This window comes from Bacillus sp. FJAT-29814 (assembly GCF_001510715.1).
Taxonomy (GTDB): domain Bacteria; phylum Bacillota; class Bacilli; order Bacillales; family Cytobacillaceae; genus Neobacillus.
Genome location: NZ_LMTJ01000004.1, coordinates 346,029 through 441,511 on the forward strand (window position 1 = coordinate 346,029; position 95,483 = coordinate 441,511).

General features: G+C 42.1%; 76 protein-coding genes and 4 tRNA genes (1 of these 80 only partly in view). 19 read left to right on the forward strand and 61 right to left on the reverse strand.

The window, feature by feature from the left end; all coding sequences use genetic code 11:
• The 17 genes from uxaC to uidA all read right to left on the reverse strand — a co-directional run.
• A protein-coding gene (uxaC, locus tag AR334_RS11945; protein ID WP_066310501.1) for a glucuronate isomerase crosses the window boundary here: on the reverse strand, positions 1–5 show its 5' end (the start). The gene continues 1,420 nt to the left of window position 1, outside the view; the window shows 5 of its 1,425 coding nt (coding positions 1–5); the start codon lies at positions 3–5; its stop codon lies off the left edge, out of view.
• A gap of 80 nt (positions 6–85) precedes the next feature.
• Positions 86–931: a sugar phosphate isomerase/epimerase gene (locus AR334_RS11950; protein WP_066310504.1), complete on the reverse strand. Its 846-nt coding sequence runs from the start codon at positions 929–931 to the stop codon at positions 86–88.
• An 81-nt stretch (positions 932–1,012) separates the two neighbouring features.
• Complete coding sequence (gene kduD, locus AR334_RS11955) at positions 1,013–1,795, reverse strand: 2-dehydro-3-deoxy-D-gluconate 5-dehydrogenase KduD (RefSeq protein ID WP_066310507.1); 783 nt, start codon at positions 1,793–1,795, stop codon at positions 1,013–1,015.
• Positions 1,796–1,834: 39 nt separating this feature from the next.
• Positions 1,835–2,665, reverse strand: a complete 831-nt coding sequence (kduI, locus tag AR334_RS11960) for a 5-dehydro-4-deoxy-D-glucuronate isomerase (protein ID WP_066310510.1) — start codon at positions 2,663–2,665, stop codon at positions 1,835–1,837.
• A 38-nt stretch (positions 2,666–2,703) separates the two neighbouring features.
• The gene (locus AR334_RS11965; protein WP_367576358.1) at positions 2,704–3,720 is read right to left on the reverse strand and encodes a PfkB family carbohydrate kinase; all 1,017 of its coding nucleotides are present in this window, start codon (positions 3,718–3,720) and stop codon (positions 2,704–2,706) included.
• 1 nt (position 3,721) lies between these two features.
• A complete protein-coding gene (locus AR334_RS11970) occupies positions 3,722–4,366 on the reverse strand; it encodes a bifunctional 4-hydroxy-2-oxoglutarate aldolase/2-dehydro-3-deoxy-phosphogluconate aldolase (RefSeq protein WP_066310513.1) in 645 nt (214 codons plus the stop codon).
• 140 nt (positions 4,367–4,506) lie between these two features.
• Positions 4,507–6,054, reverse strand: coding sequence for a response regulator (locus tag AR334_RS11975; RefSeq protein ID WP_066310515.1), 1,548 nt, complete (start codon positions 6,052–6,054; stop codon positions 4,507–4,509).
• Positions 6,047–7,846, reverse strand: a complete 1,800-nt coding sequence (locus AR334_RS11980) for a sensor histidine kinase (protein ID WP_253701283.1) — start codon at positions 7,844–7,846, stop codon at positions 6,047–6,049. The genes AR334_RS11975 and AR334_RS11980 overlap by 8 nt, the downstream gene beginning before the upstream one ends.
• 266 nt (positions 7,847–8,112) lie before the next feature.
• Positions 8,113–9,204 carry a glycoside hydrolase family 105 protein gene (locus AR334_RS11985; RefSeq protein ID WP_253701289.1) on the reverse strand — a complete coding sequence of 364 codons (1,092 nt, stop codon included), beginning with the start codon at positions 9,202–9,204 and terminating at the stop codon, positions 8,113–8,115.
• Positions 9,205–9,304: 100 nt separating this feature from the next.
• Positions 9,305–10,651, reverse strand: coding sequence for a sugar ABC transporter substrate-binding protein (locus AR334_RS11990; protein ID WP_066310524.1), 1,347 nt, complete (start codon positions 10,649–10,651; stop codon positions 9,305–9,307).
• A 29-nt stretch (positions 10,652–10,680) separates the two neighbouring features.
• Positions 10,681–11,517 carry a carbohydrate ABC transporter permease gene (locus AR334_RS11995; RefSeq protein ID WP_066310527.1) on the reverse strand — a complete coding sequence of 279 codons (837 nt, stop codon included), beginning with the start codon at positions 11,515–11,517 and terminating at the stop codon, positions 10,681–10,683.
• Between the two features lie 8 nt (positions 11,518–11,525).
• Positions 11,526–12,467 carry a carbohydrate ABC transporter permease gene (locus AR334_RS12000; protein WP_066310530.1) on the reverse strand — a complete coding sequence of 314 codons (942 nt, stop codon included), beginning with the start codon at positions 12,465–12,467 and terminating at the stop codon, positions 11,526–11,528.
• 136 nt (positions 12,468–12,603) lie between these two features.
• Positions 12,604–13,710: a type I phosphomannose isomerase catalytic subunit gene (locus AR334_RS12005; RefSeq protein WP_216638025.1), complete on the reverse strand. Its 1,107-nt coding sequence runs from the start codon at positions 13,708–13,710 to the stop codon at positions 12,604–12,606.
• A 227-nt stretch (positions 13,711–13,937) separates the two neighbouring features.
• Positions 13,938–15,122, reverse strand: a complete 1,185-nt coding sequence (locus AR334_RS12010; RefSeq protein WP_066310533.1) for a M20 family metallopeptidase — start codon at positions 15,120–15,122, stop codon at positions 13,938–13,940.
• 70 nt (positions 15,123–15,192) lie between these two features.
• Positions 15,193–16,611 (reverse strand): MFS transporter, encoded by a 1,419-nt coding sequence (locus tag AR334_RS12015; protein ID WP_066310536.1) that lies wholly within the window; start codon positions 16,609–16,611, stop codon positions 15,193–15,195.
• Positions 16,612–16,747: 136 nt separating this feature from the next.
• A complete protein-coding gene (locus AR334_RS12020) occupies positions 16,748–18,346 on the reverse strand; it encodes a glucose PTS transporter subunit IIA (protein WP_066310539.1) in 1,599 nt (532 codons plus the stop codon).
• 156 nt (positions 18,347–18,502) lie between these two features.
• Complete coding sequence (gene uidA, locus AR334_RS12025; protein ID WP_066310542.1) at positions 18,503–20,317, reverse strand: beta-glucuronidase; 1,815 nt, start codon at positions 20,315–20,317, stop codon at positions 18,503–18,505.
• A 203-nt stretch (positions 20,318–20,520) separates the two neighbouring features.
• Here uidA and AR334_RS12030 point away from each other — a divergent pair, with 203 nt between their 5' ends.
• Positions 20,521–21,774, forward strand: a complete 1,254-nt coding sequence (locus AR334_RS12030; protein ID WP_253701284.1) for a helix-turn-helix transcriptional regulator — start codon at positions 20,521–20,523, stop codon at positions 21,772–21,774.
• Positions 21,775–21,823: 49 nt separating this feature from the next.
• Here the strand turns inward: AR334_RS12030 and AR334_RS12035 are convergent, their stop codons facing one another.
• Both AR334_RS12035 and AR334_RS12040 read right to left on the reverse strand, forming a co-directional pair.
• The gene (locus AR334_RS12035) at positions 21,824–22,717 is read right to left on the reverse strand and encodes a LysR family transcriptional regulator (RefSeq protein ID WP_066310546.1); all 894 of its coding nucleotides are present in this window, start codon (positions 22,715–22,717) and stop codon (positions 21,824–21,826) included.
• A 430-nt stretch (positions 22,718–23,147) separates the two neighbouring features.
• The gene (locus AR334_RS12040) at positions 23,148–23,948 is read right to left on the reverse strand and encodes an MBL fold metallo-hydrolase (RefSeq protein ID WP_066310549.1); all 801 of its coding nucleotides are present in this window, start codon (positions 23,946–23,948) and stop codon (positions 23,148–23,150) included.
• A 119-nt stretch (positions 23,949–24,067) separates the two neighbouring features.
• On the opposite strand from AR334_RS12040, the gene AR334_RS12045 reads away from it, so the two are divergent.
• Positions 24,068–25,171, forward strand: a complete 1,104-nt coding sequence (locus AR334_RS12045) for a DUF5937 family protein (RefSeq protein WP_066310551.1) — start codon at positions 24,068–24,070, stop codon at positions 25,169–25,171.
• A gap of 66 nt (positions 25,172–25,237) precedes the next feature.
• Here the strand turns inward: AR334_RS12045 and AR334_RS12050 are convergent, their stop codons facing one another.
• A complete protein-coding gene (locus tag AR334_RS12050) occupies positions 25,238–26,140 on the reverse strand; it encodes a MerR family transcriptional regulator (RefSeq protein ID WP_066310553.1) in 903 nt (300 codons plus the stop codon).
• 245 nt (positions 26,141–26,385) lie between these two features.
• Here AR334_RS12050 and AR334_RS12055 point away from each other — a divergent pair, with 245 nt between their 5' ends.
• From AR334_RS12055 to rluF, 4 genes are all read left to right on the forward strand, one after another.
• A complete protein-coding gene (locus AR334_RS12055) occupies positions 26,386–27,453 on the forward strand; it encodes an ABC transporter permease (protein ID WP_066310560.1) in 1,068 nt (355 codons plus the stop codon).
• A 3-nt stretch (positions 27,454–27,456) separates the two neighbouring features.
• The gene (locus tag AR334_RS12060) at positions 27,457–28,182 is read left to right on the forward strand and encodes an ABC transporter ATP-binding protein (RefSeq protein ID WP_066310566.1); all 726 of its coding nucleotides are present in this window, start codon (positions 27,457–27,459) and stop codon (positions 28,180–28,182) included.
• A 183-nt stretch (positions 28,183–28,365) separates the two neighbouring features.
• Positions 28,366–29,592, forward strand: coding sequence for an FAD-binding oxidoreductase (locus AR334_RS12065; protein ID WP_066310571.1), 1,227 nt, complete (start codon positions 28,366–28,368; stop codon positions 29,590–29,592).
• Positions 29,593–29,694: 102 nt separating this feature from the next.
• Positions 29,695–30,411 carry a 23S rRNA pseudouridine(2604) synthase RluF gene (rluF, locus tag AR334_RS12070; protein ID WP_172799212.1) on the forward strand — a complete coding sequence of 239 codons (717 nt, stop codon included), beginning with the start codon at positions 29,695–29,697 and terminating at the stop codon, positions 30,409–30,411.
• 108 nt (positions 30,412–30,519) lie between these two features.
• On the opposite strand, the gene AR334_RS12075 is transcribed toward rluF, so the two are convergent.
• From AR334_RS12075 to AR334_RS12095, 5 genes are all read right to left on the reverse strand, one after another.
• Complete coding sequence (locus AR334_RS12075) at positions 30,520–30,999, reverse strand: DinB family protein (protein WP_066310578.1); 480 nt, start codon at positions 30,997–30,999, stop codon at positions 30,520–30,522.
• 99 nt (positions 31,000–31,098) lie between these two features.
• Complete coding sequence (locus tag AR334_RS12080) at positions 31,099–32,007, reverse strand: NAD(P)/FAD-dependent oxidoreductase (RefSeq protein ID WP_066310580.1); 909 nt, start codon at positions 32,005–32,007, stop codon at positions 31,099–31,101.
• Between the two features lie 229 nt (positions 32,008–32,236).
• The gene (locus tag AR334_RS12085) at positions 32,237–32,590 is read right to left on the reverse strand and encodes a nucleotide excision repair endonuclease (RefSeq protein WP_066310588.1); all 354 of its coding nucleotides are present in this window, start codon (positions 32,588–32,590) and stop codon (positions 32,237–32,239) included.
• 143 nt (positions 32,591–32,733) lie between these two features.
• A complete protein-coding gene (locus AR334_RS12090) occupies positions 32,734–33,657 on the reverse strand; it encodes a TRM11 family methyltransferase (RefSeq protein ID WP_066310793.1) in 924 nt (307 codons plus the stop codon).
• Between the two features lie 198 nt (positions 33,658–33,855).
• Entirely contained in the window at positions 33,856–35,898 is a 2,043-nt protein-coding gene (locus AR334_RS12095) for a sigma-54-dependent Fis family transcriptional regulator (protein ID WP_082692926.1), read from the reverse strand.
• A gap of 174 nt (positions 35,899–36,072) precedes the next feature.
• Here AR334_RS12095 and AR334_RS12100 point away from each other — a divergent pair, with 174 nt between their 5' ends.
• From AR334_RS12100 to AR334_RS12115, 4 genes are all read left to right on the forward strand, one after another.
• Positions 36,073–37,494: a YfcC family protein gene (locus tag AR334_RS12100; RefSeq protein ID WP_066310590.1), complete on the forward strand. Its 1,422-nt coding sequence runs from the start codon at positions 36,073–36,075 to the stop codon at positions 37,492–37,494.
• A gap of 40 nt (positions 37,495–37,534) precedes the next feature.
• Positions 37,535–38,707 carry a beta-aspartyl-peptidase gene (gene iadA, locus AR334_RS12105; protein WP_066310593.1) on the forward strand — a complete coding sequence of 391 codons (1,173 nt, stop codon included), beginning with the start codon at positions 37,535–37,537 and terminating at the stop codon, positions 38,705–38,707.
• A gap of 90 nt (positions 38,708–38,797) precedes the next feature.
• Positions 38,798–40,108: a cyanophycinase gene (locus tag AR334_RS12110; protein WP_066310595.1), complete on the forward strand. Its 1,311-nt coding sequence runs from the start codon at positions 38,798–38,800 to the stop codon at positions 40,106–40,108.
• Positions 40,109–40,595: 487 nt separating this feature from the next.
• Positions 40,596–48,716, forward strand: coding sequence for a glucoamylase family protein (locus tag AR334_RS12115; RefSeq protein WP_066310597.1), 8,121 nt, complete (start codon positions 40,596–40,598; stop codon positions 48,714–48,716).
• A 197-nt stretch (positions 48,717–48,913) separates the two neighbouring features.
• On the opposite strand, the gene rlmH is transcribed toward AR334_RS12115, so the two are convergent.
• From rlmH to ychF, 22 genes are all read right to left on the reverse strand, one after another.
• Positions 48,914–49,393, reverse strand: a complete 480-nt coding sequence (gene rlmH, locus AR334_RS12120) for a 23S rRNA (pseudouridine(1915)-N(3))-methyltransferase RlmH (protein ID WP_066310599.1) — start codon at positions 49,391–49,393, stop codon at positions 48,914–48,916.
• A 101-nt stretch (positions 49,394–49,494) separates the two neighbouring features.
• Complete coding sequence (locus tag AR334_RS28870; protein ID WP_082692913.1) at positions 49,495–49,653, reverse strand: CxxH/CxxC protein; 159 nt, start codon at positions 49,651–49,653, stop codon at positions 49,495–49,497.
• A 119-nt stretch (positions 49,654–49,772) separates the two neighbouring features.
• Positions 49,773–51,014, reverse strand: coding sequence for a S1C family serine protease (locus AR334_RS12125; protein WP_066310601.1), 1,242 nt, complete (start codon positions 51,012–51,014; stop codon positions 49,773–49,775).
• A gap of 187 nt (positions 51,015–51,201) precedes the next feature.
• Positions 51,202–51,996 carry an MBL fold metallo-hydrolase gene (locus tag AR334_RS12130; protein ID WP_066310604.1) on the reverse strand — a complete coding sequence of 265 codons (795 nt, stop codon included), beginning with the start codon at positions 51,994–51,996 and terminating at the stop codon, positions 51,202–51,204.
• 8 nt (positions 51,997–52,004) lie between these two features.
• Positions 52,005–52,805 (reverse strand): two-component system regulatory protein YycI, encoded by an 801-nt coding sequence (locus AR334_RS12135; RefSeq protein ID WP_066310607.1) that lies wholly within the window; start codon positions 52,803–52,805, stop codon positions 52,005–52,007.
• Complete coding sequence (locus tag AR334_RS12140; RefSeq protein WP_066310610.1) at positions 52,792–54,117, reverse strand: YycH family regulatory protein; 1,326 nt, start codon at positions 54,115–54,117, stop codon at positions 52,792–52,794. Before AR334_RS12140 ends, AR334_RS12135 begins: the two co-directional genes overlap by 14 nt.
• A complete protein-coding gene (gene walK / locus AR334_RS12145; protein ID WP_066310613.1) occupies positions 54,114–55,943 on the reverse strand; it encodes a cell wall metabolism sensor histidine kinase WalK in 1,830 nt (609 codons plus the stop codon). Before walK ends, AR334_RS12140 begins: the two co-directional genes overlap by 4 nt.
• Before the next feature lie 6 nt (positions 55,944–55,949).
• Complete coding sequence (gene yycF / locus AR334_RS12150; protein WP_066310616.1) at positions 55,950–56,660, reverse strand: response regulator YycF; 711 nt, start codon at positions 56,658–56,660, stop codon at positions 55,950–55,952.
• 158 nt (positions 56,661–56,818) lie between these two features.
• Complete coding sequence (locus AR334_RS12155; protein WP_066310622.1) at positions 56,819–58,273, reverse strand: peptidoglycan DD-metalloendopeptidase family protein; 1,455 nt, start codon at positions 58,271–58,273, stop codon at positions 56,819–56,821.
• A 485-nt stretch (positions 58,274–58,758) separates the two neighbouring features.
• A tRNA-Phe gene (locus AR334_RS12160) sits at positions 58,759–58,831 on the reverse strand.
• A gap of 17 nt (positions 58,832–58,848) precedes the next feature.
• A tRNA-Asp gene (locus AR334_RS12165) sits at positions 58,849–58,925 on the reverse strand.
• A gap of 68 nt (positions 58,926–58,993) precedes the next feature.
• A tRNA-Glu gene (locus AR334_RS12170) sits at positions 58,994–59,065 on the reverse strand.
• A gap of 12 nt (positions 59,066–59,077) precedes the next feature.
• Positions 59,078–59,153, reverse strand: a tRNA-Lys gene (locus AR334_RS12175).
• A 126-nt stretch (positions 59,154–59,279) separates the two neighbouring features.
• Positions 59,280–60,572, reverse strand: coding sequence for an adenylosuccinate synthase (locus tag AR334_RS12180; protein ID WP_066310626.1), 1,293 nt, complete (start codon positions 60,570–60,572; stop codon positions 59,280–59,282).
• 175 nt (positions 60,573–60,747) lie between these two features.
• Positions 60,748–62,100 carry a replicative DNA helicase gene (gene dnaB, locus AR334_RS12185; RefSeq protein ID WP_066310631.1) on the reverse strand — a complete coding sequence of 451 codons (1,353 nt, stop codon included), beginning with the start codon at positions 62,098–62,100 and terminating at the stop codon, positions 60,748–60,750.
• Between the two features lie 138 nt (positions 62,101–62,238).
• Entirely contained in the window at positions 62,239–62,688 is a 450-nt protein-coding gene (gene rplI / locus AR334_RS12190; protein WP_066310634.1) for a 50S ribosomal protein L9, read from the reverse strand.
• Positions 62,685–64,658 carry a DHH family phosphoesterase gene (locus tag AR334_RS12195; protein ID WP_066310637.1) on the reverse strand — a complete coding sequence of 658 codons (1,974 nt, stop codon included), beginning with the start codon at positions 64,656–64,658 and terminating at the stop codon, positions 62,685–62,687. Before AR334_RS12195 ends, rplI begins: the two co-directional genes overlap by 4 nt.
• 24 nt (positions 64,659–64,682) lie before the next feature.
• Positions 64,683–65,627 carry a YybS family protein gene (locus AR334_RS12200; RefSeq protein WP_253701285.1) on the reverse strand — a complete coding sequence of 315 codons (945 nt, stop codon included), beginning with the start codon at positions 65,625–65,627 and terminating at the stop codon, positions 64,683–64,685.
• 230 nt (positions 65,628–65,857) lie between these two features.
• Complete coding sequence (gene rpsR / locus AR334_RS12205) at positions 65,858–66,097, reverse strand: 30S ribosomal protein S18 (protein ID WP_007088219.1); 240 nt, start codon at positions 66,095–66,097, stop codon at positions 65,858–65,860.
• 47 nt (positions 66,098–66,144) lie between these two features.
• Positions 66,145–66,657, reverse strand: coding sequence for a single-stranded DNA-binding protein (gene ssb, locus AR334_RS12210; protein WP_066310641.1), 513 nt, complete (start codon positions 66,655–66,657; stop codon positions 66,145–66,147).
• A gap of 65 nt (positions 66,658–66,722) precedes the next feature.
• The gene (rpsF, locus tag AR334_RS12215) at positions 66,723–67,010 is read right to left on the reverse strand and encodes a 30S ribosomal protein S6 (protein ID WP_066310645.1); all 288 of its coding nucleotides are present in this window, start codon (positions 67,008–67,010) and stop codon (positions 66,723–66,725) included.
• A gap of 171 nt (positions 67,011–67,181) precedes the next feature.
• Positions 67,182–68,282 (reverse strand): redox-regulated ATPase YchF, encoded by a 1,101-nt coding sequence (gene ychF / locus AR334_RS12220; RefSeq protein ID WP_066310648.1) that lies wholly within the window; start codon positions 68,280–68,282, stop codon positions 67,182–67,184.
• Between the two features lie 308 nt (positions 68,283–68,590).
• Between ychF and AR334_RS28875 the strand changes: the two genes are divergently transcribed.
• Entirely contained in the window at positions 68,591–71,137 is a 2,547-nt protein-coding gene (locus AR334_RS28875) for an SH3 domain-containing protein (RefSeq protein ID WP_082692914.1), read from the forward strand.
• A 48-nt stretch (positions 71,138–71,185) separates the two neighbouring features.
• On the opposite strand, the gene AR334_RS12230 is transcribed toward AR334_RS28875, so the two are convergent.
• The 3 genes from AR334_RS12230 to AR334_RS12240 all read right to left on the reverse strand — a co-directional run bounded on the left by AR334_RS12230 (position 71,186) and on the right by AR334_RS12240 (position 74,362).
• Positions 71,186–73,189 (reverse strand): molybdopterin-dependent oxidoreductase, encoded by a 2,004-nt coding sequence (locus AR334_RS12230; RefSeq protein WP_066310653.1) that lies wholly within the window; start codon positions 73,187–73,189, stop codon positions 71,186–71,188.
• A 73-nt stretch (positions 73,190–73,262) separates the two neighbouring features.
• The gene (locus tag AR334_RS12235; RefSeq protein WP_066310656.1) at positions 73,263–73,463 is read right to left on the reverse strand and encodes a DUF951 domain-containing protein; all 201 of its coding nucleotides are present in this window, start codon (positions 73,461–73,463) and stop codon (positions 73,263–73,265) included.
• Between the two features lie 11 nt (positions 73,464–73,474).
• Positions 73,475–74,362 (reverse strand): mechanosensitive ion channel family protein, encoded by an 888-nt coding sequence (locus tag AR334_RS12240; RefSeq protein ID WP_066310660.1) that lies wholly within the window; start codon positions 74,360–74,362, stop codon positions 73,475–73,477.
• A 163-nt stretch (positions 74,363–74,525) separates the two neighbouring features.
• Between AR334_RS12240 and yyaC the strand changes: the two genes are divergently transcribed.
• Entirely contained in the window at positions 74,526–75,140 is a 615-nt protein-coding gene (gene yyaC / locus AR334_RS12245; protein ID WP_066310663.1) for a spore protease YyaC, read from the forward strand.
• Positions 75,141–75,174: 34 nt separating this feature from the next.
• Here yyaC and AR334_RS12250 read toward each other — a convergent pair whose 3' ends face one another.
• From AR334_RS12250 to rpmH, 11 genes are all read right to left on the reverse strand, one after another.
• A complete protein-coding gene (locus AR334_RS12250; RefSeq protein ID WP_066310666.1) occupies positions 75,175–75,879 on the reverse strand; it encodes a DUF554 domain-containing protein in 705 nt (234 codons plus the stop codon).
• 94 nt (positions 75,880–75,973) lie between these two features.
• Positions 75,974–76,825 carry a ParB/RepB/Spo0J family partition protein gene (locus AR334_RS12255; protein WP_066310674.1) on the reverse strand — a complete coding sequence of 284 codons (852 nt, stop codon included), beginning with the start codon at positions 76,823–76,825 and terminating at the stop codon, positions 75,974–75,976.
• Positions 76,818–77,579 (reverse strand): ParA family protein, encoded by a 762-nt coding sequence (locus tag AR334_RS12260; protein ID WP_066310676.1) that lies wholly within the window; start codon positions 77,577–77,579, stop codon positions 76,818–76,820. Before AR334_RS12260 ends, AR334_RS12255 begins: the two co-directional genes overlap by 8 nt.
• A gap of 265 nt (positions 77,580–77,844) precedes the next feature.
• A complete protein-coding gene (noc, locus tag AR334_RS12265) occupies positions 77,845–78,708 on the reverse strand; it encodes a nucleoid occlusion protein (RefSeq protein WP_066310679.1) in 864 nt (287 codons plus the stop codon).
• A 137-nt stretch (positions 78,709–78,845) separates the two neighbouring features.
• Positions 78,846–79,562 carry a 16S rRNA (guanine(527)-N(7))-methyltransferase RsmG gene (rsmG, locus tag AR334_RS12270; protein WP_066310683.1) on the reverse strand — a complete coding sequence of 239 codons (717 nt, stop codon included), beginning with the start codon at positions 79,560–79,562 and terminating at the stop codon, positions 78,846–78,848.
• 142 nt (positions 79,563–79,704) lie between these two features.
• Positions 79,705–81,591: a tRNA uridine-5-carboxymethylaminomethyl(34) synthesis enzyme MnmG gene (gene mnmG, locus AR334_RS12275; protein ID WP_066310687.1), complete on the reverse strand. Its 1,887-nt coding sequence runs from the start codon at positions 81,589–81,591 to the stop codon at positions 79,705–79,707.
• Positions 81,592–81,667: 76 nt separating this feature from the next.
• Complete coding sequence (gene mnmE / locus AR334_RS12280) at positions 81,668–83,053, reverse strand: tRNA uridine-5-carboxymethylaminomethyl(34) synthesis GTPase MnmE (protein ID WP_066310692.1); 1,386 nt, start codon at positions 83,051–83,053, stop codon at positions 81,668–81,670.
• A gap of 220 nt (positions 83,054–83,273) precedes the next feature.
• Positions 83,274–83,897 carry an RNA-binding cell elongation regulator Jag/EloR gene (jag, locus tag AR334_RS12285; RefSeq protein ID WP_066310694.1) on the reverse strand — a complete coding sequence of 208 codons (624 nt, stop codon included), beginning with the start codon at positions 83,895–83,897 and terminating at the stop codon, positions 83,274–83,276.
• Positions 83,894–84,667 carry a YidC family membrane integrase SpoIIIJ gene (spoIIIJ, locus tag AR334_RS12290; protein ID WP_066310696.1) on the reverse strand — a complete coding sequence of 258 codons (774 nt, stop codon included), beginning with the start codon at positions 84,665–84,667 and terminating at the stop codon, positions 83,894–83,896. Before spoIIIJ ends, jag begins: the two co-directional genes overlap by 4 nt.
• Before the next feature lie 139 nt (positions 84,668–84,806).
• Positions 84,807–85,154 carry a ribonuclease P protein component gene (gene rnpA / locus AR334_RS12295; RefSeq protein WP_066310697.1) on the reverse strand — a complete coding sequence of 116 codons (348 nt, stop codon included), beginning with the start codon at positions 85,152–85,154 and terminating at the stop codon, positions 84,807–84,809.
• Between the two features lie 233 nt (positions 85,155–85,387).
• On the reverse strand, positions 85,388–85,522 hold the full coding sequence (gene rpmH, locus AR334_RS28880; protein WP_082692915.1) for a 50S ribosomal protein L34: 135 nt from the start codon (positions 85,520–85,522) through the stop codon (positions 85,388–85,390).
• Positions 85,523–86,198: 676 nt separating this feature from the next.
• Between rpmH and dnaA the strand changes: the two genes are divergently transcribed.
• The 7 genes from dnaA (at position 86,199) to gyrA (ending at position 95,256) form a co-directional block, all read left to right on the forward strand.
• Positions 86,199–87,545, forward strand: coding sequence for a chromosomal replication initiator protein DnaA (gene dnaA, locus AR334_RS12300; protein WP_066310698.1), 1,347 nt, complete (start codon positions 86,199–86,201; stop codon positions 87,543–87,545).
• A 196-nt stretch (positions 87,546–87,741) separates the two neighbouring features.
• The gene (gene dnaN, locus AR334_RS12305; protein ID WP_066310701.1) at positions 87,742–88,878 is read left to right on the forward strand and encodes a DNA polymerase III subunit beta; all 1,137 of its coding nucleotides are present in this window, start codon (positions 87,742–87,744) and stop codon (positions 88,876–88,878) included.
• A 124-nt stretch (positions 88,879–89,002) separates the two neighbouring features.
• On the forward strand, positions 89,003–89,218 hold the full coding sequence (yaaA, locus tag AR334_RS12310; RefSeq protein WP_066310705.1) for a S4 domain-containing protein YaaA: 216 nt from the start codon (positions 89,003–89,005) through the stop codon (positions 89,216–89,218).
• Between the two features lie 12 nt (positions 89,219–89,230).
• Positions 89,231–90,349 carry a DNA replication/repair protein RecF gene (recF, locus tag AR334_RS12315; protein WP_066310709.1) on the forward strand — a complete coding sequence of 373 codons (1,119 nt, stop codon included), beginning with the start codon at positions 89,231–89,233 and terminating at the stop codon, positions 90,347–90,349.
• A gap of 8 nt (positions 90,350–90,357) precedes the next feature.
• Positions 90,358–90,606: an extracellular matrix regulator RemB gene (gene remB, locus AR334_RS12320; protein ID WP_066310717.1), complete on the forward strand. Its 249-nt coding sequence runs from the start codon at positions 90,358–90,360 to the stop codon at positions 90,604–90,606.
• Between the two features lie 72 nt (positions 90,607–90,678).
• A complete protein-coding gene (gene gyrB / locus AR334_RS12325) occupies positions 90,679–92,601 on the forward strand; it encodes a DNA topoisomerase (ATP-hydrolyzing) subunit B (protein ID WP_066310726.1) in 1,923 nt (640 codons plus the stop codon).
• Positions 92,602–92,679: 78 nt separating this feature from the next.
• Complete coding sequence (gene gyrA, locus AR334_RS12330) at positions 92,680–95,256, forward strand: DNA gyrase subunit A (RefSeq protein WP_066310728.1); 2,577 nt, start codon at positions 92,680–92,682, stop codon at positions 95,254–95,256.
• Positions 95,257–95,483 lie beyond the last annotated feature (227 nt).

Here is a 95,483-nt window from a genome sequence, read left to right on the forward strand (position 1 = left end):
TTCATTAGTAAAGCACCAGCTTTCGATATTTTAGGGATAAATTTCATAAAATGTTCACGTTAACAATTCACATTAAAAAAATATGTTAACGTGCCTCTTCAAACTTTTTCTGAAGGTACTCAATACTGTCATTAATATGTGGTTCCCTCGTACTTTCTAATAAAATAGTAATGTACGGTTTTTGCTGCTTGATATATTTAAAGACGGCTTGATAGTTTAACAACCCGGTACCGACAGGGACCATTTTGATCCAATGATTGTCAATGATAAAATCTTTGGCATGAACGATGGCGATTCGATTTCCGAACAGCTCAAACGCCTCTTCGAAAACCTGTTCCTGATGCAGATAATTTTCAGGCGTTAAAAAATTCGCCGGGTCAAAAATCACTTGAAGGTTATTGGACGGAATATCATCGAGCAGCCGCCTCATCCGCTGTGGTGTATGAATCGGATGGTTAATTCCGCCTTCAATTCCGACAATCACCCCAAATTTCTCCGCCTCGTTGACAATTTCACGGACACTCTCGACCACTTCCTGGTAAGCCTGCTCCGTAAAATTATCTTCAGTATAAACAATCTCGGGATAGACATTTCCGGTTTCCGTTCCGACAATGCTGCAGCCAAAATCACGGGCATAACGAATATGTTCTTTAAACCGCTCCAACGCTTTCCGTCTTTCCGATCGATCTGGATGAATCATATTAATATAGCAGCCCAATACGGCAATGTGCAGGTTCTCTTTGTGGAAGGCGTCCCCGATATGGCGGGCAAGCCCTGGAGTTAAGCTTCCTGCTCCCGTATGAAGGTCGGGAAATGACTTAGCCAAAGCCAGCTGCACGCTCGACAGACCAAAGCCTGCGATTTCCTTCGTTAATTTTTCCAATGGCAGATGAGGAATATCATGGGCCCTAATTCCAATATTCGCTTTCATACGATTCCTCCATCAAATATATGTTTGTTAAAAATAAGCCGTACCAAATCCGGATGCAGTACGGCTTATCCTTTCCACTGCTTATCTGGCCAGCCAGCCTCCGTCAACGGCAAGGATGTGTCCATTCATATAGTCGGATGCCCTGCTTGCCAGAAACACAACCACTCCCATTAAATCAGTCGGGGTTGCCCAACGGCCTGCCGGGATGCGTGCGGTAATTTCCTTCTTCCGTTCCTGATCTTCCCGTATCGGGGCTGTGTTGGCCGTTTCCACATATCCCGGAGCAATCGCATTAATCTGGACACCGTACTGAGCCAGTTCATTGGCAAACGCTCTGGTCAGGCCCGCTACCGCATGCTTGCTCGCCGTGTATGGCGGAACGAATTTCCCGCCCTGGAAAGACAGCATGGAGGCAATGTTGATGATTTTTCCGCTCTTTTGCTCCACCATGACCTTCGCCACTTCCTGACTGAGGAAATAAACGGAGTTTAGATTCAAATCCATCACCGCATCCCAATCTTCCTGCTTATATTCAAGCAGCGGTGCGCGGCGGATGGTCCCGGCATTGTTAACAAGAATATCAATCCGACCGTAAGCCTGTTTGCAGGCAGCCACCAAGTCGCCAATCACCTCACGCTTGGATAAATCTGCTTGGAAAAATTCGGCGCGGCGGCCTTCTTTTTCAATCAGCTCGCGGGTTTCATCCCAGTCGCGGCCATGCGTGACGATAAACAGGTCGGCACCTGCTTTGGCGAGCGCCACAGCTAACCCTTGGCCGATTCCTTTATTGCCTCCTGTGACAATTGCCACTTTATTAGTTAATGCGAAGAAATCCAATGAAAAGTTGTCCAACTGTGTTGTCATCTGAATTAGCCTCCCAAAAATCTATTTATCTTTTAAGAATTAACGTAATTCTTCCATCTTGACATGGTCCATGTCATCGTACGTGATGTTTTCGCCGCACATGCCCCAAATGAAGGTATAGTTGCTGGTAGCAGTTCCTGTATGAATGGACCAGCTAGGTGAAATGGCAGCCTGCTCATTTTTCATGACCAAATGTCTTGTTTCATTTGGCTGTCCCATAAAGTGGAACACGCGCGTTTCTGGTTCCATATCAAAATACAAATACACTTCCATGCGGCGCTCATGTGTATGGCAAGGCATTGTGTTCCAGACACTTCCTGGTGCAAGCATGGTCAAGCCCATTTGCAGTTGGCAGCTTTCGCACACATTTGGATGAACATATTGGTAAATTTTCCTGACATTTAATGTTCCCGGCTCCCCGGCCTCCAGCGGTTTGATATTATTGATGTCAATTTTCACCGTTGGATAGGTGTGATGGGCCGGAGTGGAATTGATATAGAACTTAGCTGGGTTGGCAGCATCATTAGAACGGAACAGCACCTCTTTTGTGCCTCTGCCGACATATAGGCCGTCACGGCGCTGCATGTCATATTCGACACCATCAAGAATAACGGAACCGTCTCCACCAATATTAATAATCCCTAACTCACGACGCTCAAGAAAATAAGAAACTCCCAATTGCTTATCCAGCTTGATTGTTAATTCTCCCTCGGCAGGTGTAACGCCGCCAAAGATCATCCTGTCGACATGTGTATAGGTTAAATGCACCTTTCCAGGTTCGAAAAGTGTTTCTACAAGGAAATGCTTCCTTAATTCATCTGTTGTATAACGTTTAATTTCATCGGGATGGTTTGCATAACGTGTTTCCATAATGGACATCCTCCTTGACTAATTGTTTACTAATCTAGTTATCTAATAATTTTCCCATGCACATTATTGGCAAATGAAAGAATTTCATTTGCTGTAAAAATATTGCAGTCCCCATAGACTGTATGCTTTAACACAGAGGCAGCGGTTGCAAAGCTGATCAGCTCATCGGGGGCCATGCCTGTCAAGATTCCATGCAGGACTCCTGCGGCAAAGGCATCCCCGCCACCGACACGGTCAACAATATTGTCAACCTGATAAACCTTCGATTGATACAGAATACCGTCTTTATAGAAATTCCCCTGCAGTGTATTTGTCGAGGCAGAAACGACACCACGGAAAGTAGAACTGATATATTGGATATTTGGATAAAGATCGGTTACTTTTTGGTAATAATAAGCCAGTTTTTCGTCAGGGTTCAAAGCTTCAGGTGCCCTCTTGATTCCCAATAGATAAATCGCATCCAGCTCACCACAGGAACAGATATCGACATATGGCAGGAATAAATGGATTGCCGCCGCCGCTTCCTGCTGGCTCCACAGCTTGGCCCGATAGTTAAAGTCAAAGCTTATGGCCACTCCATGTTCTTTCGCTTTTTGCAGGGAGTACAAGACGACTTCACGCATATTTGGCGATAGGGCTGCCGTGATACCGGTTACATGAAAGAGTGCAACATCTTTAAAAATTTGGTCCCAATCGAGTTCTGCCGACTCAAGCAGTGAAACACTAGAGTATTTACGGTCATAGGTGACTTGAGCACTTCTTGGACCCACTCCTGTTTCTACATAGTAGGTACCAAGGCGGTCACCGCCTCTTAATAAATAATCGGTATAAACCCCATAGGATTTCAAATGATTTTCTGCCGCCATCCCTAGCACGTTATTAGGAACTTTGCTGACAAAATGAACTTCATGGCCAAACAGCGCCAGTGACATGGCGACATTTGCTTCTGCACCGCCATAGTGCATATTGATTTGACCTGCCCGGCTTAGCCGCTCGCCAATATTGGTTGACAGCCTAAGCAGGATTTCTCCGAAAGTTACTACTTTTTTCATCATCTTATTTCCCTCTGGCTGCTTGGACTTTATTTATATATTGTTGTGCTATTTCAGTAATCTTGTTGTAATCGCCAGTTTTCGCCGGCTCCACCAGATTTCCGCCAACTCCGACAGCAACGCAGCCATTTTTAATCCATTTCTCCACATTTTCAAGGTTGACACCGCCAGTAGGCATAATATTAACCTGTGGCAGCGGCGCCTTAACCGCCTTTACAAAATCAGGGCCGAAAGCACTTCCAGGGAAAAGTTTTATGATGTCTACTCCTGCAGTTAATGCCTGCTTCATTTCGGTAATGGTCATGCAGCCGGGCATATAAGGGATTTGATAAAGATTGCATAGTTTGGCAGTTTCCTCATCAAAGCTCGGACTGACAATATATTGGGCACCGGCCAATATCGCAATTCTTGCAGTCGCTGCATCAAGGACCGTTCCTGCACCGATGACGACATCGTTATTTTCGTAATAGGAAGATAGTTCTTTGATGACTAGATCGGCATCTTTCACAGTAAACGTCACTTCAATCCCAGTGATGCCGCCTTTTACGCAGGCGTCCGAGATTTTTATTGCTTCTTCCTTGGTGTCCGCTCTAACAACGGCAACCACGCCACAATCAAGGAGTTTTGAAAGGGTTATCAATTTCTTCAATTGGATCACCAACCAGAATGAATTTCTTATATTGAAATAATTTTTTATTGTATTTACAAGTCAATTATATATAATGGAATATACGAATATCCACCAATCCTAAAAAGCCCTTAAAAATTTAACTATTAATCTTAAAAAAATTATCCTTTGCGGTATTCTGCTGGGGTGTAACCCGTATATTTTTTAAAGCAGATGCTGAAATACTGCGGGTTGCTATAGCCGACCTGCTCACTGACTTCACTCGTTTTCAATTTTCCCTCCCGCAATAAATCCATTGCTTTCTTCATCCGCAGTTCCAGTAAATAATCACCAAAATTAAACCCTTTCTCTAGCTTGAATAGGTTGCTGAGGTAAGGTGTACTAACATGAATGACATCAGCTAATTTTTGTAAGGTTAGGCCTTGATCATAATAATGTTCTTTCATATATTTAATCGCTTGGTCAACATGACTGAAATGATTTTTTTCCTTTCGTTTTTTCATCGTATGTGACCATTGTTGAATGATTCTATTGAGAATTTCTATCATTTCCGTAAGCGTTTGCATTTTCATGATGTCGTGATACATCTCGGAAGAGTTAAAGCTCCCTGTTTGTTCTTCATTCCACTTTTCCGATTCAAAAAAGAGCATGGCCCCAAGTTTTAAAGCAAGGACCTGCAAATCAGGCAAGGAAACGGTTCTGCTTTCAAGAATGGCAGCATGCAATTGTTCAAGGGCATTTTTCACCTTCTCCGGCATACCCAATTTGATTTGGTTTTCGATTTTTATTTCCAAATCGGCTAGGTTATTTCCATGCTGTTCGGTTTCTGAAACTGTATCCTCGAAGGAAATCACTCGTCCGGTTCCCATGATATGCCGTAAATCCATGGCAAGACAGGATTCAAGGAATGCATTTCGAATTTCAAACAAATTAGCATAGGTTCTCCCATAGGAAATAGTGACAGATTGCCCGACCTTTTGATGCACAAACTCCAATAACTCCTGGGCAAGCCGTCCCTTGGCTGGGTCATCATTGCGGTCTAGCGATAAAAGGATGGCCAGCCGATCAGGACTAGCTTCCATTGCAGCTGAATCCATGCCGCCTATTAACGATTCGATGATTGGAATGACCTGTTCTTTAAAATCTAAACCATCCCCCTCTTTGACGTACTGAACGAGTATCGCTGAATAGTATGGTCCTGTCAGTTGAACGCCCAAATCGGCAAGCTCTGTCTCGATATCAATCTGCTGCTCTCTATCTCTATTTAGCTTTTGAAAAAAGGCTTGCTGAAGTAGGGGAATAGATTCGTTGATTTGCTTTTCTTTCCTTACTGATTTCTGCCATTCCTCAGCCGCTTCTTTCACCTTTTCAAGCAGTTGCTCTCCATTTACCGGCTTTAATAGATAGTCAAATGCTTTTAATTTAATGGCTTCCTGGGCGTATTTAAAATCTTCATACCCAGTCAGGAAAATGATTTTTGTGTCCGGACTTACCTCTTTTACATATTTGGCCATTTCCAGACCGCTCATAAACGGCATATTAATGTCTGAAACTACTACTTGCGGCTGTTCCTTTTTAATTAAATCAAGAGCAACCGCCCCATCCGCAGCCTCTGCTGCCACGATAAATCCATTCTCTTCCCACGGGATTGCCTGGCAAAGCCCTCGGCGTATAATGCGGTCATCCTCGACAACGATTACTTTATGCATCCTTCACACTCTCCCCTTTTGTTTTGGGAATCTTAATACCGACAGTTGTTCCAAAGCCAGGTTCGCTTGATATAGTCAAGCCATACTCTTGTCCAAAGTGGATCTTGATTCGTTCATTGACACTTTTAATGCCAATCCCGATAGAAGCCTTTTTATCCCGGTAACCCGAGTCCATTTCTCTCATGATTTCCTGCAGTTTCTCTTTTTCAATTCCATTGCCATCATCAGCCACTTCCAAATAAATAAGATCCTCCGCTTGATAGCCCCTGATGGTGATTTTACCCATGCCCCGCTTTTGCTTGACACCATGGTAAATGGCATTTTCAATCAGCGGCTGTAAAGAGAGTTTAATAATATTATTGGAAAGAATGTCTTCTTCGACATCTATTTCATAAGCAAAGTCATCGCCATAGCGCATTTCCTGGATGTACAGGTAATGCTCAATATGTTCCAGTTCTTCCCTGATCGAGATGATTTCCTGTCCCTTGCTGATACTGATTCTGAAGAAGCTCGACAGTGCACTGATCATTTGGCTGGCATCTTTATTCAGCCCCATATCACACAGCCCTTTAATGGAATAAAGCGTATTGTATAAAAAATGGGGATTGATTTGGGCATGCATAATGGCAAATTCCAATTGCCGTTTTGCCTCTTGTTCCATTTGAACCTGTTCCATCAGCGTATTAATCCGGGCAATTAATTCCTTAAAGCCGTTATGGAGGATTTTCATTTCTTCAGGACCGGAAAATTCATTATTCATGTCAAGATCCTTCTGATTAAATCCCGCCATTTGGTAGGCCATCTTTTTAAATGGATTCGTAATAAACTTACTCATGATATTGGTTAGCACGACTGTACAAACAGCCAGAAGCAAGATCAATAATATGTTAAAATGCTTGATATAATTAACTTTGGTTAGAATTTCACTTTCAGGAACAACCGCTGCCAATTTCCATTTATTCGTCTTGATCGTGTCGTAAATGACAATCATATTTTCACCCGAAAGACTTTTGTAGGTGAATTCGCCTTTTTCCTTGTCTAACTGCTGCAGGGAATGCAATGTTTCTTGGTCAAGTCTGTACTCCTTCTTAACCGTCTTCGATTCGTAGCTTCCATCTGGACTGACTAAAGTCAGGTACCCATTTTTCCCGATTAACGATTTATTTACAACCTCTTCAAAAAAATCAGTTCGTAGATTAAATAACACGATACCTCTCGACTTTTCACTTTTCATTAACCTAAAGACAGAGATTACCTTATCATTTTGATTTAGACTTTCATCATTGTGGAGATTTTCCCAGTAATAACCCTCTGTATTCCCCTCATACCTGTTGAAATAATCATCATAGTTGATAGTTGGATAGGAAATATAGGGGGTCCGATAAAAAGAGTGCCCCTTTTGTTCATAGTCAATGATAACTGAATCCAGAATAGTGTTATATCGCGTATAGATCATTTGTACATTTCGGTCAACCTCAATCCGTGTTTCCGGTTTTATTTCGGAATCATCAAGAGCCAGCATATATTTCACCTTTGGGTCGTTTGCCAGTGAAACAAACTGCTGAAACACATCGGATAACATGTAATCCAAATAATTCTTTGTTTGAAAAATGGTATCATTGACATTTTTATATGCATTTTCTTCAATCTGCGATGTCGCCAAAACCGATGAAATCCACCCAGAAATGAATATAAAAATAATAATGATTGGAAGGAAAAGCGAGTTAATTGTTGATTTAAAAGAATAGAAGAAATACCGACGAAACAGGTTTTTTAGCTTAATAGCCATCATTACCAGACTCCCTATTAGCAGATAAAGAAAACGTTTCCACACCTAAACAATAAACAATATTTATTGCTTGGTAAACAGGTATATTTTATCTAAAATTCTAGGAAGATGAAGTGACTTTTCTCGTACCGAGCTAAAAACATTATGCCAGAATAATATATCTCCAGCTTTCACATAAGTATAAAGCCTTTTCCTATGCCGACATTCGCAGCATAGAAAAAGGTTTTTTATACTCCAGTCACATGACTGCGGAAGATTAAAGCAGCGGTTTACGCTTTATTAATCAGGTCATAATACGCCATGCTTCCTAAAAGAAACGCGCCCATTCCATGCAAATCATTTTTGGATGTAGGTCGAGAAACATAATAATCATATACACCGGCAGAAGTTCCGATGCAGATGCCCTTAAGGTCCGCAGTTTCTTCATATTCCTCAACCATGTGTTCCAACAGCCCGTTATAAGCCTTGTCCACTACTGCACGGTAGGATTCATCGACATAGCCATGTTGAATCGCTTTGGAAATAAAATAAATAAACAATGCCGAGCAGGAAGATTCAAGCCAATTATCACCAAGCTCGCCTTTATCAACAATTTGATACCATAAACCCGTCTGATCGTCCTGGAACTTTACGATGGCCTGAATAAAGTTTTGTAGCGCTTGAATTAATTCCTCTTGGCCTCGTTTCCGCTCTCCTAGGATTTCTAGTAAATCGATAAGTGCAGTGCCATACCAGCCTACAGAACGACCCCAAAATTCAGGTGAGCACCCTGTCTCAGGATTTGCCCATGGCTGTACCTTTTTTTCGTCCCACGCATGGTAAAGCAGGCCGGTTTTTTGGTCTGTCATATGTTTTCTCATCAGCTTTTCCTGTAGAAGAACCATCTGAATCAATTCCTCTTCATGAAATTGCTGGCTGTAAAGAAGCATGAACGGTCCACCCATAAACAAGCCGTCAAGCCACATTTGGTATGGGTATTTTTCCTTGTGCCAGAAACCATTCTCGGAAGTTCTATTGATGGTATCTAAAGCACTTCTTAGGCGTTTTGCCGCAATCATATATCTCGGGTCTTTTGTTTTTTCATAAAGCGGGAACAAAAGAATCCCTGTCATCGTAGAGTCGAGTTGATCACGCTCAAAGCGTACATTTCCAAATTCATCAATTAAGTGGTCGTAATAGGCTTTAATATAATTGAAATATTCTTCCTTGCCTGTAGCCTGATATACCCGATACATGCCAAAAAGAAAAACTCCTTGATGGTAATGGAATTCGCCCACAGGCGGAAGCTCTTCTGGACGGAACGTTCTCATAAGCGCTTGGCAAGCCTTTTCCGCCATCAGTAATGGAGTTTCTGTTGTCATCTGTTTTGTTAGCATCTTTGATTCTCCTATCTCCTTTATTCATCCACTCTAATAGAGAAACTGGGTGTTAAAATATCAACACCCAGTAAGACAGCTTTCATTATTTTTTGAAAGTGGCATCATATTTTGCTTTAGAGTCCTCGATTGCTTTTGCCCATTGGTCAAGGAATTCCTTAGCAGTCATCTTTCCACTCATTACCGATTGAACGCCTGGGTCTACAATTGTGTCAAGGATGGTACGGTAGTCTGGTAAATAGAATGGCGGCATATAAATCTTTGTTTTGGAATTATTGTACACTTCAAAGGCAACTTTAATATGTTGTGCATCTTGTACCCATTGATCATCTAATACATCTTTGTTGGTCGGAATTTGACCAGTTTGTTGGTTCCAGTAGCTTTGCGCATCTTCAGAGTTGACAAATTCGATAAATTTCCAAGCTGCATCAGGGTTTTTGGTAGCTTTAAACATGGCTAGGTTAACTGCGTTTCCACCTTCGGCAACATATCGGCCATCTTTCGTTGTTGGAAGCGGGATCATCTTGAATGAACCTGCTGGCAATGCTTTGCTGTGCTCACCAAAAGAACCTGGGTTGTGGTGTACCATTCCAACTACGCCGGTATCAAAAGCGGCAATCATTTCTTTATAGCCGTTTGTAATATCGCTCTTAGGAGTAGATTTATCATAGAAAGAGTAGTATTTTTCGACAAATTCTACATGTTTCGGATCATTGATGTTCGACTTGCCGTTTTTATCAAAGTAATCCAAGCCGCTGTAAGCAAACATTGCTCTTTGGATCGTGAATGATGCTCCTGCGCCTCCGCGGATGGTAAAGCCATAACGGTTTTGTGCCGGATCTTTCATTTTTTCAATTACAGTAAAGAACTCGTCCCAAGTTTTTGGCTCTTTAACGCCTGCTTGCTCAAACCAGTCTGTGCGAATCCATAAGGCATCCAAATTTTGTGCGTAAGGAATGCCATAAAGCTTTTTGTCTCTGGTAATTTCCTTGTTAACATCAACTGCTGCTTTGTTAAGTTTCTTGCTGACATCGGACTTGTCATAATACGAATCAAGAGGCTTCAGTGCACCGCGAATTGAGAATTCCGGAAGCCAGGTTGTTTGAACAGAGCCAATGTCAGGCGTATCCTCGGCCGCAATGGCTGCATCATATTTCGATTTTGCTGAACTATTCGGAATACCAACATACTCTACAGTAATGTTAGGATACTTAGCTTCAAATCGCTTAATGACTTCCTCCCAAACAGGGGTACGGGCAGGACCAGCGTTTTCATCCCAGAATGTGATCGTAACTGGTTCTTCGGGTTTTGCTGCTGCTTTTTTGTTATTTTCCACTTTTTTCTCATCGCCGCCACCGCCGCAGGCAGTCAGGAACATGCTTGATGCCACGGTTAAAGCCAGAGCAGAAGTTGCTAATTTTCTTTTTAACATACAAAACTTTCCTCCTTGATATTTTTATATCAACCTTTCACAGCTCCACCCATACCATTGACGAGATGCTTCTGTGCATAGGCAAATAACAGAATTGCTGGAATTAAAGCGATTACACTTCCTGCTGCCAAGGCCCCGTAGTTCACGTTAAACTCACCCATCATGGAGGCTAATCCTACAGGGAGCGTAAACTTGTTTTGCTGGTTGGTCAGCATCAATGCGATTAAGAATTCATTCCAAGTATAAATGAAGGTAAATACTCCTGTTGCTACAATACCTGGCAGCAACAAAGGAAAGACTACATACCTTAATGATTGCAGTTTTGTACAGCCATCCATCATCGCTGCTTCTTCCAACTCTTTTGGAACGCCTGAAATAAATCCGCTCATCAAAATCGTGGTAAACGGAATTTCAACTGCTGAATACGTAATAATCAACGATAGCGGATTACTGATTAATCCAAGATTTTTAAAAATGATGAACAGCGGGATAATCATCATGGCTCTTGGTATAAATTGCGTACACAAAAGCATAAGCATGAATCCCCGTTTTCCTTTAAACTGGTATCTAGCCAATGCATAGCCCGAAAGTGTTGAACAGATTAGAACAACGATTACAGTGGCAATCCCGACGATTAAGCTATTTTTAAAGAAGGTGGCAAATCCAATATTGGTCCAAGCATTGACAAAGTTATCAATGGTCGGATTGGCAGGAAGATACTGCAAAGGGCGCTTGATAATATCTCCCTCCGGCTTAAACGCTGTATTGACCGTCCAGTATAATGGAAAGATGGTGAAACACAGCATCATCGATAATGGAAGATATAAAGTTAGCAATTTATCAGCTTTTTTATTATTAAATATCATCCCAAACGTCACTCCTTTTCATAACGGGATAGCTTCAGATAAACCATAGCGAATATTAACAGAATCGCAAAGGTAATGACTGTTAATGCTGAACCATATCCGAAGTTGCTTCCATGAACAGCCAAGTCGGCGATGTACATGGTCAGTGTGGTTGTGGAATGAGCCGGACCTCCGCCCGTTAGGTTGAACAATAGATCGACGTTGTTAAATTCCCAAACTACCCTTAATAATGTTGTTAATACAATCGTGTTTTTTAATTGAGGCAGGATGACATAGATAAATGTCTTCCATCTGCTTGCACCATCAACCTTGGCTGCTTCGTATAAATCAATCGGAATACTTTGTAAAGAAGCTAACAGGGTAATCGCAAAAAATGGAATCCCTCTCCATAATTCAGCGAGAATTACTGATGTAAACGCTGTTGTTGTACTTGCCAAGAAAGCCTGGGGTTCATTAATCAAACCTAATTTCATTAACAAGTCGTTAAGCACACCCATATGTTCGTTAAAAATTAATGACCACATGGAGGAAGCAAGCACCCCAGAGATTGCCCATGGGATAAAGGCAACCGCACGTGCCATTCCTCTAAGCTTAAATGTTTGATTTAACAATAAAGCTAAAATCATACCAAAGATCAATTGAAGTCCTACTTCTGTTACAACCCATTTCACGCTGTTAAGCAAACTCGGCAGAAACATTTTATCTTGTGTAAAGATCGTAACAAAGTTATCCAAACCGGCAAAACCATTGTAAAACGGCGCTGCCACATCATAATGTTGGAGACTGTAATAAAAAACGGTTCCTATCGGGTAAAAGAGAAATCCTACTATTAAGATAAAAGAGGGCAATATAAAAAGATAAGGAGTCATATTTCCCTTTTTGATTTTCTGTTTTTTCACCGTCTTTTTGCTTTTAATCGTTGTTTCTGTAACTCCACTTGAAATATCCATCTTGTATCCTCCTTTCTTGATTTCATTCTAAATGAAAACGGTTTCTTCAATAAATTAAAGATTTTAATATGTTTTATAAAAATTTTAAGATATCAATGTCGATTTTTTGTCGTTTTTGTCGAATATTCCGTACTCTTTAAACTTCTGGTCCAAAAAATCGGAGGGCTATAACTGGTTCTGCGCCCTTATTGGTAAGGGTAAAGCTTTTGATCTCGGCAGGAATAAACAATTGCTCCCCTTTTTTGACTTCCTGACGACTTTCACCGGTACCGATCATCGCGAAGCCGGATAGAAGATAAAGCCCTGAAAACACCCCGTTCCCCCGAATTTCGATTTGATCATGAACCTCGACTTGCGTCATCCGGAAATAAGGAGTTCTCATGTAGCCGATTAGTTCAGTTTCTCGATTGCCATCCTGGTCTATTAATAAACGGGGGGCTGCTTGCCATTTTTTTAAGGTGTCTTCCCACGAAAGGGAATCATACTTAAAGATATCAAACATTTTCTTGAATCCAATTCCTTGATGGATCAAATAATCGTCAATATGTAATCCTGAAGGTGATGTGCGCTCCATCCGGATCGTGTAATCTGTCGGTTCCTGAATCTCTACCAATAGGCAACCAGGTCCAATGGCATGAGGAACACCCGCCTCAATTAAGAAAGTATCTCCTGGGGTGACATAGTATTTATGCAGGCAGGCCAGCATTCCCTCGACATCTTGTTCGTGAAATAACGCCTCCCACTGCTGTTTGGTTACACCGGATTTAAAGCCGACATAAACATGCGGAGGTTCACCATTAATTTCTCTGCCGCCAATAAAATACCAGCATTCTGTTTTTCCATACTTAGAGTTAAAAAAATGCTGGGCTTTCTCCTTGTCAGGATGGACCTGAATGATCAATCGTTCAGCTGAATCTATCAGCTTGACTAGTACCCCCGTCTGTTCACCAAATCTGTCTACATGTTTTTTTCCAAGGAATTCTCTTGGATTCTCTTGAATTATTTCTTTTAGTGTAATTTCAGCATCCGGAATATCCAACTTGTTCAAACCGTCATCTTCACGGCCAATCGTCCTGCTCGAAACGACAGAAATCATCCATTCCTCCGGAAAATGGCTATCTAGCGGATTTTCGGCGCCATGGAGTTCATCAATGAGTTTCCCTCCCAAGTAGGTTCGCCAAGACTTGGCAGGCGTTAACTTTATCGGTCTTGACGCATCAATTTTTGTTTGACTGCCATTCAAAGAACTCTACCTCCTACATTAATCCTTCTTCCTTCTTGATATTAATTAAAAACGATTTCAGATATAATTGAAGATTTTTGGGACTTTGTTTAAAATTTTTAGATCGTTTATTTGTTCATTTTTAATAAATAAAAAGAAAAAAGCCCGGACCATGTAATTAGGTCTGAGCATTTTAATTAGAAAAAGAAATATTTTCTATAAAAAGTAGATAATGATTCTCATCCATCTTACATTCCATAATACCCGCAAACTACACACCCAACTGCTTTGGCCGCTACAATCAAGGCATCTTCATCAATATCAAATTTCGGATGATGATTGAAGTATGGTTGTTCAACGCCTTTTGGCGTACATCCAATATAAAAATAACAGCCAGGAATTTTTTCTAAATAGTAAGCAAAGTCGTCAGAAGGAGACATCATCGGGTACTCGGTCACTTTTTTAATATCCGGGTCATCTGCGCCTTCAAGACTTTTTCTTACTAATTCCGTCATTTCCGGGTCATTATAAAGCGGCGGATAATCAGGGGTAAAGGTTAACTCGCACTGAACTCCAAACTCAGCTCCAATCCCGTCAGCAATCCGGCGCAGTTCCTGCCCAATAATCTCCTTTGTTTCATCCGACATATAGCGGATATCCCCTTCAAGCTCAACATGATCCCTAATCACGTTAAAGGTTCCCTTTCCATCAAATGAGCCAATCGTGATGACGCCCATATCAAATGGATTCAACCGGCGGCTAATAATCGTTTGGACAGCCGTGACAAAATAAGCGCCGGCCACAATGGCATCGTTTGCCTTATGGGGAGAGGAGCCGTGTCCGCCAACCCCCTGAATCCTTAGCTTCAAATAAGACCTGCCAGCCATGGAATAACCGCTGTGATAGCCTACGAAGCCGGCCGGATCCGTCGGCAGCAAATGAATACCAAATATATTTTCAACATCATCAAGCGTTCCGGATTCGACAATGCTTTTTGCTCCGCCCGGCGGTACTTCTTCAGCATGCTGATGAATAATTTTGATGGTGCCTGGAATTTCGTCTTTTAATTGAATAAGACAATCGGCCAGAACAAGCAAATAAGCCGTATGTCCATCATGTGCGCATGCATGCATGACACCTTCATTCTTTGATTTGAACGGTAATCCTGTTTCTTCAAAAATGGGGAGAGCATCGAAATCGGCGCGAAGGGCAATCGTTTTTCCTGGTTTTCCTCCCCTAATCGTGACGACAATCCCATACCCGTTCCCCACATTAGACTGAACTTCAACATCTTTCCCCTTATAAAAATCCAAAATATATTGGGCTGTTGTTTCTTCCTTAAAAGATAGCTCCGGATTTTCATGCAAATGACGGCGAATTTGAATCATCTCATCTTTACGCTCCGCCAACATTTCCATTAACTGTTGCTTCATGTTTTATTCCTCCTTGGATTTTTCTAATCCATCCAAATTGTCTATAATTGCGGTAAGTTAAAGTACCTTCCTATTCCGTGATAGGTGTTGGCGTTGGTGATGATCTTTTTGTTCCTTTGCTTCCGGCAGTCCCCGGGACTAACATCATAATCGACAGTAACGATAGGACACCGAAAACGACGTTTGTGATGATTCCTCCAGCTGCAGCTGCATCAATATTTCCCGTTGCTTCAATCGCAGCATAAACAGCTGCCGAAATGGCCACTCCAAATGAACCGCCGAGGGAGCTTGCCATTTTATAAAGTCCCGATGCTTCCCCGACTTTGTTTGAAGGCGCATTTGATACTGCTGTATCCGTTGAAGGTGTCGCATAAATTCCAAGCCCAAGCCCGAATAAGGCAAATCCAATAAATACAACAACGGTATAAGCTAAGCCTGGTAAAAAGGTTAAGCCCATGATTCCGACTCCAACCGTTGTGATGATTGCCCCCCAAATCATCGGAGCTTTTGCCCCCACTTTTTGCAGGATCTTCTCGCCGACACGAATCATCGCCAATACAGCAACTAAATATCCAATTGACAACATTCCCGACTGAAAAGAGGTAAATCCTCTTCCAACCTGAACATAGGTATTCGCCACGACAAGCGTTCCGGCAATCGCATTTAATAAAAAGTTGGAAATGGTCGCACCTGTGTATGGCTTATTTTTAAACAAGGAGAAATCAATCAGTGCATGTTCCTTTTTCCGTTCCACTTTAATAAAAACGAGTATGCCAATTAGCGTCAGTGCAACAAGACCTAAAGATAACGGGCTTGTCCAGCCAAAATCTTTTCCGCGTGTAATAACAAGGTTTAAAGCAAGCATAGATACGGCGAAAATAGCCAGACCAGAAAAATCAAACTTGAAAGCACCTGACTGCTCCGCTTTACTTTCTGGTGTATCCTTGATCAGCCACATGGCCAAAAGGGCAATAATTATCGAAAAGATGAAAATCCATTTCCAACCCATGTAAGTGGCAATGGCGCCGCCTGCGAAAGAACAGACACCTGAACCGCCCCACGAACCAATCGACCAATAACTTAAGGCCCGCTGCCGTTCAGCGCCTTCAAAATACTCCTTCATTAACGCAATTGTTGCCGGCATAATACATGCACCTGAAAGGCCTTGAATGACTCGGCCGATGATTAATAAAAATGACCCGGTTGCAAGGACCAAACAAAGTGACCCGATGACACTTAAAATTAAACCAAGATAGGTAATTTTCTTACGCCCAATCTTATCGGCTATTCCACCAGCAGCCACAATAAACATCCCAGAAAATAAAGCCGTTAAACTAATCCCAACATTTAATATGCCTAATGAAATGCCCAAATCCTTTTGAACAGCCGGGACAATGTTAACCATCGCCTGCGCGAACAGCCAAAATGTAAGAACGCCAAACACAATCCCTGTAATTAATTTATTTGTACCTTTATAGCCTGCTTCCATAGTCAAGCCTCCATAGTTTCATTTAATAAAACAATTGCGTTTATTTTTGGCACCTTATTTGTTTTTTATTTACAGGTGACTCTCTCTTTGATAAAAAATGTAACAAAAAACGAAATGGTGACCCTAGGCACTTTATCTATACGGAAAGCTTAAGTAATTCAGCTTTTGCTTCGACTTTCCCTTCTATGACTGGGACAACATCAACATATTGATTGGTATTTGTAATTACTACAGGCGTTTTTACATCAAAGCCGGCGGCTTTAATTTTTTCAATGTCAAATTCAATGAGAGAATCTCCCGCCTTCACTTGATCCCATTGTTCCACATGAGTGGTGAAACATTGACCGTTTAAATTAATCGTATCAACTCCAATATAAATTAAAATTTCCGCTCCATTCACAGATGTAATGCCAATGGCATGTCCGGTCGGAAATAGAGTGGTAACCGTTCCGTCAACGGGAGAGATCACTTCACCGTTTGTCGGTTCAATCGCAATTCCTTTACCTACCGTCTCAGTAGAAAACAACGGATCACAAATTTCGCTTAATGGAACAATTTCACCGCTTAACGGGCTTAGAATGGTTTCTCCCTTTACATTGGCCAGTCCAAATTCTTTCACTGTTTTGGCAGAAACTACGTCATTTTTTCCTTCATATCCAAAGATTAGTGTCAGAACCATCCCGATGACTAACGCCGTTAAAGTACCTATTAAATATAGTCCGATTGGCGTAAATACAGGAATAGACAAAAAACTTGGCAGAGCAAATGCCGTCCCTTTTATCCCAAACGCCCCATTAATCGCTCCGCCAATGGCTCCGGCTAATGCCACATACACCATTGTTCGCTTGAAACGTACCAGGATTCCGTATGTGATGATTTCTGTCGTACCTGCCAAGGCACCGGGTACAAGCCCGGACCCGGCCAAAGTTTTCAAATCTTTATCCCTCGTCCTAAAGAAAACTCCCAGGCCCATCCCAATTTGGGCAAACGGGGCAGCCGCTACCATCGGGCTTATTGGATCACCGCCAGTTGCCAGGTTGGCAATCATGATGGGAACAACCGCCCAGTGAAGACCCAATATCGTCAGGAATGACCATGCCGCTCCCAGAACCGCTCCTGTTAAAATACCGCTTTTTGCACTTAAAAATTTAATGATGACGGCTAAGCCCCCGCCAACGTATGTACCGAATGGACCAAAGATCAGTACAGTCAAAGGAACAATAATTGCTAATGATATAAGCGGATTCACAAACATTTGCAATTCTTTATAAATAACTTTTTTCAAAAATTTATCTAATAGTGAATAAATCGAAACGGCAATCAAAATGGGAAAGACGGTCGAAGAATAATTTGCCAATATAACCGGAATCCCTAAAAATTCTACGTTTTGCGCTTTTGATGTCACTAAATTCGTATAATGCGGCTCTAAAAGTGCAGCACCGATTGCACCGCCAACATAGCCGTTGGCCCCGAGTTTAATTGCTAAAGTTATCCCGAGGAAAACCGGAAAGAAGTAAAAAATAGCATGTCCAGCTGCAGCTAAAATCGCATAGGTGGCACTTTTAGGAGATAACCATCCTACTGTCGTCAAAATCGATAATAAAGCTGAAATCAATCCTGACCCGGCAAGTACCCCTAAAATAGGCGCAAAACTTCCACTGATTACCCCTAAAATTTTATTCATGACCGTTTCATTTTGTTCTATTGAAGCATTGCTTGTATGAATCGTATTCACTTTTTTGTTCTCCTTGGTTGAAATTTTTTAAATGCAGAAACCTGCTTTTATGATTTCCATTTTCTTGTTCCTATATTTGATAACTTAAAAAATCAATGGAAAAAGCCCTATCCGATTTTTGGATAGGGCCAAGTTATATATTAGGATTTAAATCCTTTATTTTTTGTATCCTAGGTTTGGAATGTCATTCCAGCGCTGGCTTAGATAGCGCACGGTCATTTTTGGTTCTCTTGCACGGGTGAAGACTCCTTTTTTGTTGCCTTGAACGCGCATGATGCCGAATTTCGTTTGGAAATCGGCGAAGTTCCATAATTGTTCGCCTACAAAGTTAGGAATCTCATCGAATACCTTGCTGTTCATGCGGTAGTAATCTTCCTGGTATTCTTCACTGAACGGCTCGCCAAGTGCACTATGGAATCCGGCAACCGTATCGGCACCATATTCGGTGTACATAATCGGTTTATCCGGGTATTTTTCCTGCCACTCTAACAGCTCTTGACGGGTCTTTTCTTCAGCCGTCTTCAAGTCGCCATGTTGCACATACCAGCCATAGTAGCGGTTTAAGGCAATCACATCAACTAGGTCTGTACATTTGTCAGCCCTTGGCGTTGCCATCATGATGCCAACATACGTACATGGTCGCTTTTGTGGATCCAATTCGCGAGCCAGATTAAATAACGGTTCAAAATACTCGTGGGAACCTTTTGAATAAGTGGCTGCCTCGTTGGCAATTGACCACATGACAACACAAGCATGATTTTTATCGCGGTCGATCAGCTCGCGAATCACCTGTTGATGAGCCTCGGCTGTCTTCAACTTTTCCCAAGTATCGTCTTCAAAATCTCCGCCTTTTTCTAAAAGCGATACGTCAAAGGTGAAGGATAGCATTAATCCAACTGCCGGTGTTTCGTCAATAACAACAATTCCTTCACGGTCGCAAAGGCGCATCATTTCTTCGGAATATGGATAATGCGACGTCCGGAATGAATTGGCGCCCATGGCTTTCATCAAATTGATATCGTGCACATTATAGGCTTCGTCAAGTCCACGGCCTCGTACATACGTATCTTCATGCTTGCCAAAGCCTTTGAAGTAGAATGGTTTCCCATTGATTAAGAACTTGCCGCTCTTTACTTCTAGCTTGCGGACGCCAAACTTTTCTTCATACACATCTTCCACTTCACCATTATTGAGTCCTTCTACTTTCGCACTGTAGAGATACGCATTGAGCGGCTGCCATAAATGGACGTTCTCAAGCGTAACATTTACTTCTGTTCCAGTAGTCTGAGCGACCGTTTTGCCTTGTTCGTCAAGAATTGTTACCCTCACTTCATCGAAATGTCCGCCAGTTTTAACAGAAACTTGAACATCTGCCTGCTGATTGGCTAAATCGACATTTGGAACAATCACAATATCTTCAATATAATTCTTTGGTGTTGAATAAATTTTGACAGGACGATGCAATCCTGCGTAGTTAAAGAAGTCAAAATTCTCATCCACTTTACGGATGACTTTTCCACTTTCATCTGTCGTTTCGCTATAATTTCCAACTGGCAATGTCGTATAATCCAAAAGATTGCTCACACGAACAGTTAAACGGTTTGCCCCCGGAATCAAGAATTTATTGATTTCAGCTTCAAATGGCATAAATCCGCCCTTATGATGGACAACAAACTCGCCGTTCACATACACCCATGCTTCATGAGTCGCAGAACCAAAGCGCAATACCAATCTTTCATCACGCAAGGCCTTGGCGATGGTAAATTCTGTTTCATACCAAACATAGCCACTATGCTTACGAATTTCTTGAGACACAGCTTGATCATTAAACGACGCCGGAACCGCCATCGACTCACCCGTTGGCAACGGCTGGTTCACATCTATTTCTTTCACTTCATCATCCATCATAAATTTCCAAACACCACTTAGCTCCAATACAACTCGGCTATCCGTTGCAATAGGATATAACATTTGCTTTCTCCTCCAGTCATGTACAGAAAATACTAAGGTCTACCCATAGGCTTTGAGGAATTCATTTTGCCTATTCGCTATTATGTAAGGGCTTTAATTTTATTATAGGGAATCCGCTCTGGTAATAATCGTAATATTTTTACTAGATTCGTAATTATATTGCTATTTTTTATTTTTCTATGTACATTAAAACGAGAGGAGTGATGATGTTGGAAGGAAATTTTAACTATCAAGATTTTGTGAAAATCTGCAAAATGGTCCACTCCATTACAAAAATTGATATACGCCTGCATAATCAGGATGGGGATACCCTGTTCCAACGGATAAACCATTATATCCCGGCAGTTTTACACCAGCCAGGCAATGAGGCTACAAAAATGAATGAAATCCTTCATAGCCTCCAAGCAAATCATTATTATCACCATATAAACACATTCGGTTTAGAGTACCTGGCCATTGGCATTTGGCGGGGCCCATCTTTTTATGGCAGCATTCTTGCTGGTCCTTTTATTTCACATTTATCGGTCATTGAACTGTTACGGGATATTATTTCAAAAAACAATCTCCCGATCGGTGAACGTAAGCAATTGGAACAATTCTATCAATCCTTGCCGACTTTCAGTGAAACAGAGTATAAGAATATCGGGGAAATGCTGGTTAATCTTTGTGGTCATGATTTTATATATTCAGGTGCATTTTCCTCTGGTACACCGCTTCCCCCACTCAAACCAGCTCTGCAAAAGACAACTATTGAAGGAAGTAAGCATTTAATCGAATATAGATACGAGCACCAGAATAAATTGATGGATGCCATTACTAAAGGGGACAAGGCTGAGGTTCATCATTTAATCCATTCGATGACAGATTTTGTGGCGTTTTCCGACAGAGTGCCTGGAAGCCCGATTCGGTCCTCCAAGAATATTTCCTTTGTTTTCAATACCTTGTGCCGGGTCGCAGCTGAAAAAAGCGGCGTCCATCCTGTGTATCTCGATAATATTTCCGAACGGTTCGCCATTTTGATTGAGCGTGCGACCACGCTTTCCCAGTTAAAGAAGCTATTTGTGGTCATGGCCAATGAATATTGCGATCTTGTCGACACTTTTGCCACTGGCCATTACAGCCTAATGGTGAAAAACGCGCTGGATTATATTTTGCTCAATTTAGGCGGCCCATTGACCCTACAGTTGATTGCGGACGAAATTCACGTCAATCCTTCACACCTGTCACGGAAATTTAAAAGCGATACCGGGATGACCGTGACCGAATTCATTAATCGCAAACGGGTGGAGGAGGCGAAATTATATTTACAACGAGGCAATAGTTCCATCACAGATGTTGCCTTTATGGTCGGATTTAATGACTTAAATTACTTTACTAAAGTATTCAAAAAAATCACCTCAATGACTCCATCTCATTATGTCAAAAGAAAATCCATTAACCTAAAAAACAACTCCTGAATAGATGGAGTTGTTTTTATCATCATTTATTTTATCAATTGCCCGGTCCCTATTTTTCATGGTGCTTCTGCAATCCTAATGATTCAATAAAATTCACAAAGACCTTCACGACATTCCATTCCATAGATTCCTTGTGGTAATACATCCACGTTCTGCGTAATATTGGATTTCCATTTTGGTCAGTCAAATCGTATTTTTTTAATTCCTTTATATCCTTAAGCATTCTGCTGGACATAATCCCATAGCCCAATCCATTAATAACCATTTCCTTGCAAGTATCGACCTGATCTACTTCAATGCTGATAAGTGGCGGCTGGGTATAGTTTTCGGCCCACCAATTGTCAATTAATGAATTTAATAAGTAATCGCCGCTATAGTCAATTCTGGGGAGATTAGGCAAATCCGCTATATCAATTTCCTCCCGCGACGTAACAGATACTGTTTCTTCAAATAATAAATGTTTCTGCAGTCCCCTATCACTATAGTCGCCTCGAATAAAACCGATATGAACATCCTTATTGTGTATAAAATGAGTTACATCTTTACTCCAGCCGGTAATCACTTTAAATTCAACATGAGGATATTGGTCTTTAAATAATTTTAAGATATAGGGAAGCTCATGATTCGCGAAAAAGTTAGATACACCTAATTTCAATGTTCCCGCAACTTTATTACCGGACATCTGACTCATATTCCGAACATGCTCCTTTATATCATTAAATTGAGCAAGGATATCGTCGGCACAATGAACAAGATATTCTCCTTGCGGGGTAAAATGGACCCCTCTGCTTTCACGGGTTACAATTTTGACACCCAATTCCTCCTGCATGTTCTTTAAACGGTTCGTTAGTGCCGGCTGGGTAATAAACAAAAGTCGGGCTGCTTTCGATATGTTCTTCTGACCATAGAGGACCTTCAGTATTTCCCAATCACGATAATCCACAATCCACCCCCAAAATATCCCATATAAAAGTTTTTTATATCATATTATATTTTTTTTGCATTTTATTTATTTCCATTATTGCATTATGATTGGTCTGTAGCAATTTATAATTACTTCCTTAAACCTTCGATTGAGACCTTATCAAGACAAGGTTTTACAGGGAAAATTAATAGAAGTCTCTGTCTGCAGGACAGAATTAACTAATAAAGGAAGATGAATTTTAATGTGGGTCATCACTCGTTATTTAGATTCAACCATTTCTATGTTTGAATTTAACACCGAACAAGAAGCAAGAGAGTCTCTCAAAGACATGAAGGGCTATAAAATTCTTTCAGAAGTTGTATACTTCAATGATCCTTGTTTTCAGCAGGAATTAAATTAGAACGGTTACCAAAAGCCAATGTTTTTTTGAACATTGGCTTTTTCCGTTTTAACGGCTTTCTTCTATATAATCAATTAATTTCAAAACATCCTTTTTTGTTCCCACTGGCCCATGGCCAGGAACAGCCTTTTCAAATTCGAGGTCTATGACGTTTCTTAAAATATCTGCCAACCCCTCGGGGTTAGACTCCTCAAAAAACGTTGGCGGGCTGCCGACAAAAAGCAAATCCCCCATAAATAATACCATCTCTTCCGGAATATAAAGCATGGCATCACAATAGGAATGGCCCCCTCCCAAGGTAAACAGTTTGGCGCTCCTTTTCGTGCCGTAAAAGGTTAGTTCTTCTTTAAATGTTACCTGTGGCAAGGTTAACTTTAGCGTTGGCAAGGAACGTTCTACTTCTGTTAAGAAGCTGATTTTCTGTTCAATCTCCAAATTTCTATTTCTACTAAACTCTTCTTTTAATGAAACAATATAATCTGCAAGCTCCTTTATCCCCAGTTTTTGCTTCTCTATTCGGTCCGGATGAATATCGCGCATTTTTTCATAGGTTATTTGACTGGAGATCATCGTGCTCCCCTTAAAAACCTGATTACCCCGGATATGATCGCCGTGGAAATGGCTATTGACGACCCATGTGATGGGCGAGGCCGTTACCGTTTCCACTGCCCTTTTCAAGTCTTCTGCGGCCTGGGGTGTATTAAATGTATCAAATACGATCGTTTGATTGCCCAAATCTACAAAGCCCGCATTCGCGACTGCACCGCCGCCCTCCTTTGCAATTGCCGCATAAATTCCCTGACTGACTTTTTCTAGTTTAAAATGTTTGCTGGAAAATTCACCGTTCATCGGAATCTCTCCTCCTTTTACTAAAAACCCACTTGGTTTGTTATATATTCCCATTATATAATAGCCATAGTAACTAGAATACTTATTGAGCAAAGAGTAAATCAGTTGGGGGAAGAACCATGTCTTTTTCCTTGTATGTATCGAATCTGTCACCTGAACAGGTGGCTTTTAGTTATTCTGCCGCCCATGAAACGATGATGGCCCTTCATGTGTTTCATGATTGTACACACCATCCTCTCCATATCCCATGGGTCATTAACGCTAGAAGGAAAATCAATTCAACCTTGAAACAAGAAATAGAAGCCTTTAGCTTTTTATATCAAAGGCCTGTGGTGACATTCTGGGCCATGCAGGGTCATTCTGCATTTCAATCATTTGAACAAGGTATTACTGAACTCAGTTCCAGCCCTGTCGATTTTTTCTGCCATACCATTGTAGAAACGATTTTTCGTCGAAAAGGAATACCCACCGGACTAATGAATAACAGGCAGTTGCAACAGGATTTTACTGGCGTGGCCTGTCATTGTTATCCGGAATCCAAGGAAGTGATTCTTGCCTTGGTGGAAAACCCAGAACCCATTCGGCAACGATTTATCAACATGCTGGAGGATTTCTGGCGTATTTGTGTAAAAAGTGACTGGAATATGATTGAAGAGCTTTTTTTAAAAGATATTGCCATACGTGGCAGAAAGCTGATAGACGAGGGGATATTACAGCTGCTGAACAGCCTTTCGCAGGAAATTGACATTGATCCGCTGAAGAACAAGGCGGCCATCAGAAGAATTTCAAAACAGGATATTTATTTTGATCAAGAGGGTCAATTGCTGTTAACGCCTTCCTATTTCGCATGGCCCCATTTATTTGTCAATCTGCATCCGATTATCGGAATTAATTACTCCATTATGGAAAACCGGCATGCTGCAGCAAGACCCATGCCACCGGAAGATTTATTAAAGTTTCTCAGCACTTTGGGGGATTTTAGCCGGCTACAGATCGTCAAATATTTAGCGCAAAAGCCACGATCAACCAGGGAATTGGCGGGGTTAATGGGTATGACAGAGGGAGCCATATCAAAACACATAAAATTGCTCAAGGATGCTGGTCTAGTAGCTTCCAAACGTGAAAGTTACTATGTATTTTATCATTTGCTCGATAAACCGTTCCGTGAGTTTCCCCAAGGATTGGCGGAATACATGAAGGGAAGCTTCATTACTCGAGACTAAAAAACTTAAACATAAAAAGGAGCGGCCAGTTTCTCTTTTTATGTTCCTTCGTATTTTCAAGACGTCTTATTTTAAAATATCCTCAATGGAATTGGTCACACGAATGGCCCTTAGTTTATAGTCAGGGAGATATGTGATTCCTCCTTGGCCGCCAAGGTAGAAAGTTATATCCGTTTGCTTTTCAGCAAATTGGTCCAATCTCTGCAACAATTGAGGGTCTGTTTCAAACGGTATGGTGGTTGTAGCTGACAATAAAACCACATCTGGCTTTAATTTTTCTGCTAATGATTCAATCGCTCCTGGGGCAGGAGAAGCTCCAATTAACTGGGTTTTCCATCCCTTCATCATGAATTGCAATAGGACCAGATGCATTGCTACTTCATGATGTTCATATGGTAAGCATGCCCCGACAACGAATGGGGCATTTTTCCGATATTGATAATTTCGTCGGATTTGAACCAATAAGTCCCTTACAGCCAGACTCGAAACCGATTCCTGGTATTCATCCCACTCATGATTCTCCCACTTTAACCCTACTTCTTTTAAAAAAGGAACCACTACATGCGTTAAAAAACGCTCCAGTCCCATATGATGATATGCTTCATTTAAGATTAAATTTAATTCTATTTCATCACAATGCCTGCCCTTTTCTAGAAGCAGAAAGACATATTCATTCCATTGCTCATCATAGGGTAATTTACCCGGTTGCACCGGTATTTCGAGGTCTTCAACTAGCTCTTTTGCAAGAAGGACAGCTTGTTTAAGAGGATAGCCTTGCTCTGAAAGAAATTTGACTTTTAAAAGCTTTTTGACATCCTGATTATTATATATTCTATAACCATTATCCAACCGCTTCGGCTGAATAAACTCATAACGTTCTTCCCATTTTCTAATCACTTGTTTCGATAATCCAGTTATATCTGCAACTTGTTGTATCGTAAATAATCCATTCTGATCCGATTCCATCATCTATTTCATCTCCTTAATCCTCTGTCCAATCTCTGTAGATACATTCAGTATAATAATCATCATGATTTTGTACAACATTCCTCCGAAAACATTGTACACAATATTGTATGATAACCTTACTATTTAAAAAGTATTTTTGTCTATTGTTTATCATTTAAGGTTATACAGATGCTTGACAAAGGAATATGTCCCCATTCATAATCAACTATAAGTCTAATAATTTAATTTCAGAATGGAGTGACAAAGTGTTTCTAGCGTGGCAGGAAATTAAAAAAAATAAACTTCGTTTTACCTTGATTACAGGAATTTTAATGCTTGTTTCCTATCTAGTATTTTTCCTCTCTGGGCTTGCAACCGGTCTTGCCAGCCTGAATAGGGAAGCCGTTGATAAATGGGAAGCAACAGCTATTATCCTAACCAAGGAATCGGATAAAAGCTTGTACCAATCCTTCATGTCAATTGATCAGCTAAAAAACATTGAAGCGAAAAAAACAGCAGTCATTGGTCAGCTCAACGCCATTGCGAGCAACGAGGACAACAAACAAAATATTTCTCTCTTTGGTCTTAACAAAGACGAATTTTTAATGCCTACTGTGACAGAAGGAAGGGCTTTTGAAAAGGAAAATGAAGTGATTGCTGATGATTCACTTAAAGACGAAGGATTCAATTTGGGCGATCAATTATCCTTGTCTTCTAGCGATCAACATTTAATAATTGTTGGATTTACGGATCAAGCTCGATTTAATGCTGCACCTGTTTTATATGCCAACCTTGAAACCTTCCACCTGGTTAAATTTGGTGAAGCAGCGGTTCAAAAAAAAGATCAAATTAACGGAATTGTCGTTAGGGATGATTCCATTTCAACTCTCACCCAAAATGATGAGCTAGACGCTATCGAAATTGAATCATTTATTCAAAATTTACCTGGCTATACAGAACAAAAACTTACCCTGAATTTTATGATTTATTTCCTTTTTGGAATTTCATCCATTATCGTAGCCATTTTCTTGTATGTGTTAACCGTGCAGAAAATCAGTATGTTCGGGGTCATGAAGGCACAAGGTATTTCCAGCTCTTATTTATCTTGGTCTGTTGTAGCCCAAACCTTTATTTTAGCGTTTATTGGAACGGCACTAGGATTTGCCCTAACACTCGTTTCAGGAGCTTTTTTACCAGCAGCTGTTCCTGTTTCGTTTGATTTAACCGTAATGCTGTTCTATGGACTAATCCTAATGGCGGTGGCCACTGCTGGCGCAGTTTTCTCCGTCTTTACAATCGTTCGTATTGATCCACTGAAAGCAATAGGAGGGTAAACCATGGCAGTGTTAGAGTTACATGGAGTAAGGAAGAGTTTTGGCAACGGTCATAAGAAAGTAGACGCCTTAAAGGAAACAAACTTTGTTGCTAACCGTGGTGAGTTGATAGCGATCATTGGGCCATCGGGGTCTGGGAAAAGTACCTTTCTTACCATTGTTGGGGGCTTATTAACTCCAACTTCAGGTGATGTCATCATCAATGAACAGAACCTAACCTCTTTAAATGAAAAAGCGCGCTCACAAATCCGACTTAAGGAAATTGGATTTGTGCTACAAGCGTCGAACCTAGTTCCCTTCCTCTCGGTGGCCAATCAATTAAAACTATTAGACAAAGTGAAAAAGGGAAATATGTCAGTAATGGAGCGAGAACAATTATACGAGGACTTGGGTATTGCTGACTTACTCATGAAATATCCTTCTGACCTATCCGGCGGGGAACGGCAGCGCGTAGCCATCGCTAAGGCTTTGTACAGTAATCCTTCGATTATTTTAGCTGATGAGCCTACAGCCTCGCTTGATTCAGATCGTGCCTATGAGGTTATGGAGCTATTAAAAAAAGTAACGAAACAGAAAAAAACAACAACCATTGTAGTGACTCACGATATTAGGCTTGTAGGCTATTGTGATAAAGTTTATAAAATGACAGATGGTGTCCTTTCGACAGCCATAGAGGAGCATGCTAAAGGACTATATGTTGAGGAAAAAACTGCTAGTTCAAGTCAATAAGAGATAATGACACGAGTGTTGGTATTGTTCGGAACATATCCAAACTCGTGTTTTCTTTTTTCTCCGTTTCTTTCCCCTTCTTTATATCATTCACTGCAACCAATCCCAATGTGATTTTTTGGGATGTAGAAGATGCGGTTGGATATATTAACATTAAACTATTTGAAAACTGGGGGAATCTAAGTGAATTTACAATCAGGAACTTATTATTGGCCAACTACTTTTCCTGATGCTCCATCATATCCAGCATTGGCAGAAGACCTATCTTGTGATGTATTAATCATTGGGGGCGGAAGTTCTGGGGCACAGTGTGCCTATTACCTTGCTGATACTGATTTAGATGTAGCTGTTATTGAAAAATCAAAAATTGGCAGCGGCAGCACTAGTACCAATACAGCTCTCATTCAATACTCTGGTGAAAAAATGTTTACCGATTTAATCAACACTTTTGGAGCAGAGTATATCAAAAGGCACTTACAATTACTAAAAGAAGCCATCAATGAAATTGAATCAGCATCGAGCAAGGTTACAATCGATTTTGAATTCACCAGAAGAGATACCTTATATTCCGCTAGCTGTGCAGAAGACGTTGAAAGTTTAAAAAGGGAATACGAATTTTTAAAGCAGCATCACTGTGAACTTACCTTTTTAACAAAGGAAGAGATCGAAGCAAACTATCCTTTTAGCAGGGATGCCGCTATTTACTCATACAATGATGCAGAAATTAACCCATTCCGATTCACCCATGCACTATTGGATTACGCCGCAAGAAAAGGAATCCGTGTTTATGAAAATACTGAAATGAACGGCCACCACTTTGATGAGCAACGTGGGAAAATGATCGTTTCTACAAAAAATGGCTATTCGATAGCAACGCGCTATATTATTTTTGCAGCGGGTTATGAAGGAATGGATATTAGAAAAGAGAAAAAAGCCTCCTTTGTGAGTACTTATACGGTTACGACCAATCCAGTCGAAGATCTCTCCCAATGGCATAACAGGACACTCATTTGGGAAACCGCCCGCCCTTATTTATTTATGCGTACAACGAAAGATAACCGTATTATCATCGGCGGACTCGATGATAATACAACATATCCTGAAGACCGCGACAGTAAACTGATCCACAAAAAGAATAAACTGATTGAAGAATTCAATAAAATGTTTCCCACCATTAAAGTACAGCCAGAATACTACCTAGCTGCTTTTTATGGTGGCACAGTAGATGGCATTCCGATTATTGGCACATATGAAGAATATCCTAATAGCTATTTTCTAATTGCCTTTGGTGACAATGGGACAGTCTACAGCCAATTGCTGTCGAAGCTTATTGTAAAGGAGATTGTGGAAGGGAACTGTCCAGATTTAGCTCTATACTTGCAGGATCGCCCTTTACTTAACAAGAGATGAAAAAAGGCAAAAGTTTTATCCGTCAGATCTAAATAAGAGTTTGTGATTCATCCTTAAAATAAAGTATAGTTAAGTATCTAATAAAAAATCCCTGAGTTAAGGATGATCAACATGCGTCTTAATAAATATATAAGCGAATCTGGAAAAGCATCTAGACGAGGTGCGGATAAATTAATTGCCGACGGGAGAGTTACGATAAATGGTAAACGTGCAACAATCGGTAGCCAAGTGGAACCTGGGGATGACGTTCGAGTGGATGGAAATCAAATCCGAGTAGCAAGGAATAATGTCTATATTGCCTTAAATAAACCTGTAGGCATTACTAGCACAACAGAAAAAGGTGTAAAGGGGAATATTGTTGATTTGGTTAACCATCCATTAAGAATATTTAATATTGGGCGCCTGGATAAAGATTCAGAGGGCTTAATACTTCTTACGAACGATGGCGACATTGTTAACGAAATTCTCCGTTCCGAAGGTAAACATGAGAAGGAATACATTGTCTCTGTAGACAAGCCAATTACTCCTGAATTCTTGAAGAAGATGTCAGAGGGTGTCAAAATATTAGGGACAAAAACACTTCCTTGTAAAGTAACACAATTATCAAAATTTGATTTCCAAATTATTTTAACCCAGGGACTTAATCGCCAAATTCGCCGTATGTGTGCTGAATTAGGCTACGAGGTTTACCGGCTGCAAAGAACCCGAATCATGAATATTCATTTAGGCAACCTTCCTCCTGGACAATGGAGAGATTTATCCAAGAAAGAGCGAACCCAATTATTTAGAGAATTGAACTATGAGCCAAAAGAATGGTAAAAACCCCGGAGCATAAAGTTTAGGTAGAATTATTATCGAATTAATGTCCAACTAAAGGGGAAATTTAATTATTATAAAATCCTAGTGCTTCTTTCCAAGAAAGAAGCACTAAGGAAGGGAACCTTCAATTGCTCGTTGAATTGCATAAATAACTCCTGTATGCATTCCTTCATGGTGTAAACTAAACGTTAGGATTTCTCCAATTGTTTCCATCTTAAAACCAAGCCGTACAAAGGGTTTTATTGCTTTTTCCTGCAGGCGGTTGCCGAGAGATTCCTTGATGTAAGCAGTTTGTTTTTTTAATTCATATGATAAGATTTGCAATGTTGGAGGTTCTACTTGCCATTCGCTTGGTCTCGTCCGATTGCCAAATAGGGTGACAAATTCTGGAGAAAGTTGTGACGGTAATCCCGCAAAATTCGAAGCAAGCTGATCCTGAACAATTAAAATATGACCAACGTTCCAACGAATCGTATTGTTAAACCCCTTAGGCATAATATCAGCAACATCCTCTGTAATAGATTCCAACTTTTGGAGAGTAATGGCTCGAACCACTTCCACCTGTCTCAGCACCATTTCGTTCTTCATACTACCCCACCTCCTATGAAAGTTACGGATTAAATTTTTGTGTATAACCCCACTACGGGTACTGTTTAAATTTCCGTTTAACGCGAATCCTCCGTATCCTCAAAAAACTTCTCTTTCATCCATAAAACTCTTATGTATCCAAATAGCTGCCGCAGAACCTTCACCCATAGCTATTGTCACTTGTTCCGAATGAGCAACCACATCACCCGCTGCCCATACATTGGGTATATTCGTCATTTTTGTTCGCGGGTTGACAACAATATGATGATTTTCAAGAAGTTCTACCCCTAATTGCTTCGCAAGGTTCGATTTCACTTCATTGCCCCCGAACGCAATAAAGCCGCATTCGCCCATAATTCTCTTCCCGCTTTGCAGGATAAATCCTTTTAGATAAGAATTTTCTGCAATGACCTTTTGGATGGTTTCTTCAACATATTGAATCCGATGAACCTTGAGTTCGTTTAATAGGTGTTCTGATACCTCTGTCTGTTCATGATTGATATAGGTAAGATCTTGTGTCCAGTAAGAGAGGGTTAGGGCCATCTTGGCTCCCACATTTCCCGCGCCAATCACAATCGTACTTTTATTCATCACTTCATAGCCATCGCAATCTGGACAAACATACACGTTTATACCTAGACAGTGTAGAAGCTCGGGAAATGCAGGTATCCTGTCCATAATACCGGTTGCCAATAACAATCGCTTTGCTGCAAATTGCAAACCGGTTTTTACCGTGAGCTGAAATCCCTTTCCAACTTTTTCAGCCCTGTCAACAACTTCGGATATAAACTCTACTCCCAGTTTTTCTGCTTGCCTTTTTCCAAGCTGACGAAGTTCATGGCCACTAATACCATCTGGCCAACCCAATATATTATTATAACTCTTACATAATGTTGAACGGCCATAATTTGAATCAATGACAAGAACTTTATGTTTATATCTGCCCAATTGAATCGCTGCTTGAAGACCAGCAATACCGCCACCTACAATAATACAATCATAACTCACAGGTACATCCCCTTTCTTTGACCCTTTACATAGAAAGGATTTTTAACCTTAAGTTTCCCTTTTTATCTTAAAGTAAAAGTGCATTACCTATTAATTCCGTAAAGTTTCATCAAAAATAAAAGCAGTAGGTCTACAAGTTTTGCGATTAATCGGCAGTTTTCCTCCGTAAATAGGAAAAGACACCCATAAGGGGCGCCTAAATGCTAACTGGTTTATTAAACTTGATTCATCAAAAAAAGACCTTATCTACATTGTATTTCGATTTGAGTGCATTAATAATATACGTTTCATAAATTTCTCTATGTACAGGGTCTTCAATCACACAAACATCAATTTTAGCGACTTCATCCCTATGCATTTTTATTGGAGAAACAGTATCTTCAAAATGTTTCTTAATCCTTTGCCGTAATTTCCTTGCCTTACCAACAAATAATAGCTCTTGGTTATTGTTATAGAACATAAAAATACCACCCTTATCTCTAGGGATAAGATGAAAATCAGTAAACCCATATATATTACTTAACTCTGGTTTATTCTGTTTGGTAATTGTAACACTTGGTTTTGGTATGGTTATGTTTATCACTATCGTTCACTTCTCCTTCGTATTGGGTAAAGGCAAAAATAACAACTGCCTCTATTTATGGTATGGTTCACCACATCTATTATTCCTGCAGTTAATTAATAGAGCTTATTTCGTGATGAAAAAGAGCCTATTTATCCGAGTATTTACCTACATACAATCACATCACGATTAAATGAACTTTTCTTAACAAAAGCACGGTCAATAATGCACAATCCTGCAGTTTTGAGAATTGCATCGATTGGTTCAACAGTTACTACTAAGACTTTCTTAGCAATTCTACGCGCACTTTGAAGCATTTCGAGCTGCTCTTCAGGAGATATAACAGAACACAAATTATAGGGTAAATCGATAATTGCTACATCATATTGATTCGTGATATTGCGTAAATCTGCTAATTTAACTTCTCCGGAAAGTCCAAAATGGGAGATATTCTCTCTTGCTCCACCAAGAATAAGAGGGTTTCTGTCACTTCCTACTATATCAATTCCCATGGATAGAGCCTCTACTAATACGGTACCAATCCCACAACAAGGGTCAATTGCCTTTATCCCTCTTGGATCTGGAATGGCGATATTTACAATAGCTCTTGCTACTCGTGTGTTAAGAGCAGTGGAGTAACTATTCGGTTTTTGTTGATGCCGAAACCAAACAGACTCACTTTTAATATAGATACCGAATATCCATCTTCCATTTATATTCATGACACCAAACAAGTGCTTGGGATGATGAATATCAGCTATACCATTGATATGTAATCCGATCTCCTTCTCAATAGCACGCCGCTTCTCGAAGCCCGCGTCTACTGATCCACCATTTTTTATATATACCACTTTAAATGTTGCCCCAGTTACTTGTATGGATGCTGCTTGTTCAAGGAGATTTTCAAAGCTTTGCCCTTCATAAATAACAGCAATTCTTCCCTTCATAAACGGACTACGACTTGGATCAATTTTTATATTACTTTCCAAAATCGCAGATTGTGACTCCTCCCCAAAGAATGAACGCATTTCCAAAGCACACAAAGGACGTTCTTCCTCATAACAAGCATAAGTATATATATACTTCATTGGTTGTGAGTATTTATTTTCCAATTTTTAGTTCCATCCTTTATGATTCAATTAATAAAGGCAATAGGTATGTCCATATTTACCAGTACCCATTACCTTTGAGGTTATTGGAAAAGGTTCTTAACCCTCAAAGTATAACACGTTATCGATGGACTGTTCACCGTGGTTATTTAAGAGGCAAATATTTATTGGCTGTTATTATGTTGCATGTAATTCAAGCTGCTGTAAATACTCTACCCCTATTGTGGTAATTTTCGTGCCGGTTCTTCCCCGTCCCTTCGTAATGAAGCCTTTGGTTTCGAGGTAATCCAATCGTCTGCGAACTTGCTGTGGCGATAAAAAAGAACCGGTTTTCTCGCTAGTCATCGAAATATGCTGCCGGCTTGCCGGTTTACCATTATCATTACATTGTTTAATTGTTTTAAGGATAAATTTATATTCATATATTTCTAGTAAATTGTCAGGAATTAGATCGCTCTTTACGGCATCTTGTTTGCTATTTTTTTGAAAGCGGCTGTAAGGAATGTCTTTCAATTGAATCTTATTTCCATCACAGATGGTAAGCATATAGTCAATCGTACTTTTTAGTTCACGGATATTACCTAACCATTCGTGTTTTTGCAGCTGTTCTGGGAGATTTTCTTCAACTTTGACCCATTTTCCACTTTTCGTAATAAAATGTTTGATCAATAACGGAATGTCCGTCTTTCGCGCTCGTAGTGGAGGCACAGAAAGCGTAAGAACGTTCAAGCGGTAAAATAAATCAGACCGGAATGAGCCTTCTTCAGACTTTAGTTGAATGTCCTTATTTGTTGCCGCAATAACCCGGACATTTACAGGTATCACTTTTCTGCCGCCAATTCGCCGTAATTCTTTCTCCTGAAGGACCCGTAACAAATGGGATTGAGCAGCGGGACTAATGTCGCCAATCTCATCCAAAAAAACCGTTCCATTATCAGCTAATTCGAACAAACCCTTTTTCCCGCCTTTTTGCGCACCGGTAAAAGCCCCTTCCTCATAGCCGAACAATTCGCTTTCAAGTAAATTTTCGGATAATGCACTGCAATTGATAGCGATAAATGGCCCATTTTTCCGCATTGAATGAAGATGGATCGAGTGGGCAAACAATTCTTTTCCCGTCCCTGTTTCCCCTTGTATTAAAATCGGATGCTCGGAAAGGGCCAGTTTTTTGGCAATTTGTTTCGTTTCAATGAGGATTGGATGTTCGCCCACAATGTCATCAAAGTAGTATTTTGCGTAAAATCCTTTGTTTCTTAATTCTCTTTGCGCCATTTTTTCAACTTCAAACGCTTGATGAATGCTTTTAAAAGTTGCCACAATCGTATTTTCTGTCTCCATTTGATGACGAAAAATCACAAGATCAACACCGAAAATCGTGAAAAATTTACTATCTTCATTACTATTTACGATAAAATCAATAATATCTTGTTGGATAATCACTTCCTCCAAGGGCCTATTGATAGCATCATCGACAGAAAGGTGAAACAGGGCCTCTAAGCGCCGGTTGAAAACGGTGATACGTTGCTGTTGGTTGATTGCTAAAATGCCGTCATCGACAGTGTTGACTACATTTTGAATATGCTGCTTCATTTCTTTTTCATTTTGTTCGGCAATTGTTAACTCCCGCTGTAAATCAATGATATTACGAATATATCTTTCTGAAATCACTGACGAAATTTTTCCGCCCAAACAAAAGTATTCTACTACTTTTAAAATCGTTGCCATATCAAATAGCCGAACACCAATGTCGATTACCTTATTAATAGAAGGCGGACAAAGATGAGTTTCGCCCGGAGAAATAGCAATATCGATATTTTTATAAAAAATTTGTTCCTTCATAAATGGAACGAACCTTAAATGATCAATCCCAAGCTGATAAAGCGATTCGATTAATTCAATCGTAGCTGAATCATCATCATTTACAATTAGTACATCAGAATTTATCGGTATTTTTAACAGCTGGTCGATGAATTGGTGATGGACTGTCCGTTTTCCGACCATCATTTCGTTTCCTCGGATCCGGCATGACTCAAGCGCTTCTAGCCTCGTCACCACTGATGAGAACAAGAAGTATTCATCAGTCAGTATGGCAGGAAGTCCTTCATCAGAGCAGTAACTTTCAATTTGGACATAATCTCCCAATAACTGTTGTAGCTGCTCATACAAAACTAGTTTTGTTTGCCGGCTGCCCGCAATTAATGTAAGTGAATATTTAATGATTGAATCCTCCTTTTTGAGTGAATTTGGTTCTATCATTCTACCAAAAAGAGCCAATAAAGACCATTAGAAATTGAATTAGTTTGAATATTCCAGAAACTATTCTATTTTAAATTGGCACGATAATTGCATGTTAATAAAAAGTATCGCATTAATAATCAAAAAGGAGATGGTTTCATGAGTCAAGTGAGCAAGAATGTAGAACCACTAGGCACACCTAAAAAGAAGCCAGTGCAAATTAATGCATTTGCATTATTATTTGGTGTCGTTGTCCTGGCTATGGTCCTAACATGGATTATGCCTGCGGGAGAATACAACCGAGTAGAAGTAGATGGCAGAACAATGGTCGAGGCAGATTCATTTAAATGGACGGAATCTTCACCAGTAAATCCATTCGATATGGTGAAAGCCATTCATCAAGGGATGGTGGAAGCCGGCGGAATTATTTTCTTTGTTTTAATCATTGGAGGATTTTTTGGTGTATTCAGTGCGACAGGGACAATTGATGTCTTAATTGCGACAATGGCACAAAAATTAGCGAAACGGGAAAAGCTGTTAATTCCGATTATGATGCTGTTTTTTGCTGCCGGAGGATCATTAATGGGGATGGCCGAAGAGGGATTAGCTTATATACCTTTATTAATTCCGCTTGCCATCGCCCTTGGTTTTGACACGATTACGGGGATGGCCATTGTGCTCCTCGGTGCGGCTGCTGGTTTTACAACGGCCGTTATGAATCCATTTACAGTCGGGATTGCCCAGGGGATTGCTGAACTGCCATTATTCTCAGGGATTGGATTACGCTTAATCTTATTTGTTGTTGTTTATCTTGTTTCCGTAATTTTTGTTTATCGTTATGCGATGAAGGTAAAACGAAATCCAGAATTAGGTTTTTACGGAAACTACGACAAGTCATCAGCTGATAAGCTGCTGAAATCAAAAGTAAATTTGACAACAAAACACAAGCTAATTCTTGGAGCCTTCCTAACGACTTATGTTGTTCTTGCCTTTGGGGTTATCAAATACGAGTGGTACCTTTCCGAGATTGCGGCGTTATTTATTATTTTAACTATTGTTGTTGGCATCATTGGCAAACTTTCTGTTAATGATCTTGTGAAAAACTATATGAGCGGTTCTGCATCTTTAATTACTGGTGCGTTAATTATTGGGGTATCTCGCGCGACGCTAGTTGTCCTAAACCAAGGTCACATCGTAGATCCGATGTTGCACAGTGTCGCTGAAGCAATTAAACATGTTCCGGGAACGATCAGTGTAATCGGTATGTATAGTTTCCAAGCGGTGATTCACTTTATTTTAGCATCTGGAAGCGGCCATGCGGCGTTAACGATGCCAATTATGGCGCCGCTCGCTGATTTGCTTGATATTACAAGACAGACTGCGGTTCTATCCTTCTCATTTGCAGATGGGATTGGAAATATTATTTTCCCAACTGCCGGTACTTTAATGGCTGGGTTAGCAATCGCTGGGATTCCGTGGACAAAATGGGCAAGATGGGTCTTACCGCTTGTGATTATCCAATTTGCAATCGGCTTAATTGCAGTCGTTATCGCACATTTAATCAAATACGGTCCGTTTTAGGATGTACACATCAAGAGAGTAAGGTAGGAGGAGAATATAGTTGCTTACTTTAATTAGAAATGGAGAAGTATATGCACCTCATTACTTAGGCAAGAAAGATATTTTGCTAGTTGATAGTAAAATCGGCTATGTAAGAGAGTTCATTGAACAGCCTAACAATTTCGTTCCGATTACGGTTATTGATGCTTCGGAAAAAATCGTTGCCCCGGGATTTATCGATGCCCATGTTCATATCATTGGGGGAGGCGGCGAAGGTGGCTTCAAAACAAGGACTCCGGAGTTGATGTTAACAGATTTAACCACAGCAGGCATTACAACGGTTGTCGGACTTCTTGGTACGGACGGGACGACGAGAAGAATGGAAAACCTACTCGCGAAAGCGAACGGCTTAGAGGAAGAAGGCGTGACATGCTTTATTCATTCAGGTTCGTACCAATTGCCAGTAAGAACGATCATGAACAAAATCGAGGAAGATCTGATTTTTATTGACAAAATTATTGGGGTTGGCGAAATTGCCATTGCCGATCATCGGTCATCTGAACCAACGGTGGATGAAATTGCAAAAATTGCCACCGCTGCCCGAAATGGCGGGATATTAGCTGGCAAGGCCGGCCTTGTTGAAATTCATGTCGGCGATGGGAAAGATAAACTTTCTTTGCTCGAGAAAGTGGTTGAAAAGACGAATATCCCTATCTCACACTTCCACCCAACACATATTAACCGGAATGAAGAATTATTTATGGCCGGAATTCAGTATGCCAAAAATGGCGGGTACGTCGATTTAACGACGAGCACGGTCCCACAGTTTTTAGAAGAAGGGGAAGTGAAATGCAGCAAAGGATTGAAGCTGATGCTTGATGCAGGGGTGCCGCTAGAGAATATCACTTTTTCTTCTGATGGCCAAGGCAGTCTGCCGTCTTTTAACAAAAATGGAGAATTAAATGGACTTCATGTCGGAAAAGTTTCTTCCTTATATAAGGAGGCAAGAGATGCCGTCATAAATGATGGGATTTCATTAGAAATGGCACTGCAAGTCATTACGTTAAACCCGGCGAATGTACTTAAGCTTTCGCACAAAGGCCGCATCGAGGAAGGTACAGATGCTGACATTGTTTTACTTGATAAAGATACTCTCGAAATTGCCACTGTCATCGCCAAAGGTAAAGTGATGGTCGACAATAAAATGCCCATTGTAAAGGGTACATTTGAATAAGAAAAGCGCAAGCAGGCGATGAAGTTAGACATTTCTCTAACTTGAAAAAACAATTCTTTCTTATTGTATAAAAAATTGGAGGGATTAAGGTTGAGAAAATTATCCATTATTTTTGTGGTTGTGTTAACGATATTTGCCCTAACGGTATCGTCTTTTGATGTAGAAGCTATTGAGAATAGCAATAATGCATCTAAGATTGCTGGTTCGCTCGTCATTGTTGGTGGTGCCCTAGATACAGATAATGAGGCGGTTTACAAAAAATACCTAACCTTAGCCCAACAATATCAAGGGAAGTCCTTAAAAGATATAAAGATTGCGATTATTCCTGCTGGCAGCGCTGAACCGATTGGAAGTGCTAATGCGTATAAAGATGATTTCATTCAATACGGTGTTTCTGAAGCTAATGTTTATACTGCACCAATCGCAGTAATTGATGATCCTTCGACAAAGGAAGTGGATGAATCTACGTGGAAGGATAATGGTAATAGTACCGAAATAGCAAAAAATATAGAAGAAGCAGATGCAATTTGGTTTGTCGGCGGAGACCAATTACGTCATGTTAAAACGTTAGTGACCCAGGATGGAAAAGATACAGTCGTATTACAAGCGATTCGAAAAATATATGAAAACGGAGCGGTTCTTGGCGGTTCAAGTGCGGGTGCTGCGATTATGAGCAATCCTATGATTGCGAATGGTACGAGCGTCAGCGCTTTAACTGAAGGTGTCCATCTTCTTGAAAACTTTGATCAGGACATAGATAATGATCAACTGTTTCTAACAACTGGCTTCGGATTCTTTCCACATGGAATCGTTGACCAGCACTTCCTCCAACGCGGTCGTTTTGGGCGTTTGCTCGTGGCAACACAATATAATAAAACACGTTATGGTTTTGGAATTGATGAAAATTCTGCTTTGGTATATTATGGCGCGGATGACAGTATAGAAGTTGTTGGTGAGAGCGGCTTATTAATCGTAGATTTAAAGGAGGCGACAACACCTAAAGGGAAGCGCTTTGCGATGAATAATGTAACGATGCACTACTTGGAAAAAGGCGACCGGTTTAACGTAACTGCCGGGACGTTCGAACTTAATAAAAAGCACGAAACGACAAAAGGAATCGAATACTACAGCAAAAATCCAATGGCAACCGATATTTTCGGTGCAAAAGTATTAAAAAAGGTTCTAACTGAAGATTTAATCGATAACGAGGCCAAAAAAGCAGAGGCCATTTGGTTTGACATGGAAGACGAAAAAAAAGGAATCGGCTTCAAATTTACCTTTAGAAAAACAGACAAAACGGAAGGATTCTGGGGCAGAATTGACAAAGTCGGATCATACGCCGCATTAAATGTTCAAATGGACGTTGAACCGATTACAATCAAAATCCAAATAGATAAATAGAATACCACCATAACAAAGACTCTAATCCATAACTCATGGGTTAGAGTCTTTTAATTTCAATCAGGGCTATCAAAAAGAGGGCAAAAAGATAATTCTATAAAGACTACATTGTTGAATCCTTTTTGTACTATTCTTTGTAAATTTATAACCTCAGTTACTTATGATACGGTTCCTCTCACCTAATTAACCGGCAGTTTTTTTCAACGATTCACAGAGGTGAACAGTTTTGGCACTGTTCGCCTTTTTTATAAACAGCGATAAGGCAATAAGCATACACCTACGTTTCTTTCCCCTTAAAATACTGCATATGAAAAATGTAAAAGCTATATTTACTTTTTTAAATAAAGCTTACTCCTATGGTAAATACTAACCATTGGTATTCGTAAGATTCACTCGGGAAAAGGAGTAATGAATCATCACGTACTTCAAGTTAATAGGGAGCATCCCTATTTGGTTAGTTTTATCTTTATGAATAAAAAAGTAGATAATGGTAATATTTTCACTTACAACATCTTGCAAGGGGGAGCTTGTAATTTTAAACAACGAACAACTGGCAGCCAAAGCACATGAGTTTGCCTTAATTCACGAAATAACGGCTGCCAACGAAGTTGCAAAAAGATATTGGCATGCCTTTCGGTCAGATTTGTCCAGTCTGCATAGTTTTGCAAAACATTTACGAAATAACAAAGTGGAATGTAAGCAACCAGCTGAAGATTGGCTGCTTGACCACATCAATTTTATTGAAGTACAGGCACAGGTTGTTTTTAAGGAATTGCCCCGCACAACGTTAAAAAGGCTTCCCAAATTGCGGACTGATGGGATGCCGAGAATCTACGCCCTTTGTAACGACTATCTTAATCATGTGGACGGTCGCTACGACGTCGTATCATTCGAAAGATACCTGATGTCCTTCCAGGAGGTTTCGATTCTCAAGGATATAGAATGCTGGACATTACTGAGTGCGATGCGTGTCATAATTATTCATCGGTTATCCGAATTGATGCAAGAGGTACGGAAACGACACGAGTCCTGTCATTCTATTATGTCGTTAATCGAACAAATTGGCTCCAAAAATACGAACGATTCAAGAATCAAAGCCTTATTGGAAGAGAAAACTCGCAAAGGAAGCTTAGATCCAGTTCAAATTGTCCACTTGGTCCAGCATTTGAGTGAATTGGAACCCAATATCCAAATTGTTCACAACTGGATTGCAGGCTATGTGGAAAACAGCGAATCCAGTCTCGAACAAATGGTATCGCTAGAACATCAGTTACAGGCAGAGCTGCAAGTGACTTGCGGCAACCTGGTCCAAAGTTTACACGTTATCGAGCGTCTACCATGGCGGATAACCTTTTCAAAAATATCTTACCTTGAACAAATTCTTCTTTCCGATCCATACAGTGATTACGGACGGCTCGATCTTGAAAGCCGTGACTTCCTCCGTGGAAAGGTTGTAAAAGTGGCCGATCAGTTGAATGTATCGGAAACCCTAGTCGCGCAAACCGCCCTTCGGCTTACAGCGTACTGTGAAGAGGAAATGGATCAAGTCGAAAGCCTTGCGCGCGGTGCCTGCCTACCCTACTATTTGCTGGATCCAAAAGGAATTTCCATCCTGCGCAAGGAGCTCTGTAAGGTGGCTAGGCCTCGGGTGCTACCACACCTCGTAATAAGAAGACAGCCGTCGGTTGCCTATTTTCTGAGCTTCTTCCTTTTATTTACTGGGTTGATGATCATCACCGGGAAATGGGTATTAGCAGGGTTGGGAGTACAGCCGCTGGCTTGGCTCGCAGTCATCATCGCACTCATTATGCCTGTAAGTGATTGGGCATTATCGATTATTCATCTAATAATAGGAAAATGCTGCCTCCCGACTCCTATCCTCCGTTATGATTTCTCGGAAGAGCTGCCGGAAGATGCAAAAACGATGGTGGTCATCCCCGTCATCTGGTCGAGTCTAGAAGAAGTGGATGATGTAGTGAACAACCTATTGATTCACTATTTGGGAAACAGGCAGCCGAACATATATTTTGGTATATTGGCAGACTTTTGTGATGCCTCTTCCGAAACCATGACAATGGACGATGCATTAGTCGCACATGCCGTGAAACGATTGGATGAGCTGAAGAACAAATACGGGACTGAGAAGTTTTTTCTATTTCATAGATCCCGTCTTTTTAATCCAGTTGATCAAACCTATATGGGCTGGGAGCGGAAACGTGGCAAGCTAGTTGAATTTGTAGAGCTTCTTTCAGGTAGTGACAAAACCAGCTACTCCACCATCCATGGACCAGCAGAAATTTTGAAGAATATCCGGTATGTGTTTACAACCGATTTTGATACACTTCTGCCAATCGGTGTAGTTAGCCGGCTCGCGGGTTCCATCCACTACCCTTACAACCGTCCGAGGTTAAATAAAGAAGGAACACGGGTCGTTGAAGGATTTGGGTTGTTGCAGCCCCGTATTGGCGTGAGTTTTGAGTCTACCCAAAATTCGCGATTTGCCACTTTATGGTCCGGAGACCCAGGGATTGACCCATATTCTTTTGCGATATCTAATGTTTATCAAGACTTGTTTGGTCATGCCATCTTTGTCGGCAAAGGAATCTTTGACGTGAAGACATTTCGAAAAACACTGGTTGACCGAATTCCCGAGCATTCGGTCCTAAGTCATGATCTGCTCGAAGGTGGATTTTTGCGGGCAGGTTTAACCTCTGATATCGAAATTGTCGAGTCGCACCCAGGTACTTTTTACGCTAACGAGCGTCGGGTGCATAGATGGATTCGCGGGGACTGGCAGCTCATCAGATGGGTGGGCAAAAGCTGCAAAGATCGGTATGGGGAAAGAAGGCCCGTTTCTTTAGGCAGCATCACTCGTTGGCAGATTGTTGATAATCTGCGCCGGAGTCTCCGTGCTCCGATCTACCTGCTCACTGCACTGCTTAGTTTTTTCGTGCTCCCTGGCAGGCCTTGGATTTGGGTATCCATCGTTTTTGGAACTATATTTCTTCCATTTTTGGTTGCATTAGTGTCAGCTCTTTTTGGAAGAAGGCTCAATAGGACCATCTGGGTTACGTTTTCCCAATGCGCAGTACAACTAATTACTTTGCCGTTTACTGCTGTGCTTTCTTTAGATGCTATTTTGCGCACACTCTACCGCTTGTTCATTAGTGGGAAGAATTTACTGGAGTGGGTCCCATCTGTCAAGACAGATCGAGAAGACACGAAGAAGCGTGTTTTCCTGTTTGAAGTATCTGGTTATATCGTTATCTTCCTGTTTGCTTTACTCGCTTTCCTTTCTGGCGGGGTGGTTGAACGGATATTCGGTGGAACAGTTCTTTTGATTTGGCTTCTTGCACGGCCTGTCATCCTGTTTTTAAATCAGCCACAAACGACAGAGAAAAAGACATGGCTCCATGATGCGAAGACTGACCTAACAGAATTAGCCTCGCAAATCTGGGCCTTTTATGATAAATATGTCACGGAAGCGGATTCCTGGCTGCCGCCTGATAACGTGCAGTACCTACCAAAAGAAATCACTGCCCATCGGACGTCGCCAACCAATATTGGGTTATATCTGGCATGTGTTGTGGCCGCCCGGGATCTGGACTTCATTGATACGCCAGCCATGCTGGACCGGATCGAATTATCCATAGAAACGATTCAGCGAATGGAGAAATGGAATGGGCATTTGATGAACTGGTATGATACGTGTACCGCAACACCGCTTTACCCTAAATACGTTTCGACAGTCGATTCTGGAAACTTCATAGCCTATTTGATGGCAGTGGAGCAAAGCCTGATTGAATGGAGCAAACGGGAGGAACATTACCAAGACCGTTTCCAGAACAGCATTCATAACCTTGATCAACTAATAGAACAAACCAATTTTGCCGCATTGTATAATTCGGATGAACGGTTGTTCTCGCTGGGGTACCATGTCGATTCTGGCCAGAAAGATTCCATTCTTTATGACTTGTTGGCTTCTGAAGCAAGGCAGACAAGCTTTGTTGCCATCGCTTTGGGACAAATACCAGTTTCACACTGGTTCTCGTTGGGACGGACGATGACAAAAGCCGGACAGTACAAAACATTATTATCCTGGTCAGGAACTATGTTTGAGTATTTAATGCCCAGGCTGATTATGCGTACCTACAAAAATACAATCTGGGATTCGACTTATCGAGGCGTCGTTCATCAACAGCGAAAGTATGCAGACCAGTACCAGCTACCTTTTGGAATCTCGGAAAGTGGTTATTATGCCTTTGATTATCAATTGAACTATCAATATCGTGCTTTTGGTGTTCCAGGGCTTGGACTTGATCGCGGTCTTGAGCAAAATCTGGTTCTTGCCCCCTATGCCACCATTATGGCGCTTCCTTATGCTGGTGAAGCAGGTCTAGCCGCCTTAAGCAGGTTTAGAGACCTGGGTGCAAAAGGCGAGTTTGGTTATTTTGAAGCCGTTGATTTTACGGCCCCTAGACTTGCTAATGGCGAGCAATACCAGATTGTGCAAAGTTACATGGCGCACCATCACGGCATGAGCATGCTGACCCTGAGCAATTTATTATTGGATGATCAAATGATTAACCGTTTCCATTCCGATGCTCGCGTTTGTACGGCTGATTTGCTTTTACAGGAGCGCATTCCTGAAAAAGCGGCTCTACTGAAAGAGCCTATTGGACTGCATAAGAAGTTCACCTCTTTTGATGAACATTTTGACAACCTGGAACGGTCATTTACGAAACCAACCATTGTTCCCGAAGTAAACGTCCTGTCAAACAGCCGTATGTCAAGTATGAGCACAAGCAGCGGGACGGGCATGCTGTCATGGAATGGTCTTTCCATCACCCGATGGCAGGAAGATCCCGTTGTTGATCATTCTGGCATGATGATTTACCTTCACGAGAAGACTTCAGAAGAAACATGGAGTATTACGAACTTTCCCTGTTATTCCATACAAGAGTCAAGTTCCGTTTTTCGCTTGGACAAAACAACCTATGAAGGATCCTATCGTGAGATCTCATCTAAACTTGAAATAACAGTGGCCCCTAATGTGGATGCAGAGATTCGGCGTCTGCAGCTAGTTAACAATAGCGACCAAGACAGGTTATTAGAGGTGACCACGTTTTTAGAATTGGCACTCGCAAATCCTTCAGCAGTGAGTGCACATCCAGCCTTTAGTAAATTATTTATCGACACAAGCCACGATGCAGAAACTCAATGTTTATTAGCCAAAAAACGCACCCGTGAGGATGAAGAACAGGAGATATGGGCCGTGCATTCCGTTTATGTGGATGACCCTAGAGCACAAGAATACGAATTTGAGACAGATCGTGCCCAATTTATCGGCAGGGGGCATTCCTTGAAGGAACCAAAAGCCATGGTTTCAACCCTAAACGGACTAATTGGCTCAGTTGTGGACCCGGCATTTGTTATGAGACGGCGCATTTATTTGGCGCCTGGAGAAGCAGCTATTGTTTACATTGTGACAGGTGTGGCAGAAAGCCGCAGGCAGGCACTCGACATTGTTCAGCAGGTACGGGAACCAAAGCAGGCTGACCGGATGTTTCATCTTGCATTGGTCCGCTCGCAAATTGATCTTCGGCACCTGCACCTAACGCCAAAGCAAGCTTCGGACGCCCAAAAGCTGGCAGGACGCCTTCTCTATACCTCAGCCTTCACACCTTTGCGCAGGAAGGCTATTGCACAGAATAGTTTAGGCCAGTCTGCCTTGTGGTCCCATGGCATTAGCGGAGATGCCCCGATTGCGGTTGTTTCAATTAAGCATTCGGCAGATTTGCCATTCGTAGTATTGACGGCACAACAACACCAGTACCTGTGCAGGCTAGGATTAGAAGTCGACCTGGTGGTGCTTGATGAGACCGAGGGCGGGTACCAGGATCAACTCATGAATCGTTTAAGGGATCAAATGGCGGCCAGGGGGGTGGGACAACCGAGGCATATAATCGGGTTGAAGGCTTCACAACTTGACGAAAAGGTTCATACCCTCCTAAAAGCAACGGCCCGTGTCTGGCTGCGGGCAGGAGGTCCGAGCCTGGGTGCACAGCTGCTTGCTTACGATGCTCCTTTACGTCCAGAACAGCATCAGCCTATAGCCGAACGAAAAATCAAAAAAAGCAGCCCATCATCCCATTACTCTACTGAAGGCGAATTCTTCAATGGCTGGGGAGGCTTTACCGAGGATGGCCAGGCCTATCAAATTTACGTGCAGAACGGCTCGTATTTGCCGAGGCCGTGGAGCAATATCCTAGCCAACCCACAATTTGGTACCTTAATCACGGACCTTGGCACCGGATACAGCTGGTGGAGAAACTCTAGGGAATGTAAACTCACTCCCTGGACCAATGATCCTGTTCTTGACGAGCCTGGAGAGTGCCTCTACTTACAGGATCTCGATACAAATCATGTCTGGTCGGCAACCCCAAAACCAGCAGGGGCTCATTTGAACTACAAAGTCACACATGGCAAGGGATTCAGCCGTTTTGAACAACTGGATGGAGATGTAACACATACAATGGAAATCATTGTTCCATTGAAGGATACGGTTAAATTGCTCCAGCTGCGGCTACGCAATAGAAGCCAGTCTAAAAAACGAGTTTCCCTTACCTATTTCGCAGAATGGGTTCTCGGCGTCACACGTGAAGCACAGGCGCCCTTTATAATTACTGAATGGGACGCGGAACATAAAGTGCTTCTTGCCCGCAATTCCTTCCAGGAAACATTTCGGGATGCCGTCAGCTTCATGCATATCGCAATACCCCAGTCGCCTGGGCAATCAGACAACTTGTATTCCTGGACAGGCGATCGGGAGGAATTTATCGGTTATGGCGGGGCACTAGTTTTTCCCGCAGGTCTTTTGCAAAAAGGACTCTCTAAACGGACAGGGGCGTTTGCCAATACGTGCGGGGCCCTCCAAACCGTCGTTGAGATTCCCGAGGATGCTGAAATAACGGTAACCATTTTGTTTGGTTGTGATTCATCCAAAGAAAAGGTTTTTTCGCTTATTAGAAAGTATAGTCACCCATCTGCTTTCGAGGAGACACGTTCCAGCGTTGCAGATTATTGGCTGAAGATTCTAGGACAAGTACAAATACAGACACCAGACAGGGCCATGGATATCATGATGAACGGCTGGCTATTGTATCAATCGCTTGCTTGCCGCCTATGGGCACGGACTGCATTTTATCAAGCTGGAGGGGCATTTGGTTTCCGGGACCAGCTGCAGGACTCGCTTGCATTTTTGCATACCGACCCTTCCATTACACGAAGGCAAATACTGATTAATGCTGCTCATCAATACCAAGAAGGAGATGTCCAGCACTGGTGGCATCAAGAAACATTTAAAGGGATCCGGACTAAATTTTCAGACGACCTTCTCTGGCTTCCGTATACCGTTTCCCGCTATATTAACCAAACTGGGGATTACGATATTCTGAAGGAGATGGTTCCATACCTTCAGAGTGATGTTCTGCGTGAAGAAGAACTGGAGCGATACGAAGATACAGTTGTGTCTGATAAGGCAGGTTCACTTTTGGACCACTGTCTTCGAGCCATTAACCATTCATTGAAATTTGGGGAGCATGGGCTCCCGCTCATGGGGATTGGCGACTGGAATGATGGCATGAGCCGTATCGGTGCAAAGGGACGTGGGGAGAGCGTCTGGCTCGGATGGTTCCTTCTTGATATCCTGAATAGATTTTCACAGTTTGAAGACGGCGTACTCCCACCTGATGTGGGGGAATATTTCAGTACCTCCACCCAGCATCTGAAGGAAAGTCTCAACCTTCATGCCTGGGATGGCAGCTGGTTCCGCCGGGCGTTTACGGATACAGGAACATGGATTGGATCTGATGTTAACACGGAATGCAGGATTGACGCCATCGCCCAATCATGGTCCGTCATCTCTCAGGGCACCACAACTGAGCGTCAGACTCAGGCCATGGCTTCTTTTGACCATGAGCTTGTCGATCGCGATTTAAATCTTGTAAAGCTATTGACAGAACCATTTGATGTAACTAAACCAAGTCCAGGTTACATTCAAGGGTACCCGCCTGGGATCCGTGAAAATGGCGGTCAATATACCCACGGTGTCATTTGGGGTATTGTCGCCTGGGCAATGTTAGGTCGTCAGGACAAAGCCTTTGAGCTATTTTCCATCCTTAATCCAATCAACCATACGCTCACCAAGAGGGATATCCAGACATATGGAAATGAACCATATGTGATGTCTGCTGATGTATACACAGCGAATCCTCATCAGGGACGCGGCGGCTGGTCCTGGTACACCGGAGCATCCAGCTGGATGTATCAAGCAGGCCTGGAATATGTATTGGGAATCAAGCTTCAGAAAAATCAACTTTCTATCAAGCCTTGCGTACCGAATGAATGGGAATCCTTCCATATCAACTATGTATACGGAAAGACAACCTATTCGCTCGAGGTTTACAATTCCCGTGATTCTTCTGGTCCAGTCAAATGGGTGGTTGACGGTGAGGATGCCGGAGATCTGACATATCTGAAACTGGTGGATGACGGCCTGGTTCATCACGTGAAAGTATTTTTACATCATCAACAAGCTACCATTTGATAATAAAAGGCAAAGGTAACAGAAAAACAAGGGGCGTTAAACCTTTAATTGGTTTAGACGCCCCTTGCTCTTCTAAGGAAGTGTTCCGGTAAATTAAGTGCCCACAGCTTCTTTCCTTCAAAACTGACCCTTCCTTTACAAGTTTTAATAATCCTTTTTACTACCTCCATTCCCAGCCTAAATTCAAAAAACTGCCTCTATTTATGATACGGTTCATTCCTGTTAATTCTAAACGCCCGATAAATCTGCTCCACCAAAATCAACCGCATCAGCTGATGGGGGAAGGTCATCGGGGAAAAAGATAATTTTTCATTTGACCTGGCCAGCACCTCATCACTCAATCCTAATGAACCGCCAATCACAAAGGCAATCTTGCTTTTGCCGTAGGTGGCGAGCTTATCTAGTGATTCTGCCAACTCTTCCGACGATTGCATCTTTCCCTGGATTGCCAAGACAATCACATATGTATCCTGGCTGATTTTCGCTAGAATCCGTTCGCCTTCTTTTTGCTTCACCTGAATCATTTCTAGTTCACTTAATTGCTCTGGCGCCTTTTCATCAGCGACTTCAATAACCTCGACCTTTGCATAGGCCGACAAACGCTTCAAATATTCCTCGATTCCTTGCTTCAAATACTTTTCTTTTAATTTGCCAACCGTAACAATCGAGATATTCACAATCCACAGCCCTTTTCAACTTGATTATAAACAGCATACGAACAAGATATCCACAGAAGTTATCCACATATGCACATTTTTTGTCCACATTTTGTATGGAATCATTTGTTCGCCACAACATATACAGCCTGTTTTTCGCAAAATCCACAGGTTGTTGATAATTTATCCACAGGAATTTTATCTAAAACGGGAAAAGTTTCATATTCAATCACAATTGACTCTAACGCGATATCCACATGTTCTTCACAGCTATAAATCATTTTTTCTTCACCTTTCCAAAGAAAATCTTCTTATCCACAATTTTTATCTTTTTACTTAAACCTCATACATCATACCAAAATCAAACAGGGAAGTGAATCACTCACTCCCCTGTTGCAACTTATTGTGTTCTTTCGCCGGCTAATGTTAATTTGGTTTCCTTTAAATCGCCGCCGCGATAATATTTAATTGTCATTTGTTCGCCAATTTTCTTTTCCTGGTATAAATGCTTCCTCAGGTCAATCACATCATTGATCTTTTTTCCATCCATTTCAACAATGACATCCAATTCTTTTAACCCGGCCGCCGCTGCCGGTGAGCCTGGTACGACCTGGCGAATCGCCACCCCATGGGTCACATCCCGTGGCAGCTTTAAAGCTTCTGCCTGATAATAAGCCGGAATTTCTTCAACAGATTTTAAGTCGATACCCATATAAGGTCGCTTGACCGAACCAAACTGCTCAAGGTCGTTAATTACCGGCTTCGCTGAATTAATTGGAATCGACAACCCAATACCCTCAACCGCTGATTGGGCAATTTTCATCGAGTTGATCCCAATCACCTGCCCGGCCATATTAATAAGCGCCCCGCCGCTGTTCCCAGGGTTAATGGCGGCATCCGTCTGCAATACTTCCGATTGCCAATCGACGACCCCATCCTGGTTGATATCTGTCGGGATGGCCCGATTCAACCCCGAAATGATCCCTTGGGTGACAGAACCGGAGAAGGTCGGGCCAAGCGGGTTACCGATGGCAATGACTGGCTCACCCATTTTTAATGCATCTGAATCGCCAAACTCAGCAACTTTTTTAATTTGTGCTGCATCAATCTCTAGGACGGCTAAATCTGTCCAAATATCGCTTCCAAGTAGGGTTGCAGGAATCTTCGTCCCATCCGACAGGCTGACCTCCAATCTGGAAGCACCTTCGACAACGTGATGGTTTGTCACCACATAGGCTTTATTGCCTGCCTTCTTATAAATGACACCTGAGCCGGTTCCTGCCGGATCTTCCCTGTTGTTTCCTTCTTCGAACCAAAAGCTTGACGATGACGATTGAAGATTATTGATTCCGACAACCGCCTCTGCCGTTTTTTCAATGGCATTGGTCGTGTCGGTCTTCACGTCATAAGAGATTTGCCGAACGACCTTTTGATTATTATTTCCATTGTCGGTGGCAGTTGGGTCAGTCTGGCCCGGTTCCACTGTATAAGGAAGAACACCTCGTTCAGACAAGGCAGGAATCGAAATAATCACGAGCATGGCGCCCAGTACCGCGCCCACTAAACTAGCGATTAAAATTCCGCCTCTGTTTCCTTTCTGCTCCCGATATCGATTTGGAGAATGATCATCATAATACCCCATGTTACACCATTCCTCTCTTTCGAAACAATTGCTAAACTATATTTTGGCTTATAATAACAATTATACTCTTTCAGTGAGAATTTACTTAAAAATTGCATATATTTACATAAAACTTACGACTTTGTTCATAAATTTTTAATAAAAAAGCGAGGCCCCTGAAAGACGGCCTCACTCAATAAGAGAACTGCTACACTGCTGTTAAAATCGTCGGTATTTTCGGATCGGTGTCATACAATTCAAACTGTTCGCCTACAATGACGCCGCGGCTTTGTAACGTTTGGGTCACCGACATTCTGGCCAGGTCCTTCATGTTATTATCAAGGCTTAAATGGGCAAGATAAACTCGCTTCGTTTGGTCGCCAATACAATCGCTCATCGCCAAGGCGGCATCCTCATTGGAGACATGACCAACATCACTCAAGATCCGGCGCTTGATATTCCATGGGTAACGCCCCATTCGAAGCATCTGGACATCATGGTTGGATTCGAATATATAAACATCTGCATTGGAGATAATCCCCTTCATTCGGTCGCTCACATAGCCTGTGTCCGTAATTTGCACAAGCTTCCTCCCGCCATGATGAAAGACATAGAACATTGGCTCGGCAGCGTCATGGGAAACACCGAACGATTCAATCTCAACTGAACCAAAGCTCTTTACCGATTCCATATCAAACACAAACTTCTGTTCAGTTGGAATCACCCCGACTGAACTTTCCATCGCCAGCCACGTTTTTTCGTTGGCGTAGACAGGCAATTTATATTTACGGGCAAGAACCCCGATTCCTTTAATATGGTCACTGTGCTCATGCGTGACAAAAATGGCGGACAGCTTGCTAATATCGCGGTCAATATGCTCAAACAGCTGCTCCATTTGCTTGCCGCTGTGCCCGGCATCCACAAGGAAGGAGTGTTCATCGGACTCTACATATAGAGCGTTCCCGGTACTGCCGCTAGACAGAATGCTATAACGTAAAGACATACTATTGTTCACTCCACATTTGTTTTTTCATCGCTATTAAATTGAATAATTTGCCCCTCAAAGGCGTTGACATACAGGCTGTCCTTATCATTCACGACAATTCGCCAGGTTGGGGCAAGTACCTGGGAGGCCGCCAACTGAATCCTCGTTGAGTAACCGAGTTCAACATTGGTAATCTTGGATTTCTGCTTCAATTCACCCTTTTGGTGCAGGGTTTCGATCGCCTTCAAGGGCGTCAGGATTTCTTCTTTTGCGGCTAACCTTTCGATTTCCTCCAGATAGGTTTGCTGATAGGCTACAATCTGGTTATCGGAATTAACCGTAAAAACGATCATGCCATTAATATTTTTATATAATCGGAAGTTCTCAAATTGTTGAAAATAGGTTATCGTATTTTTCTTGTCATCTTTTTCCCCAAACTGATATTGATCTCCGTTTAGGATATTTTCCTTTATAAAAGAAGCAAGCTCGGATGGCTCAAATTTATTGCCTAACTGAAATGGCTTTTCCAACTCTGCTATGAGCGTGGTTCCAGGGTCTTTCACAACAGGAATCTGCCCTTTAAGCTTCATTAGATCACTTTTTGTAAAAGATTTTGGCTGGGCGCTCAAATACTGCGCCATAATTTGCGTTTTGGGGAGTTCAACCTCAATCTTGATTTCTTGCCCCTTAAGCTTATCTTCAAATGAAGTCTCTGTCACCACTTCAAAATTATTGGCATCCCGGATTTTCATAAATTGAAATAATAAATACACATCCAAAATCAAAAAAGTAATGATAAAAATTGTTTTAATTTTACTCCAATCCACGATTAAATCCCCCCAGTTCTTCCATCGTAATCTCGCCCCACGTTCCGTGATAGCGATAGAACCAGGCTGGTTCTAGGAGGATTAGCCGATTTTCTTCCTTATCCCGTTCCATCCGATAGCCCAAGACCAATTCTTCCAAAAGCTCCGGTTTAAAATTCGGTCTGCTCTGTAAAAACTCAAGGGCCTTATGTCCTGAAGGTCGGGTGACCCGCTGCATTTCCGTTGTTAACGGAAGCTCAAGCACTATATTCGGCCGGATATATTGATTAATTTCATTGCGACCCCAAGTCTGATAAATTTCTGAAAGTCCCCTGTCATTAAACACAGGGTATCCTTCAGTTGTATACAACCGAAAAGTGACAGAGGCTTGGTATTCATTTTTATAAACATAGCGATAGGTGTCTGTCCATCCGCCATGCTCGTTAACAAAATCAATACTGCGCTTGACCAGATCGTAGGAGGTTTCCACATAATCGTCCTCCGCTGTCGGATTGACATAAGAGAGGATGTTTGTATCATTATTGACCGTCATTTTGCTTGTATCACTGCTATACTCTTCATTCTGCCCGACAGAATTTCTCTGGACAAAGCTTGGGTCCCTAAACAGGGCTTCTTTAAATTCATCGGAATTAAGGGTGACCGGCAAATATTTGTAGACAAACATTTCTGTTTCGCCGTCTGGCAAGAATAGCGTCCTATTTTCACTTGCATCAAAGACAAAATATCGCGGCAGCTTGGCAGCATTTTTGAAAAAATCCCTGTTAAAGGCATTTAAATTAGCGGGGGAGATGTTGCTGATGTACACCTGCCCAGTTGCTGTTGAGACAAAATAAACAATTCCATTTTCACTGCCTGTGTTTTCAACATTGATGATGATTCGGTTAAAGTTGAACGTCGGTACCTTCTTGCCTTCAATATTTAGGACACTTCGGTATAATTCGATTGGAACCTCGCCGGGAAAAATAATTTCCGCATTCCCGGCCCCATGGGTTAACTCCTTTAAATTGCTAACCTTTTCGGTGTAATTCTTGACATCAAAAAACGACCAGCCGCTTAATTCCTTAATGAGTTTATCAAGCTCGGCCGCATTGTTCGTCCCAAAATGGTCCCCTTTGTAATGGTATAAGACCCGGTCAGGTCGAATAATTTTTGGAATTTCCTTTTTCTCGCTTAAACTAACTTCGGAAATGGTATTGTCGCCATTTTCCATCGTTTCCAAATTAGGCTGATAGGTCCATAGATTCCAGGTGAAAAAAATACTCACTAATACGAGAATCAATAGTATGATGGACTTGATACTTTCATATTTCATGACCAATCATCCTCTTCCGTATACTCGAACGGCAATGAAAACGAAATCGTCGTGCCCTTTCCTTCCTGACTTGTCGCCCAAATGCTGCCGCCATGAGCATTGACTATTTCTTTGGCAATGGCAAGACCCAATCCTGTTCCGCCCATTTTGCGCGTCCTTGCTTTATCAACGCGATAAAATCGGTCAAATATTTTTCCAATACTCTCTTTTGGAATGCCTACTCCTTGGTCTGAGATGCTTACCACCATGGTGTTCTGTTTTTCCTTAATCGAAAATGTAACCCGGCCGCCTTCTGGAGAATATTTTAAGGCATTTGAAATAATGTTGTATAACACTTGGGTCATTTTATCTTCATCGGCTTCAACAAAAATGGCGTGATCGGGAAGCTTTCTTTTTAGCGTCACATTCTGCTCCTTCGCCACTTCAAACCGGTCAATAATCCGGTTAAAGAAGTCAACAAAGTTCACCCATTCCATCTTCATCCGATAATCGGTGCTGTCCATCTTCGACAGCGTCAGCAGGTCATTGACAAGGCGGATCATCCGCTCGGTCTCGTTCCTGGTCACTTCCAAAAAGTTCGGCGCGATTTCCTCGTCCTGCCACGCCCCGTCCGCCAAGGCCTCCAGATAACTCCGCATCGTTGTAAGCGGCGTTCTCAGTTCATGAGATACATTGGCGACAAACTCCCGCCTTTCCGCATCAATTTTCTCCTGCTCGGTAATATCATGGAGCACACAAATCAACCCGTTCACGAAGCCTGTTTCTTTTTGAATCACAGAAAAATTGGCCCGAAGGATAAATCGCTCCGATTTCGTACTATAATCAAGGATTAACGAATCCTTTTCCTCTAGCAGATCTTCAAAGGTATTTGTATCGTCCAAATCCAATAACGATACGATTGGCTGGGATAGAACTGTTTCACGTGAAACATTCAGCATCTCAGCTGCAGGCTCATTGATTAAAATGACCCGGCCTCTTCGGTCGGTTGCTATGACCCCATCGGTCATATAAGACAGGACGGAGGAAAGCTTGCGGCGTTCCCCTTCGGTCATCGCTTGGGCTTCCTGCAGCTTCTTCGTTAGATGGTTAAACGTCATCGCGAGTGTCCCAATTTCATCGTGCCCGTACACTTTAACCTTACGTGAGAAATTCCCCTTTGCCATCGCCAGTGCGTGCTTTTTCATATCCGTTATCGGCCTGGTGATGGTCTGTGCCAATAAGATACCCAATATAGCCGTTACAGCCATAGCAATCCCAGTACCAGTCGCAAAAATCTTATTAATGGTTTTCATTTGCGCAAACACATTTTCAATTTTTGCCACAAGATAGATTGCACCAATTACTTTCTTGCCCGACTTGATTGGGGTGGAGAGGACCCAAATCCGATGCCCGGATGGCTTGTCCAGTAACACGGCGCTCTGGTCTTCTTCCAACACCATGGATTGCTTAACCCTTAATTCTGTCGTTCGCTGTCCGACAACCCCCTGATTGCCGGGATGGGAAGTGCCTAAAATTTTCAGCGACCGGCTTTCTATTACCCTTACTTCGGAAATGTCACCAGCATTATCAAAATCCCTAAGAATTTTCTTGATGTCCTCCTCGAGTGAAGGATCTTCCGGCGTCCGCTGCTTTCCCATCTCCTCGCGAACATTATAGGCAAGCAAATTTACACGTTGTTTTATCGATGTCTGAAAATTTGTCCGCAGTGTTTCCTCCAGTTGCCTGACAAAATAAACACCAATGATCTGCATCGCCACTAAGATCAGCAGGACATAGATGAGGACGAATTTAACGTGTATTGAGCGAAAGAAACCAACTTTTTTCACAAGTCATTACTCCTGTTCAGGATTGCGCAAATAATAACCGACTCCACGGCGCGTTACAATCCAGGCCGGGTGGCTCGGACTGTCTTCAATTTTTTCCCGCAGGCGTCTGACCGTTACGTCAACGGTTCGGACATCGCCGTAATAATCGTATCCCCATACCGTTTGCAATAGATGCTCCCTAGTCATTACCTGACCGATATGCTGGGCCAGATAATAGAGCAATTCAAACTCCCGGTGGGTCAGTTCAATCGTCTCACCGCGTTTAGAAACGACATAAGCATCCGGATGAATCACAAGTGAACCAACCTCAATTTCATTCGTTTCATTTCCCGCCTCCGGCTGCGAAAGTACATGCTGATGCCGGCGCAGGTTAGCTTTGACACGGGCGATTAATTCCCTAGTGCTAAACGGCTTTGTTACATAATCATCAGCACCAAGCTCAAGTCCAAGCACTTTATCAATCTCAGAGTCCTTCGCCGTCAGCATAATAATCGGCATTTCATATTTTTTACGCACCTCGCGGCAAACTTCCATTCCGTCTCTTTGCGGCAGCATGATATCCAATAAGATTAAATCCGGCTGTATTTGTTCCACTAATTGAAGTGCTTCATTCCCATCATAGGCGCAATAGACATCATAACCTTCTTTTTTGAGGTTAAACTGAAGAATATCAGCAATCGGTTTTTCATCATCGACAACAAGAATTTTCTTTTCCATACCATTGCTCCTTTTAATAAATTTATCTATTTTATCCAGGCTGTATAAAGTCATACCTACTCTATTTTACTTTACCACTGTTTCCGCTGAAATTCATCTATTACTAGTATTTGCATTTAGAGGAAAAAAGAAAAGCCCCTAGTCAAAACTAGAGACTTTTATCGGTTTAAGTAATTCATCGGATCAACTTGGCCGCCATTTTTAAATACTTCGAAATGGAGGTGTACGCCGGTAACATTCCCGGTTGCTCCCATAATTCCGATTGCCTGCCCTTTTGAAACTGTCTGGCCGGCTGTCACATTTAGCGATGACATGTGGGCGTATAAGGTACGCAGCCCATTTTGGTGGTCAATGATCACTTTATTTCCGTAACCGCCGCTATCCCAGCCTGCTGAAACAACCACGCCATTATCAGCCGCTTTAATCGTTTTGTCGCTTGGTCTAGCGATATCGATTCCTTTATGCATTCTGCCCCAGCGCGGGCCCATTTGACTGGAAATATAACCGCCTACTGCTGGCCATGCCAGGCTTCCATCACCTCGGGACGGAATGGCTTTCGTTCCTTTGATTACAATGTTTTTTACCGGCTGTTGCAGGATTTGTTCACTTGTTTGGTCCTTCTTAACAGTTACGCCGTTTTGTTCAGAAATTAGATAAGTGACCGAGCGGGAACCATTTTGCCCCTGCTGCTTTTCAATAGTCTGGCCCTTTGGAATCGAAGCATCCTCGGTGACCTCTTTACTATATGGAATAGCTTCGACCTGATTGGCTTCTTTTTCAACAATGACTTCGACAAACGGCTGGGTTGCCGTAATATTGATCTCCTGTCCAATTTGCAGCAGGCTGTCTGCTGTTAATCCAGGATTTAGTCCGATAATATCAGCCAGGTTCATGCCATTACGATGGGCAATGGTCTCCAGCACATCCCCTGCCTGAACAACATATTTCTTTTCTTCGATACTGCCATTTCGTAAAAATGTGACCGCTTGTTCCGGTGACATTAATTTTTCTATTTCAACATTTTGCTCTTCGATTGAAACATTTTTGGATAAACGAACGTCTAATAGACGAGTCTCATTTTCCTTTAATGGAGGCAATTCTGTTTCAGGTAGTGCTTGTCGGGCCTCAAGTGCCTGTAGTTGATCTTCTGGCACATATTGAAGCTTCATCTGACGAATGACTTCCTCGACATCAGCCTTGGTCTCTAAAAAGGCAACTGGCTTCCCGTCAATAAAGAGGGCTGCTGCTTCCGCGTGAATTTGAAAGGTGTTTTTGAAATTTTGAATTGTTTCGTTGTTATTGCCTGTGGAGCGAAAAACCTGTTCAGGTATGTATTGAACTTGTGAGCCAAGTTTAAGGTTCCTATGTTTAAGTAATTCTTTCATCGTACCTATTTTTTCTGCCACGACTTTATCGACAACCTCTTTATCATTCACATTACCGATATATGTTCCATTCACATATACGTGATAAATGGTGGTAAGTTTTGATGAGTCAGCTAGTGCAACAGGCCCGCTGCTAAACGCGATAATGGATGCAGCAACAGTTGCGGCAACTGTCGTTTTTAACATTAACAACCGTTTTGTATTGGAATTTCTATTTAAGAAAAACATTTTTCCTCCTAAACCACGGTAAACCCCTTCAATCTAGCAGGAAAGAGTTATCCAGAATTTTAGACCTCCTTTAATTTAACATAGTTTTATATAAAAAGATTAATAGTCTTTATAATGTAACAAAAATGTATAATTGCTGACATTTTCCTACTTTTATTTGAAATATGCTAGGTAGTTTTTCCTGTTTTCTTGTAGGTATATGGGAGTAAATCCCTATTAAATCAAGGTTTTCGCTAGTTCTAGGGTCAGAAGGGCAAGTGTTACAAATTTGGCCACCCTAAGGGGGATTTTGTAAAAAAAAGGTAGTTTTTTTACGAGCCTATTACAGGTTTATTGCAAATGGAAACTCGCCGATTGGCGAGTCCGTTAGGACGAAGACAGAGGCGTAGTTGAATTGGTGCGTTAGGAAAGCATAAAATTGGGAAAATTTTATGCTTTCCTATTAGCCAAAAAAGAAGCTTGCGGATGCGCAAGCTTCTTTGGGATGGCTCAGGACGGAATCGAACCGCCGACACATGGATTTTCAGTCCATTGCTCTACCGACTGAGCTACTGAGCCAACTTGTTATGTACAAGTGGCGGTCTGGACGGGACTCGAACCCGCGACCTCCTGCGTGACAGGCAGGCATTCTAACCAACTGAACTACCAGACCAATTTATAATATCGATCGTCAGCAAGTAGACCGGGCTTGCCTGTCCCTTGCCAACAATCAATTGCCGATGACCCCTACGGGATTCGAACCCGTGTTACCGCCGTGAAAGGGCGGTGTCTTAACCGCTTGACCAAGGGGCCATTCATTAAGAATGGTGAGCCATGAAGGACTCGAACCTTCGACCCTCTGATTAAAAGTCAGATGCTCTACCGACTGAGCTAATGGCTCGTATAAAAACTGCTCGTTTGTGACGACGTTTTTTATAATATCATGATAGGGTATATTAGGCAATACTTTTTTTGAAAAAAGTTTTAAAACATGAAGCCCTCAATGAAGAGGGCTCCTTGTTATGAGTTAGATCTGTCTCCATGGGCTACGGACAACATTTGTTTGGTTACGGTCCGGTCCGACAGAAAACGTAGATAGTGGAATGCCTGTCAGCTGTGTTACACGCTCAACGTAGTGACGCGCATTCACTGGGAGTTCATCCAATGATTTCACCCCAGTGATATCCTCTGTCCAGCCTGGCAGTTCCTCATAAATTGGCTCACATTGAGATAAAATCTTTAGGTTTGCCGGATACTCGGTAATCACTTCATCCTTGTAGCGATAAGCCGTACAAATTTTTAGTGTTTCGATTCCTGTTAACACATCGATGGAATTAAGCGATAGATCGGTTAAACCGCTGACACGGCGCGCATGGCGGACAACAACACTGTCAAACCAGCCTATTCTGCGTGGACGTCCTGTCGTAGTGCCATACTCCCGTCCGACTTCCCGAATTTGATGCCCGATTTCATCATGTAACTCAGTAGGGAATGGGCCGTCACCAACACGGGAAGTATAGGCTTTGCAGACTCCCACAACATGCGTGATTTTAGAAGGACCCACTCCTGAACCGATTGTTACGCCGCCAGCAACCGGATTGGAGGAAGTGACAAACGGGTACGTACCCTGATCAATATCAAGCATGACACCTTGTGCACCTTCAAACAACACACGCTTCCCCTCATCAAGGGCATCATTTAACACAACCGAAGTATCACAAACGTATTTTTCTATTTGCTGGCCATATTCATAATATTCATCTAGAATATCTTCTAGCTTAAAGCCCTCAGTTTCGTAAATGCGCTCAAATAATTGATTCTTTTCTTCAAGATTATGCGCTAATTTTTCTTCAAAAATTTCCCGGTCCAGCAAGTCGGCAATTCGAATTCCAACACGTGCAGCTTTATCCATATAAGCAGGACCGATTCCCTTTTTTGTCGTTCCGATTTTATTGGCGCCCTTCCGCAATTCTTCGACTTCATCCAATTTTAAGTGGTAAGGAAGAATAACATGAGCACGATTACTGATTCGAAGATTTTCCGTTGTAATGCCCTTTTCATGCAAATAGGCCAATTCAGCAACCAACGCTTTGGGATCTACCACCATACCGTTGCCGATAACACTGATTTTTTCTTTATTAAAAATCCCTGATGGAATCAGATGCAGCTTATAGGTTTCGCCGTTAAATTTAATTGTGTGACCGGCATTGTTTCCACCTTGATAACGGGCAATAACCTCTGCATTTTCTGACAGAAAATCGGTTATTTTCCCCTTTCCTTCGTCTCCCCATTGTGTACCAACGACAACTACTGATGACATGAAAGGCACCTCCGAAATTTTCATATATAAATTCAATTAATAACCCTTCATAGTTTATCAATTTTACGACTAATAAGTCAACAAAACACGAACGTTTTATATAAAAATAGTAAAATATGTTCGTATTAATAGTAATCTATAAAAAAAGGAGTCAGCCAATCTTTGGCCAACTCCTTTATGCACCTGGAGCATCAAAGCGTGTTTCCAGGTTAACGAACTTATTATATTCTTTAACAAACGCCAGCGATACTGTGCCGGTAGGACCGTTACGCTGCTTGGCAATAATGATTTCAATAATGTTTTTATTCTCGGATTCTTTGTCATAGTAATCATCACGATATAAGAAGGCAACAATATCGGCGTCCTGCTCGATACTCCCTGATTCACGAATATCGGACATCATCGGACGCTTATCTTGACGCTGCTCGACACCACGAGAAAGCTGGGACAAGGCAATAACTGGCACCTTCAATTCACGGGCTAGCTGCTTCAAGGAACGGGAAATTTCTGATACTTCCTGCTGACGATTTTCACCAGACCTGCCGCTTCCCAAAATAAGCTGCAAGTAATCGATCATAATCATCCCCAGGCCATGCTCCTGCTTCAATTTGCGGCATTTGGAGCGGATATCATTTACCCGGACACCCGGCGTATCATCAATATAGATCCCCGCATTCGCCAGGCTCCCCATTGCCATCGTTAGTTTTCCCCAGTCTTCATCGGTTAATGACCCAGTACGAAGCCGTTGGGCATCGATATTTCCTTCAGCACAGAGCATACGCATGACGAGCTGCTCAGCACCCATCTCGAGACTAAAGATCGCGACATTTTCACCCGCCTTAGTCGCAACATTCTGGGCAATATTTAAGGCAAATGCCGTTTTACCAACAGAAGGACGGGCACCAACAATAATTAAATCATTGCGCTGAAAGCCCGCTGTCATGCGGTCAAGTTCAGCAAACCCGGTCGGAATTCCGGTAATATCACCGACACGGTTATTCATCAATTCAATATTGTCATACGTACGGACAAGAACATCTTTAATATGATGGAATGCCCCGGCATTTTTTCGCTGGGCCACTTCCATGATACTTTTTTCCGCTTCACCTAAGAGAGTTTCAACCTCATCCTCACGTGTATATCCATCAGTGGCAATATTCGTCGCAGTTCGGATTAATCTTCTGAGTAATGACTTTTCCTCTACGATTTTAGCATAATATTCAATATTGGCAGCTGTCGGAACAGACCCTGCCAGATCATTTAAGTAACTGATTCCGCCCGTATCTTCCAATAGCTTTGAAGCCGCTAGTTCTTCGGTAACGGTAATCAAGTCTACCGCTTTTCCCTGGTCGCTCAGCTTCAGCATCACATTAAAGATTTTTTGGTGGGCGGCACGATAGAAATCCTCAGGAATTAATATTTCAGAGGCCGCTGTCAGGGAGGACGGCTCTAGAAAGATCGCACCTAAAACCGCTTGTTCCGCCTCAATATTTTGCGGTGGCATGCGGTCTGCAAACAGTTCACTCATTCTATTAAAAACCTCCTTACCCATTCAAGAGCATAAAAACAAAAGTTCAAAGAAAAAAGTGACCAGCCAAAACCGATCACATCCCTTTCTTGCTTATTTCTATTCTATCACGTTTATACTTAATATTAAAACTGGCAATTATTTGACTTCCTTGACATGTACTGTCAAAGTTGCCGTTACTTCATGATGAAGCTTGACAGGAACCTTGGTATGACCGAGTGTGCGGATGGCATCGCCTAATTCCATTTTTCGTTTATCAATTTTTATTCCGTGTTTCTTCTGCAACTCTTCGGCCACTTGCTTAGTCGTGATCGAGCCGAACAGTCGGCCACCTTCACCTGCTTTCGCAGTCAACTCAACAGTAATTTTCTCCAATTGTTCCTTCAGCTTTTTCGCTTCAGTAAGTTCCTCGGCTGCAGCTTTTTCCTGCTTTTTCTTTTGGGCATCCAATGAGCTCAGATTAGCATTTGTTGCTTCGACGGCCAAACCTTGCTTAATTAAAAAATTATGTGCATAGCCGTCGGCCACATTTTTGATTTCGCCTTTTTTCCCTTTGCCTTTAACATCTTTTAGAAAAATTACCTTCATTCCTTTTTGCTCCCTTCAAAATAATCATCTATTACCTGTTTCAACTGCAGTTCCGCCTCGTCAATGGTGATTCCTGACAGCTGGGTTGCAGCATTTGTAAGATGGCCTCCACCTTGAAGGCTTTCCATGATTACCTGTACATTGACATTCCCTAATGAACGGGCGCTAATCCCGATCATGCCTTCAGCCCGTCTAGAGATGACAAACGATGCAAGCACGCCATTCATCGTTAGCAGTGTATCGGCTGCCTGGGCAATCAGCACTTGGTCATTGATTTCATCTTCTGTGCCGGCTGCAATGGCAATGCCTTCCCGGTAAAATTGTACCGACTCAATCAGCTTTGAACGCCTAATATATGTATCCACATCTTCCTTCAGGAATTTTTGCACCAAAATGGTATCTGCACCATGAGCGCGAAGGTAAGAGGCAGCATCAAAGGTTCGTGAACCTGTTCTAAGCGTAAAGCTCTTTGTATCGACAATAATGCCAGCCAACAGCGCAGTAGCCTCAACTACTTCAATTTTACCCCGTTTTGGCTGATATTCAAGAAATTCAGTTACCAATTCCGAAGTGGAGGAGGCATATGGCTCCATATAAACCAGCAGTGGATTAGCAATAAAGTCTTCTCCTCGGCGATGGTGGTCGATAACAATTTTATGATCAATTTTATTTAGGATCCGTTCCTCCATGACCAGTGACGGTTTATGCGTATCAACAATGACAAGCAAGGTTTTGTCAGTGGAAATTTCTAGTGCTTCCTCCGGACCGATAAAGCGGGAGAATAATTTCTCCTGGCTTCGGATTTCGTCCATTAGCCGTTTTACGCCGCTGTCCATTTCCTGCATGTTAACGACAATATAAGCATCCTTTTGATTCATTTCGGCCACTTTATAAATTCCGATGCCTGAACCAATTGAATCCATATCGGGATTTTTATGTCCCATGATAATGACTTTATCACTTGCCACAATTAGGTCCCGTATGGCGTGAGAAATAACCCTGGCCCTTACCCTTGTGCGTTTTTCAATCGGATTGGTCTTTCCGCCGTAAAACCTCACCTTGCCATTCGGCTGTTTAATGGCCACCTGATCGCCGCCGCGTCCTAGTGCCAAATCTAAGCTTGATTGGGCATAAAACCCCAGTTCAGGCAATGACGAAACTCCCGTTCCGATGCCAATACTCAACGTAAACGAAACATTTTGTTTGGCGGTCATTTCCCTGACATCATCCAAAATGGTAAATTTCCCTTTTTCAAGGCTTTGAAGTATCCCTTCGTTAAAAACGGCAATAAAGCGTTCCGATGATATTCGCTTTATGAAGATGCCATTTTCATTTGCCCATTTATTCAAAATCGATGTCACCATATTATTGACGCTTCCACGCATTTGATCATCCATGCCTTGCGTTAAGTCATCATAATTGTCCAAAAAGATAATGGCAATAGCAGTCCGTTCTTCCTGGTACATTTTTTCAATCTCAGCTTGTTCAGTAACATCAAAAAAGTACAGCAGGCGTTCTTCTGGTTTATGGATTACCCGAAATTTCCGGTCGTGAAGCGTGATAATTTCCGTTTCCACCTCTTGCTTGATTAACGGCAGCAGATGATCGGCAACATCATAAAGCGAACTGCCTACCAATGTCTCTTTATCGAAATACGATGAAAGAAATGGATTGGTCCATTCGATTGTAAATTCGTCATTGATTAGCATAATCCCAATCGGCATTCCCAGGAGCGCTTCCTCGCCTACTTTTTTAACCCGGTAAGAAAGTGTCGAGATATATTCTTCCATTTCTTTGCGTTGCCTGTTTTCGATTAGAAACATGTAATAGAGCGGAAAAACCATTAACAATAGACCTGCCAAACTTAATATCCAATTATATAATGACAGGCAAATGAGCAATACAACTGTTACGCCTATTAACCCATAAAAGGGATAACGGATGGACCGTTTTTCTAAAAATGCAGGCATTGTTTCAGCTCCCAAAACCAGTAATCATGACTGTTTTTTTATCAGATATCTTCTTAAATCAAAACCTAAATCAATTATACCTAATATCCCTACAATATAAAGTAAAATTGGAATAATGAACGAAACAACAGCCAAAGTAATCGATAATGCTTTCGACATTCCTTTTACATCAAAATAATAAAATAGATACGTATACCCCTGGAACACCATCAGCATTTGCAAGACATATGTAAGATTGAGCAAAGCGGCATACCAGTATGTGCCTTCCTGCGGGTTTAACAACATGCTAGCCAATAATGTGAACATCAGAATCCAAAGCAAACTTTTGGGCAGACGAATGTCCTTAAATGGCTTCCATTTTTTCATCTCAATCCCAAATCGTTTGATAATCGGGTAATTCACAAGTTGAATCATAAACACAATGATGAAAGATGAAGCTACCAATAATGTTGGCAGTAATGTTCTGAACAAATCCAATCCTTTCTTGAATTGCTCGATGGTACGTTCCGCTTCTTTCTCCTGGCCAAAGCTTTTCAACATATCGGCAGACATATTCAGTGATTGCTTCATCATATTGACCATTTCAGTGATGAAGTCGATTTTAAAGAAAATGATACTAACCCCATACATAATTATCAGGTTTATTAAAAATACAAATGAGCCCGCAAGCAGGACATTGAATCTGTCTTTTTGCTTTCGAATTAGGATTCCCATCACAACACCAGTTGTTCCGAACCCAATTGCTGTCGGGACAGACAGAATGGACCCTGTAATCAACGATAGCCCGATGGCGGCCGCTAAAAAAACTAAGGTCCATTTCCATTCATATTTAGCGGCAAAAAGGATAAACGGCAATGGTAAAAATAAATTTAAAAATCCTAATAACGGGATATAAAACGTTATTAACATAATAATAGTAAAGACTGCCAAAAGCATGGCGCCTTCTGTCAGTTTCCGGACATTTTTCACTTCTTCACCTCAAATAATTCGATGCACTACATTTAATTTTAGCCAGAAAACCTCTAGTATTCAAATAAATGAAAACTCGCCGATTGGCAAGTCCGTTAGGACGAAGACAGAGGCGTAGTTGAATTTATGCGTGCGTAGCTGGAATAATGGAAAATGGAATCTTTTAACTTTCCTATTAGCTAAAAAAAGAAAAGGCAGCGGAGATGCGACACCCCGACTGCCTCTTAGTTTTATTCTCCTGCTACGAATGGTAGCAATGCCATTTGACGAGCACGTTTGATTGCAACTGTCAATTTGCGTTGATATTTAGCACTTGTGCCAGTTACACGGCGTGGTAAAATCTTTCCACGCTCAGAGATGAATTTCTTCAGTAAATCAACATCTTTATAATCGATGCGAGTGATTCCGTTTGCTGTGAAATAGCACACTTTACGACGTTTAGCACGTCCGCCTTTACGTCCACCTGCCATGAAAATTCCCTCCTTTATTTATTGTATCCGTTCGAAGTTGGTTAGCATCAGAATGGAAGATCATCGTCGGAAATGTCGATTTGACCACTTCCGGCAAATGGATCATCATTCACTTTTGTATAACCCTGGTTGGAGTTTTGTCGTTGATTCTGATTGCCGCCGCCATATGGATTTCCTTGCGGTTCCATTGGAGGAGCCCCATAATAGTCGTTGCTTCTGCCACCGCCACCGGCATTGGATGCATTTCTTGGTTCTAAGAATTGAACAGAATCAGCAACAATTTCAGTGAAATACTGACGTTTTCCGTCCTGTTCATATGTGCGAACTTGGATTCTGCCATCTACACCTGCCAAACTCCCCTTTTTCAAGAAGTTCGCCACATTTTCAGCGGCCTTTCTCCACACAACAATGTTAAGAAAGTCTGCTTCACGTTCACCTTGCGGATTAGAAAATGTACGATTGACTGCAAGGGTAAAAGTGGCCACTGCAATTCCGTTTGGCGTATACTTCAAATCAGGGTCTTTTGTTAAACGGCCGACAAGCACAACACGATTTATCATCAGAATCAACTCCTTTTTCCCCAATAAAATGTTTCACGTGAAACATTTTTATCCAGAAATTTATCTTAGTTTTCTTCTTTAATTACGATATGGCGAATGATATCTTCGTTGATCTTTGCAAGACGAGCAAATTCTTGAACTGCTGCAGACGAAGATGTCGTTTTTACGATTTGGTAGTATCCGTCGCGGAAATCATTGATTTCGTAAGCAAGGCGGCGTTTGCCCCAATCCTTCGTTTCAACGGCTTCAGCGCCATTTTCAGTAAGGATGTTGTTAAAACGCTCTACAAGAGCCTTTTTCGCTTCATCTTCAATGTTTGGACGGATGATGTACATGATTTCGTACTTGTTCATCACTGTCACCTCCTTTTGGTCTAAACGGCCCTTATGTGGGCAAGGAGCAATTATTCATTACTCACAAGTTAAAATTATAGCACAGGTAATGATGAAATGCAACGACCTTCACAACAAAGACGTTTTATTAGTCAAAAAGAAGCTGACATATTCGGTCAGCTCCAAAAATGATTATACATTAAAACGGAAATGCATGACATCGCCGTCTTTTACTTCATAGTCTTTACCTTCAAGGCGAACTTTTCCCGCTTCTTTGGCTGCATTATGGCTCCCCGCAGCTAGCAGGTCATCAAAGGAAACCGTTTCTGCCCGAATAAAGCCGCGTTCAAAATCAGAGTGAATAATCCCGGCACACTGCGGTGCTTTCATGCCCTTTTTAAATGTCCAAGCTCGAACTTCCTGGACACCTGCAGTAAAGTAGGTCGCCAAACCGAGCAGGCTGTAGGCAGTCCGGATTAATTGATCAAGGCCGGATTCTTCAATTCCAAGCTCTTCAAGGAACATCGCCTTTTCTTCTCCTTCAAGCTCAGCAATTTCCTCTTCAATTTTCGCGCAGACAATGATTACTTCCGCATTTTCATTTGCTGCGTAATCACGTACCTTTTGGACATACTCATTTTCCGATGGGTTAGCGACATCATCTTCGCCGACGTTGGCCACATAAAGTACCGGCTTAATTGTTAACAAATGCAGATTCCTTGCAATTTTCATCTGCTCATCGGTAAACTCGATCGAACGAGCTGGTTTTTCAGCTTCAAAAGCATCACGCAGCATCGATAGAACTTCAAATTCCGCAACTGAATCCTTATCCTTTTGTTTAGCTAATTTCTCAACCCGGGTAATCCGTTTTTCAACCGACTCCATATCGGCAAGGATTAATTCAAGATTAATGGTTTCAATGTCAGAAATTGGGTCGACTTTGCCGGCCACATGGGTGATATTATCATCAGCAAAGCAGCGCACTACTTGGCAGATGGCATCTACTTCACGGATATGAGAAAGGAATTTATTCCCTAAGCCTTCACCCTTACTTGCCCCTTTAACGATTCCCGCAATATCAGTAAATTCAAATGTTGTTGGAACTGTCTTTTTCGGCTGTACCAATTCGGTCAGCTTTTGCAGACGATGATCCGGCACTTCAACGATTCCGACGTTTGGATCAATCGTACAGAAAGGGTAATTGGCTGATTCCGCTCCTGCTTGGGTAATTGCATTAAACAATGTAGACTTGCCGACGTTTGGCAGCCCTACAATACCAGCTGTTAAAGCCATTTACTTCACTCCTCAGGAAATTGATATCTATTTAAACTTACGTGTCAGTAACATACACAAGCCTTTCACAATTATAGGCATTTCCTGTTGAAAAAACAAGAAAGAATGATGTTTCCTGCCTACAGAATAAAAAAGAAGCAATTTTAAATAAATACCGGAAAAGTATTCCATTATAGCAACAATTTTCTACAAACACCCCTACTTTTCTAGTAATTATGGTAAAATTTAATATAAATCTATTATTTTCTCCTCACTTTTTGGAGAATTTTACATATTAATAGGAAATTGTGTTTATTGGAGGAGGAGAAATGGAAACAATTGAATTGCCAAGCCGATTGAGTAAGTATAAAGAGTTGCGAACATCTTCCAGCGTTTTGAAAAAGGCCATATTGCCTACCATTTGTTTTGCTGCCCTCTCGACAGTTGCTTTTGAAAATGCTGTTTTTGCAGAAACCAATACAGCTCAAGTAAGTACAACAATCAAATATGTCAATATAACAAAAGGATCTCTCAATTTGAGAAATGGCGCTTCAACTCAATCAGCTGTCATTTCATCTCTTACAAAAGGAACTGCAGTAACGGTATATTCCGAAGAGAATGGCTGGGCTAAGATAAATGCAAACGGAAAGACTGGATATGTTAGTACCAGCTATTTATCTGCCGGCACCCCTGTCAATTCAGCTGCAAAGCCACCCTCTGAAGTGACCACTAAATATGTGGATGTGAGCAAGGGTACACTTAACCTAAGAAGTGCAGCCTCTACAAGTTCAGCAGTCATTGCTGCCTTAACGAAAGGAACAACTGTTACAGTGTATTGGGAAGCGAATGGCTGGGCTAAGGTAAATGCCAATGGAAAAGATGGGTTTGTAAGTTCACAATATTTAGCGTCTCAAAAACAAGGCACTTCATCTATACCTGAAACGCCAGCATCTCCTGCTCCTGCTCCGCAGGCTGCTGCACCAATCACTAAATATGTAAAGTTAGAAAGCGGCTCTCTAAATATGAGGAATGGCCCTTCTACCAGTTCTTCTGTGATTGTTAAACTGGCAAAAGGAATCGAAGTGAAGGTTTTATCGGAATCTGCCGGGTGGGCAAAGATAGAGGTTTATGGAAAAACCGGTTATGTCAGCTCAACCTATTTATCCAAAGAAAATCCTAGTACAGTTATCAAACCAACCGAGACACCAACTCCGACAACTACTAAATATGTGAATGTAAGTCCCGGCTCAAATTTGAATGTCAGAAAAAGCCCTTCTGTTACATCTGGAATTCTTACAAAACTTCAAGCTGGTACCGAAGTGACATTTTATTGGGAAGAGAATGGCTGGGCGAAAATTAAAGTAAATGGGCAGGATGGATACGTTAGTCCCGAATATCTTTCCCCTGCTAAAGGAAACTCTAGTACGATGCCAAAGGAAGAGCCTAAAACAGTTACAAAGTATGTAAATGTAAGTCTCGACTCCCCATTAAACATGCACACAAGCCCTTCAACGGATGCATCGATTCTTACCAAGCTAGCACGCGGCGTTGAAATCACTGTTGTTTCAGATTCAGAGGGCTGGGCCAAAATTGAAGCTTACGGACAGTATGGATACGTGGATGCCCGTTACCTATCTGAAACAAAACCTGCTGCAGGTTCAGAACCAACACAATCGGAAACTAATGGGAAAGATTCCACTCCAGACAATGGCTCAGAGCAAGTTAATGATTTATCGAACAAAAAATTTGTAAATGTAATTTACGGATCAAGCTTAAACATGCGCTCGGAACCTTCCACAAAGTCACTCATCATCACAAAGCTGGCAAGAGGGACAATTGTTGTTGTTGAGTCAGAACTAAATGGCTGGTCAAAGGTAACCGCAAACGGTAAAACAGGCTATATCAGTTCACAATATTTATCAAATACTGCACCATTTAATCCAAACACGGTTGGCAATAACGTCGAAATGGTCTATGAAAACTATGATATCAGCTTAGATGATATGGTAAAAATCGAAATGAAAGTCAGTCAGCAAACAGATAAAAAATATGACACTTACATTCGAGCGGATGCCGTGACCCTAAATAGTCCTACAATCGGTACTGTTACCGGCTCAGTCTGGAATTTAAGAGGCGGCGCCGGTACAGAGCATTGGGTAGTCGGACAAGTGAAGGGCAATGAAAATCTTCAAATCCTTGATAAAATAACAGGTTCGGACGGATATGAATGGTATAAAGTTGCCTATAACAAAACATGGGTAAATGCAAGTCCCGAAGATGTTGCCTATTATATTAATCCCAGCAATTTTTTAAGCAACACGTTAGATTCCCTGCAATTCCTTAAACTATCGGTCTCTGCCAACCTAAATCCAGATGAAATCAATCAAAGAATCCTTTCTGGAAAAGGTATTTTACAAGGAATGGCTTCCTCCTTTGTTACGGCAGGAAGCATGTATAGAATTAATGAGATTTATTTAATTTCCCATGCCCTGCTTGAAACAAACAATGGTAGATCCCAGCTTGCCACTGGTGTAGAGGTTAATGGAAAAAAAGTCTATAACATGTTTGGGATTGGAGCATATGACAATTCCGCACTTGAAAGCGGGGGCCAATTTGCCTATAATGCAGGATGGTTTACACCAGAGGAGGCCATTATTGGTGGAGCTCAATTTATTGCCAATGGGTACATTAATGCAGGGCAAGATACTCTTTATAAAATGAGATGGAATCCCGCTTCCGTTTTAACAAAAGGCTATGCTTCCCACCAGTATGCGACAGACATTGGCTGGGCAGCTAAGCAAGTCTATCAAATCAATAATTTATATAGTTTGCTAGATTCATATAAACTATACCTTGAAATTCCGCAATATAAGTAGTTTAAAAGAGGGCCTTTCCGTTAGCGGAAAGGCCCTCTTTTTAATCTTTTAAAGCTTTTCTAAATTGACAAGGCAATCATACAAAGTGCTCCCGAGTCCGTTATCAGATTCATTGCTAGAAGTCAGATTATTGACCGGACCGCCAAACCTCTTCCAGATTCCTTCATCAATATTAATCGTGTTGGGGTGGGCAGCAGGCAGAATGGAGACAAAGCCTTTTACTTCGCCGCGATTGTTCCAGACACGTACATAATCCCCATTTTCTAATCCTAATTGATCAGCTATGTTTTGGGCAACCTCAACTTTAAGTTTCACACTGCCAGTTAACAGATGATAGTTTTGCGAGTGATTGGAACGCATTGGATGAATGGTTAACAAACTATATGGGTATCGAGCAGCAAGGGAAGGATTGGCCCACTTGGATTCTTCAGGGACTGCCAACTTAAGCAAGCCTGAATCCCCTTTTTGCTGCCCGAGAATTGAAGTAAACTCAAACTTTCCGGTAGTAGTCGCAAACCTTCGATCCTGCCACGGAATTTTGGCAACCGGCAACTCCAAGTTTTGCTGCTTTTTTAACCCATCTAGTGTCAAGCCGTTTTCACGCAATGGCTCCAACGTCATTTCCAGCCACTCGTCCCTCGAAAAATCAAAATCATGGCCAAATCCCAGCCGTTGTGCGAGCTCAGTCCAAATCCACAAATCCGATTTTGCCTCTCCAGGAGCATCCACCAGCTTAGGTCCATAATTGATATAATGATGATACATAGAGGAATAATAAAAATCCTCTTCCTCAAACGAGGTTGCAGCCGGCAGTACATAATCCGCCTCTTTTGCCGTATCAGTCATAAACTGGTCAATTACGACAAGAGTTTCAACTGATGAAAATGCCTTTTGAACAATATTCGAATCAGGCACTTGGGTTAACGGATTGCCGCAGGTTACAATAATCATTTTAATTTCCGGATTTTTTGCCTCCAAAATCCCCTCTGCCTGTTTCATGATAGAAAACTGCCGATGGCTCTTCCGGCGTTTGGACAATGTCAATTCGTCAAAAGAGAAGCTTTGCCCGACCTGCAGATTGGCATAATTGGCCCCGCCGCCAGGAATCCCAATATTTCCGCTCACGGCAACTAACGCGTCAATCAACCGGATCGTATTCCCACCATTATGGTAGCGCTGCAGCCCCAAACCCATATAAGTTGAAGTAGGTTTATCAGCATAAACATAGGCTAGTTTAGTAATTACATTCAAAGGAACTTCCGTCATCTCACTAATCCGGTCTAACGAGATTCCTTCAAGAATTCCCTTCAAATCATCAAATCCGTATGTTGATTGTTCAATGAATCCTGTATCCTCCAGGCCCAACCGGAGCATTTCCTTCATCACTCCAGCAGCAAGGAGACCATCCATTCCTGGTTTAATGGTAATATGCTGATCGGCAATTTTGGCCGTAGCATTAAACAGCGGGTCAATGACAATCAGCTTGGCACCAAGTTTTTTCGCCTCAACCAGCTTCTCATAAAAGTGCATGTTTGTCCGGGCGACATTTCTGCCCCAAATGATGATATTTTTACTATTGTAAACATCGTCTGGTTCATGGCTCCAGGCATTGCCAAAATCCCATTTTTGCGCTTCTATTCCGGCCCCCCAGCAAAGTGAGCCGTAAAGTTCCGTCACACCGCCATAACAGTTAAAAAACCGCTGATCCAAGTTTTTTAAAATGCCGTTATTGGCATAATCATGACTGTGAAGCACAGCCGTAGTACCGTATTTTCCCCTGATTACCGATAGTTTCTCAGCAATCTCACTTAGTGCTTGTTCCCAAGTAATTTGTTCAAAGTGTCCGTTAACCTTTTTCATCGGGTGTAGGAGCCGCTGCGGTGAATTCGTTCTTGTTTCCAGCATCCGGCCGCGCCCACATATTTTTCCTTTCGTGATTGGGTGATCTGGGTCTCCCTCGACCTTGACCACTTTTCCGTTATCAATCGTTACATTGAACCCGCAGCTATCCCAGCAATTTAATGGACAAGCCGATTTTACCACCGTCGCCATCTCTCCACCCCCAGAAAAAATCTCTATATCTTTTAAGAATAATACAGTTCACAAAAAAAAAGAAGCATGAAGATTATTCCTCCTCATGCTTCAAAAGAATCTTTTTCATTTTTCGGGAAAACTCTTTTCTTGGGATCATGACGCTGTGGCCGCAGCCCTCACATTTAATCCTGATATCCATGCCCATACGGATAATTTTCCAACGATTTGTGCCGCACGGATGCTGTTTTTTCATCTCGACCACGTCGTTTAATCCAAACTCTTTTTCTTCCATTACGATCCCCCCTAAACGCCTTTTCCAGGTTCTTTTGAAAACATAACAAGCCGTGGATACGGGATTTCGATTCCATGCTTGTCCAATTGTTGTTTTACATCCCTGCGAATTTTACGGGCTACACCAAAATGTTGCATCGGTGCTGTTTCGGCAACAATTCGCAAAACTACTTCTTGCGGGCCAAAGTTTTGAATACCAAGCAAGTCCGGGCGTTTAACCAGCTCCTCATAACGACCGGGCATTTCATCCAGCAGTTGTTCGATTACCTTTTGGGCTTCCTCAATATTCGCATCATAGGCAATGCTAATATCGACAACCGCAACACTATTGTTAATCGAAAAATTTGTGACCTCGATGATGCTGCCATTGGGAATAATATGAACTTCGCCGGTCCCGCTTTTTATTTTTGTCGTTCGTAAGCCAATGGCTTCAACATCACCCTCAAACTCGCCGATTCGCACATGGTCGCCTACGGAAAATTGATCTTCAAAAATAATAAAGAATCCGGTAATTACATCCTTTACCAAACTTTGCGCTCCAAAACCTACCGCCAGTCCGACAATTCCCGCTCCTGCAAGAAGTGCCTTCACATCAATATTAAAAACCGAAAGGATTGTCATAAAGGCGATAAAGTAGACTACGTACGAAAGGATATTGTCAAGAAGCTTGGATAGCGTTTCTTCCCTCCTGGCATTTGTTCTGAGTGGAGAGAGATTTCTAATCTTAAATATGTTATGAATCGCAGCTCTGCCGATTCGAATCAATATATTTGCAATAACTAGGATAATAATAATTTTTAAAATGCCTTCGCCAATATTTAACCATGTCTCTTCATTTTGGAATTTATCTACTAATTTCTGAATACCTTTTTGAGTAAGAGTCTTATCATCAAGAACCATTTTTGCACCATCCTTTGTCTTGCCTACAACATTTATTTTATCAATTTTTCATTGGAGAGAATAGCATTGTGAATTTTTCTTTTTCTCCCTTACATCATGTATAGACTTCCTGAATTTTCCGTATACTGTTAAGGCAAATCACCGAGTTAAGGGAGTGGACTTAATGAATCTGAAGGCAAAGCTGTTTAATCGGATTGCCAAAACAAATATTATGCATGACGAGTTTCAGGCTACTGAAACATTAGCTGAAGAATTGCTTACTAATATCCCGGCGGTAACAACTCGTCCCATTGTATTTGTCTGCATTGGAACCGATCGTTCTACTGGAGATTCATTAGGGCCACTTGTCGGAACTCTATTGGAGGAAAAGGATCCTTCGCCTTTTTATGTTTATGGAACCTTGGATCAGCCGATACATGCTGTCAATCTTGAAGAGAGACTGAAAGAAATAAACGTTAAGCACAGGAATCCATATTTGATCGGCATTGATGCCTGCCTTGGCCGCATCAAAAATGTAGGTGTTATTCAACTGGGACACGGCCCTGTCAAACCCGGAGCCGGAGTAAATAAAGAGTTGCCAGCCGTAGGCGAAATTCATATAACCGGTATTGTCAATGTCAGTGGCTTTATGGAATTTTTCGTTTTACAGAACACCCGATTAAATCTGGTGATGAAGATGGCAAAAACCATTGCTAATGGAATCTACCAGGCAAGCTTGCAATATCCTAGACAAAGCTGGTCTCAACTGGAATGGATTGAAGAGGAAAAAACGAATTGAAAAGAGCATCGCTTGTCACAGCGGTGCTCTTAAATTAGTTCATTGCATATAGTATGGCCACAACAACTCCGACCACCACGATGCCAGGTAGGAGGTTGCCCACCTTGATTTTTGTCAGGCCGATCATATTTAGCCCAATGGCAAAAATCATGATTCCACCTGTTGCAGTCATTTCAACAATAAACTGATCCATCAACGCCTTGGGCACAAATAAATCTATTTGGGTAGCAAACAAGGCAATAAGACCTTGATAAAGCACGACCGGGATGGCTGAAAAAATAACCCCTATCCCGAGGGTGGTTGTCAGAATTAACGAGGTAAAACCGTCAAGCAGCGATTTTGTGTACAGAACATCATGATCGCCGCGAATTCCGCTATCAAGCGCACCAATAATGGCCATTGCACCGATGACAAAAATTAACGTAGCAGTGACAAATCCTTCAGAAATACTGCCTTTCCCATTCGAGCCAAGCTTGCTTTCCAGCCAATTCCCTAAATCATTTAACTTATCTTCCAACCTAAGCATTTCACCTAATACTGCACCAGCAACTAAACTGATAATAACAATAAGGAAATTCTCGCTTTTGAAGCCCATTTGAAGCCCTAATACCATGACCGCCAGTCCAATGGCCTTCATGACTGTATCCTTCATGGTCTCGGGGATCCGATTTAACAGCTTCCCCAGCAAAGTGCCAATCACAATCAATAATCCATTTACAAGTGTTCCCAATAAAAACATAGCTGTTCCCCTTTTTTCGCTTTACGAAATGATAATAGTATTAAACTATCATTTTTTTTTGCCATTGAAAAGAAAAAAACCATCTAAGCGATGGTTAAAGTTCTTCATTTTGACCCAATAATTCCAGAATCCGCTCCAGATCCTCTTCGGTGAAGAATTCTATTTCAATTTTGCCTTTATGTTTGTTCTTTTTAATGTGAACAGCCGTTCCAAACCGTTCACGCAGCGAATGCTCGCGTTCAATGAGGAAAACATCCTTTTTCTGGTCCGGTTTTTTTGTTTCACGTGGAACATTTTCATTTAATTGCTGAATCCACTTTTCTAATTGGCGGACGTTTAAGGACTCCTGGATCACTTTTTCCACCATCACGGCAAGCTTGTTCTTTTGGCGTAGGCCTAATAATGCACGGCCATGCCCCATCGTAATCTTCCCATCAGATATCAACTCTTGAATTTTTGGCGGGAGGGAGAGGAGGCGGATATGGTTTGCGATATGCGGTCTACTTTTCCCTAACCTCTTGGCGACTTCTTCCTGCGTCAGCTTTAGCTTGTCCATTAAAGTTTGATAGGCAATCGCCTCTTCAATCGGATTTAAGTCTTCTCGCTGCAGGTTTTCAAGCACCGCCAATTCCATCATCTGCTGCTCCGTTAACTCACGGACAACAGCAGGAACAGTTTCCAGCTTTGCTTCCTTAGCTGCCCGGAACCGCCGTTCCCCGACAACAATTTCATACCCCTTAATACTTTTTCTGACGATGATTGGCTGGAGGATTCCGTGCTCCAATATTGAAGCCTTTAAATCCTCAATCGCCTCTTTCTGGAAGTGTTTGCGGGGCTGATACGGATTTGGGCGCAGTTCATTGACCTTAATTTCTTGAACCGTCTCTTCCTTGCCGGCCTCCATACTAAAAAATGCATTTAGACCTTTCCCCAAGCCTTTAGCCATTTGCGACCACTTCCTTTGCCAATTCTAAATATACTTCTGCACCACGGGATTTCGAATCATAGGTAATGATTGGTTCCCCATGGCTTGGAGCCTCACTTAGACGAACATTTCTTGGAATGATGGTTTTATAGACTTTATCCTGAAAGTACTTTTTTACTTCCTCAATAACCTGAATGCCCAGATTGGTTCTGGCATCAAGCATCGTTAATAGCACACCTTCGATTTTTAAATCTGAGTTTAAATGCTTTTGTACAAGCCTGACCGTATTTAGCAGTTGGCTTAAGCCTTCCAGTGCATAATACTCGCACTGAACTGGAATTAAGACCGCATCGGAAGCGGTTAGCGCATTGATGGTCAAAAGCCCCAAAGAGGGAGGGCAATCGATAATGACATAATCAAATTGATCCTTCACTTCTTCAAGTGCACGTTTTAGGCGAACCTCTCTTGAGATGGTCGGAACGAGTTCAATTTCCGCACCAGCCAATTGAATCGTTGCCGGGATAGCATATAGATTCTCGACCGCTGACGGCTTAATAACATCCTTCGCTTCGACATCATCGACTAAAACATCATATATGCACTGATCTACTTCTGCCTTTTCAATTCCAATCCCGCTTGTTGCATTTCCCTGCGGGTCAATGTCGACTAACAAGACACGCTTTCCTATATATGCTAAGCAGGCGCCCAGGTTGACAGAGGTAGTGGTTTTCCCGACTCCGCCTTTTTGGTTCGCGATTGCAAGGATTTTACCCACGATGCCACCTACCCTTTTATTCTTTAAAAATTTAATTCTTTGAATCTACTGATTTACCGGAAATCCTTATGGGGTTATTATCCGCCAAAAGAGAGGTAAAGTAAAATTCCATTCCTTTATTTTATCATGAAATAGGACGGATGTTATTTTTTTTCAAAAAATTTTCCAACGCTCGGGTTTATTCCATATTTTACCTCCCCAATGGTTTTACGATAAAAAAATAAGAACCAAACATATTTTTGTCTGGTTCTTTCCTATTTGCCTATTATTTTTTTTTAGGAATCCGAATGGTGAATTGGTAGTATTCCTCAAATTCTTCCTCTTCGGAGTCAAGCTTGATGCCGCTATCGGAAACCATGGAGAGCGATTGCCTAATTGTATTGACGGCAATTCGCATATCTTTGCTGAAGGCCTTTCGCTTTGGTTTTGGCTTGGCATTTTTTTGTTCAAGAATCTTCGTGACTCGATCTTCGGTTTGCTTGACATTCAAATTTTTTTCAATCACCTCTGCCAGCAATTCCACCTGTTTTTCGGGATTTTTTAGCGGAATTAGCGCGCGGGCATGGCGCTCGGTAATCACTTTATTTAACAGCGCCTCCTGAACAGGCTGCGGCAATTTTAGCAGGCGCAGTTTGTTGGCTACAGTCGATTGCCCCTTGCCAAGACGCTGAGCTAATGCTTCTTGAGTTAAGTTGTGAAGCTCAAGCAATTTCCCATAGGCCATTGCTTCTTCAATCGGGGACAATTCTTCACGCTGTAGGTTCTCAATTAGCGCAACAGAGGCTGTTTGGGTGTCGTTCATATTTTTGACAATGGCCGGCACTTCTGTCCAGCCAAGTTTTTTCATTGCCCGCCAGCGCCGTTCCCCGGCGATGATTTCGTATTTATCAGCAGCAAACTCTCTTACGACAATCGGCTGGATAATCCCGTGTATGTGAATCGTTCTTGATAATTCTTCAATTTTATCTTCATCAAAAACGGTCCGTGGTTGAAACCGATTAGGAATAATTTGATTGATCGGTATTTTTTTTATCTCTTCGTTTCGTTCTATATTCAGGTCTTCATCAAGCTCAATCGTTTGTTCGCCCTTGTCCCCAAAACCAAAGAAGCGTGAAAACGAATTCTTCATCCCCCACACCACCTTCATGAAATCCCTATTACTATTTCGCTACGCACCTAAAATCCTCCTGCCTAGAATAACATTTTTACCCTAAAAATGTCAGCCCCCCGGTTAGGAATTGCTGGTGGCCCAACACGAAAGAAAAGCTACTCAATCGGTGCTTTCCCTGGTGTGCCGGGCTTGCGCGGGTATTTCTTCGGTGTTTGTTTTTCCTTTTTGATTACAATAATGGTCCGTTCAAATTCTTCAATCGGCAGCGTAAACGTAAACTGATTTTCCAGTTTGCCTCCAAGCGTGGTAATTGCCTTTTGCCCTGCCTTTAGTTCTTCTTCTGCATGTATTGCCTTAAGGGCAATAAAATGCCCCCCTACCTTCACAAGGGGCAGGCATAGTTCACTTAGAACCGACATTCTTGCCACCGCTCTAGCGGTAACCACATCAAATTGCTCCCGGTAGTTTGGATTAACCCCAAAAGTTTCTGCACGATCATGGACAAATTGCACATTTTCCAAATTTAATGTGTTGGCTAGATGAGTTAGAAATGAAATACGTTTATTTAGTGAATCGACGATCGTCAATTGGATATGCGGGAAAGCAATTTTTAACGGTATGCTAGGAAAGCCGGCACCTGCCCCGACATCACAAAGATGAAAGGGCTTTGTAAAATCATAATAAAATGCAGCGGCAATCGAATCGTAAAAATGCTTTAAATACACATCACTTTTTTCGGTAATGGCGGTTAAATTGATTTTTTCGTTCCATTCAACCAGCGTCTCGTAGTATTTCTCATATTGAGCCAACTGGGTACTTGTTAAAGCAATCCCTTTTTCCTGAAGGCTTTTTGTAAATTGTTCAATATTCATATGAAGTTCCTCACTAATTTTTGTCTAGCTGCAGCGCCTAGGGGCTCGAGGTCATAAGCCAATCCGTCAAGAAGGCTAAAGTGCAGCCTTCTCGCCGGCTCGTCTTATGCTTGTCGCCCCTGAGCAAGGCGCTTCCGCTTTTCTAATTAGAAACCCTAGCAATTTTACCTTGCTCCAAATAAACAAGTAAAATGGAAATGTCAGCAGGATTTACCCCTGAAATCCTTGATGCCTGGGCCAAAGTAAGCGGCCTGATTTTCTTCAGCTTTTGCTTTGCCTCTGTAGCCAGTCCTGAAATGGCATCGTAATCAATATTTTCTGGGATCTTTTTGTCTTCCATCTTTCTTAATCGCTCCACCTGCTGCAGCGACTTATCAATATAACCCTCATATTTAATTTGGATTTCTACTTGTTCCTTCACCTCGTCAGTTAACGGTACAGCTGATTTCGTCAGAGTTTCCAATAGCTCATAGGACATTTCCGGCCGTTTTAACAAATCAGAAGCTCGGATGCCGTCCTTTAATTCGCTGCCGCCGATGCTTCTGATCAGTTCCTGCACGTCTGCCGATGGTTTTAGAATAATTGACCGCAAACGGTCGATTTCGGCTTCAATTGCCGCCTTTTTTGCTAAGAACGACTGGTAGCGCTCTTCTTTGATTAAACCAATTCGATGGCCTAGCTCCGTTAATCGCAAATCGCAATTATCATGTCTTAACAGCAGACGGTATTCCGCTCTTGATGTTAATAGACGATATGGTTCATTAACCCCTTTGGTTATCAGATCATCAATTAATACCCCAATGTAGGCATCGGAACGGCTTAACACGACTTCCTCACTGCCAAGCGCATTCATCCCGGCATTGATACCGGCCATTAACCCCTGACCCGCAGCTTCCTCGTAACCGGATGTGCCATTGATTTGCCCGGCTGTATATAAATTTTTAACAACCTTTGTTTCTAATGTTGGCCATAACTGAGTCGGCACAATGGCATCATATTCGATGGCATAACCAGCCCGCATCATTTGCGCGTTTTCGAGCCCAGGCACGGTTTTGATGATTTGTTGCTGTACATCTTCAGGTAAGCTGGTGGACAGGCCTTGGACATAGACTTCCCTTGTATTTCTTCCTTCTGGCTCGAGGAAAATTTGATGGCGCGGTTTATCGTTAAAACGAACAACCTTATCCTCAATCGACGGGCAATAGCGCGGCCCCGTACCTTTGATCATGCCAGAGAACATCGGCGAGCGATGCAGGTTTTGGTCAATTAAGCTATGGGTTTTATCGTTCGTATAAGTCAGCCAGCATGGCAGCTGGTCAGTAATAAATTCAGTTGTTTCATAGGAAAATGCCCGCGGTTCTTCATCACCAGGCTGAATTTCTGTTTTGCTGTAATCAATCGTGTTGCTGTTCACGCGAGGCGGTGTCCCGGTTTTAAAGCGGACAAGCTCAAACCCAAGCTGTTCCAAATGCTCCGACAGTTTGATTGACGGCTGTTGATTATTCGGACCGCTGGAATATTTCAATTCGCCAAGGATAATCTCACCGCGCAGGAAGGTACCGGTAGTTATAACGACTGTTTTCGCACGATAGACCGCACCTGTTTTGGCAATTACTCCTTTACAGATGCCATCCTCGACAATCAATTCCTCAACCATGCCTTGAATTAAGGTAAGGTTTGGTTCTTCCTCAAGAGTCTTTTTCATTTCATGTTGGTAGGCAAATTTATCAGCCTGCGCCCTTAGTGCACGGACAGCAGGGCCCTTACCCGTATTCAGCATCCTGATTTGGATAAGTGTCTTATCAATATTTTTTGCCATTTCACCGCCGAGAGCATCTATTTCCCGGACAACAATCCCTTTTGCCGGACCGCCGACGGAAGGATTGCAGGGCATAAAGGCAACCATATCCAAATTGATGGTAATCATTAATGTTTTCGCGCCCAGCCTTGCCGCCGCGAGGCCAGCCTCACAACCAGCATGGCCAGCGCCGACGACGATGACGTCGTAACTTCCTGCTTCGTACTGCATATTTTTCCTCCTTTTCCGCGTTAAGCGGAAACATCTATCTTTCAAAGCGTACGGCCAGCCGCACACCACCCACAGATTATTTACCTAGGCAGAACTGCGAGAATAATTGGTCAATCAGGCTTTCGTGAACACTGTCGCCGATAATTTCGCCAAGCAGTTCCCACGTTCTCGTTAAGTCGATTTGGACCATATCGATCGGAGTTCCGAGCTCTACAGCACCTATGGCATCCTCAATTGCTTGTAAGCTTTGATTTAACAAGGCAATATGGCGGCTGTTCGAAACGTAGGTTACATCCTTTGCTTCAATCGACCCAGCAAAGAATAATGACGCAATCGCTTCTTCAAGCTCATCGACACCGCTGTCCTCGAGCAGCGACGTCGTCACCAATTTATAATCCTTTGCCAATTCTTTGACCCGATTCAAATCTATTTGCTGCGGCAGGTCCGTTTTATTGACAATAACGATGACATCCATTCCTTTTACCGCTTCGAACAGGTTTTCATCCTCTTTTGTCAGCTGGTCGGAATAATTCAACACAAGCAGGATCAAATCGGCCTCTTTCAATACCTGACGTGAGCGTTCAACCCCAATCCGCTCTACGATATCCTCAGTTTCCCGGATTCCTGCTGTATCCAATAGCCGGAGTGGCACGCCGCGGACATTGACATACTCTTCAATCACATCGCGAGTTGTCCCGGGAATATCAGTAACAATTGCCTTATTCTCATGGACGAGGCTGTTTAATAATGATGACTTTCCGACATTCGGCCTTCCGATAATAACAGTTGAGAGTCCTTCACGCAATATTTTGCCCTGCTCCGAAGTTTGCAACAGCTTATTTATTTCTTCTTTGACAAAATGCGCTTTCGGCAGCAGCATCGTATGGGTCATTTCCTCGACATCATCATATTCGGGATAATCGATATTCACTTCAATATGGGCGAGTATTTCAAGAATTTCCTGCCTCAATCTTTTAATCAGCTTAGACAAGCGGCCTTCCATTTGGCCTAACGCCACATTCATCGCCCTATCCGTTTTGGCCCGGATTAAATCCATGACCGCCTCAGCCTGTGATAAATCAATCCGGCCATTTAAAAATGCCCGCTTCGTAAATTCCCCCGGTTCCGCCAGTCTTGCCCCGTTATTCAGAACGAGCTGGAGCACACGATTGACTGAAACAATTCCGCCGTGGCAATTTATTTCAATTACATCTTCTTTTGTAAACGTCTTTGGCCCCTTCATGATCGAGACCATAACCTCTTCAACCACTTGGCCGTCTTTTGGATTTTGCAAATGACCATAGTGAATCGTATGGGTGGCCATTTCCGAAAGTTTTTTTCCATTTATACTTTTAAACAGTTTATCAGCAATCGTGATCGCTTCATCCCCGCTTAAGCGGACAATCGCAATCGCCCCCTCCCCCATCGGAGTGGAAATTGCCGCAATTGTATCAAACTCCACTTTGTACACCTCACAACTAAAAAAGCCAGCCTTTTTTACAAACTGACCTGAATTATCCACAAATGATAATTATCTTGTATTATTTTAACTTATCCACATGTGAATAACAATAAAACACTTTTGATGACTAAAAAGTTATTCACACTGTTTTTTTTATAAAAATTTTTCTTTTAACTCAAAAAAAACACCCTATCCTAAAGGACGGGGTGTTTTAGTGTAATTATTTTCTAACTGGTGAGATTACCACATGGCGATGGGGTTCGGTTCCGTCGGAAAGGGTTTTTACCCTCTTGTTTTCGGCCAAAGCGGTATGAATCACCTTGCGCTCATATGAAGGCATCGGCTCAAGCGCCACATCTTTACCAGTTTTGATTGCCTTTTGGGCGAGGCGCTGGGCCAGTTGGATCAGGGTGTCGCTCCGACGGTTACGATAATCCTCCGCATCGAGGATCACAGTCAAGTATTGCTCGGAATGACGATTGATCACAAGCTGGGTCAAATACTGAAGCGAATTCAATGTTTGGCCACGCTTACCGATTAATAAGGCGATTTTCTCACCGGACAACACAAATTGAACCTGCTTACCATCACGCTTTGCCTCGATTTCAACCTCGGCGCCCATTTGTGCACTTACTTGGTTCAAGAATTTCTTTGCCTCTTCAATCGGGTCAATAATGACAGTTACCTTCACTACTGCAGGGCGTGAGCCAAAAATGCCAAAAATCCCTTTTTTACCTTCATCGATAATGTCTACATCTGTGCGGTCTTTGGTTGTCTTTAATTGAGCTAAAGCTGATTCTACTGCTTCTTCGACAGTTTGTCCTGTAGCAGTTACCTGTTTCACTTTTTTGCTCCTCCCGCTTTACCGGTGGCTGTTGCCTTAAGATCCGGTCCTTTAATGAAATAAGTTTGAACAATCATGAAAATATTACCTACAACCCAGTACAAGGAAAGGGCTGCCGGGAAGCTGATCGCAAACACAACAATCATAATCGGCATCATCCAGAGCATCATTGCCATTTGCGGGTTATGCTCCTGGCCGGCCATCATGATTTTTTGCTGAATAAACGTAGTTATTCCTGCAACAATCGGTAAAATATAGTAAGGATCCTTTTCCCCCAAATCAAACCACAGGAAACTATCCTGGGCGATTTCCCTTGTTCGCATAATTGCATGATAAAAACCAATCAAAATCGGCATTTGAACTAATAGCGGGAAACAGCCGGCCATCGGATTAACTCCGTGCTTTTGGAACAGGGCCATGGTTTCCTGCTGCAGCTTTTGCTGGGTTTTTTGGTCTTTAGAGCTGTATTTTTCACGTAATGCCTTCATTTCCGGCTGAAGAGCCTGCATGGCCTTTGAACTTTTTGTTTGTTTGATCATTAATGGCAAAATCGCCAAGCGAATTACGATGGTTACTACAATAATTGCGAGACCATAGTGACCTCCCATCAAAAGAGCTGCTTCCTTGATCAGCCATGACAACGGATAAACAATATATTCATTCCAAAATCCTGTACTTTCCGCGTTAATCGGTTTATTGACTTCACTACAGCCTGTCAGCAGCAAAAACACGAAAAGCATACCGAATAACAGTAATATTCGTTTTTTCAACCAGTTTTTCCTCCTTGCAACAAAGTATCCTCTATGTAAATTTCACATTTAAGCGATTTCATAGGATATTTTAACATTTTTAAATGATGCTTGTCTTTATCACTCTTACGAAATTTGAATAAATTATCACAATTATCGCCTAAAGATTTTTCTTTAAAACCTTTCCGACCTTCAGCACATGGGTCAGACTGTTTTTCACTTCAAAAAAGTCCATATCCGCGGCAGGTTTCCTGGCGATGATGACATAGTCGTTGCCAGGGGCAAGTTGTTCCTTTAACTCAAAAATGGCTTGTCTTATGTACCGTTTTATTTGGTTGCGCGTTACCGCATTGCCGAGTTTTTTGCTGACCGACAGCCCGATTCGGAAGTCGGCTTGTCCTTCTTTTTCAAGACAATAGACAACAAATTGCCGATTGGCAAACGATCGCCCTTTTTGGAAAACGGTTTGAAAATCCTGATTCTTTTTAATTCGGAGCTCTTTTTTCATCTTAGCCGAGCTTTCCTCCTTATTGATAAGGCCTTGTAAATTCGCGCTCCAGGCGCTTCGCTTTCCGCGGGCGGTTCGGGGAGCCTCCTCGGCGCTAAAGCGCCTGCGGGGTCTCCCCTGTCCCGTACTCCCGCAGGAGTCTGCGCGCCTTCCGCTCCAATCAACAAGGCCGTCCAATCAACAATCCGTTTTACATAGTATTGAAAAAAAGACCACTGAGACGTTTCAGTGGTCTATGCTGATAATACTTTTCTTCCTTTGCGACGACGACGAGCAAGAACCTTGCGTCCGTTTGGCGTGCTCATGCGGCTGCGGAAACCGTGAACCTTGCTGTGCTTGCGCTTATTTGGTTGATATGTTCTTTTCATATATGACACCTCCCTGGAAGGATCGCCTTCAAATTCAAGTCAAATGACAGTCTTACTTATTATAAAGATGTCTACTTTATATTGTCAACCACTGTCTATTACCAAATTCACCCGTGACTAAAATGTTTATTCCAAACTCATAGCTAAAAATAGCAGCAAAAGGTTTTCCAGCGCCCTAAAAATATATTGTGGATAAAAAATCGACAAATTTCTCGCTATCCACACAAGATATTGACAGGATTTTCACAAATTATCAACCTGTGGACAATTATTGTGCACAGGTCACGGCAGATGTGGATAAACTTTGAAAAACCATTGCACACCTAGCTATTATTTGATATTATATTTGTGTTTTCACCCTGAATAACTTTATCCCCAATAAGCCTTATCCACAGATTGTGGATAACATGTGGACAGGTTATTCAACGGTTCTGTAAAAACTTGTCCACAAGAGGTGGATATTGTCGAAACTCCACTTTATTTCCTTATTATACGTTTTCCACAATCAACGTTTCGTATATTTATAAATTAATAGGTTGTACTCCATGGATTAAACATTATTCCACTAAAATATTAGTCGAATTTGATACCTGGACAGGAAACAAAACTCCAAAGGAGTTAGACTCTTTTTGCACAGAAACATACATTTCAAAAATTATAAAGGGAGGGAAACCAGTTGGAAAATATTGCGGATCTTTGGCATGCAGCGCTTGCGAACATCGAGAAGAAAATCAGCAAACCCAGCTTTGATACCTGGCTTAAAGCCACCAAAGCGCATTCGCTTCAAGGCAATCTGCTTGTCGTAACGGCTCCAAATGAGTTTGCCCGCGATTGGCTCGAGGAGCGCTACTCTCAGCTGATTTCAGGAATTCTTTATGACATTACCGGGGAAGAACTGTCGGTAAAGTTTATCATTCCGCAAAATCAAAAAGAGGAAGAGCTTGAGATTCCGACGCCGCGTAAAAAGGCCAAAAAGGATGAAGAGCAAACAGATTTTCCTTCAAATATTTTAAACCCTAAATACACCTTTGATACCTTTGTCATCGGATCTGGCAACCGTTTCGCCCATGCAGCTTCGCTTGCTGTTGCCGAAGCGCCAGCCAAAGCCTATAACCCTCTATTTATCTACGGGGGTGTCGGTCTCGGAAAAACCCACTTGATGCATGCGATTGGCCATTATGTCCTGGACCATAACCCGTCCGCGAAAGTGGTTTATTTATCATCAGAAAAATTCACCAACGAATTCATTAACTCGATTCGGGACAATCGCGCGGAGAGTTTCCGAAATAAATATCGAAATGTCGATGTCCTGCTTATTGATGATATTCAATTTTTGGCCGGAAAAGAATCAACCCAGGAAGAGTTTTTCCATACTTTTAACGCCCTGCACGAGGAGAGCAAACAAATTGTCATCTCAAGTGATCGGCCGCCTCGGGAAATTCCGACCCTGGAGGACCGTCTCCGCTCTAGGTTCGAATGGGGCTTGATTACCGACATCACGCCGCCTGACTTGGAAACAAGGATTGCCATTTTGCGCAAAAAGGCAAAAGCGGAAGGTCTGGATATTCCGAATGAAGTAATGCTTTATATCGCCAATCAAATTGATTCCAACATCCGAGAGCTTGAGGGTGCCTTGATCCGTGTTGTTGCCTATTCATCTTTAATTAATAAAGACATAAATGCCGACCTTGCCGCCGAAGCGCTGAAGGATATTATTCCTAGCTCAAAGCCGAAGGTCATTACGATTTTGGAGATCCAAAAGGTAGTCGGCGAGCATTACAATATCAAGCTTGAAGACTTTAAGGCCAAAAAGCGGACTAAATCAATTGCCTTTCCAAGACAGATTGCCATGTATTTGTCGCGTGAATTAACCGATTATTCTTTGCCGAAAATAGGAGAAGAATTTGGCGGCCGCGACCATACCACCGTCATCCATGCTCATGAAAAGATTTCAAAGCTTCTTCAGACAGATTCGCAGTTGCAAAAACAAATGAAAGAATTGAATGAGCAGCTTAAAATATAAGACAGTGAATGATGTGAATAACTTCTTAGAATCTATACACAGTCTGTCCACATGTGGATAGGCTGTGTTTCCGTTGAAAATTAGAGTTATCCACATGTTAACAAGCCCTACTAGTACTTCTACTAATTTTTTTATAAAAAATATTATATATATGCTATCGCTTTTAAAAATATGCCTAAACGGAGGATTTTAAAAAATGAAATTTATTATCCAGCGTGACCGCCTTGTCCAAAGTGTTCAAGATGTTATGAAAGCAGTCACCTCGAGGACAACGATTCCTATTTTGACGGGGATTAAAATTACGACTACCAATGAGGGAGTAACCTTAACCGGAAGCGATTCAGATGTCTCCATTGAATCATTTATTCCGAAAGAAGAAGCTGGCGATGAAATTGTTGAAATCAAACAAACTGGCGCGATTGTCCTACAAGCAAAATTTTTCAGTGAAATTGTAAAAAAGCTACCTACCGACACTGTTGAAATTGAAGTGCATAGCTCACTTCAAACCGTAATACGTTCCGGCAAATCTGAGTTTAATTTAATTGGCCTTGATGCGGAGGAGTACCCTCACCTGCCGCAAATCGAAGAAAATAATAAATTCCATATTGCAACTGACCTGTTAAAGGCGATGATCCGCCAAACTCATTTTGCTGTATCCACTTCGGAAACACGGCCAATCTTGACAGGTGTAAACTGGCGAATTGAGAATGGTGAGCTGACCTGTATTGCAACAGATAGCCACAGACTGGCGTTAAGAAAAGCTAAAATCGAAACAGAAAATACTGAAAGCTATAATGTTGTCATTCCTGGTAAAAGCTTAAACGAATTAAGCAAGATTATTGATGATTCCAACGAATTAATCGATATCGTCATTACCGAGAATCAAATTTTATTTAAAGCGAAGCATTTATTGTTTTTCTCACGATTATTAGAAGGCAATTATCCTGATACGTCGAGATTGATTCCATCAGAAAGCAAAACCGATATAACGGTAAATACGAAAGAATTCCTGCAAGCGATTGATCGTGCTTCCCTTCTCGCCCGCGAAGGAAGAAACAATGTGGTCAAGTTTTCAACAATTGGTGGCGGTGTGATTGAAATTTCCTCCAATACACCGGAAATCGGAAAAGTTGTTGAGGAAATTCAAGCTGAAGCTATTGAAGGCGAAGAGTTAAAAATATCCTTTAGCGCAAAATATATGATGGATGCCCTAAAAGCACTCGAAGGGACTGATATCAGAGTCAGCTTCACTGGTGCGATGCGCCCATTCGTAATTCGCCCAATGCATGATGAATCGATTTTGCAGCTCATTTTGCCGGTCAGAACCTATTAAACGACCTATTGCAACCATATGCCGCCATGCCGTTGGCGGCCTTTTTTAGGGTTTCCTTTGTTTTTGATGGAGTTTTTTAGTAAAATAAAGTATTGGAACCATTTTAGAAAGTGAGGGTGAAAACGTGCCTGAAAAAGTAAACCTGGATACGGAATTTATCACTTTAGGCCAATTTTTAAAGCTTGCCGATGTGATTCAAACCGGCGGCATGGCCAAATGGTTTTTGAGTGAACATGATGTGTTTATTAATGGCGAGCAAGATCAAAGACGAGGAAGAAAGCTTCGATCTGGAGATGAAATCAGAATCCCGGGCTTTGGGGAGTTCGTCATAACGGAGTAAGGATGACTTTACATGTATATTCAACAATTAGCCTTAAAAAATTATCGGAATTACGAGGAAATGTTTATTGAGTTCGAAAATAAAGTAAATGTCATCTTAGGAGAAAACGCCCAAGGCAAAACAAATGTCATGGAATCCATTTATGTTTTAGCTATGGCTAAATCCCACCGAACCTCAAACGATAAAGATTTAATTCGCTGGGACCAGGATTATGCTAAAATAGAGGGAAGGGTTCAAAAACACCACAGCTCTGTCCCTATGCAATTAGTGATTTCAAAAAAAGGGAAAAAAGCAAAGCTTAACCATATTGAACAGCAAAAACTCAGCCAGTATGTCGGAAATATGAATGTGGTTATGTTTGCGCCTGAGGACCTAAACCTGGTGAAAGGAAGCCCCCAGGTTCGCAGACGGTTTATTGATATGGAAATTGGCCAAATCTCCCCAATTTATTTACATGATATGAGCCAATATCAAAAAATACTTCAGCAGCGCAATCATTATTTGAAAATGCTGCAAATCAAAAAACAGACTGACCAAACCATGCTTGAAATATTGACGGAACAGTTTATTGGAATGGCTGTAAAAATAGTTGCCAAACGATTTGAGTTCCTCCATTTACTCGAAAACTGGGCGAAACCGATTCATCATGGAATTTCCCGCGGGTTGGAGGCGCTTGAAATTCACTATAAACCCTCCGTGGAGGTATTAGAAGAACAAGACTTGTCGAAAATGATAACAAGTTTTGAAGAGAAGTTTGCAAAAGTGAGGCTAAGGGAAATCGAACGGGGCACTACCCTGTTTGGTCCGCATCGCGATGATTTGCTGTTTTTAGTTAATGGCCGCGATGTGCAAACGTTTGGCTCACAGGGACAGCAGCGGACAACGGCGCTGTCAGTCAAACTGGCGGAAATTGAATTAATTCACGCTGAAATTGGCGAGTATCCAATTTTACTGTTGGACGATGTTTTGTCGGAACTGGATGATTATAGGCAGTCACATTTATTGAATACGATTCAAGGCAAGGTGCAAACCTTTGTTACTACTACTAGCGTGGACGGAATTAATCACCAGACATTGAAGGAAGCTTCAACGTACGAAGTGAGCTCCGGGGTCATAAAGAAAGTTCATTGAGGTGCTCTATGTATATCCATATCGGGGAAGACCACAGCATTAGGGTCAATGATATTATCGCCATTTTAGATAAAGCAAGTGTCAAAAATTCGGAGCTACTGACAGAATTTTTGGAGCATCACCAAGACAAGGTGATGAATCTTTCAAAAAATCCCTTTAAATCGGTTGTAGTGACGTTTGACAAGGTGTACCTTTCCCCGATTGCGTCCGGTACATTAAGAAAGCGTTCCAATCAAGTTACGATACAGGAAATTTAACAAATAGATTAGCTCCTTTAGTGAAAATGAAAATAGTTTTATTGGCAGAAAGTGCAGGTGAATCAAGTGACAATGGATCAAAAAGCAATGCAGGAGCAAACATATGATGCGCATCAAATTCAAGTTTTAGAAGGACTTGAGGCCGTACGAAAAAGACCTGGCATGTACATCGGTTCAACAAGCGGCAGAGGCCTTCACCATCTTGTTTGGGAAATTGTTGATAACAGCATAGACGAGGCGCTCGCAGGCTTCTGTAACGAAATCAATGTCACGATTGAAGAAGATAACAGCATTACCGTCAAGGATAATGGCCGCGGCATTCCTGTTGACATTCAAGAGAAAATGGGACGGCCGGCAGTGGAAGTCATTATGACCGTTCTTCATGCCGGCGGTAAATTTGGCGGTGGAGGCTATAAGGTTTCCGGCGGACTGCACGGTGTAGGTGCCTCAGTTGTTAATGCCCTTTCGACTGAACTCGAAGTCTACGTCCACCGCGACGGTAAAATTCACGAGATTAAATTTGAGCGCGGCAACGTTGCTTCTGAACTAAAGGTAATCGGAACAACAGACAAAACCGGAACAATAACCCATTTTAAGCCTGATGGGGAAATTTTTACCGAAACATTAGAATATGAGTATGACATACTCGCCACCCGTCTTCGCGAACTTGCCTTTTTGAATCGTGGCATTAAAATTACGATTGAAGACAAGCGAGTGGAAAATAAACAAAATGAATATTATTATGAGGGCGGAATTAAGTCATATGTTGAGCATTTAAACCGTACAAAAGAGGTCGTCCACGAAGAGCCGATCTATATGGAGGGTGAACGTGATGGCATCAGTGTCGAGGTTGCCCTGCAATACAATGATGGTTATACGGAGAGCATTTATTCCTTCGCCAATAATATCCATACTTATGAGGGCGGAACGCATGAAGCCGGCTTCAAAACGGCCCTTACGAGGGTTATAAACGACTATGCCCGGAAAAACGGACTGATTAAAGAGAATGAGACAAATCTCTCCGGGGAGGATGTGCGGGAAGGGTTGACGGCGATTGTGTCGATTAAGCACCCGGACCCGCAGTTTGAGGGCCAAACAAAAACCAAACTCGGAAATTCTGAAGTCAGAACGATTACGGATACAGTTTTTTCTAGCACTTTTGAAAAATTCCTATTGGAGAATCCAAGTGTTGCCCGGAAAATTGTCGACAAAGGACTTATGGCGGCACGGGCTCGACTTGCGGCTAAGAAAGCCCGGGAATTAACGCGCCGTAAAAGTGCATTGGAAGTCTCCAGTTTGCCAGGTAAATTAGCTGACTGTTCTTCAAGAGACCCAGGAGAAAGTGAATTGTATATCGTTGAGGGTGACTCCGCAGGCGGTTCCGCAAAACAAGGGCGCGACCGTCATTTTCAGGCGATTCTACCGCTCAGAGGCAAAATTCTAAATGTTGAGAAGGCCCGACTTGATCGGATTCTGTCAAACAATGAGGTTAGAGCGATGATTACCGCGATTGGGACTGGGATTGGCGAAGATTTTGATATTTCGAAAGCGCGCTATCATAAAATCGTGATCATGACTGATGCTGATGTTGACGGTGCCCATATTCGGACGCTCCTATTAACCTTCTTTTATCGGTTTATGAGAAAAATAATTGAGGCAGGATACATTTATATTGCCCAGCCTCCGCTTTATAAGGTGCAGCAGGGTAAAAGAGTCGAATATGCCTACAATGACAAGGAACTTGACCGGATTTTTGCTGAGCTGCCTAGTCAGCCAAGGCCGAATATCCAGCGCTATAAAGGTTTGGGAGAGATGAATCCCGAGCAATTATGGGAAACAACGATGGATCCTAGTGTCAGAACCATGCTTCAAGTCAGCCTTGAAGATGCGATTGAAGCGGATGAAACCTTCGATATGTTAATGGGGGAAAAGGTTGAACCACGCCGTAACTTCATTGAGGAAAATGCACAATACGTAAAGAATCTAGATATATAACAAACAAAGGGAAAAGGGTAGAGGTGTGCGCTATCCTCCTTTTTTCTTTTAGGTGATCCCTAATAGGAGGTACCAAGTATGAGTGAAACGCCAAATTCGCAAATTAAAGAGATTAACATTAGCCAGGAAATGAAATCATCCTTTCTTGACTATGCGATGAGTGTTATTGTATCACGTGCCCTTCCGGATGTACGTGACGGATTAAAGCCGGTCCATCGCCGTATTCTTTATGCTATGCATGATCTTGGAATTCATGCGGACAAACCATATAAAAAGTCTGCACGTATCGTTGGTGATGTAATCGGTAAATATCATCCACATGGTGATTCTGCTGTTTATGAAACAATGGTGCGAATGGCTCAAGACTTTAACTATCGCTACATGCTAGTTGATGGCCATGGGAACTTTGGTTCCGTTGACGGCGACTCTGCGGCGGCGATGCGTTATACAGAATCAAGAATGTCAAAAATCTCAATGGAATTATTAAGGGACCTTAATAAAGACACCATTGATTATCAAGATAACTATGATGGTGAAGAAAAAGAGCCGGTCGTATTGCCGGCAAGATTCCCTAACCTTCTGGTCAACGGTACAACGGGCATTGCAGTCGGGATGGCGACAAACATTCCGCCGCACCAGCTTGGTGAGGTCATCGATGGCGTCTTGGCGGTCAGTCATGACCCAGGCATCACCAACCAGGAGTTAATGGAAGTCATTCCCGGTCCGGACTTCCCTACAGGCGGGATTATTCTTGGCCGCAGCGGCATCCGCAAAGCTTACGAAACAGGCAGAGGATCAATTACTTTGCGGGCCAAGGTGGAGATTGAACAAAAATCAAACGGCAAAGAGACGATTATTGTCAATGAAATTCCATATCAAGTCAACAAAGCAAAATTGATTGAAAAAATTGCTGAGCTTGCCCGCGATAAAAAACTTGAAGGCATTACAGACCTGCGGGACGAATCAGACCGCAGAGGGATGCGGATTGTTATCGAACTTCGCAAGGACGCAAACGCCAATGTACTGTTAAATAATTTATATAAGTTAACGGCGATGCAAACAAGCTATGGTATTAATATGCTTGCATTAGTTAATGGCCATCCGAAGGTATTAACGTTAAAGCAATGTTTAGTACATTATTTGGACCACCAAAAGGTTGTTATCCGCCGGAGAACAGAGTTTGAACTGCGTAAAGCAGAAGCACGCGCTCATATTTTGGAAGGTTTGCGTGTGGCACTTGACCATATTGATGCGATTATTGCATTGATTCGCGGTTCACAAACGACAGATATTGCCCGTCAAGGGTTAATGACTCAATTCAACCTTTCTGAAAAACAAGCACAGGCAATTCTCGATATGCGCCTGCAGCGTTTAACAGGACTGGAAAGAGAGAAAATTGAAGAAGAATACCAAAACCTGGTCAAGCTGATTGCTGAATTAAAGGCGATTTTAGCAGACGAGGAAAAGGTTCTTGAAATTATTCGTGAAGAACTGCTTGAAATTAAAGAGCGTTTTAATGATAAACGTCGTACTGAAATTGCTGCTGGCGGTATTGAATTTTTCGAGGATGAGGATTTAATTCCACGTGAAAGTATCGTCATCACCCTGACACATAATGGATATATCAAGCGGCTTCCAGTATCGACTTACCGTGCCCAAAAACGCGGCGGCCGCGGCATCCAAGGAATGGGGACCAATGAGGACGATTTTGTCGAGCATTTAATTACCACCTCGACGCACGATACCATTTTATTCTTTTCGAATAAAGGGAAGGTTTATCGTACCAAAGGCTACGAAATTCCGGAATATAGCCGCACTGCAAAAGGAATTCCAATCATTAACCTTCTCAGTGTAGAAAAAGGAGAATGGATTAACGCCATTATCCCGGTAGAAGAATTTGTTGATGATTGGTACTTATTCTTTACAACAAAAGAAGGAATATCCAAACGTTCCCCATTGTCATCATTTGCGCATATTCGTAATAACGGATTAATAGCCTTAAGCCTGCGCGATGGCGATGAATTGATTTCGGCACGTTTAACCGACGGAAGCAAGGAAATTATTATCGGTACAAAAAATGGGATGTTAATTCGCTTCCCGGAAACAGATGTCCGGTCAATGGGCCGAACTGCAACAGGTGTGAAAGGGATTACCCTCGACAGTGGCGATGAGGTTATCGGCATGGAAGTGCTGGAAGAGGATAACGATATTCTGATTGTAACGAAAAACGGCTATGGTAAACGCACTCCTGCTGCCGAATACCGAATTCAAGGCCGGGGCGGAAAAGGTATTAAAACCTGCCACGTCACAGAGAAAAATGGGCATCTTGTGTCGGTTAGAACGGTCACCGGTGAAGAAGATTTAATGTTAATCACCACCGGAGGTGTGCTCATCCGAATAGATGTAGCCGGCATTTCCCAATTAGGCCGAAACACTCAGGGCGTCAAATTAATCAGCATCAAGGAAAATGATGAATTTGTCGCTACTGTAGCCAAGGTCGAAAAGGAAGAAGTAGATGAAGAGGATCATCCTGAAGGTGAAGAAGTTGAACTGAGTGAAGCACCTGATTCAAACCAAGTAGCTGAACCAGTTGAAACACCAGATTTAAACGATGAAGCTGGATCGGATGAAACGCCTGATTCAAACGAAGAATAATTACTGGGAAGGGGCACTCTATGTAGTGTTCCTTCTTTATTTAGCTTTTTAATTATCGTCATAGTAAAAATATAATAAAAAGTGTTGACTTCCCTTTATTGAGATGGTATATTAATAAAGTCGCCTCGGGCGATAACAAATTCGATCTTTGAAAACTAAACAAACAAAAACGTCAACAATAAAACATTCATTTCTTTCGAAATGAAGCCAACGTAACATTTATGAGC

Coding starts and splice junctions, on each gene's coding strand:
- AR334_RS12075 (WP_066310578.1), bottom strand. CDS start 30,999: ATGAAGAACGAAATGGTGCTGAGACAGGTGGAAGTGGTTCGAGCCATT.
- AR334_RS12255 (WP_066310674.1), bottom strand. CDS start 76,825: ATGGCTAAAGGCTTGGGGAAAGGTCTAAATGCATTTTTTAGTATGGAG.
- AR334_RS28875 (WP_082692914.1), top strand. CDS start 68,591: ATGGAAACAATTGAATTGCCAAGCCGATTGAGTAAGTATAAAGAGTTG.
- AR334_RS12090 (WP_066310793.1), bottom strand. CDS start 33,657: ATGAAGTATATATATACTTATGCTTGTTATGAGGAAGAACGTCCTTTG.
- AR334_RS12140 (WP_066310610.1), bottom strand. CDS start 54,117: ATGAAATATGAAAGTATCAAGTCCATCATACTATTGATTCTCGTATTA.
- rsmG (WP_066310683.1), bottom strand. CDS start 79,562: ATGAATATTGAACAATTTACAAAAAGCCTTCAGGAAAAAGGGATTGCT.
- uidA (WP_066310542.1), bottom strand. CDS start 20,317: ATGTTATATCCTATTGCAACGGATAGCCGAGTTGTATTGGAGCTAAGT.
- ychF (WP_066310648.1), bottom strand. CDS start 68,282: ATGGCTTTAACAGCTGGTATTGTAGGGCTGCCAAACGTCGGCAAGTCT.
- recF (WP_066310709.1), top strand. CDS start 89,231: ATGTATATTCAACAATTAGCCTTAAAAAATTATCGGAATTACGAGGAA.
- AR334_RS12250 (WP_066310666.1), bottom strand. CDS start 75,879: ATGTTTTTATTGGGAACACTTGTAAATGGATTATTGATTGTGATTGGC.
- AR334_RS12125 (WP_066310601.1), bottom strand. CDS start 51,014: ATGGGGTATTATGATGATCATTCTCCAAATCGATATCGGGAGCAGAAA.
- AR334_RS12180 (WP_066310626.1), bottom strand. CDS start 60,572: ATGTCATCAGTAGTTGTCGTTGGTACACAATGGGGAGACGAAGGAAAG.
- AR334_RS12000 (WP_066310530.1), bottom strand. CDS start 12,467: ATGGATATTTCAAGTGGAGTTACAGAAACAACGATTAAAAGCAAAAAG.
- yyaC (WP_066310663.1), top strand. CDS start 74,526: ATGAATCTGAAGGCAAAGCTGTTTAATCGGATTGCCAAAACAAATATT.
- rluF (WP_172799212.1), top strand. CDS start 29,695: ATGATCAACATGCGTCTTAATAAATATATAAGCGAATCTGGAAAAGCA.
- dnaB (WP_066310631.1), bottom strand. CDS start 62,100: ATGAGTGAACTGTTTGCAGACCGCATGCCACCGCAAAATATTGAGGCG.
- AR334_RS12230 (WP_066310653.1), bottom strand. CDS start 73,189: ATGGCGACGGTGGTAAAATCGGCTTGTCCATTAAATTGCTGGGATAGC.
- rpsR (WP_007088219.1), bottom strand. CDS start 66,097: ATGGCAGGTGGACGTAAAGGCGGACGTGCTAAACGTCGTAAAGTGTGC.
- rnpA (WP_066310697.1), bottom strand. CDS start 85,154: ATGAAAAAAGAGCTCCGAATTAAAAAGAATCAGGATTTTCAAACCGTT.
- AR334_RS11995 (WP_066310527.1), bottom strand. CDS start 11,517: ATGATATTTAATAATAAAAAAGCTGATAAATTGCTAACTTTATATCTT.
- yycF (WP_066310616.1), bottom strand. CDS start 56,660: ATGGAAAAGAAAATTCTTGTTGTCGATGATGAAAAACCGATTGCTGAT.
- AR334_RS12050 (WP_066310553.1), bottom strand. CDS start 26,140: ATGATGGAATCGGATCAGAATGGATTATTTACGATACAACAAGTTGCA.
- AR334_RS12235 (WP_066310656.1), bottom strand. CDS start 73,463: ATGGAAGAAAAAGAGTTTGGATTAAACGACGTGGTCGAGATGAAAAAA.
- AR334_RS11990 (WP_066310524.1), bottom strand. CDS start 10,651: ATGTTAAAAAGAAAATTAGCAACTTCTGCTCTGGCTTTAACCGTGGCA.
- AR334_RS12010 (WP_066310533.1), bottom strand. CDS start 15,122: ATGAAGCAACAGTTAATGGAAATGTTGGCGGAGCGTAAAGATGAGATG.
- AR334_RS12045 (WP_066310551.1), top strand. CDS start 24,068: ATGTCTTTTTCCTTGTATGTATCGAATCTGTCACCTGAACAGGTGGCT.
- AR334_RS11985 (WP_253701289.1), bottom strand. CDS start 9,204: ATGACAACAGAAACTCCATTACTGATGGCGGAAAAGGCTTGCCAAGCG.
- AR334_RS11950 (WP_066310504.1), bottom strand. CDS start 931: ATGAAAGCGAATATTGGAATTAGGGCCCATGATATTCCTCATCTGCCA.
- AR334_RS12030 (WP_253701284.1), top strand. CDS start 20,521: ATGATGTTGGAAGGAAATTTTAACTATCAAGATTTTGTGAAAATCTGC.
- dnaN (WP_066310701.1), top strand. CDS start 87,742: ATGAAATTTATTATCCAGCGTGACCGCCTTGTCCAAAGTGTTCAAGAT.
- AR334_RS12195 (WP_066310637.1), bottom strand. CDS start 64,658: ATGCCTGCATTTTTAGAAAAACGGTCCATCCGTTATCCCTTTTATGGG.
- AR334_RS12130 (WP_066310604.1), bottom strand. CDS start 51,996: ATGTCTTTACGTTATAGCATTCTGTCTAGCGGCAGTACCGGGAACGCT.
- AR334_RS12115 (WP_066310597.1), top strand. CDS start 40,596: ATGGTAATATTTTCACTTACAACATCTTGCAAGGGGGAGCTTGTAATT.
- AR334_RS11975 (WP_066310515.1), bottom strand. CDS start 6,054: ATGCATAAAGTAATCGTTGTCGAGGATGACCGCATTATACGCCGAGGG.
- AR334_RS12040 (WP_066310549.1), bottom strand. CDS start 23,948: ATGAACGGTGAATTTTCCAGCAAACATTTTAAACTAGAAAAAGTCAGT.
- AR334_RS12155 (WP_066310622.1), bottom strand. CDS start 58,273: ATGTTTTTCTTAAATAGAAATTCCAATACAAAACGGTTGTTAATGTTA.
- gyrA (WP_066310728.1), top strand. CDS start 92,680: ATGAGTGAAACGCCAAATTCGCAAATTAAAGAGATTAACATTAGCCAG.
- mnmG (WP_066310687.1), bottom strand. CDS start 81,591: ATGCAGTACGAAGCAGGAAGTTACGACGTCATCGTCGTCGGCGCTGGC.
- AR334_RS11965 (WP_367576358.1), bottom strand. CDS start 3,720: ATGATGAAAAAAGTAGTAACTTTCGGAGAAATCCTGCTTAGGCTGTCA.
- kduI (WP_066310510.1), bottom strand. CDS start 2,665: ATGGAAACACGTTATGCAAACCATCCCGATGAAATTAAACGTTATACA.
- rpsF (WP_066310645.1), bottom strand. CDS start 67,010: ATGAACAAGTACGAAATCATGTACATCATCCGTCCAAACATTGAAGAT.
- AR334_RS12060 (WP_066310566.1), top strand. CDS start 27,457: ATGGCAGTGTTAGAGTTACATGGAGTAAGGAAGAGTTTTGGCAACGGT.
- noc (WP_066310679.1), bottom strand. CDS start 78,708: ATGAAGAATTCGTTTTCACGCTTCTTTGGTTTTGGGGACAAGGGCGAA.
- kduD (WP_066310507.1), bottom strand. CDS start 1,795: ATGACAACACAGTTGGACAACTTTTCATTGGATTTCTTCGCATTAACT.
- remB (WP_066310717.1), top strand. CDS start 90,358: ATGTATATCCATATCGGGGAAGACCACAGCATTAGGGTCAATGATATT.
- AR334_RS12015 (WP_066310536.1), bottom strand. CDS start 16,611: ATGGAAGCAGGCTATAAAGGTACAAATAAATTAATTACAGGGATTGTG.
- AR334_RS11980 (WP_253701283.1), bottom strand. CDS start 7,846: ATGATGGCTATTAAGCTAAAAAACCTGTTTCGTCGGTATTTCTTCTAT.
- gyrB (WP_066310726.1), top strand. CDS start 90,679: ATGGATCAAAAAGCAATGCAGGAGCAAACATATGATGCGCATCAAATT.
- AR334_RS12100 (WP_066310590.1), top strand. CDS start 36,073: ATGAGTCAAGTGAGCAAGAATGTAGAACCACTAGGCACACCTAAAAAG.
- rpmH (WP_082692915.1), bottom strand. CDS start 85,522: ATGAAAAGAACATATCAACCAAATAAGCGCAAGCACAGCAAGGTTCAC.
- AR334_RS28870 (WP_082692913.1), bottom strand. CDS start 49,653: ATGATTTATAGCTGTGAAGAACATGTGGATATCGCGTTAGAGTCAATT.
- rplI (WP_066310634.1), bottom strand. CDS start 62,688: ATGAAGGTAATTTTTCTAAAAGATGTTAAAGGCAAAGGGAAAAAAGGC.
- ssb (WP_066310641.1), bottom strand. CDS start 66,657: ATGATAAATCGTGTTGTGCTTGTCGGCCGTTTAACAAAAGACCCTGAT.
- AR334_RS12240 (WP_066310660.1), bottom strand. CDS start 74,362: ATGGTTCTTGATGATAAGACTCTTACTCAAAAAGGTATTCAGAAATTA.